Here is a 114,159-nt window from a genome sequence, read left to right as displayed (position 1 = left end):
GGCCAGCAGGTCCCAGTTGATGGTGGCGGTGAGGGCGAACGCCGGGGCCAGCGCGACCAGCAGGGCGTCCCAGGGGCGGCGCCGGTGCGTGCGCGCGACGCAGACGGCGATCACGGCGGTGCAGATCATCAGCATGCCCGCGTTGACGAGCCAGTAGACCTGCTCCTGGTGCTGCAGGGAGCCGCCGCCCGGGGTCAGCCAGGCGGCGATCTGCATGAACACCCCGGTGAGCACCGGGTACTCCAGGAACTCCATGTCGCCGGGGAGCCGGTCGAAGTACGGCACCAGCCCGTCCGAGAAGCCGCGCGCGGCGAACAGATGCGGGATGTCGGAGTAGCAGGCGTGGGTGTACTGCGAGCCCGCGCCCCGGAACCACGCCCAGTTGTAGCAGGGCAGCTTCTGCACCATGCCGAGCGCGAACATCCCGAGGGCCACCAGCGCGACGGCCCCGACGGGGGTGAGGGCGGTACTGCCCAGGCGCGTCCAGCGCCCCGACCTCCCGCCGATCAGCTCGCTGCCGGCCGCGGCCACCTCGTCGCGGTGCGTGGGCCGTACGACCGACGGTTCCTGGTGCACGCTCGTGTCCTCTGCGCTTGGCATGCCGCACATCCTGCCGTACGGCGCTGTGGAAACGGCGAGGGCCGCCGCACCCTGGGGTGCCGCGGCCCTCGTGTCCGTCCTGGCTGGTCTCCGGGGCGCTAGCCGGATGTTCCGGCGAACCAGTTCCCGTTGCCGTTCCCGTTGCCGTTGCCGGTGCCCCCGGTGTCGGGCGACGGGCTGGTCCCTCCGTCGCCCGCGGTGGTTCCGGCGTCCGTGCCGCTGGTCGTCCCGTCGGTCGTCCCCGCGTCGGTGCCGGCGTTGGCCCCTCCGTTGTTGTTGCCACCGTTGTTGTTCTGGCAGTTCCAGTCCCAGGTTCCGCAGGTGGTCTGGGACGGGTCCGGCTTCGGCAGCTCGGGGGTCGGCGACGGGGTGACCTCCTCCGTCTCGGAGGGCGTCGGCGTGGGCGTCGGGCTCGGCGTCGGCTTGGGGCTCGACGCACCGCCGCCGTAGACCTTCTCACCGATCTTTTCCGGCTTCGGGAAGGAGACCTTCTCCATGCCCTCCATGGCGTCCGCCATGTAGTCGTGCCAGATCTGGGCGGGGAACGAGGCACCGTGGATCTTCTTCTCGCCACCGGTGCCGAACATCTTCTCGAACTCGCGGTTCTTGTGGGTCTCGTCGTCGTCCAGGCGGAACATGCTGATCGCGGTCGAAAGCTGCGGGGTGTACCCCACGAACCAGGCCGAGCGGTTGCCGTCCGTGGTACCGGTCTTGCCCGCGACATCGCGGCCCGGGAGCTTGGCCGGGGTACCGGTGCCGTGCTCGACGACGTTCTTCAGGACGTCGGTGACGTTGTCCGCGATGACGTTGGAGAAGGCGCTCTTGGTGACCACCTCGTGGCGGTAGATGACCTCGCCGCGCTTCTTCACCTCGGTCACCGAGAACGGCTCGCGCTGCTGACCGCTGGCCGCGAACGTGGCGTACGCACCCGCCATGCGGGTCGCACTGGGCGAGGAGGTGCCGATGGAGAAGGAGGGCACCGTGGCGTTGGCCATGTAGTCGTCGTCCTTGAGGCCGGCCGCCATGGCGACCTTCTTCACCTTGTCGGTGCCGACGTCCATGCCCAGCTGCACATAGGGGGAGTTGCCGGAGACCCGCATCGCCTCACGCAGGGTGACGGGGCCCAGGTCCTCGCCGCCGTCGTTGGTCTGGAGCCACTCCTTGCCCTTGTCGTCGAACCAGATGTCCCCGTTGTACTTCTTGATCTTCAGCTTGTTGTCGCCGTTGTAGACGCTCTCCGGCGAGACCTTCGTACGCTCCGACTCGCCCTGATCCGAACCGCCCGAGGGGTCGCGCTTGCCGTACTCCATGGCGGCCGCCAGGACGAACGGCTTGAACGTCGAGCCGACCGGGGCACCGGTGGGGTCGGCGTTGTTGGCGTAGTGCTTCGTCGCGTCCTGGCCGCCGTAGACCGCCACGATCGCGCCGGTCTTGGGATCGATCGAGGAACCGCCGAACTGGACGTGCGTGTCCGTCTTCGGACGCTTCTTCGGGTCGATCTTCTCCTTGTAGACGCGTTCGACGGCCTTGGTGAGCTGGTTGACCTTCTTCTTGTCGAAGGTCGTGTGGATCTCGTACCCGCCCCGGTCCAGCTGCTCCTTGGTGACGTTGCTGTTGTTGAGGAAGTTGGCGCGGGCCATCGAGACGAGATAGCCGATCTGACCGCCCAGCTGGGCGTCCTTCTTCGGCTTCACGGGCATCGGGAACTCGGTGTACTTGGCGCGTTCGGCGGCCGACAGGCGGCCGTCCTTCACCTCTTCGTCGAGGATCCACTTCCAGCGCTTCATGGCGCGGGCCTTGTTCTTCTTCGGTGTCGCGTTCACCGGATCGACCATCGTGGCGCCCGCGGGGTCGTAGTACGTGGGGCCCTTGAGCAGCGAGGCCAGGACCGCGCACTCGCTCGGGTTCAGGTCCTTGGCGTCCTTGTTGTAGTACGTCCGCGCGGCGGCCTGGATACCCGAGGCGCCTCGCCCGTAGGACGAGACGTTGAGGTATCCGGCCATGATGTCCTTCTTGTCCATCTTGCTGCCGACCTTCAGCGTGATGAACAGTTCCTCGAACTTGCGGCTCAGGGTCTGCTCCTGGGAGAGCCGCGAGTTCTTCACGTACTGCTGGGTGATCGTCGAACCACCCTGGGTCTGACCGCCCTTGGCCATGTTGAACAGGGCGCGGCCGATGCCCATGGGGTCGATGCCGTGGTCGTGGTCGAAGGACTTGTTCTCCGCCGAGATCACGGCGTTGCGCATCGCTTCCGGGATCTGGGCGTAGTCGATGATCTGGCGGTTGACATCACCGCCGGTCGCGACCATCTGCGACCCGTCCTTCCAGAAGTAGACGTTGTTCTCCGCCGTCGCGGCCTCCTGGACCTTGGGCAGGCCGACCATCGCGTACGCGAGACCGGCGAAGCCCATCAGCAGGCCGAGAAAGCCGAGGCAGAGGCCCGAGACCAGCTTCCAGGAGGGCACCCAGCGGCGCAGGCCGCTGCGTCCCGCCCGCGGGTAGTCGATGAAGCGCTTCTTGACCGGGCGCTGGGCCGCCCGTCCGCGGCCGCGTCCGGGGCCCTCATGGCCGCCGTCCCCACCGCGGCGCCGTCCGCCGCCACCGCCTCCGTCGTGGCCGCCCCGGCCGCCGCCGGCGGCCCGCTGGGCGGCTCGTCTGGCCGCGGCACGTCCGCCGTACGGGGCCGCGTCGCCGTGCGAGCCGGAATGTGATTCAGAAGTCACTCCGCGTGACGGTGCCGCGCGGCGTCCGGAGGACTGCTGGGCGGCTCGTCTGGCCGCGGCACGTCCGCCACCTTGCGGTTGCGGCGTCTTGCGACGGTGCTCGCTCATCGAACGACTACTCCTCGGGCAGGCGAGAACGCCTGGAAGCGGCAGTTGAGATCCGGTGTCCCCCGATGCGGAACGGTCCCGCGAGAGACCTGTCCGCAGTGCATCCGGTCACCCCGCGACGGCGTACGTCCCCGTACGTCGCACGGCTCCCGGTGGTCTGCATGCCGCACAGACTACGCACGGTCAAAACCCTCCTGGAGCCGAACTTCACCCCAAATTACGCAAGTCGGTTGCTACGAATTAGCGATGTGACGCCGTTCACTAAGGCCCCCCTTGTCGCGGCTCGCGGTCCGATCTATCGTGCTGATGTATCGAGTCGATACATCAGCTCGGTACATCGGCTCAGTACATCGGTCCGGTACACCGGTCCGGCACCGGCCGTGCGAGAGCATGCGGAGCAGACGGAGAAGGAGGAGGCGGGGTTGAGCAGACGCTCGGGCATTCTCGAATTCGCCGTTCTCGGACTGCTCCGCGAGTCCCCGATGCACGGCTACGAGCTGCGCAAGCGCCTCAACACCTCATTGGGGATCTTCCGCGCCTTCAGCTACGGCACCCTCTACCCCTGCCTCAAGACGCTGGTCGCCAACGGCTGGTTGATCGAGGAACCGGGAACGGCTCCGGCCGACCTCTCGACCGGCACCGGCCGTGCGGTCGCCCCCGCCTCCTCACTGGCGGGGCGCCGCGCCAAGATCGTCTACCGGCTGACGGCGGAAGGTAAGGAGCACTTCGAGGAGCTGCTCTCGCACACCGGCCCCGACTCCTGGGAGGACGAGCACTTCGCGGCCCGTTTCGCCTTCTTCGGGCAGACGGAGCACGACGTGCGGATGCGGGTGCTGGAAGGCCGTCGCAGCAGGCTGGAGGAGCGTCTCGAGAAGATGAGCGCCTCTCTGGCCCGCACCCGCGAGCGCCTCGACGATTACACACTTGAGCTGCAGCGACACGGCATGGAGTCCGTGGAGCGCGAAGTGCGCTGGCTGAACGAGCTCATCGAGAGCGAGCGGTCGGGACGGGATCAGCGACGATCCTCGCCCGAGGGCTCAGCTCAGCAGAACACCGCAGGAGAGCCGGACGGCCTGCCCCGGCGGGGTAACAACCCGCCGGATCCGTCCGGCGACACCGCCACGTGAGGTTCCCGCAGATCCGCGGGGCCCTCATCAGGAACATCCATTACACACAGGGAGCAACCGGAATGGGTTCGGTTCGCGTAGCCATCGTCGGCGTGGGCAACTGCGCCGCCTCGCTGGTCCAGGGCGTCGAGTACTACAAGGACGCCGATCCGGCCGGCAAGGTGCCCGGCCTGATGCACGTCCAGTTCGGCGACTACCACGTGCGGGACGTCGAGTTCGTCGCCGCCTTCGACGTCGACGCGAAGAAGGTGGGCCTCGACCTCTCGGACGCCATCGGCGCCAGCGAGAACAACACCATCAAGCTCTGCGACGTGCCGAACGCCGGCGTCACCGTCCAGCGCGGCCACACCCACGACGGCCTGGGCAAGTACTACCGCCAGACCATCGAGGAGTCCTCCGAGGCCCCGGTCGACATCGTCCAGGTCCTCAAGGACCGCAAGGTCGACGTCCTGGTCTGCTACCTGCCCGTCGGTTCCGAGGTCGCCGCGAAGTTCTACGCGCAGTGCGCCATCGACGCCAAGGTCGCGTTCGTCAACGCCCTCCCGGTCTTCATCGCCGGCACCAAGGAGTGGGCCGACAAGTTCACCGAGGCCGGTGTCCCGATCGTCGGCGACGACATCAAGTCGCAGGTCGGCGCCACCATCACGCACCGCGTGATGGCGAAGCTGTTCGAGGACCGCGGTGTCATCCTGGACCGCACCATGCAGCTGAACGTCGGCGGCAACATGGACTTCAAGAACATGCTCGAGCGTGAGCGCCTGGAGTCCAAGAAGATCTCCAAGACGCAGGCCGTCACCTCGCAGATCCGCGACCGCGAGCTGGGTGCGGACAACGTCCACATCGGCCCGTCGGACTACGTGGCCTGGCTGGACGACCGCAAGTGGGCATACGTGCGCCTTGAGGGCCGTGCCTTCGGTGACGTTCCGCTGAACCTGGAGTACAAGCTCGAGGTGTGGGACTCCCCGAACTCGGCCGGTGTCATCATCGACGCCGTCCGCGCCGCGAAGATCGCCAAGGACCGCGGCATCGGCGGCCCGATCCTCTCGGCCTCCTCGTACTTCATGAAGTCCCCGCCGGTCCAGTACTTCGACGACGAGGCCCGCGAGAACGTCGAGAAGTTCATCCGCGGTGAGGTCTCCAACTGACGTCACCTGACAGGGTGCGTCGGCGCGGCACGGCGGGGAGCGGCAACGCTCCCCGCCCCCCGCACCGTTGAGGGTCCCCGGGCAATCCGCCCGGGGACCCTCAACGTATGTGACCCTTGCTCCCATGCCTGTCGTGCATGACCTGCGCATACTTCTGCGTCTCCGGAACTTCCGCCGCCTGCTGGCCGTGCGGATCCTGTCCCAGTCGGCCGACGGCGTCTACCAGGTGGCCCTCGCGGCCCATGTCGTCTTCTCCCCCGAGAACCAGGCCTCCGCCGGTGCCATCGCCTCCGCGATGGCCGTCCTGCTGCTTCCCTACTCGCTCATCGGGCCGTTCGCCGGGGTGCTGCTGGACCGCTGGCCCCGCCGGCAGGTCTTCCTGCACGGGAACCTGCTGCGCGCCGCACTCGCCTGCTGCACCGCCCTCCTGATGCTGGGCTCGGCCCCCGACTGGCTCTTCTACACCTCGGCCCTCTGCGTCACCGCGGTCAACCGCTTCGTCCTCGCCGGACTCTCCGCGGCCCTTCCCCGCGTCGTCGACCGCGACCTCCTGGTCCTCGCCAACTCCGTCTCACCGACCGCGGGCACCCTCGCCGCCACAGCGGGCGGGGGACTCGCCTTCGCCGTACGGCTGCTGCTGTCCGATTCCGATGCCGCCGTGGTGCTCCTGGGCGCCGGGCTCTACCTCGCCTCGGCACTGACCTCGCTGAGCCTCGCCACCCGGCTGCTGGGACCGGACCGGGAAGACAGCGATCTCAGCCTGCGCACGGCCCTGGCGGTCACCGCCCGCGGGCTGGGTCACGGGCTGCGCCATCTGGCGGTACGGAAGCATGCGACCCGGGCGTTGGCGGCCATGACCGTGATCCGCTTCTGCTACGGGGCACTGACGGTGATGCTGCTGATGCTCTGCCGGTACGCCTGGACCGACAACGAGTCCGACGGGCTGGCGCTGCTCGGACTGGCGGTGGGCGTCTCCGGGGCGGGGTTCTTCGCCGCGGCCCTCCTGACGCCCTGGGCCGCGGGGCGGCTGGGCCGGTTCCGCTGGATGGCGGTGTGCGCGGGGACGGCGGCCGTACTCGAGCCGGCCCTGGGCCTCTGGTTCCGGCCGGCCCCCATGCTCCTCGCCGCCTTTCTCCTCGGGCTGGTCACCCAGGGGGCGAAGATCGCGACCGACACCGTGGTGCAGACGGGCGTGGACGACGCCTTCCGCGGACGAGTCTTCTCGCTCTACGACGTCCTCTTCAATGTGGCGTTCGTCGGTGCCGCAGCCGCCGCAGCGCTCTCCCTGCCCGCCGACGGGAAGTCTCCGACCGTGGTGATCGCGGTGGGAATGCTCTACGCCGTGGTGGCCGTGGCGCTGTTCCGGTGGAGCAGGACCGACTGAGGGCGTTGTTTCACGTGAAACAACGCCCTCGCCTTGATGAGGAACCACATCCCGTACGCACGGGACAGCACTTCGACGCGGCACCCCGCCGGTCATGTTTCACGTGAAACATGACCTCAGTTCTGCGCTTCCCACCACTTCCGGAGTTCGGCCACCGCCTGGTCGTGCTCCATCGGACCGTTCTCCAGACGCAGTTCGAGCAGGAACGCATAGGCCTTGCCGATGACCGGCCCCGGGCCGATGTCCAGAATCCGCATGATCTCGTTCCCGTCCAGGTCGGGCCGGATCGCGTCCAGCTCCTCCTGCTCCTGGAGCTGTGCGATGCGCTCCTCCAGGCCGTCATAGGTCCGCGACAGCGCATTGGCCTTGCGCTTGTTCCGCGTGGTGCAGTCCGAACGGGTCAGCTTGTGCAGCCGGCTCAGCAGCGGCCCCGCATCGCGCACATAGCGGCGGACGGCCGAGTCGGTCCACTCCCCGTCACCGTAGCCATGGAAGCGCAGATGCAGCTCCACGAGCTTCGAGACGTCCTTGACCATGTCGTTGGAGTACTTGAGCGCGGCCATCCGCTTCTTGGTCATCTTGGCCCCCACCACCTCGTGGTGGTGGAAGGAGACCCGTCCGTCCTTCTCGAAACGCCGGGTCCGCGGCTTGCCGATGTCGTGCAGCAGGGCGGCAAGGCGCAGAACCAGGTCCGGGCCGTCCTCCTCCAGATCGATCGCCTGCTCCAGGACGGTCAGCGAGTGCTCGTACACATCCTTGTGGCGGTGATGCTCGTCACTCTCCAGCCGGAGCGCGGGCAGCTCGGGCAGCACGTGCCCGGCCAGTCCGCTGTCGACGAGGAGCGCCAGCCCCTTGCGCGGGTGCGCCGAGAGCAGGAGCTTGTTGAGCTCCTCTCGGACCCGTTCCGCCGAGACGATCTCGATCCGGCCCGACATCTCCGTCATCGCCGCCACGACGTCGGGGGCGACCTCGAAGTCGAGCTGCGCGGCGAACCGCGCGGCGCGCAGCATGCGCAGCGGGTCGTCGGAGAAGGACTCCTCGGGCGTGCCCGGGGTGCGCAGCACCCGCTGCGCCAAGTCCTCCAGGCCGCCGTGAGGATCGATGAACTCCTTCTGCGGGAGGGCGACGGCCATCGCGTTCACCGTGAAGTCACGGCGGACGAGGTCCTCCTCGATGGAGTCGCCGTAGGAGACCTCGGGCTTCCGTGAGGTCCTGTCGTACGCCTCGGACCGGTATGTGGTGATCTCGATCTGGTAGCCGTCCTTCTGGGCCCCCACCGTGCCGAACGCGATCCCCACCTCCCAGACCGAGTCCGCCCAGGGCCGCACGATCTTCAGCACGTCCTCGGGGCGGGCATCGGTCGTGAAGTCCAGGTCGTTGCCCAGCCTGCCGAGGAGCGCGTCCCGGACCGAGCCGCCGACCAGGGCCAGGCCGAATCCGGCGTCCTGGAATCGGCGGGCGAGGTCGTCGGCGACCGGGGACACCCGCAGCAGTTCGCTGACTGCGCGGAGCTGCACCTCGGTCAGGGCGCTGGAGTTGTCTTCATTGGCGTTCGACACAACTGAAAAGGGTACGTGCCCGGACCGGCCGGGACGCCCTGGTTTCCGTCCGCACCGCGAGACTCTTCCGATCATGTGGCGCACTCCCCGGCACTCGGCCGCGGCGCACCTCGTTACCATGCGGGGACGCAGCGACGGACGACGGTCGACAGCACGGACGATGACGAGGGACGGGTACGCGTGGCCGAGGCGGCAGACATCCAGGGGATGAGTCCCGCTCCTGCCCGCCGGTGGGTGCGGCGCACAGCCGCCGCACTCGCGGGAGCTCCGCTGGTCGCCGCCCTGCTGGCCGGGGTGGCCGCCCCGCAGGCACAGGCCGGCGGAGCGAGCAAGGCCCCCACGGGGTCCAGCACCGTCTCGGTGTCCCTGGACTCCCTGACGCCCAGCGCCCCCGTGAAGGGGGACACCCTCATGGTCTCCGGCACGGTGACCAACAAGGGCAAGGAGACCATCACCGACGCCCAGATCGATCTGCGCGTCGGCCCGAAGCTCTACAACCGGGCCGCGATCGACACAGCCGGTGAGCGCACCGGCTATGTCCCGGGCTCCGACCCCTACCCCATCGACGACAAGTACAGCGAGACGATCGACAAGCTGCCCCGGGGCGGCTCCAGGGAATTCTCCCTGTCGGTCCCCGTCAGCAAGCTGAACCTCGGCGACGACGGGGTCTACCAGCTGGGCGTCTCCCTGACCGGGCAGACCAACCGCGCCCCGTACGACCAGGTGCTCGGCATCGAGCGGACCTTCCTTCCCTGGCAGAGCGAGGACCGCGACTCCAAGCCCGGGATCAGCTTCCTGTGGCCGCTGATCGCCTCGGCGCACCTCACCGCCGAGACCGGCTCCGACGAACAGCAGACGCCCGTCTTCGCCGATGACGACCTGGCCGCCGAGATCGCGCCGGGCGGCCGCCTCGAACGCATGGTGGCGTTGGGCAGTCAGCTGCCCGTGACCTGGGTGGTCGACCCGGACCTGCTCGCCAGTGTCGACGCGATGACCAAGAACTACCGCGTGAAGTCGGGCGACACCACGGTCGCCGGCACCAACCAGGCGGTGGCCAAGAAGTGGCTCACCGCGCTGGAGGCGGCGGTGGCCGAGGGCAAGGTCGTCGCCCTGCCCTTCGGCGACCCCGACCTCGCCTCGATCGCGCACCGCGGCAAGAACGTGTCGGGCACGCTCAGCCACCTCCAGACGGCCAGCGAGGTCGCCGGTGTCACCGTGGAGACGATCCTCCATGTGAAGCCGTCGACGGACTTCGCCTGGCCGGTCGAGGGCGCGGTCGACCCCTCGATCGTCGATGTCGCCACCTCCGCCGGCGCGCACAACGTGATCGCCCGCAGCGACAGCCTCCAGGAGGACGACAGCCTGTCGTACACGCCGACGGCCGCCCGGCCGATCGGCGGCGGCACCACGGCGGTGGTCTCCGACGCCCGCCTCTCCACGGCCTTCCAGGGCGACATGACGAAGGCGGGCAATTCCACGCTCGCCGTGCAGCGCTTCCTCGCCGTCTCCCTCTCGCTGGCCGAGCAGGACACGGAGAAGGACCGGAGCCTCGTCGTCGCTCCCCAGCGCATGCCGACGATCGCCCAGGCCCAGGCGATGGCCCGCGCCCTGCAGGCGCTCGACGACGACCGCTGGACGCGGTCCGTCACGTTGACCCAGGCCGCGGCGACGAAGCCGGACGCAGGCGCCACCACGGCGATCCCCCGGTCCTCCCAGTACCCGAAGCGGCTGCGGAGCCAGGAGCTGCCCACCCAGGCCTTCCAGGACATCAAGTCCACCCAGACCTCCCTGGACAACTTCCAGGTGATCCTCACCCAGCCCGAGCGGGTCGTGACCCCCTTCGGCAACGCGGTCAACCGGTCCATGTCCACGTCGTGGCGCGGCAGGGCCCTGGAGGCCCAGCTGTACCGGGACTCGGTCCGCACCTATCTCCAGGGCCTCGTCAACGAGGTCCAGCTCATCACGAAGTCGGACGTCACCCTGTCCGGCCGCAGCGCGACCATCCCCGTCACCGTGCAGAACCGGCTGCTTCAGGACGTCGACCATCTGGTGCTCCGGCTGAAGTCGGAGAACGCGACCCGTCTGGAGCTGAACAACGGCGGTGCGGTCGCGGAGCAGCCGATCCGGGTCGGCGCCGGCCACAGCCAGTCCGTGAAGTTCGATGCCGCGGCCAACATCAACGGCCAGGTCCAGATGACGGCCCAGCTCTACACGCAGGACGGCAAGCCGTACGGCGAGGAGATGGCCTTCACGGTGAAGGTGTCCGAGCTCACGCCGACCGTGCTGCTCGTGATCGCCGGCGGCCTGCTGCTGCTGGTCCTCGCCGGCATCCGCATGTATGCACATCGCAAGCGTGCCAACGCCGACGGCGCGACGGGCGAGGACGGTGGTGAACCCGAGCAGCCGAGTGACCCGACACCGGACACCGGTCCCGAAAGCGCCGAGCCGTCGGGCACGGGTGAGAAAGTGGACCGTTGAGCGATGTCTGTCGTGGCCGGTCGGCCCGGGACGATGAGGTGGGGTTTCGATGAACGCGCCGTACGACGGTGACCGCGGTCAGGGTGCCGGCGGAGCCGGGCCCTACGGCGGGCCACCGGTGCCTCCGGGCCCGGAGCAGTACCCCCCGGCCTCGGACCAGTACCCCCCGGACCAGTACCCCCCGGCCCCCGACCCGTATCTGCAGTCGGCGTACGACTACGACCCCTACCGGGCCCAGGACCTCTCCGCCCAGGATCCGGTGGGCGAGGCCCTGTACGACCGGGCCGCGCACCCGCCGCCGCCCCCGGGCACCTATCAGCAGCCGCAGCCGCTCTACCAGCAGCCGCCGCCCGCCCAGTACCCGCCCGACCCCCGGATCTGGGCGCAGACCCCGCCGCCCGAGCCGGACGGTCCCTCCCGCCATCTGCCGTACGGCGACGACGCCGCGACCACCCAGTTCGTCGGGGTGGACGATCTCGTCACCCAGGCATCCGCCAACCGCGACGAGCCGGACGCGTTCGCCCATCTCTTCCGGGACCAGGAGGGCCCCTCGGGGTCACCGGCCGCCCCCCGTCCCGAACCGGCCCCTGCCCCGGCGCCGAAGTCCGGCGGGGGCCGGGCCTCGGGCTTGCTGAAGTCCAGCGCCGTGATGGCGGCGGGCACCCTCGTCTCCCGGCTCACGGGCTTCGTCCGCAGCCTGGTGATCACCGCCGCGCTCGGCGCCGCCCTGCTCGGTGACAGCTTCACCATCGCCTACACGCTGCCGACGATGATCTACATCCTCACCGTGGGCGGCGGGCTCAACTCGGTCTTCGTCCCCCAGCTCGTCCGCTCGATGAAGGACGACGAGGACGGCGGCGAGGCCTACGCCAACCGGCTGCTGACCCTGGTGATGGTCGCCCTCGGGCTGATCGTCGCCATCGCCGTCTTCGCGGCACCCTTCCTCATCCGGCTGATGTCGTCGACGATCTCCGGGGACGCCGCGGCCAACAACGTGGCCACGACCTTCGCCCGGTACTGCCTGCCCACCATCTTCTTCATGGGCGTGCACGTCGTCATGGGCCAGATCCTGAACGCTCGCGGCCGCTTCGGCGCGATGATGTGGACCCCGGTCCTGAACAACATCGTCATGATCTTCACGTTCGGGCTGTTCATCTGGGTCTACGGCACCTCGCACGAGTCCCACATGGGCGTCCAGACGATCCCGCCGGAGGGCGTCCGCCTGCTGGGCGTCGGCACCCTGCTCGGCCTCGTCGTCCAGGCCCTGGCGATGATCCCGTATCTGCGCGAGGCCGGATTCCGTTTCCGTCCCCGCTTCGACTGGCGGGGCCACGGCCTCGGCAAGACCGTCAAGCTGGCCAAGTGGACCGTGCTGTTCGTCTTCGCCAACCAGGCCGGTGTCCTCGTCGTCACCCAGCTCGCCACCTCCGCGGGCAAGGCCTCGGGCACCAACGGGGCGGGCTTCCTCGCCTACTCCAACGCCCAGCTGATCTGGGGCATGCCGCAGGCCATCATCACCGTCTCGGTCATGGCCGCCCTGCTGCCGCGCATCTCCCGCGCCGCCCACGACAACGACCCCGGCGCGGTCCGCGACGACATCTCCCAGGGGCTGCGCAACTCCGCGGTCGCCATCGTCCCGGTCGCCTTCGCGTTCCTCGCCCTGGGCGTGCCGATGTGCACCCTGCTCTACGCCTCCAGCGGCCCCGAGGCCGCCCGCTCCATGGGCTTCATCCTCATGGCCTTCGGCCTCGGCCTCATCCCGTACTCCGTGCAGTACGTGGTACTGCGCGGGTTCTACGCCTACGAGGACACCCGCACCCCCTTCTACAACACCGTCATCGTCGCCCTCGTCAACGCGGCCGCCTCGGCCGTCTGCTACGTCGTGCTGCCCGCCCGATGGGCCGTCGTCGGTATGGCCGCCTCCTACGGCCTCGCCTACGCCGTCGGCGTCGGCATCGCCTGGCGCCGGCTGCGCAACCGCCTGGGCGGCGACCTGGACGGCGCCCACGTCGTCCGCACCTACGCCCGGCTGTGCCTGGCCGCCCTGCCGGCCACCGTCGTCGGCGGAGCCGTCGGCTTCGGTCTGCTCCAGGTGCTCGGCGACGGCGCGTTCGGCTCGCTCGTCGCACTGATCATCGGCGGGGCCCTGCTCCTCGGAGTGTTCTTCGTCGCGGCGAAGCGGATGCGCATCGAGGAGATCAACGGCATGGTCGGCATGGTCAGGGGACGTCTCGGCCGCTGAGGATCACCGGTCCGCACAACCATCACCGGTCCCCGCGTGTCGTGCATGGTGCCGGAGTGTGGGCACAATTGGCGTGACTGTGCGGGGCTGGCTGGCATCGCCCAACGGATGGGGAGGCAGGAACGACGGTGGCGGAACGTAGCACGGCGGCCGTCGACGTGGACAACAGTGGTGACGAGCCGCTGGCCGCGAAGGCGGACGAGGCCACGAGCGACGGTACGGCAGAACCCCAGGACGGAAAGGGCGCGGACCCGCAGGAGACGGACGGCGGGCAGACCGGCGCCGAGTCCTCCGTACCGACCCCTGATCTGCACAGCGGTCACAAGCTTGCCGGGCGCTACCGGCTTGAGGAATGCGTCACCCGTCTGGACGGATTCAGCAGCTGGCGCGCGGTCGACGAGAAACTGCGCCGCGCGGTCGGCGTCCACCTCCTGCCCGCCGACCATCCGCGGGCGCGATCGGTGCTCGCGGCGGCACGCTCGTCCGCGCTGCTCGGCGATCCCCGCTTCGTCCAGGTCCTGGACGCGGTCGAGGAGAACGACCTCGTCTACGTCGTCCACGAATGGCTGCCCGACGCCGTCGAACTGACCGCGCTGCTCGCCGCAGGGCCCATGGAGGCCCACGACGCCTACCAGCTCGTCAGCCAGCTCGCCCAGGCCATGGCGGCCGCCCACCGCGAGGGACTGGCCCATCTGCGGCTCACCCCCGGCGCGGTGCTCCGCTCCTCCTCCGGCCAGTACCGCATCCGCGGTCTCGCGGTGAACGCCGCCCTGCGCGGCATCACCTCCGACGGACCCCAGCGGGCCGACACCGAGGCCATCGGCGCCCTGCTGTACGCCGCGCTGACCCAGCGCTGGCCGTACGAGAGCGACGCCTACGGCCTCACCGGCCTCCCCAAGGGCATGGGCCTGCTCGCACCCGACCAGGTCCGGGCCGGCGTCCACCGAGGCCTCTCCGAGATCGCCATGCGGGCCCTCGCCAACGACGGGGCGACGGCCTCCCGCCAGGAGCAGCCGTGCACCACCCCCGACGAGCTCGCCAAGGCCGTCGCCGCGATGCCGCGCATCCGCCCGCCGGAGCCCACGTTCGCCGCCCCGCCCGAGTACCAGCGGACCACGTACCAGCAGGGCAGCTACGGACGTCCGGCCGGACCGGGAGCGGGACCGACCCAGCCCGTCCTCGTACCGCCCGCCCCGCTCCAGAGCCGCACCGGGAAGGCGCTCAAGTGGGCCGTCTCGGCCCTTCTCATCGCCGCCCTGGGTCTCGGGAGCTGGCAGCTGGCCGAGACGCTCCTGGACCACGACAAGGGCTCCGACGACCCCGGAACCACGCAGACGAACCCGGAGAACGGCGACCCCAAGCCGGTCGCGGAGAGCAAGCCGGTCCCGATCGTGGGCGCCCAGGACTACGACCCGCTCGGTGACGGATCCGAGAAGCCCAAGGACATCGGTCACCTCTATGACGGCGACCCCACGTCCTACTGGAACACCGACGGCTACTACAGCGCCCAGTTCGGCAACCTCAAGGAAGGCGTCGGCGTCGTCCTCGACCTCGGCTCGGTGCAGCGGGTCGGGTCGGTCGATGTGACCTTCCTCGGCGGCACCACCTCCGTCGAACTGCGCACCACGACCGACCCCACCGTCCCGAGCATGCCCGGGGCGTTCACCAAGGTCGCCGAAGGATCCGGAACGAAGGTTGCCCTCAAGCCCGGAAAACCCGTCCAGGCGCGGTACCTTCTGGTCTGGCTCACCAAACTGCCACCGAGCGACACCGGCAACTTCCGGGGCAAGATCTCGGACATCAAGGTCACCAGCTGACAGCACCAGGGGAGGGGGCTCACCGTTGGACGACACCAGATTCGCCGACACGAGCGACCAGGACCTCCTGACCCAGCACGTGGCCGGTGAACCGGATGCCTTCGGTGAGCTCGTCCGCCGCCATCGCGACCGGCTGTGGGCCGTGGCCCTGCGGACCCTGGGCGACCGCGAGGAGGCGGCGGACGCCGTCCAGGACGCCCTGGTCTCCGCGTTCCGCGCCGCCCACACCTTCCGCGGCCAGTCCGCCGTCACCACCTGGCTGCACCGCATCACCGTCAACGCCTGCCTCGACCGGGTCCGCAAGGCCTCCATCCGCAGGACGGCCCCGGTCGACGACCCCGAACGGCTCGATCAGCTCCTGGAGCCGCACGAGTCCGCCGAGGCACCCGCCGAGCGGCAGGACGTCCAGCGCGAGCTGATCGCGGCCCTGGGTACGCTCCCCGCCGAACAGCGCGCCGCACTCGTCCTCGTCGACATGCAGGGCTACCCGGTGGCCGAGGCCGCCCGGATGCTCGACGTCCCGGTCGGCACCGTGAAGAGCCGCTGCGCACGGGGCCGCGTCCGGCTCGCCCCGCTCCTCACCCACCTCCGAACCGGAAGCGACCCGGAGACGGGGAGCACCGCCCCCGAACCCCTGGGGAACCGGACGCCCCGACCATCCGTCCCACCGCCGGCGGGCCCCCGAGACAGCGGGCCGGACACCACGGAGACGAACGACACCGGTACGAGCAATCCAGCGGCAGCGAAGGGCGGAGGCGGGCGCGCATGACATCGACGGCCGACACGACCCGGCACCCGGACGTCTCGGAGATCTCGGATCTCACCGAGGGGCTGCTCCCCGCTTCCCGCACGGCCGATCTCCGGCGCCACCTGGAAGGGTGCGAGCCCTGCGCCGATGTCCTGGCGTCCCTGGAAGAGATCCGCGGCCTGCTCGGTTCGCTGCCCGCCCCCGAGCCGATGCCCATGGACATAGCCGCACGCATCGACGCCGCGCTCGCCGAGGAAGCCCGCTCCGACCACTCGGCAGCAGATCCTGAGGCCCAGGCCGCGCAGGGACCGGACGCTTCACCGGCGTCCCCGGCCGACGATGTTTCACGTGAAACCGAGGACTCCCCGTCGGCTCCGGAGCCCGCGGACCGCCCTGCCGGGTATCCGCGCGCGGCGACGGGCCCGGGGCGTGGTCCCACGCGGCGCCGCCGTCGAAGGGCCGTACTCGGCGCGGCCCTCGGTGCCGCCGTGGTCGGAGTGAGCGCCCTCCTGTTGCAGAACGTCCAGCTCGCCTCGAACGGCGCGGACAGCGCCGCTCTGGACCAAGGAGCATCGGCGTCGAAGGCCAAGACGCGCTCCTTCTCCCAGGCCACTCTGGAGAACCAGGTCCGCAGCCTCCTCGGCTCCGGAGCGGAAGAAAGCGCGGAGGAGAACTCCGGCGCCAAGCAGGCGCCCTCGATGGGCGTGCGGTCCTCGCCGGAGAATCCCTCGTCTCCGTCGGACGGCCCCCGGAAACCGCTGCGCACCCCCACGGTGACCGTCCCGGCCTGTGTGGAGCAGGGCATCGGACGGAACACCGGCGCCCTGGCGCTGCAGCGCGGCACCTATGAGGGCACCGACGCCTTCCTCGTCGTCCTCCCTCACCCCACGGACTCCGCAGAGGTCCAGGCGTACGTGGTCGACGCGTCCTGTGTCGGCGCCGAGCCCCCCAGCAAGGGGAAGATCCTCCTCACGGACACCTACACCCGCCCCTGAGAACCGCACCGGATCCTGCCCCGGCACGTCGGGAATGCATCCCCCGTAGGATCCGTTGGGTGGGGTGAGAGTCGTTGAACCGGCCCCAGTAGGCGTGGACAGTAGGCAGTCTGCAGAGACGAGGAAGAAACCCGTGAGCGACGTGCGTAATGTGATCATCATCGGCTCCGGCCCGGCGGGCTATACGGCTGCCCTGTACACCGCGCGCGCCTCGCTGAAGCCGCTGGTCTTCGAGGGCGCTGTCACCGCCGGTGGCGCGCTGATGAACACCACCGACGTGGAGAACTTCCCCGGTTTCCAGGACGGGATCATGGGCCCCGAGCTCATGGACAACATGCGTGCCCAGGCCGAGCGCTTCGGTGCCGAACTCATCCCCGACGATGTGGTCGCCGTCGACCTCACCGGTGACATCAAGACCGTCACGGACACCGCCGGCACCGTGCACCGCGCGAAGGCCGTCATCGTCACCACCGGCTCGCAGCACCGCAAGCTCGGACTGCCCAACGAGGACGCCCTCTCCGGACGCGGCGTCTCCTGGTGCGCGACCTGCGACGGGTTCTTCTTCAAGGACCAGGACATCGCCGTGGTCGGCGGCGGCGACACCGCGATGGAAGAGGCCACGTTCCTCTCCCGCTTCGCCAAGTCGGTCACCATCGTCCACCGCCGTGACACCCTGCGTGCCTCCAAGGCCATGCAGGAGCGCGCCTTCGCCGACCCGAAGATCAAGTTCGCCTGGGACAGCGAGGTCGCCGGGGTCCACGGCGAGCAGAAGCTCTCCGGTCTGACCCTGCGCAACACCAAGACCGGTGAGACCTCCGAGCTCCCCGTGACCGGCCTCTTCATCGCCGTCGGACACGACCCGCGCACGGAGCTGTTCAAGGGCCAGCTCGACCTCGACGAAGAGGGCTACCTCAAGGTGGAGGCCCCCTCGACGCGCACCAACCTCACGGGTGTCTTCGGCGCCGGCGATGTCGTCGACCACACCTACCGGCAGGCCATCACCGCTGCCGGCACCGGCTGCTCCGCCGCTCTCGACGCCGAGCGCTTCCTCGCCGCGCTCGCCGACGACGAGAAGGCCGCCGCGGCCACCGTCTGACCCACGCCCCACCCCACACCCGCGAAGTTAAGGAGGTTGCCGTGGCCGGCACCCTGACGAACGTTACCGACGACAATTTCGACGAGGTCGTCCTCAAGAGCGACAAGCCCGTGCTCGTCGACTTCTGGGCTGCCTGGTGCGGCCCGTGCCGTCAGATCGCCCCCTCCCTGGAGGCCATCGCGGCGGAGCACGGCGAGATCGAGATCGTCAAGCTCAACATCGACGAGAACCCGGCCACCGCTGCCAAGTACGGCGTCATGTCCATCCCGACGCTGAACGTCTACCAGGGTGGCGAGGTCGCCAAGACGATCGTCGGCGCCAAGCCGAAGGCCGCGATCCTTCGCGACCTGGAGCCTTTCATCTCTGCCTGAACCGCTCCGCGCTGTCGGAATCCGCGAGGAATCCGCGAGTAGTACAGCGGCACCGATGTTTCACGTGAAACGGGCCCGCCCCTCCCAGGGGCGGGCCCGTTCCGCGTTCCGCCTCACAGAGGCCGCAGCGCCGGTTCCTTCTGCACCGCTCCCAGCAGACGGTCGAGAGCCATCTCCACGTCTTCCTTCCACGAGAGCGTGGTGCGCAGCTCCAGCCTCAGCCGTGGGTGCACCGGATGGGGACGCACGGTCTTGAACCCCACCGCCAGCAGGTGCTCGGCCGGCAGTACGCACGCCGGTTCCTTCCAGCGGGCATCACCGAAGGCCTCGATCGCCTTGAACCCTCGACGAAGCAGATCCTTGGCCACCGTCTGCACCATGACCCGCCCCAGCCCCTGCCCCTGGTAGCCCGGCAGAATCAGGGCCGTCATCAACTGGACCGCGTCGGGGGAAACCGGGCTCGTCGGGAACGACGTCGTCCGGGGTACATACGCGGGCGGGGCGTAGAGCACGAAGCCGACCGGAACATCGTCGACATAGACGACCCGCCCGCAGGAACCCCACTCCAGCAGCACGCCGGAGATCCAGGCTTCCTTCTCCAGCTCCGCTCTCCCGCTCTTCACCGCCGCTTCTCCTCGCACCGGGTCCAGCTCCCAGTACACACAGGAGCGGCAACGCCGGGGGAGATCAGGAAGGTTGTCCAGCGTGAGCGGTACGAGCCGACGCCCCATGGAGGCTGTTCCTCACTTCCCTCACCCACCACGGTTCGGAAGCGATGTCCGGCGCGCCCCGTGCCCGGAGGTGGATCAACTGGATGTGCCCTACCGGAACGCATCGTATCCACCGGACGATCAAGCCGACACCGTGAGAAAGCAAAGGGCGGGCCGTCTTCCGTGACCTACCGGAGGACAGCCCGCCCCTGGACCGCTCAGAAATCAGCTCTCGTCGTCCTCGTCCTGCTCCTCGGACGGGGCACGGTCGAGGACGCGGCCCTCCCCCGGAGCAAGGCTGCCGAGGATACGGTCCAGATCCTCCATCGAGGCGAACTCGACGACGATCTTGCCCTTCTTCTGCCCGAGGTCGACCTTCACCCGGGTCTCGAAGCGATCGGACAGCCTCGACGCGAGTTCATTGAGCGCCGGCGACAGCCGGGCCCCGGCCCTGGGCCCCTTGGCCTTCGACGTACTCGTGGGCTTGGAGCCCATGAGCGTCACGATCTCCTCCACCGCCCGCACCGAAAGCCCCTCGGCCACGATGCGGTGCGCCAGCTTGTCCTGCTCCTCGGAGTCGTCCACCGACAGCAGCGCCCGAGCGTGCCCCGCCGAGAGCACACCGGCGGCGACCCTCCGCTGGACCGGCGGCGACAGCCGCAGCAGACGCAGGGTGTTCGACACCTGCGGACGGGAACGACCGATCCGGTCGGCCAGCTGGTCATGGGTGCACTTGAAGTCCTTCAGCAGTTGGTCGTACGCCGCCGCCTCCTCCAAGGGGTTGAGCTGAGCCCGGTGAAGGTTCTCCAGGAGCGCGTCCAGGAGCAGCTTCTCGTCGTCCGTGGCACGGACGATCGCCGGAATCTTCGGCAGCTCCGCCTCACGGCAGGCCCGCCACCGCCGCTCACCCATGATGAGCTCAAAGCGACCGGGTCCCGCCTGCCGCACCACGACCGGCTGGAGCAGTCCGACCTCCTTGATGGAGGTGACCAGCTCGGCCAGCGCATCGTCATCGAAGACATCCCGCGGCTGGCGCGGGTTGGGCGCGATCGCATCGACGGGAATCTCGGCGAAATAGGCTCCGGCCACCTCGGCCGCACCGCCGTGGCCCTCCGCCAGGGACACCGGGCCGGCCGGCTCGGGCACCGTGGGACCGCCCAGGGTGGCGACCTTCGCCGCCGCCACACCGCGGTCCGAGGTCAGGACCGGGCTCCCCGGAGAGGGAGTCCCCATCCCGGCGGACGGCGCCTGCTTCTCCTGCGGAGCGGCGGGGATCAGGGCACCGAGCCCTCGCCCCAAGCCTCTACGACGCTCGCTCACTGGATCCCCTCCGCATTGCTCTGCTGACTGTTCCGACCGCCCGTGCGGGCGTGCTGGGGCTCGTACTGGACCCCGACCCCGCGCAGCGCGATCTCGCGCGCCGCTTCGAGGTACGACAACGACCCGCTCGAACCGGGGTCATAGGTCAGCACGGTCTGCCCGTAGCTCGGCGCCTCGGAGATGCGTACCGAGCGAGGAATGCTGGTGCGCAGCACCTCCTTGCCGAAGTGGCTGCGCACCTCCTCCGCGACCTGCGACGCCAGCCGGGTCCGGCCGTCGTACATGGTGAGCAGGATCGTCGACACATGGAGATCGGGGTTCAGATGGCCCCGCACCAGATCGACGTTCCGCAGCAGCTGTCCCAGCCCCTCCAGTGCGTAGTACTCGCACTGGATCGGGATCAGCACCTCGGCACCGGCCACCAGGGCGTTGACCGTGAGCAGGCCGAGCGAGGGCGGGCAGTCGATCAGGATGTAGTCGAGCGGCTGCTCGTACGCCTGAATGGCCCGCTGCAGTCGACTCTCCCGCGCCACCAGCGACACCAGCTCGATCTCCGCACCGGCGAGATCGATGGTGGCGGGGGCGCAGAAGAGGCCTTCGACGTCCGGTACGGGCTGCACCACGTCGGAGAGCGGCTTGCTCTCCACCAGGACGTCATAGATCGAGGGGACTTCGGCATGGTGGTCGATCCCCAGAGCAGTGGAGGCGTTCCCCTGCGGGTCGAGGTCGACCACCAGAACGCGGGCACCGTGCAGGGCCAGGGACGCGGCCAGGTTGACCGTCGAGGTGGTCTTACCCACCCCGCCCTTCTGGTTGGCCACCACCATGACCCGTGTCCGGTCAGGCCGGGGCAGCCCCTCGCCGGCACGGCCGAGGGCCTCCACCGCCAGCTGGGCCGCACGACCGATGGGTGTGTCATCCATCGGCGGCGGTGTTTCACGTGAAACACCGTCCCCCGCCGATTCGGTTCGGGGACCGGGGACCGGATCGGTCATCGGTCCCGCGATGTTGGCGTCGGACCGCAAGGATTCACTCTCCTCGACTTCAGGCTCGCAATGAGCAGAGCCTGCCATGGTTTCGGCGTCGTGAACCAGCGAGGCCCGCTCTTCTGTGGAGGAATCCTCTTCTGTGGACAACTCCGTAGCCCTAACGGGCCCGCGATGACGAGGAGCGGAGGCCGCACGACCACGGCCGATGATTCCCTGCAGCAGTGAGCGACGTTTCACGTGAAACACGATGCCCCTGCAGCGTAGCTACAGGGGCACGACACTCCGCGCGTGGCACGTACACCTCGTCGAACGACGAACCACCATGACATGGATCAAACGGTGCGTAACGACCGGATGCGCGGTGTCACCGCTTCGCTCAGCGGCGACGCCTCGTCCGGCTGGTCCGCGCGGCCTTGGCCCGCTTTGCGGCGAACCTCACACCACCAGGACTCTCACCGACCACCACACGCACCACCGTGGACATCGGGTCGACGATCCCCTCACCCACATGCAGCACCTCGGTGTCCACGACACCGAGCTTGCCGAGAGCCGCACGCGCGCCGTTGATCTCCTCCTCGGCGGTATCGCCCTTGAGCGCCAGCATCTCGCCGTACGGCCGGAGCAGAGGAACGCCCCAGCCCGCCAGACGGTCCAGCGGCGCCACCGCGCGCGCCGTCACCACATGCACCGGCTGAAGCGTCCCCAGCACCTCCTCGGCCCGGCCGCGGACGACCGTCACATGGTCAAGCCCCAGCAGCTCGACGGCCTCCTGAAGGAAGTTCGTCCGGCGCAGCAAGGGCTCCAGCAACGTGATCTTGAGGTCCGGGCGGACCAGGGCCAGCGGAATGCCCGGGAGGCCGGCACCGGAACCCACATCGCAGACCGTGACACCCTCGGGAACGACCTCGGAGAGCACCGCACAGTTCAGAAGGTGCCGCTCCCACAGACGCGGCACCTCACGAGGGCCGATCAGCCCACGTTTGACCCCCGCGTCGGCCAGCAGTTCCGCGTACCGGACGGCCTCGGGAAAGCACTCACCGAACACCTCCCTGGCCGAGTCGGGCGCCTGGGGAAGCGCTACTTCCTCCGTCACGGGGACCGTCCTTCCATACGCACTACCGCACCGTGGGTGGCTGACTATCAGGCTGACAAAGATCGGCCCCGTCTGCGAACAGACGGGGCCGACAGGAGAGGATCCGGTCAGGCCGGAAGGACGACGACGAAGCGCTGCGGCTCCTCGCCCTCCGATTCACTGCGCAGACCGGCGGCCGCGACCGCGTCGTGCACGACCTTGCGCTCGAACGGCGTCATCGGGTCCAGCTTCACCGGCTCGCCGGTGCTCTTGACCTCTTCCGCGGCCTTGGCGCCCAGCTGAGCCAGCTCCGTACGCTTCTTGGCGCGGAAACCGGCGATGTCCAGCATCAGACGGCTGCGGTCACCGGTCTCCCGGTGCACGGCCAGCCGCGTCAGCTCCTGGAGCGCCTCCAGCACCTCACCGTCGCGGCCCACGAGCTTCTGCAGTTCACGTGCCGAATCACTGATGATCGAAACCGCTGCCCGGTCCGCCTCGACGTCCATGTCGATGTCGCCGTCCAGATCGGCGATGTCGAGCAGACCCTCGAGATAGTCCGCCGCGATCTCCCCTTCCTGCTCAAGGCGGGTCAGGGTGTCGCTGCCCTCAGCGGCCGTGGAGGTGGTGCCTTCCGTCACGGATGGACTCCTTCTTACTTCTTGGACGGGTGCTTGGGCCGCTGCTGGCCCTTGCGCTGTCCGGACTTGGCTTGGCGTGAGGAGCCGGACGAGGCCCTGCCCGCCGGCTTGGACGTCTCGTCCTTCGGTTCGCTCTTCTGCAGCGAGGTCTTGCCCTCGGAATCACCGGACTCCGTGGACTTGGCCCCACCCTGGTGCGTACCGGTGGTCTGGCGCTGCGCCTTGGACTGCCGCTTGGGCTGCTGGCGCCGCTGTGCGGCCCCGCCCTCGGCCTCGGCGGCGGCGGTGTCGCTCTTCACGACCGTGCCGTCCTCCTGCGGGGCCAGGCCGAGCTTGCCCAGACCGACCACGAACTTCCGCTCGATGTCGTTGCGGTCCGGACCCTTGGCCACGACCCGCTTGACGGTGTTGCGCCGGGTCCGGCCCCGGACCTCGCCGTGCGCCGTGACGCTCTTGAGCAGGCGGTTGAGGTACTGCTCCTGCGCCTTGCTGCCCGGGGTCGGGTTCTGGTTGATCACGTACATCTGCTGACCCATGGTCCAGACGTTGGTGGTCAGCCAGTAGACGAGGACACCGACCGGGAAGTTGATACCCATGACGGCGAAGATCACCGGGAAGATGTACATGAGCATCTTCTGCTGCTGCATGTACGGCGTCTTGACGGTCAGGTCGACGTTCTTCGTCATCAGCTGGCGCTGAGTGAAGAACTGCGAGGCCGACATCATGACGATCATGACCGCGGTGACGATGCGGACATCGGTCAGCGAGGCGCCCAGGGCCTCGACCTTCTCCGCGCTGTCCATGAACTTGGCGGCCAGCGGCGCACCGAAGATATGGGCCTGACGGGCGCTGTCGAGCAGCGGCTGGTCGATGACGCCGATGGTCTTGCCCGAGGCGATCGCCGAGAGCACGTGGTACAGGGCGAAGAAGAACGGCGACTGCGCCAGGATGGGAAGGCACGAGGAGAGCGGGTTGGTGCCCGTCTCCTTGTACAGCTTCATCATCTCTTCGGACTGACGCTGCTTGTCGCTCTTGTAGCGCTCCTGGATCGCCTTCATCTTCGGCTGGAGCAGCTGCATGTTCCGCGTCGACTTGATCTGCTTGACGAACAGCGGGATCAGACAGATACGGATCAGCACCACGAGGGACACGATGGAAAGACCCCAGGCCCATCCCGTGTCAGGGCCGAAGATCGCCCCGTACAACTTGTGGAACTGGACGATGACCCAGGAAACGGGCCAGGTGATGAAGCTGAACAGACTGGCAATCGTGTCCACTAATCAGGCTCCTTGAGCATTGGGCGAAGTCTCTGCGGCCGGGCTCGGGAGGTCGGTGTCCGACGTCCCGGGAGGCACATCAGCGGCGGAGTCCCCGCCCTTGCTGCCGCGCAAGGCACTGCGCAGCAGTTCGTGCCAACGCGGACGTTTGCGTGGTGGAACGTAATCCACGCCGCCGGGTGACCACGGATTGCACCGAAGGATGCGCCAGGCCGTCAGCGCCGTTCCCTTGATGGCTCCGTGCCGGTCGATCGCCGTATATCCGTAGTGGGAACACGACGGGTAGTAACGGCAGACAGGACCGAGAAGCGGGCTGATGGTCCACTGGTAGATCTTGATGAGAGCCAGCAGCGGGTACTTCATCGCACGCCCCCTCCCAGCAGCCGCTGCAGAGCGGCGTCCAGGTCTCGGGCCAGCTGTTCATGGTCGGCGTCACCCGAACCGGGCAACGCGCGTACGACAACCAGGCTACCGGGGGGCAGCTCGGCAAGCCGTTCGCGGACCAGATGGCGAAGCCTGCGCTTCACCGCTGTGCGGACGACCGCACCACCCACGGCTTTGCTGACAACGAAACCCGCACGCGGCGGGGGAGCAGTCTCCCCAGTCGCGTGCGGGTCCGTTGCACCGCTGCGTAGATGGACGACGAGAAGCGGGCGGCCGGCCCTGCGTCCTCGTCGAACCGCGGTCGCGAAGTCCTCGCGCCGCCTCAGCCGATTCTCGGTAGGCAGCACGTCATGACGACCTGTACGCGATCAGGCGGACAGGCTGGCGCGGCCCTTGCTGCGGCGGGACGCGAGGATCGCGCGGCCGGCACGGGTACGCATACGCAGCCGGAAGCCGTGGGTCTTCGCGCGACGACGGTTGTTCGGCTGGAAGGTGCGCTTGCTCACTCGGGGGCTCCAGAAAAGACTCGGGGTTGGCGGGACATCGCCTGGCTGTCACCGTGCGCCCACGAGAGACTCGCGTAAACGCCCTAGTGCACCGCTTCACAATCACAGATCGTGATCTTTGCCCATCGGAGGCAGGCGGCAGCAGCCATCGACAACTCGACCTGGTCACGGTACGCGCGGCTACGCCATCCGGTCAAACCGACCCCGGGCGGCCCCCCATTGTGCACAGCCTGTGGACAACGACTTGAACGACGTGGGTCGCCCTGACTACCGTGGCTGAACCCCGGTTCTTTTTCTTCCCGCCTGCCGGTCCTCACCCATCCCGACCCATCCCGTCCCGAGAACCACACATTCGTGGGACCAGCGAGAGAGCGTGCCCTGTGGCTGACGTACCTGCCGATCTTGCCGCAGTGTGGCCACGCGTGCTGGAACAACTCCTCGGGGAGGGCCAGCAGGGCATCGAGCCGAAGGACAAGCAGTGGATCGAGCGCTGCCAGCCGCTGGCCCTGGTCGCGGACACGGCGCTGCTCGCCGTCCCCAACGAGTGGGGCAAGCGCGTCCTGGAGGGCCGGCTCGCCCCGCTCATCAGCGAGACGCTGAGCCGGGAGTGCGGTCGGCCGATCCGCATCGCGATCACGGTCGACGACTCGGCGAACGAACCGCCGACGCCTCCCGCGCCCCCGATGCACCAGACGCCGCAGCCGCCGTCCCACCGCTACCCGGGCCCGCAGCACGACGAGGGCCGGCCCGGCGACGGCTACGAGGGATACGGTCACCGTCCCTCGGACGACGGCATGCCGACGGCCCGCCCGGCCTATCCGGACTACCAGCAGCAGCGTCCCGAGCCCGGCGCCTGGCCGCGCACCCAGGAGGACCTGTCCTGGCAGCAGCCCCGGCTCGGCGGTTTCCAGGACCGCGAGCCGGCCGCCGAGCAGTGGCGCGAGCCCTACGGCGGCCGCCCCCAGCAGCAGCCGCAGCACGACTACCGTCCGCAGCCGCCCGAGCGCCAGGGGTACGAGCCCCCGCGCCCCGAGCACCACGAGCTGCCCGAGCCCCAGCACCGCACGGGCGCCGGAACCGGGCGTCCCGGCGGCGGCACCGGCCCGATGGGCGCGCAGCCCGCCCCTGCCCCCGGCCCCGGCGAACCGCACGCCCGGCTCAATCCGAAGTACCTCTTCGACACCTTCGTGATCGGGGCGTCCAACCGCTTCGCGCACGCCGCCGCGGTCGCGGTCGCCGAGGCGCCCGCGAAGGCGTACAACCCCCTCTTCATCTACGGGGAGTCGGGCCTCGGCAAGACCCATCTGCTGCACGCGATCGGGCACTACGCGCGGAGCCTCTACCCGGGCACCCGGGTGCGGTACGTGAGCTCCGAGGAGTTCACCAACGAGTTCATCAACTCGATCCGCGACGGCAAGGGCGACACCTTCCGCAAGCGCTACCGCGACGTGGACATCCTGCTGGTCGACGACATCCAGTTCCTGGCGAGCAAGGAGTCGACGCAGGAGGAGTTCTTCCACACCTTCAATACGCTCCACAACGCCAACAAGCAGATCGTGCTGTCCTCGGACCGTCCGCCCAAGCAGTTGGTGACGCTGGAGGACCGGCTGCGGAATCGTTTCGAGTGGGGTCTGACCACCGACGTCCAGCCGCCGGAGCTGGAGACGCGCATCGCGATCCTGCGCAAGAAGGCGGTGCAGGAGCAGCTCAACGCCCCGCCGGAGGTCCTGGAGTTCATCGCCTCCCGTATCTCCCGCAACATCCGTGAGCTGGAGGGCGCGCTGATCCGGGTGACGGCCTTCGCCAGCCTGAACCGGCAGCCGGTGGACCTCGGGCTGACCGAGATCGTGCTGAAGGACCTGATCCCCGGCGGCGAGGACACCGCGCCGGAGATCACGGCGACGGCCATCATGGCGGCGACCGCGGACTACTTCGGGCTGACGGTGGAGGACCTCTGCGGATCCTCGCGCAGCCGGGTGCTGGTGACGGCGCGCCAGATCGCGATGTATCTGTGCCGCGAGCTGACGGACCTCTCGCTGCCCAAGATCGGCGCCCAGTTCGGCGGGCGGGACCATACGACGGTGATGCACGCCGACCGCAAGATCCGCGCGCTGATGGCCGAGCGGCGCTCCATCTACAACCAGGTCACCGAGCTGACCAACCGCATCAAGAACGGCTGAGCCGCTCGCGGCCGGCTCGTAGGCACCCGCCCGAAGGGCGCGTCACGGACTCTCTCGGAGTCCCGGACGCGCCCTTTTCTCTGTGTGCGCAGCGGCGTACGAGCCCCCTGGACGACCCCTGGGAGACGTCGACAGACCCCCGCGAGACGGCGGGAAGCCCTTCGGAGCCGCCCTGTGCACGGCTCCGGGCCGTCCGCGCTGTTCGATTACCTGCTCCGGAGGCGCTGTTCTCCACAGATCTGGGGAGAATCTTCCCTCCACAGCCTGGGGATCAGAAAGTTGTCCATACTGCTTCCACAGGCACGCCAACCGATACTCCATCAGGCCAGCTCAGCCGCCTGGGGATTTGTGGTCAACGGTGATCCACAGGTTGTGGACAAGATTTTCTTCCACAGGCTGTGTGCAAAGTTGTCCACCGGCGGCCCACAGGACAGCGGCCGTTTTCCCCAGCGAGGGCGGGCTTCTCCACACCGCTGTCCACTGTTCGGCAACGCGACACCGCCCTTCACCGCCCCGAGTGAAAGGCGTCACACCAAGACGCTTGGTTGGGCTGTGGGGAAACGGGGTAAAGCTGGGGACAGGCCTGGGGAGAAACCCCCCTGTCCTGTGTACGGGGTGTGCACAACTTCCCGATGTCCACAGAGACCCCCGGTTTTCCACTGCTGCCGCCCACAGGGCCGGTGGACAAAAAACAGCGCCTGACCTGCACAAACGGGGTTATCCACGGTTTCCACAGGCCCTACTACTACTGCCAACTAGAGTTAGCCAGGAATCCGCTTCGAAGTGGGGCCTGTGCACAACTCGGCGCCGGAGCGCTCCGGACCTCTTGTCGCGACTTGACCCCGAGCAGCACCGAGTGTCGGTGCCGTACGTCAGACTGGTCCCCGGCGTCCTCCCCCGGTCTCGGCGGAGCGACCCGATCAGACGACGAAGGCCGGCAGGGCGAGCGAGCAACAGCAGGAGGCGGTTCCGGTGAAGATCCGGGTGGAGCGCGATGTACTCGCGGAGGCGGTGGCCTGGGTGGCCCGCAGCCTTCCGGCCCGTCCGCCGGCGCCCGTTCTCGCGGGCCTTCTGCTGAAGGCGGAGGACGGCGCCCTCAGCTTCTCCAGCTTCGACTACGAGGTCTCGGCCCGGGTCTCGGTGGACGCGGAGGTGGAGGAGGACGGCACGGTGCTCGTCTCCGGCCGCCTGCTCGCCGACATCTGCCGCGCGCTCCCCAACCGCCCGGTGGAGATTTCCACAGACGGTGTACGGGCGACCGTGGTCTGCGGCTCCTCCCGCTTCACCCTCCACACCCTCCCTGTGGAGGAGTACCCGGCGCTGCCGCAGATGCCGACCGCCACCGGCACCGTGCCCGGTGAGGTCTTCGCCTCCGCCGCCGCGCAGGTCGCCATCGCCGCCGGCCGCGACGACACGCTGCCCGTCCTCACCGGTGTGCGCATCGAGATCGAGGGCGACACCGTCACCCTGGCCTCCACCGACCGCTACCGCTTCGCGGTCCGCGAGTTCCTCTGGAAGCCGGAGGACGCCGACGCCTCCGCCGTCGCCCTGGTCCCCGCCAAGACGCTCCTGGACACCGCCAAGGCGCTGACCAGCGGTGACACCGTGACGCTCGCGCTGTCGGGCTCCGGTGCCGGTGAGGGCCTCATCGGCTTCGAGGGCGCCGGCCGCCGGACCACGACCCGGCTGCTGGAGGGCGACCTGCCCAAGTACCGGACGCTGTTCCCCACCGAGTTCAACTCGGTCGCGGTCATCGAGACCGCCCCCTTCGTGGAGGCCGTGAAGCGTGTGGCCCTGGTGGCCGAGCGCAACACCCCGGTGCGGCTCAGCTTCGAGCAGGGCGTGCTGATCCTGGAGGCCGGTTCCAGCGACGACGCACAGGCTGTGGAGCGGGTCGACGCCGTCCTGGAGGGCGACGACATCTCGATCGCCTTCAACCCGACCTTCCTGCTCGACGGCCTGAGCGCCATCGACTCGCCGGTCGCCCAGCTCTCCTTCACGACCTCGACCAAGCCCGCGCTGCTCAGCGGCCGGCCGGCCGTGGACGCCGAGGCGGACGACGCGTACAAGTACCTGATCATGCCGGTCCGCCTCTCCGGCTGACCCGGCCCCGGTCCTGCCGCCGGACAGGGAGCCGCGGCAGGACCCGACGGGCATGTTCAGCGCCGAGCATGCCCCGGCGTCCTGTCCCCTGCCGGGCGTAGGCTCGGACCTGGGTACGAATCGGCACAACGCTTAAGGAATCTCTGATGGAGCTCGGTCTCGTCGGTCTCGGCAAGATGGGCGGCAACATGCGCGAGCGCATCCGCCGCGCAGGCCACACCGTCATCGGATACGACCGCAACCCGGACCTCGCCGATGTCCACAGCCTCGAAGAGCTTGTGGGCAAGCTGAAGGGCCCCCGGGTCGTCTGGGTCATGGTTCCGGCCGGTGCCGCGACCCAGTCGACGATCGACGAGCTGGCCGAACTCCTCTCGCCCGGCGACATCGTCGTCGACGGCGGGAACTCCCGCTGGACCGACGACGAGAAGCACGCGGTCGAGCTGGGCATCAAGGGCATCGGCTTCGTCGACTGCGGTGTCTCCGGCGGTGTCTGGGGCCTGGAGAACGGCTACGCGCTGATGTACGGCGGCGACGCCGAGCACGTCGCGAAGGTCCAGCCGGTCTTCGACGCCCTGAAGCCCGAGGGCGACTTCGGCTCCGTCCACGCGGGCAAGGTCGGCGCCGGCCACTTCGCGAAGATGGTCCACAACGGCATCGAGTACGCCATGATGCAGGCCTACGCCGAGGGCTGGGAGCTGCTGGAGAAGGTCGACTCCGTCACCGATGTGCGCGAGGTCTTCCGTTCCTGGCAGGAGGGCACGGTCATCCGCTCCTGGCTGCTCGACCTCGCGGTCAACGCACTGGACGACGACGAGCACCTGGACAAGCTCCGGGGCTACGCGGCGGACTCCGGCGAGGGCCGCTGGACGGTCGAGGCCGCCATCGACAACGCGGTCCCGCTGCCCGCGATCACCGCCTCGCTCTTCGCGCGGTTCGCCTCGCGCCAGGACGACTCCCCGCAGATGAAGATGATCGCCGCGCTGCGCAACCAGTTCGGCGGTCACGCGGTCGAGAACAAGAAGTAACGCCCCCGGGGCGGGCCGCACGGACCCGCCCCGCGGAGCAGGAAGCCGGAAGGGTCGGCGCACACCATGCACGTCACGCATCTGTCGCTGGCCGACTTCCGCTCGTACGCCCGGGTCGAGGTGCCACTGGACCCGGGCGTCACCGCGTTCGTGGGGGCCAACGGACAGGGCAAGACCAATCTCGTCGAGGCCGTCGGCTATCTCGCCACGCTCGGCAGCCACCGGGTCTCCTCCGACGCCCCCCTGGTGCGCATGGGTGCGGAGCGGGCCGTGATCCGGGCGGCCGTCACCCAGGGCGAGCGTTCCCAGCTGGTCGAGCTGGAGCTGAATCCGGGCAAGGCGAACCGTGCCCGGATCAATAGATCGTCGCAGGTCAGACCGCGTGATGTGCTGGGGATCGTACGGACCGTGCTCTTCGCGCCGGAGGATCTGGCGTTGATCAAGGGCGATCCGGGCGAGCGCCGCAGGTTCCTCGACGAGCTGGTCACGGCGCGGTCGCCGCGCATGGCCGGGGTGCGGTCGGACTACGAGCGGGTGCTCAAGCAGCGCAACACCCTGCTGAAGTCCGCGGCGATGGCCCGCCGGCACGGCGGACGGTCCATGGACCTGTCGACCCTGGACGTCTGGGACCAGCATCTGGGCCGGGTGGGCGCGGAGCTGCTGGCCCAGCGGCTCGATCTGATCACCACGCTCCAGCCGCTGGCCGACAAGGCGTACGGAGACGTGGCGCCGGGCGGCGGCCCGGTCTCCCTGGAGTACCGCAGCTCGGTCGGCCCGGACGTGGCGCCCGCGCGCACCCGCGAGGAGCTGTACGCGCAGCTGATCGCCGCCCTCGCCGAGGTCCGCAAGCAGGAGATCGAGCGGGGGGTGACCCTCGTCGGTCCGCACCGCGACGATCTGGTGCTGGGACTGCGCGGGATGCCCGCCAAGGGGTACGCGAGCCATGGGGAGTCCTGGTCGTACGCGCTGGCGCTGCGGCTGGCCTCGTACGATCTGCTGCGCTCCGAGGGCAACGAACCGGTGCTCGTGCTGGACGACGTCTTCGCCGAGCTGGACGCCCGGCGCCGGGAGCGGCTGGCCGAGCTGGTGGCCCCCGGCGAGCAGGTGCTGGTGACGGCCGCGGTCGACGACGACGTCCCCGGGGTGCTCACCGGCACGCGGTACGCCGTCTCGGCGGGCGAGGTGGCCCGGCTGTGAGCGGCGACGCGGACAAGGAGCCGGCGAAGCAGCCGGAGCCCTCCGGGGTGGACCTGGCGCGGGTGGCGCTGCGGGCCGCCAAGGAGCAGGCGAAGGCGCGCGGGGCGGCCGCGCAGCAGCGCAAGCAGGCCCGCCGGGGCGGCGGGCTGCGGTCCGGGGCGCGGGCCGACGGACGGGACCCGCTGCCGCTGGGTGCCGCGATCAACCGGCTGATCACCGAGCGCGGCTGGGAGACACCGGCCGCGGTGGGCGGGGTGATGGGCCGCTGGCCGCAGATCGTGGGTGACGATCTGGCCAATCACTGTGTGCCGCTGCGCTACGACGAGGACCCCGATGTGCGGGTGCTGACCGTGCAGTGCGACTCCACGGCATGGGCCACGCAGCTGCGGCTGCTGGCGCCCCAGCTGGTGGCCCGGCTGAACGCGGATCTGGGCCACGGGACCGTGCGGATGATCAAGGTGCTGGGGCCGGGAAGCCCGCAGCGCCGCTTCGGACCGCTGCGCGCGCCGGGGAGCACCGGCCCCGGTGACACCTATGGCTGACCTGGTCTGACCAGGCACTTCGTGGTGCCCTGGCCCTGATGTGGCGGTGATGCCCGGGGGCCGTGCGGTGCGTGGTGCCCCCGTTGTCGGTGATGCCTCCGGTGGCGCTGTTGCGGGGGTGTGCGGTGGTTGCCCCTGTACGGCGGAACGGGGGAGTCCCTCACCGTAGCGGGAGGCTGACAGGCCGAAGCGCTCAATGCCCGTGTGAGCCTCTTGAGGCCCCTCCCCGGATATGGGGAGTCGTCAGCCGCGTATTCAGGGCGGCACATGCGTACTCAGGTGCCTGCAAACCCCCATTCGGGTCGCCGCTACCGGTAGACTGGGGGACAATCCCGCGTACTCGCGGGAATCGTCGATACAAGCCGAACGACGCAGCCGCTCCCGCCTGCCCGGAGAACGGCCTGTGCTGTGCCAGAAAGGGCGCTTCGTGGCCGATTCCGGCAACCCCAACGAGAACATCCCGTCCACCCCCGGTGAGAGCGACGGCGCTCCCGCCCCCGGTGAGGTGAAGGCGTCCTACGACGCCAGCGCGATCACCGTCCTGGAGGGCCTGGACGCGGTACGCAAGCGACCTGGCATGTACATCGGCTCGACCGGTGAGCGCGGTCTCCACCACCTCGTGCAGGAGGTCGTCGACAACTCGGTCGACGAGGCCATGGCCGGGCACGCGGACACCATCGACGTGACGATCCTCGCCGACGGCGGGGTGCGTGTGGTCGACAACGGCCGAGGCATCCCGGTCGGCATCGTGCCGTCCGAGGGCAAGCCGGCCGTCGAGGTCGTGCTCACCGTCCTGCACGCGGGCGGAAAGTTCGGCGGCGGCGGCTACGCCGTCTCCGGTGGTCTGCACGGCGTGGGTGTCTCCGTCGTGAACGCCCTGTCCACGCGGGTCTCCGTCGAGGTCAAGACGGACGGCTACCGCTGGACCCAGGACTACAAGTTCGGCGTCCCGACGGCCCCGCTGGCCCGTAACGAGGAGACCGACGAGACCGGCACGAGCGTCACGTTCTGGGCCGACGGCGACATCTTCGAGACGACCGAGTACTCCTTCGAGACGCTCTCGCGGCGCTTCCAGGAGATGGCCTTCCTCAACAAGGGCCTCACCCTGAAGCTGACCGACGAGCGCGAGTCGGCGAAGGCGACCGCCGGTGCCGACAGCGCCGAGGCGGCGGACGTCCCCGAGGAGGAGACGGCCCGCTCGGTCACGTACCACTACGAGAACGGCATCGTCGACTTCGTCAAGTACCTCAACTCCCGCAAGGGCGACGTCATTCACCAGTCGGTGATCGACATCGAGGCCGAGGACAAGGAGCGGCTGCTCTCGGTCGAGATCGCCATGCAGTGGAACACGCAGTACACCGAGGGGGTCTACTCCTTCGCCAACGCGATCCACACGCACGAGGGCGGTACGCACGAGGAGGGCTTCCGGGCCGCGCTGACCTCGCTGGTCAACCGGTACGCGCGCGACAAGAAGCTGCTCCGCGAGAAGGACGACAACCTCACCGGCGAGGACGTCCGCGAGGGTCTGACGGCGATCATCTCGGTGAAGCTGGGCGAGCCCCAGTTCGAGGGCCAGACGAAGACCAAGCTGGGCAACACGGAGGCCAAGACCTTCGTGCAGAAGGTCGTCCACGAGCAGCTGACGGACTGGTTCGACCGGAACCCGAACGAGGCCGCCGACATCATCCGCAAGGGCATCGCCGCCTCGACCGCCCGTGTGGCGGCCCGCAAGGCGCGTGACCTGACCCGGCGCAAGGGCCTGCTGGAGAGCGCGTCGCTGCCCGGCAAGCTCAGCGACTGCCAGTCGAACGACCCCACCAAGTGCGAGATCTTCATCGTCGAGGGTGACTCCGCCGGCGGTTCGGCGAAGTCCGGCCGCAACCCGATGTACCAGGCGATCCTGCCGATCCGCGGCAAGATCCTGAACGTCGAGAAGGCCCGGGTCGACAAGATCCTCCAGAACACCGAGGTCCAGGCCCTGATCTCGGCCTTCGGCACCGGGGTCCACGAGGACTTCGACATCGAGAAGCTCCGCTATCACAAGATCATCCTGATGGCGGACGCCGATGTCGACGGCCAGCACATCAACACCCTGCTGCTGACCTTCCTCTTCCGCTTCATGCGGCCGCTGGTCGAGGCCGGCCATGTGTACCTGTCGCGCCCGCCGCTCTACAAGATCAAGTGGGGCCGGGACGACTTCGAGTACGCGTACTCGGACCGCGAGCGCGACGCCCTGGTCGAGCTCGGCAAGCAGAACGGCAAGCGGATCAAGGAAGACTCGATCCAGCGCTTCAAGGGCCTCGGCGAGATGAACGCCGAGGAGCTGCGCGTCACCACGATGGACGTCGACCACCGGGTGCTCGGCCAGGTCACGCTCGACGACGCGGCGCAGGCCGACGACCTGTTCTCGGTGCTGATGGGCGAGGACGTCGAGGCGCGGCGCTCGTTCATCCAGCGCAACGCCAAGGACGTCCGCTTCCTCGACATCTGAGTCGGCCGTACAAGCAAGCCGCAGCCGCAGCGCGAAAGGATTTTGACCAGCAATGGCCGACGAGAACACCCCTGTCCCCGTGACGCCCGAAGAGGTTCCGCCCGTCGAGGGCGTGGGCATGCGCGTCGAGCCCGTCGGGCTCGAGACGGAGATGCAGCGCTCCTACCTCGACTACGCGATGTCCGTCATCGTCTCGCGTGCCCTGCCCGACGTGCGGGACGGCCTCAAGCCCGTCCACCGCCGCGTGCTGTACGCGATGTACGACGGCGGCTACCGCCCCGAGAAGGGCTTCTACAAGTGCGCCCGCGTCGTCGGCGACGTCATGGGTACGTACCACCCGCACGGCGACTCCTCGATCTACGACGCCCTGGTCCGCCTGGCGCAGCCGTGGTCGATGCGGATGCCGCTGGTGGACTCCAACGGCAACTTCGGTTCCCCGGGCAACGACCCGGCCGCCGCCATGCGGTACACCGAGTGCAAGATGATGCCGCTGTCCATGGAGATGGTCCGGGACATCGACGAGGAGACCGTCGACTTCCAGGACAACTACGACGGCCGCAACCAGGAGCCGACGGTTCTGCCGGCCCGGTTCCCGAACCTGCTGGTCAACGGTTCGGCGGGCATCGCGGTCGGTATGGCGACGAACATCCCGCCGCACAACCTCCGCGAGGTCGCCTCCGGCGCGCAGTGGTATCTGGAGCACCCGGAAGCCTCGCAGGAGGAGTTGCTGGAGGCCCTGATCGAGCGGATCAAGGGCCCGGACTTCCCGACCGGTGCGCTCGTCGTGGGCCGCAAGGGCATCGAGGAGGCGTACCGCACGGGCCGCGGCTCGATCACGATGCGCGCGGTCGTGGCCGTCGAGGAGATCCAGAACCGCCAGTGCCTGGTGGTGACGGAGCTTCCGTACCAGACCAACCCCGACAACCTCGCGCAGAAGATCGCCGACCTGGTGAAGGACGGCAAGGTCGGCGGGATCGCGGACGTCCGCGACGAGACCTCCTCGCGCACCGGCCAGCGCCTCGTCGTCGTCCTCAAGCGCGACGCGGTCGCCAAGGTCGTCCTGAACAACCTGTACAAGCACACCGACCTCCAGTCGAACTTCGGCGCCAACATGCTGGCGCTGGTGGACGGCGTGCCGCGCACGCTGTCGATCGACGCGTTCATCCGCCACTGGGTGACGCACCAGATCGAGGTCATCGTCCGGCGCACCCGCTTCCGGCTGCGCAAGGCCGAGGAGCGCGCGCACATCCTGCGCGGCCTGCTGAAGGCCCTGGACGCCATCGACGAGGTCATCGCCCTCATCCGGCGCAGCCAGACCGTCGAGATCGCCCGTGAGGGCCTGATGGGCCTGCTGGAGATCGACGACATCCAGGCGAACGCGATCCTGGAGATGCAGCTGCGCCGGCTGGCCGCGCTGGAGCACCAGAAGATCACCGCCGAGCACGACGAGCTCCAGGCGAAGATCAACGAGTACAACGAGATCCTGGCCTCGCCCGCGCGGCAGCGGCAGATCGTCAGCGAGGAGCTGGCGGCGATCGTCGACAAGTTCGGCGACGACCGGCGCTCCAAGCTGGTGCCCTTCGACGGCGACATGTCCATCGAGGACCTGATCGCCGAGGAGGACATCGTCGTCACGATCACCCGCGGCGGCTATGTGAAGCGGACCAAGACGGACGACTACCGCTCGCAGAAGCGCGGCGGCAAGGGCGTCCGCGGCACGAAGCTCAAGGAAGACGACATCGTCGACCACTTCTTCGTGTCCACGACCCACCACTGGCTGCTGTTCTTCACCAACAAGGGCCGGGTCTACCGGGCCAAGGCGTACGAGCTGCCCGACGCCGGCCGGGACGCGCGCGGCCAGCACGTGGCGAACCTGCTGGCCTTCCAGCCCGACGAGCAGATCGCGCAGATCCTGGCGATCCGCGACTACGAGGCGGCGCCGTACCTGATCCTGGCCACCAAGGGCGGCCTGGTGAAGAAGACCGCGCTGAAGGACTACGACTCGCCCCGTTCCGGCGGTGTCATCGCGATCAACCTGCGCGAGACCGGGGACGGATCGGACGACGAGCTGATCGGCGCCGAGCTGGTCTCGGCCGAGGACGATCTGCTCCTCATCAGCAAGAAGGCCCAGTCGATCAGGTTCACCGCGACGGACGACGCGCTGCGCCCGATGGGCCGTGCCACCTCGGGCGTCAAGGGCATGAGTTTCCGCGAGGGAGACGAACTGCTCTCGATGAATGTCGTCAGGCCCGGTACTTTCGTGTTCACTGCCACTGACGGCGGGTACGCGAAGCGGACCCCCGTCGACGAGTACCGCGTCCAGGGCCGCGGCGGTCTGGGCATCAAGGCCGCCAAGATCGTGGAGGACCGGGGCTCGCTGGTCGGTGCGCTGGTGGTCGAGGAGACGGACGAGATTCTCGCCATCACGCTCGGCGGTGGTGTGATTCGTACGCGAGTCAATGAAGTCAGGGAGACGGGCCGTGACACCATGGGCGTCCAACTGATCAATCTGGGCAAGCGCGACGCCGTGGTCGGCATCGCGCGCAACGCCGAGGCGGGCAGCGAGGCCGACGAGGTCGACGGTCCCGACGACGCCGAAGGCGAGACGACCGGGGCCGAGGCGACCGCCGAGAGCACGGTCGACGGCAGCGTCGAGGACACCACGTCCTCGACCGGGGAGCACGAGGAGTAGAGCGTGAGTGGAGCCACGGGCGCCGGTTCGGCCGCTTCAGGATCTGGCGGGACCGGTGCCCGTGGCCCTGCCACGGACTCCCAAGGGGGCACTGTGACGGACACCCGGGGCCCTCAGCCCCAGTACGAGGGCTACGCGACCGGGCCGCTGCCCGGTGAGCGGGAGCCCGCACCGGCCCCGGCGGGCCCGTACCACCCGCCGCAGGCCTATCCCTCACCTCCGCAGGGCGGGACGCACGGCGGCCGCCCCCGCGGCGGCCAGCAGGGCGCCCCGCCGTCCGCGGCCCAGGGCGCCCGCAGGCCCCGTACGGGGGCGCGGACCACGCCGCGGACGCGTAAGGCGCGTCTGAGGGTCGCCAAGGCGGATCCGTGGTCCGTGATGAAGGTGAGCTTCCTGCTCTCCATCGCGCTGGGCATCTGCACGGTGGTCGCCTCGGCGGTGCTGTGGATGGTCATGGACGCCATGGGCGTCTTCTCGACCGTCGGCGGCACGATCAGCGAGGCCACCGGCTCCAACGAGGGCAACGGCTTCGACCTCCAGGCCTTCCTGTCGCTGCCCCGCGTGCTCATCTTCACCTCGGTCATCGCGGTGATCGACGTGGTCCTGGCCACCGCGCTGGCGACCCTGGGCGCGTTCATCTACAACCTGTCCGCCGGCTTCGTGGGCGGCGTCGAGCTCACGCTGGCCGAGGACGAGTAGCCCCGCGGGTATCGATTTTGGGACTGGCCCCGACGTGCGCTAATCTTCAGAAGTCAGCGCGACGCAAAAGCGCGGCGGGGCTATAGCTCAGTTGGTTAGAGCGCATCCCTGATAAGGATGAGGCCACAGGTTCAAATCCTGTTAGCCCCACCAGCACGAAGACCACCTACTCACGTGAGTAGGTGGTCTTCTGCATCTACGGCTGACATCGGCCGATCAGTGGATCTTCCAGAGTTCCGCGAGCATCGTCGCGGCTTCCCGCTCCCCGTCGCCCACCACGTGGGTGTGGACGTCCAGTCACAGGTTTCTCCACCTCATCAAGGCCCCGGCTGCGCTCCGCTGCGCGCTGCGCTCCTGCCTTCGGCCCGCTGTCAGAGGCGGGTGTTAGGTTCCCACTCGTGCTGCCGAGGAGATCATTCGCCGCCCCCCTCAGTCCGATTTGATCGGTACCTGACATTCGGTAGCCATGTGCGTGGTACAGCCCGGTCCATCAGGACTGGGACCGCTCCTTATGAAGGAGAAGCTTGATGAGAAGCAGCGTGCTGGGCCTCAGCCTGGCCCGTACGGCGGCCGTCCTCACGGCGGCCGTGGCCCTGGCGGTGACGGCGGCACCGCTGACGGGCACGGCGGAGGCCCACGAGGCGGTGACGGGATCACTCAGCTTCAGCGGGGAACCGGGCGAGTACATCTCCGGCGGCCAGTCGTACAGCTACACGCCCGAGACGACCGAGATGTTCGACATCTCGGGGCCGGTCTCCGAGTCCGCCGTGGGCACCACGGTCGTGACGCCCGAGGGCGAGCGCTGGTACCTGCACATGGAAGCCCCCTACGGCCAGAAGCTGACGTCCGGCACCACATACACCAACGCCTCCAGCTGGCCCAACGCCCAGCCGGAGGACCCCAAGCTGGAGCTCAGTTCGACCGACCGGTACTGCGACACCGGCACCGGCTCCTTCACCATCTCCCACATCGCCTACGGCCCCTACGGCTACATCAGCGAGATCGACGCCACCTTCGAGCGGTATTGCAGCGGCTCCACGCTGCCCGTGCGCGGCGAGTTCCACGCCCGTATGGCCGAGCCGCCGGCGGAGCTCGCCATCGGCATGAGTCTGAACACCACGGGCACGGTCGACACCCACACCGGCGAGATCACTGCCGGCGGCGCGGTGACCTGCAACAAGCCAGCCCGCATCACCCTCACTGCCAGCGCCTACCAGACGCAGAAGAGTGGAACCGCGTCCGGCTCGCATGAGGACCTGGTCGTCGTCTGCGAGCCCGGGGCTCCGGTCCCGTGGACCGTCTCCTTCCCCAGCAACATCGATCCCACCGCGTCCTTCAAGCCCGGCGCCGCCGTACTCCGGGGCGTCGGCAGGGCGGACGACCCTGACTACCCGGTGACCGTCAACACCGGCTTCTCGAGCACCGACATCACTCTCGTCAAGTCCTGATCCTGACGCGGGCCTGGCTGCGCAGAGCAGCCGGGCCCGCCCGACGCAACAAACCGTGGTGCGCTACACCTGCGGCCTCGACAGCGGCATCGTGGCGGAAAGCTCGGTAGCGCAGATTGCCGACGATCTGCGTCGGAGAAGCGCGAAAGCCTGCCTCTGACAGCTCCAGAAGAGCGGCGCTTGTCAAGACCGCGCACGGCGGCTGACACCAGCGGCTGACACCAACAAGCGCGAGCAGCAGCGGTCGACCCCGGACCTCAGTGGACGATCGGCCGAGCCCCACGACCGACTGATCGACGTCGACGGCCTTCAGGATCGACCTGATAAGGATGAGGCCACAGGGCCGAATCCTGCGAGCCGCACAGCAAACGGAGGCCGCCCGGTCGTCCGAGGGGGAGCGTTCATGCAGGTCGAGGTCGTCTGGTCGGATCTCTGGGTGCCGGTGTTCCTGATGGTGCTGAGCGTCGTCCTGGACCTTCTGGCCCGCCGCCGGCGCGTGCGGTCGTCCCGCCCGGTCCGGCCGGGTGCGCGGACCCACTGGCGATGGCTCCCGTTCATGTTCGGCCTGTCGACGGCCCTGGGCGAACTCGCCGTCCTGCTCGACGTCCCCGGCGCCTGGACCACGGTCCTGGAGGCTGTCTCGTACGTGCTCGCCGTGACGGCCGTGTTCATGGCCGTCCGCGTGGTCCTTGTTCTCCTCGTACGCGGGGTCCGGCGGGGGCGTACGTGGGGGTGAGGGGGGGCCTGTGGCGGGGTGCTCGCGGGTTACGCGTCCGGTGCGGTGTCGGGCGCGGTGCGCGGGCTCGTTCCGGGTTCGGGAGGGGTTGCCGGGGCGGGGTGCCACTGGAGCCTGATCCTGTGTTCTTCGCAGTAGGCCTCGCCCTCGTGGTCGAAGGAGAGGGGGTGGTCGTGGCCGAGGGGGCAGAGGGTCACCGGGCCGCCTTCCAGGCCCGGCCGAGGTGCGCGGCGGTGGGGCACGCGGCTCCGGTACGGCAGGCGGGGCACGTGGAGGTGTGGCCGATCAGTGCGCGGTAGGCCTTGTCGGAGCATGTCTTCGGGGACTTCGTCGATGTCATGCCCGTTCCCTTCGGCAGGTGGAGCAGCAGCGAGGAAACCAGTGCACGGCGGAGCCGGAGACCGCGATCGGGCGGGGGCCGAGGTCGTGGGCCGCCGTGTTGGCCAGTGGGGCCGCGCACCAGACGCAGGACGCACCGCGCTGTTGGGCGTCGGACAGTGTGGTGGGATCCGGGAGGGGTACTGCGGTGGTCATGGTGTTTCCCCGCTTGCGGTCGGTGGACGTGATCGACCGTAGGAGCGGTCACCGTCGCGCGGGACGGAGTTTCTACGTGTTTCTACGTGAGCACGGAGAGCGCCTGCGCAATCAGCCGTGAGGCACCTGGCCCCTGCTCTGCGGCTGCTGTCAGTTCCTCGTGGGCCGCCAGGTACTGCGCTACCTCGGACGGAGCCGTAACGGTGATCGCGGCCGTCAGAAGTTCTACCGCCACCTGCTCGGTATCGAAGATCGTGAATGTCTCCAGCGGCCACATCACGGCAGCACGTGCGGGGACGATGCCCAGGGTTACGGAGGGCAGAGTCGCTGCCTGAAGCAAGTGGCTGAGTTGCTCGGCCATGACGTCCGGTCCGCCGATCCGGCGCCGCAGGACGCTCTCCTCGATGAGGATCGGGAAGCGTCGGCCGGGACGGCGGATGATCTGCGACCGTTCGAGACGGGCATCGGCAGCTGCGGCAGAGTCGTCAGGGGTGCCGCTGAACCGGGCGATCTCCGAAAGAAGCGCGGTTGCGTAGGCCCGAGTCTGAAGCATGCCGGGGATGACGTTGCTGCAGTACACCCGCATGGTTCTCGTACGCTCGTACAGCGGGCGCCGTGCCTGCTGGACCGCCCGTAGGCCGGTGCGCTGCACGCGGCGCCACTCGGTGTACATCTGCTGCGCCTGGCGGCTTGCGGCGATGAGGTCTGTGGCCTCGTCGTCTGCCCCGCAGGCGCGACACCAGGCCCGGATGTCGTCGTCGCTCGGGTGGGACCGTCCGCTCTGGAGACGGCTCACCTTGGACCCGTGCCACCCTGTGCGTTCGGCGAGTTGCTGCCCCGTCAGGCCCGCGTCCTGGCGGAGGGCGCGCAGGCGCACCGCGATGCGGTCGCGTACCTCCTGGACGCGGGCTGACGGAGAAGCGGAAGCCATCAGGTGATCGTGAACTCCTGGTGCGGTACGGCCCGTTCCCATACCGTGCGAAAGGCCGCAGCCGTCTGCTCCGCGACCTCCGCCCGGTCGTCGAGCACATCCCGCAGGTGCGTGCCGTCACCGGCGAAGTGGTGCCACCGGATCAGGCGCCCGTCGAACAGCCAGAAGTCGTGCGCTGGAAGGAGGAGCCCGACCGCATGCTCCCTGGGAAGCCAGCGAACGTCCTCGCCGGCGGCGACGTTGCGTCCGGTGCACGCGTGCTCGAACCGGATGTACTCGGTCGCCGGCGTGCTGATGACCCGAGCGCGCTGGACGGAGACACCACGATCGACAGCCGCCCCGACCGCGTCGTGGAAGTGCCCCCACCATGAGGTCGGGTCGTCGACGTCGGCCAGCTCACCCGCGCGCCAGTCCTTCAGCCCCTGGTCCTCCTCGTCGACCGCGTAGACATCCCGGGTTTCCAGGTGGACGGCTGAGGTGGTGCACTGAGCCAGGAGGTCAGCGAACGGCGGCAGGACGAGCTGCGACATCGAGCACCGCCTTCAGCGCGTCGGCCATGCGGGCAGGCAGCCGCACCACCGCCTCGTTGTCCGGGATCGGGCCTGACTCCAGGCACTGCGCGGTCAGCTTCTCGTCCGCGGTCCACCCTTGGATGACGAACTCCTGATTCGCGTCGTCGAACCAGACCGTGGGGCAGTGATCGCCGTTGGTCTCGGGGTCCTTCGCGATGAAATGTAAGGCCATGGCTGTCTCCGCTGGTCAGGGTTTGCGTGAGTTTCTACGGCCGTGCTTCGCTCATGGTGCCGCGACTTCACGTGCCGTGGGCCGGAACGCACGAGACATCGTGGTGATGCCCGCTCCGTTCCCGGGGTGGAAGGATGGTGCACGGTCGGTCTCCTGGTGATGCCAGGGCTCTGACTGGCCCCGGCCATGTGGAGGTGCGAACTCCGGGCCGGGGCTCTTCTGTTGGTACGGGACCGGTGGCGGCCTCGCGGGAACGAAGCTAAACCCTGGGCTTGATGAACGTCAAGCCTGGGGTTTAGGATCGTGTTGCCCGCGCCGCAGGAGGGAGCGCGGGCATGGCGGACGATCTTGAGCAGGTCGGGGAGGTGAGACGCCTGGTGGAAGCTGTCGCGGCGTTCGATGACATCGAGGACGACGAGGCCTGTGCCCTGGCTTTGACTCGCGTCCTGGCGGACTGGCCCGGGTATCAGGCGCGGCTGCGAGAACTTCGCCAGCAGCGGGTCAACGCCCTCAAGAAGCAGGGCAGGACGTGGAGGGAGATCGGGGAACTCCTCGGCGGGATCTCCGCTGCGCGTGCCCAGCAGATCGGTACGGGCCAGAGCGGAGCGCAGCGCCGCCGGGTCGGTCGGGAGGCGCAGGGGCCTGCCGGTGAACAGGAACGGCCGAGCGGTGTAGAGACCACCCGGCCATAGCGGCCGGCGGGCTGTTCCCCCCGTCGGCCGGAATCCGCTGTGAAGATTCGTCGTCGCTCGTAGGGCCGGGGCCCGTGTGGTGAGTACGCCCACGTCCTGAGCCGTCCGGAAACGGGCCCCGCCCGCCCCAAGAACCACGGAAATGTGATGCGCCATGCCACCGGCGCGGCTTCGTGCTGCGCTTCTTCGTCGTGCCCGGATACGGATGCGGAACCGGAATGGGTTCCCGTGCCCCGCCGCTGCCAGGAGATCGACTCGACCGCTTCCCGGCGGGCCCGGCCCGGGGCGTGGTTGCGGGCGGTGGAGTGGCTGGTCGGGGCGGGGGTGCATCGCCGGGGCGGGGCGACGACGCTGGTCGTCGCGCGGGAGCTGGCCGGGCGGATGGACTACCGGCGGGGGCTGGTGCTCTACGACCTCGAAGGCACCGCCGTCCGGTGCGGGGTCTCGGTGGCGACCGTGAAGCGGCATGTGCGGGTACTGCGCGAACTGGGCGCCCTCGTCTGGCGGCGGCACGGGTCGAAGCGGAATCTGCGGTTGCCGGGGCGGCGGTACGCGGGTACGGCGACCGTCTACGCGGCCACGATCCCGCCGGCGTACGACGCCGCGCTGGGCCACCGCCTCGACGGCAGCGGGTACGGGGCGCGGGTGTGCGGGGTCACGGAGGAGGGGCGGGAGCGGGCGGTGCGGGCGGCCCGCGCCCCGGAGCGGGACGGGGTGGATGCGCCGCGTCGGCGTGAGCCCCATTCTTCTGGCGCCCACCACGACCTGCGCACCCCTGATACGAGAGGGAGGAAGAACGACACCACGCGTGGGCGCGCTTCCTCGCGGTCGCCGTTCCAGGTCGCCCGGGACATCGCCGTGGCCCGGCAGGTGCGCCCGCTCGTCGCCTGGACGCAGCGGGAGGGGCTGCGCCGCCTCGCGTACGCGCTGCGGCCGTTCATCGACCGGGGGCTCGACGCGCGGGACATCGCCGCCGAACTCCACGGGATGGCCCCCGGGTGGCGTCCCGCCCGTCCGGCCGCGTACATCACCGCCGTACTGACGGCCGAGCGGGAGAGGGCGGAGGCCCATGGCGCCGCGCCCCGGCCCGAGGAGTTCCGGCGTGCGGTGGCGGAGGTGAGAGGGCCGGGAGTCGTGGTGGGGGCCGAGGGCGCGGCGTACGGGATCGACGGGCTGGGGCGGGCGGACGTCGTCCGCCTCCGGTCGGCCGCGCGGACCGATCGCGCGCTGGTGCTCGTGGCCCTGGAGAACCTGGGTGAGCGGGACACGCGGCGGCTGTACACGAACCGGCTCGTGGACGATGCGCTGTTCCACGCCTTCCGCCGGGCGAGGGGATGAGGGCATGAAGAAGGCCCCTGCCGGGCCGGGGCGCGCAGAACGGGCAGAAAGCCCCGCCGGGCCAGGGCATGAGGGCATGAAGAAGGCCCCTGCCGGGGGTTCCGGTGCAGGGGCCTCGTGGTGGCGTGGTGCCGCGCGCTCAGGGGGGTAGCGGGACCCCGTCCTGGGAGGAGGGGTGGCCCGGTCCGGCGTGGGTGCCGTGGGGAGCGTGCGTGGTGTTCAGGGTGTCGGGGGCGAGGAGGCGGGTGGCGGGGGAGGAGCCGTGGGCCTCGGCCCGGATGCGCTGCTTCATCGTGGGGGGAAGGGCCCGGTCGCGCGGAAGGGTCCATCGGACCGACGGGGTGGTCACGGTTGCGGGGACCGGGGCCGTGTGCTTCTGGGTCGTGGTCGCCGGCTCCGTGACCGTGGCTTCCGTGGCCGAGGCGGTGGAGCTCGCGAAGCCGAGTGCGGCGAGAAGGGCGAAGAAGGCGGTGACGAGGGCGGTCCAGATGTTCCTGGGCTTGAAGGTGCTCATGGCCCCTCACTTTCGGGTGGTCCGGTTTGCTTACCTTTCTGATGATGTGGATCCGGCCCGCGATTGCGTGGAGCGACGCCGCCGATATGCCGTTCTTCAGATGAACACCACTCGTATGGTTCAACCGGGGCCGGCGACGGGCCGGGGAGGCCCTGTGAAGAGGGGGCCGGCGGCCGTGGCGGGAGACGCATATTCCGGCGATGATCGCTCGTCGGCAGGCGCCAGTTGGGTTGCGGGGAGGTCACCGGACGATATCGGCCGATGTGTATAGTCGGGCAGCAGAAGTCCCTTAAGCCAAGGAAAGACGAGGTCGCGCGGTGAAGAAGCTTCTCCTGGTCGCACTGGCCGCCATCGGCGGGCTCCTCGTGTACCGCCAGATCCAGGCGGATCGCGCCGAGCAGGATCTGTGGACGGAGGCGACCGACTCCGTGCCCGCAGGTTCGGGTGTGTGAGACGGAACAGTCCGTAACGGGCCCCGGTCGCTGACGCGGCCGGGGCTTCGTGCTGTTGCGGGACCGTGACGCCTGTGCTCTTGGGTTCACGTAAGCGAATCATTACGTTGCTTGAGCGAAGGCGTGAGGGGTTCCGGCCCCGGGAGCGGCGGACAAGACGGGCGATTCGATCGCGTCCGCAGACAGCGGTGGTGCGGGAGGGGCAGGATGGACCGGCGTCGCGGCTGCTGCCGGTACGGCCGTCCCGGCCGGGGTGTCCGCCGTGGTCGCACAGGGACGCAGTCGCCGCCGGGCAGCGGCACGGACGACGAGGGGAAGCGCGTGATGAGGCAGCGCAGCAGGGGCCGGGTGGCGCTGGCGGCGGCCGCGGCGATGTGCGCGGTGGCGGCGCTGCCGGGGCAGGCGTACGCGGCGGACGCCGGGTACGGCTTCGATCCGGGTGCGAAGACCGTGGCCGGTGCGGCGGTGAACACCGACGCGTCGGAGCTGACGGCCGGTTCGGTCTACCGCTCCACGATCGGGACCGGGCAGAAGCTCTACTACCGCCTCAACCTCGACGCGACGACCAACGCCTACGTCTCGGCCGTCGTCGTGCCCAAGGCCGGCGGCAAGGTCGCCTACGGGGACGGCGTCTCGATCAGCATCAGGGACGGCTCCGATCTGCGGTGCAGCTCCGGGGACGCCCACTTCCGCTCGACGGACTTCCCGCACCCGGTCACCGCGTACGCCTACCGGACCGTGGACAAGGACAGCAGTTCCTGCCAGGCCGCCGGTACGTACAACGTCCTGGTCGAGCGGGAGAGCGCGGCCACCTCCTCGACCGAGGAGTGGGAGCTGGAACTGCGCTACGACGCCGAGCCCGCGCTCGCCGACGGGCAGGCGATGCCCACCCAGGCACCCACGCAATGGCCGTCCGCCTCCCCGGTCCCGCCCACCCCCGCCACCGACAACCGGCGCCACGGCGGCGCGGGTTACTACGACGCGGTGAGCCTGGGGACGGGCGAGTGGAAGGACGAGATCGCCCCGGGGCAGACGCTGTTCTACCGGGTCCCGGTGGACTGGGGGCAGCAGCTCTTCACCACGGTGGGCCTCGGCAACAGCACCGCGTCCGGCAAGAACGCCTTCGTCGGGAACGCCCTTGGGCTCTCCCTCGCCAATCCGGCCCGCGGCCATGTCGACGCGGCCTCGCCGCTCTCGTACAGCGGCAAGCCCGGCTCCGTCTCGCTGGACCCGCTGCCACCCGTCGCGTACGTGAACCGGCTGGCCTCGGCCGACGACGTGAGCGGGATGCGCTTCGCGGGCTGGTACTACCTGGCCGTGTCGCTGAGCCCGAAGGTCGCCAAGGCGTACGGGGACCAGCCGTTCCCGCTGACCCTGTCCGTGAAGGTGACCGGTGAGGCGGGCGGATCGCCGTACGCGGGCGACGCGGGCATCTTCGCCGTCACCAAGAAGGACAAGGATCTCGCCCGCACCGGCCGCAGCGGCCCGCAGGCGGCGGCCGACGAGAGCGGCACGATGAAGCTGATCGGCGCCGCGGGCGTCGGGACGGGCACCGTGCTGGTCCTGGGCCTCGGCGCCTGGACCCTGCTCGCCAGGCGCCGCGCGGCCGGCGGCTCCGCCTCCGCCGCCTCCGCCCAGTCGCCGTACGGGCAGCCGCCGCAGGCCTGGTAGCCGGGCCGGGCCCGAAGTCTCAGGGCCCGGCATCAGGCCTCAGGCCTGGGTGAACGCCCAGATGCCCACCGCGAAGCAGACCAGCGCCAGCAGCAGCACCGAGGCCGCCACCTTGGGGGACGGTCCCGGCCGCGCCGCCGGGGCCGCGTGGGCGGCCGGGGCCTGCGGGGCCTGCGGTGCGGCCGGGGTGTGCGCGGCCAGCGGGTGCTGCGCGGTGTAGGCGCGGGTCAGCGGCTGCTCCTGCGGTACGGCAGCCGTCGGTGCCTGCGAGAGGTCCTGCGGGGGCGGCGCGGCGTACGTCGAGGCCGTGGGCGTCGGGTACGGACCGGGGGCCGACTGCTGGGGCGGCGGCGGGAGATGGAAGCTCCCGGTCTCCGACATCGAGGGCGGAGGGGAGGCGTACGGCTGCTGCCCGCCGGTCTGCTGCCCCCCGGTCGGCTGTCCCCCGGCGTGCTGCCCACCGGTCTGCTGCCCCGTGAACGCCGACCCCGTGAACGGCTGTCCCGCCGCCGGCGTCCCCGCGCCCTGCCCGCCCGACGGCCCCGCGGCCGGCAGCGGTCCTTCCGGGCCGAACCCGGCGGGCAGCGGGCCGATCTGGTCGAAGACCTCCACCGGCTCGTCGTCCACCGACGGCTCGGGCAGCATCTCCGCCGCGGCCGCCAGCGCCTTGCGCGCGCCCGTCGCCGTACGGAACCGGGCCTGCGGGTCCGGCTGGAGCAGTCCCGCGAGGACCTGCCACAGCGGCTCGGGGATGCCCTGCGGGGCGCCGGGCGTACCGAAGTTGGCGAAGTGCTCCACGAGGGCCTGGGAGTCGGGCTTCTGCCCCTGGAGCAGATACAGGGCGACCAGGCCGACCGCGAACAGGTCCGCGGGGAAGTCCGGTTCCGCGCCCATCATCTGCTCGGGCGCGAAATAACCCGGCGTCCCCACCACGTAGTTGGTCTCGGTCAGCCGGGGCTCGCCCTTGCGCATGGAGATGCCGAAGTCGGACAGCCGCAGGTGCGGCCGGCCCGTACCCGTCGCCTCCAGCAGGATGTTGGCCGGTTTGATGTCCCGGTGCACGACCCCCTCGGCGTGCACCGTCGACAGACCGGACAGCAGCTGGTCGAGCAGCGTGCAGACGAACGCCGGGGGCAACGGCCCGTAGTCACCGATGACATGGGCCAGCGAACCGCCGGTCACCAGGTCCATGGTGAACAGGACCTTGTCGTCGTCCGCCGCCCAGCTCGCCGGGGCGAGCACATGCGGGTGCTCGATGCGCAGCGCCTGCTCGCGCACGAAGCGCAGCAGCGTGTGCGCGTCGCTCTGCTGGAGCACCTTGGCCGCCACATAGCGGCGGCGCCGGTGGTCCCAGGCGCGCCAGACGGCGCCGACCCCACCGCGTCCGATCGGATCGACCAGCTCGTACCGACCAGCGAAGACCTCACCCATCGCGCTGCGCCCGCTCTCCGTCCCTGTCCCGGTCCGTCCGTGTACGCCCGTGCACGCCGTGCGTCCGGCTAGCTCTGGTGGGCCTCGTAGTGCGCCACCGCTTCCGCGGTGCGGCCCGCCCCGTACACCCTGAGGAACTCTGCCAGCTCCGGCTGGGTCGCGGCGAGGGAGTCGGCGGCATCGATGATGTCTCCGGCCGCCGCGACGGAGCGCAGCAGCGACTGGATCTCGCGCACCACCCGGCGCACGGTGGGCGCGCCGCCGGTCGTCGAGGTCTGGCCGGTGCCGGTGAGCACCGAACCGCCCTGCGACTTCTTGATCTCCTCCATGCGCTCGGTGGCCTCCCCCGCGCTGACGCTGCCGTCCGCGACCTGCCCGGCCAGCTCCTGGAGCGCCTGGACGCGCTGGACGACCGCCGGATTGCCGATCTTCGCCCGCTGGCCGCTCATCAGCTGGGAGAGCATGGGGGCGGAGAGCCCGAGCACCGCGGCGAGCCGGGCCTGGTTGAGGCCGAGGTCGTCGATCAGCCGGCGGAAGAGCGCGCCCAGCGGCTCCCCGTACCAACTGCGCTGAAGATCCCTCGCTCTGGCCGTTGCCTCTTGCTGCGCTGCATCCATGGCGTCTCCCCTTCGCTGCGGCTTCGCTGCTGCGAACCTCGTCGTGCATCTTACGGAGCGTGGTCGAAGACCGGGAGGCCTTATCTTTTTGGAAGTTTCCGGGGGGTAGCCGGTAGTCTGGTCTGCGGCGGTGGCCCATGACGCATGCGGTCGTGCGCTGCCCGTTTTCCGGGGCCTTAGCTCAGTTGGTAGAGCGCTGCCTTTGCAAGGCAGATGTCAGGAGTTCGAATCTCCTAGGCTCCACAGCACAGAAGCACCCTCCGACCCGCTCCTGCGGGTCGGAGGGTGCTTCTTCGTGTGGGGTCAGGACAGGGTGTACGTCGTGACCTGGTGGATGCCGTTGTCGGTGACGAAGTAGCCGCCGCCGAACTCGCCTGCCGAGCGGTCCCGGCCGGCGTCGTCGCCGTTCAGCGACATGACCTCGTCGACACCGTCCCCGTCCAGGTCGCCCGCGAAGTAGTTGCGGGCGCCCGCGAGGCTGCCGATGCTGCCGACGCCGTTGCCCCAGGAGTCGTCGGAGTCGACGACGATGGGGTCGAAGAGGTACAGGCTGGACTCGGAGCCGGAGACGAGGAGCGAACGCCCGCCCGGCCCCGTGATGAATCCACCGTTGTACGTCTGGGGGGTGAGCAGCTGCGTCTTGTCGTCGCCGTTCGCCCGGAACCGCCGGAACGACGACGTGCCGGCCTCGTACAGCACCCCGTCCTTGGCGAAGAAGTTGTTGTGCGTCCACAGACCGCCCGAGACCAGGGAGTGCAGCACCTCACCGGTCCGGCCGTCACGGATCTCGAAGTAGTTCTGCGGGCTGATCATCTGCTGGCCGTCGAAGTTGATGGGCGCGTTGACCACCCACACGTAGGCCACGGCGTGGCCGCCCGCGTACGGGATCTCCTTCGACGCGAAGACGCCCTGGTTCGGGTCGAGGCCGCGTACGCCGTCGATCGCGTTGCCGGGGGCCTTCGGCGCGGCGGACCAGTGGACCTTGCCGTTCTTGGCGTTGAGCGCGACCGCGGTCGTCACCGGGGACGACTGCTGGTAGGCGTTCAGGGTGGCGTACGCGGCGTACACCCGGCCGTCGTTGACGGACACGTCGCCGAAGCGCACGTCGCCCGCCTCCTCGGGGGCGTTGTACGTCCAGATGGCGTGGCCGTCGCCGTAGTAGGCGCGTACCGCGTCCGTCGGGACGACGATGTCCTGCTCGCCGTCGCCGTTGAGGTCCGCGAGCTGCACCGAGCGGACGAACTGGCCCTCGCCGGCCTCGATGGTGGCGAGCGTCTTGCCGTTCCTGCCGTTGAGGACGACCGTCGCGGTGTCGGCCGCGACGACGATCTCGGGCTGGCCGTCACCGTTGACGTCGCCGACCTGGATGTCGTGGACAGCGCCGGGGACCGTGGCCTGCCACAGCTTCTCGGGCTTGTTGCCGTTGACCAGCGAGGGACCCGAGTAGGCCCAGACGCCGTTGGAAGAGCCGCCCATCACCACATCGGTCTTGCCGTCCTTGTTCAGGTCGGCGCCCTTGGCATACGCGATGTCGCCCTGGAGCGGCGTGACGTTCTCCGCCTTGCCGTTGCCCAGCTTGAAGGTGCGGATGTTCTGGCCCTGGTCGATCACCCGGACGTGGGAGCCCGAGGCGTCGGTGTAGAGGTCCTGGAACATGGGCGAGGCCGCGACGTCCTCGGACTTCCACGCGACCTTGCCGCCGCCGGAGAAGACGGTGAGCGAGGCGTAGCGCAGGCTGCCCCGGTTCTCCGGCTCGAACATCTCGCGGTCGTTCTGCGCGGAGGCGACCAGCTTGCCGTCGATGACTCCGAGGCCCCAGGTGCTGGGCGCGTCGTGGCCGTTCTCGGGATCCCGCTTGGTCGTGTTCGACCAGAGGATCTTGTCCGCGTTGTCGCCATTGACGACGCGGATGGTGCTGGCGTTGATGAAGAGGTTCTCGTCGAACGAGGACTCCGAGACGGCGTACTCGTCGCCCGCCTTCGCCTTGAGGTCACCGACCGCCAGCGCGGTGGGCAGCACGTTGTCGCGGCCGCTCAGCGTGGCGCGGTGGCCGGTCTTCAGGTCGTACGCGGCGATCTCGTAGTGCACCGCGTCGTTGACGTCCGACTGCTCGACGGCCACGAGACGCTTGCGTCCGGCGTCCAGGCGCATGATGCGGCTGTACAGCACGCTGTCGGTCCGCCAGGTGACCGACCCGTCGGCGGTGTCGAGCACAGCGGTGTGGCTGCGGCCGTCGACGCCCTCGGCCCTGGCGAGGTTCCAGGAGACGGCGACCTTGCCCTTGCCGAGGTCCTGGATGTCGCCCCAGTTGGTGTACCGGGTCTCCTTCGTGTCGAAGGACCAGGTCTGCGCCGGGGTGAGCTTGCCGTCGGCGCCCGCGGAGAAACGGATGCCGGTGAGGGTGGCGGTCGCGTCGGCCGGGACCTTCGCGTCGCTGCTCATCCGGGGCGCGTCGGCGATCAGCAGGGTGCCGTTCACGATCTTGACCATCGAGGCGTAGTTGTACAGCTTCGACCAGACCGTGGCCCCGGTCCTGCCGTCGAGGACCGTCACGAAGGTGCCGGTGCTCAGGTCCGAGCCCGGGGAGGTGAAGGCCCGCGGGTACGGGGTGGCGCCGACCTTGGCCGAGAACACCAGGTCCGGAACGCCGTCGCCGGTCAGGTCACCGGCGGAGTAGCCGGACTGCGAGTTCGGCGAGAACGGCGTGACCGCGTTGTAGCCCATGAGGACCTGGGGCGGGTACGGCTCGACGCGCCACACCTGGAGCGGCTTGACCTGCCAGTCCGTGTAGAACGAGCTGCTGGTGCGGGCCCAGGTCTCGCTGCCGTCGGCGGCGTGGAGCTGGACGTTGCCCATGCTGTTGACGGAGTAGTAGGCGCCGTTCTTGCCGACCGGCACCGTGGCGCCCAGACCGCGCACGCCTTCCAGCGTGGACTTCGCGGTCATGGTGACCTTGGTGGACGGGTCGACGGCGGTGGCGGCGAGGCCGGTCTTCGCGGCGGGCGCGGACGCGTCCGAGGCGTCCTTCTGCGTGCCGGTGGTGTCCTCGGCCTTGACGTACGGGTCGAGGCTGACGTTGGCCGCGAGCTTCTTCGCCTGGGCGCTGGTCAGCTTCATCGGCGCGTCGCCGCCGCTGCCGGCGGCCAGGGCCTGCGGGGCCGCGGTCAGGCACAGACCCGCCGCGACGAGGCCGGCGGCGAGCTGAAGCGCCCGCCGGGAGTGCTGGGCTCTCATTACTTCGCTCCCTGGGTGAAGACGACGGCGGTGCCGGCGGCGATCACGGGCTGGTTGTACGCGTACTGGAAGGCGTCGGTGCCCGACTGGTTCGCGAGGCCGACGGTGGCGCCCGCGCCCTGGTCGGGGACGCTCTTGTACTGGAAGGTCACCGCTCCGGTGGCCTCGTCGAACACGGCCTCGAAGGTGGCGCGGCCCGCGGTGCCGTTGGCGTAGGCGGCGTTGTTCCACACGATGGCGAAGGTGCGGTTGCCCTTGGTGCCGGTGGTGGCGGTCTGCACGGAGGACTTCTTGTCGAGCGTCAGGTCGTCCCACAGCGGGGCGACGATGCCCTTCACGCCGTTGACGCCGGTCGTCGGCAGAGCGGTGTTGTTGTAGTCACCGACCCGCGCGGACAGGAAGTTGACCAGACCGTCGGTGGTGACCGAGGCGGTGGAGTACGAGACGCCGTAGTGCTTCACCGGGAAGGGCAGCGAGACGGTGGCGGAGTCCTCGTCACCGGTCAGGGAGACCTTCTTGGAACCCGCGATCCAGGAGTACGCGGCCGGGGCGCAGATGTTGCCGGAGTTGTCCGTGCGGTTGGGAACCCGCACGTCCTTCGTCAGGTCGGCGGTGCCGACGGTGGCGCCCCCGGTGTAGACACCGTTGCACAGGACCGGGGCGGCGGGCTTCACGGCCAGGCTGTAGGAGCCCTCGGCCACCTTCTTGAAGGCGTACGCGCCGTTGGCGTCGGTCGTGACGGCGGGCAGCGGCGTGCCGTTCAGCTCGACCGTGGCGCCGGGCAGCGGCTTGCCGGTGACGTCGCGGACGATGCCGGAGACCTGGTGGCTGGGCACCGCGGTCAGCGCGATGTCCTGGGCGTACGCCTGGCTCTCGGCCAGGGTGACACCGGCGGCCGAGCCGTTCCCGTAGCCGTAGCCGCTGAACTCGAAGGAGTACGTTCCGGCGGCCAGCGGCAGACGGTAGGTGCCGTCGGTGTTGGTGGTGACCGTGCGGACCGCGCCGGCCGCGTCGGTGGACTTCACGGTGATGTTGGCCAGGGCGGCGCCGGTCGCCTTGTCGGTGGCCCTGCCGCTGACGACGGCCGCGGTGTGCGGGGCCTTGTCGACGGAGGCGAGGATGTCGAGCTTGCCGTTGCCCCACACGTAGTTCATGCCGGCGGTGCCACCGCAGTGGGTGTCGTCGACGTCACGCGCGCCCTCGTTGAGGAGGTTGCGGGTCTCCTCGATGTTGCCGATCAGCGAGGGGGCCGCCGACCACAGGAGCGCGACCGCGCCCGCGACGTGAGGGGTCGCCATCGACGTGCCGTTGATGGTGTTGTACGAGCTGCCCGGCCAGGTGGACGGGATCTGGACGCCCGGGGCCGAGATGTTCGGCTTCTCGCTGCCGTCGGTCGGCGAGGGGCCGAAGCCGGAGAAGTTGGCGATTTTGCCGTTCACGTCGTAGGCGCCGACACCGTAGGAGTCGGCCTGCGCGCCCGGCGGGTGCGTCGTGGAGCAGGTGACGCCGTCGCCGTCGTTGCCGGCCGCGAACGCCTCGAAGATGCCCGCCGCGTCCCAGGCCGCCAGGATGTCCTGGTAGAACGGGGTGGACGTGTCCTTGTTGCCCCAGGAGTTGTTGACGATGTTCGGGGCCAGGTCCGGGCGCGGGTTCTGACCGTTGTGGTCGGTCGGCGCGAGGATCCACTGACCGGCGGCGAGCAGCTCGTCGTCGTAGCAGATGTCGGAGGCGCAGCCCTTGGCGGCGATCCACTTGGCGTTCGGCGCGACACCGAGGCCGTTCTTGGCGACCATCGTGCCCATCGTGTGGGTGCCGTGGCCGTTGTTGTCGCACGGCGCGGTCGTCGGGCACTGCCCGCTCGCGTCGTAGAAGTTGTAGTCGTGCGAGAAGGTGCCGTCGCCGTTGTTGCCGCGGTAGTTCGCGACGAGGTCGGGGTGGTCGTACTGCACACCCGAGTCCACGTTGGCGATGACGATGCCCTCGCCGCGGTCCTGGTACTGGTCCCAGACCTGGTCTGCCTTGATGTCCGAGACGCCCCACGCCGGTGCGTCGGTGCCGTCGGCGGACGAGTCGGTGCCCAGCGCGGCGGCGCGCGAGGCGGTGACCTTCTTGTCGGAGGTCTCGATGTCGTCGAGCTTGAACGAGTGCTGCTTGACGACCGATGCCACGTCCGAGCGCTTCGCGATCTCGTTCACGAGGGCCTGGTCGCCGGTGACCTTGACGGTGTTGGTGATCCAGTAGTCCTCGTGACCGACCTTCTTCTTGTCGAGGAAGGTGTTCAGCGAGCGCTGCGAGGTCGTCGCGTGCGCGCGCAGTTCGCTGTAGGCGGCCGTGGCCTTCTTCGCGTGCGTCTTCTGCTTCTTCGCCCCGGTCAGGTCGGCCTGGTCCTTCAGGACGACGAAGAACGTGGCGTCGCCACCGCCCTTCACCGCGCTCGTGAGGGCCGCGTCGACCTTGGCCGAAGGGGTCGGCGAGGGGGAGTCCGCGGCCAGGGCCGGCAGCGGAGTGGTCAGCAGGGTGGCCGCGGCGAGCGAGGCCACCGCCCACACGGCGCGTCTGCGCCTGGGCGGTCGGGGCAGGGGCATCGGGCACTCCTCCGGGGGAAGGTACGAGGTGCCCGCACCCTAGGAAGGTGCCGTTACTGGGTCATTACTGCGGGAGGCGGCCCGTCCGGTCCGTGGAACGCCGCCGTTGCGTCAGTGGTCTAGACCTCAAAAGCGGTACCGGTGACGGGAGTACGGCAGGTGTCCGCGCACGACGGAACGGGCGCCGGCGGACCCTGTCGGTCCTCCGGCGCCCGTGCGTCATCCGGCGCGGTGACGGCTGCTCAGGGGCGGCCGTTCTCGTCCTCGCCCCCGGTGCCGTCCGTGCCGTCCGCCTCCGCGTCGGCCTGCTTGGCCTGGACCTCCGGGTCCAGGATCGGCTCGCCGTCGTCGTCGACCGAGGTCAGCGGGGCGCGGTCGTCGACCTCGGTGGGGGCGGGGGGCTCGACCAGCCAGTCGGGGTTGGCCTGCTTGTCCCACCACCGCCAGGCGGCGTAGGCGACACCGGCCAGGACGCCTGCCACGGCGAGCCCCTTGAAGGCCCGGCCGCACCGGGCCCGCCGCTCGCGCTTGCGGCTCAGCTTCCTGATCTCCTCGGCCGAGACCTGCCCGCGCAGGGCGGCCAGCGCCGCGACGCTGCGGGCCTGGGCCTCCTCGGCGACCGGCCGGCTCGCCGCGACGGCGTGTTCGACGCGCGGGACGGTGTAGTCCGCGGCGCTCCGGGCGGCCCGGCGGGTGCGCAGTGCCGCCCGCTGCGCGGCCTCGTCGACCTTGGGCGGTACGTGTGCCAGGGCCAGCTCGATCCGGGGGGCGAGGTGTGCGTCGTACTGGACGCGGGCCTGCTGCGCTGCCTTCGACACCCTGGGTGCCAGCAGTGCGCGGGCCTCGTTCGCATAGTGGGCGGCCTGCTCCTTGGCCGAGTCGGCGTAGGGCGCCACCACTACCGCGGCGTGCTGCACGCTGTCCCTCGCCGAGTCGGTTGCGGCGCGCACGCTGTCGATGCGGGTCACGGGATCCTCCTCCTTGGTGGCGGGTGGTATTCCGCCTTTCCACCCATTCCGAGATCATGCCTGCGGAGAGCCGGGGCGGCACGCAGAACGGGCATCCGGGTCATTCCAGCGGCCGTGTCTCCCGACCCGTCCGGTGGCGGGCCGGGCGGCGAAGCCGCGGGCGGGCGGAGGTGAACAGGGGGCGCAGCGGAGCGCGGGGGCGCACCCGCACCGCGCGGCCCACCGTCCGAGGGGTCGGACCATGCGAGGATCGACGGACGTCAGAGCAGACTTACGGAAGGCAGACCGTGGCCGAGCAGCTTTACGCCACCTTGAAGACCAACCAGGGCGACATCGAGATCCGGCTCCTGCCGAACCACGCGCCCACGACGGTCAAGAACTTCGTCGAGCTCGCCAACGGCGAGCGCGAGTGGACCCATCCGGCGACCGGGCAGAAGAGCACGGACCGGCTCTACGACGGCACCGTCTTCCACCGGGTGATCAGCGGTTTCATGATCCAGGGTGGTGACCCGCTGGGCAACGGCACCGGCGGCCCGGGGTACGAGTTCAAGGACGAGTTCCACCCCGACCTCGCCTTCACCAAGCCGTACCTTCTGGCCATGGCCAACGCCGGTCCGGGCACCAACGGCTCGCAGTTCTTCATCACCGTCTCGCCGACCGCCTGGCTGACCGGCAAGCACACCATCTTCGGCGAGGTGACCAACGACGCGAGCAAGAAGGTCGTCGACGCGATCGCGGCCACCGCGACCAACCCGCGCACCGACCGCCCGGTGAACGACGTGGTCATCGAATCCGTCGTCGTGGAGACCCGCGAGGGCTGATCCGGCCGGCGGAGGGCGTCCGCGCCCGATGATCGCATCCCGTCACCGCCCGGTCACGCTCCGGACGCCCCGTACGGGAACCAACCGCCCCGCCCGTCCGTACTTGATGACAAGGGGACGCGCGGGGCTGTGCCGTGCGCGTCGCCGTGTCGAGGCCGAGGAGACCGGGACGTGAGGGAACCGATGGACCAGCAGCCGCCGGCCGGCCAGGAGCCGCAGCCCGTGGGCGGCCCGGTCGGCTGTTACCGCCACCCGGACCGCGAGGCGGGGGTGCGCTGCACCCGCTGCGACCGTCCGATCTGCCCCGACTGCATGGTCAGCGCCTCGGTCGGCTTCCAGTGCCCGGACTGCGTCCGCCAGGGCTCCGGTACGGGACACCATCCGGCCGCCACCACCCCGCGCACCCTCGCGGGCGGCACGGTCGCGGCCGATCCCCGGCTGGTCACCAAGATCCTGCTCGGGATCAACGTCGCCGTGTTCGTCCTGGTCCTGGCCAAGGGCACCGCCCTGGTCGACGACCTGGTGCTGCTGGGCCGGGCCAACTTCTACTACGGCGGTCCGCCCGAGGGCATCGCCGAGGGCCAGTGGTACCGCCTGGTGGCGTCGATGTTCCTGCACCAGGAGGTGTGGCACATCGCCTTCAACATGCTGGGGCTCTGGTGGCTGGGCGGCCCTCTGGAGGCGGTGCTCGGCCGGGTCCGCTATCTCGCGCTCTATCTGCTCTCCGGGCTGGCGGGCGGCGCTCTGACCTACTGGCTCGCCGCGGAGAACCAGCCGTCGCTGGGCGCCTCGGGCGCGATCTTCGGGCTGCTGGGCGCCACCGTCGTGCTGATGCGCCGGCTCAGGTACGACATGCGCCCGGTCTTCACGCTCCTCGCGATCAACCTGGTCATCACCTTCAACCCCTGGGGCGGCATCGCCTGGCAGGCGCATGTGGGCGGACTGGTCGCCGGGGTGCTCATCGGCTTCGGCATGGTGCACGCCCCCAGGGAGCGGCGGAACCTGGTGCAGTTCGCCACCTGCGCCGCGGTGCTGGTGGCGGTCGTCGCCATCGTGATCGCCCGCTCGGCCGCCCTGACCTGACACCCGCCCCGGTCCTCGGCAGCCGCTGTGGATCGTTTCTGATCGAAGTTGTCCACAGCTTGCGCGGGATCTTGTGCATTCTGGGGGCACAACTGCGCCCCTCGCCTCTGAGCTGGGATTTTCCCGCAGAGACAAGGGGCGTACCGTCCCCTCAAGGGGCGGTTGCAGTCACACCGGCGTCAACGGCCGAGGAGTTATCCACAGATCGTCTGACCTTTTCCCCCGCCTGTGGATAACGCTGTGGGTAACTCAGGGCAGGGGTTGCGGACCGTGTGCCCGCCGTGGTCCTACGAGTCCTGTGAGGCGGCCGGAGCTACTTCCACTGGGTGGAGACGCCGAAGCCGCCGGCGATGAAGCCGAAGCCGACGACGATGTTCCAGTTCCCCAGGGACGGGACCGGGAGGTCGCCGTCGGTCACGTAGAACACGACGATCCAGGCCAGACCGATGAGGAAGAGCCCCAGCATGACGGGCGCGACCCAGCTGCTGTTGGTCAGCTTTATGTTGGTCGCCTGCTTCGCCGGCGGGGGCGTGAAGTCGGCCTTCTTGCGGATACGTGACTTCGGCACGAGGAACTCTCCTGTCGATGCGCTGCGTGACCGCGCAGGGATCTGTGGCTGGCGCCGGTGCGGGGCGCGAGGGGGAATGCTGCCTCCCCCGGGCGTCCGTTAGCGTAGTGCTTCCGTGGCTCCGAAGGAGATAAGGGTACGTTGAGCAATTCTGCCGACTCTCCCCCAGGGCCGGTCCGGCGCTCCTTCCGGCATCCGGCCAAAGTGCTCACGGCTGCCGTTTTCGCCCTGGCCGGCCTCATCTTTGTGACCAGCGCCAATACCGCCAAGGGCACCAATATCCGTACGGACTCCTCGCTGCTGAAGCTCTCCGACCTGATTCAGCAGCGCAGCGAGAAGAACGCCGGCCTGGACGAGTCCGTGACCGCCGTGCGCGACGACATCGACGCCCTCGTCCGGCGCGACGACGGCAGCACGGAGGCGGAGGACGCCCGCCTCAAGGCCCTGGAGCGGGCCGCCGGTACCACGAAGCTGTCCGGCCGGGCCGTATCCGTGACCCTGAACGACGCCCCGCCGAACGCCACCGCCAGCCCCGGCTACCCCGATCCGCAGCCCAACGACCTGGTCATCCACCAGCAGGACCTCCAGGCCGTCGTCAACGCCCTGTGGAAGGGCGGCGCCAGCGGTATCGAGGTCATGGACCAGCGGCTGATCTCGACCAGCGCCGTGCGCTGCGTCGGCAACACCCTGATCCTCCAGGGCCGCGTCTACTCGCCGCCGTACAAGATCACCGCCGTCGGCGACCCCGGGAAGCTGGAGAGCGCCCTCGACGCCTCCCCGGCGATCCAGAACTACCTCCTCTACGTGAAGGCGTACGGACTCGGCTGGAAAGTGGACCGGCGCGAGGCGGTGACTCTTCCCGGCTACTCGGGCACAGTGGATCTCCACTATGCGGAGCCGGTGAAGTAGCGAGCGCTGCGGGGAGGCCGCCCGGTGTCGGTGCGACTGGTCGTCAGGACGTTCAGCGAACTGTGCATCACGATCGGTGCCCTGATCATCCTCTTCGTGGTGTACGTCCTGTTCTGGACGGGAGTGAAGGCGGCGGGCGCGACCGAGCACCAGATCGACGACCTCCAGGACCAGTGGGCCCGGGGCGCGGTGGCCGCCCCCGCCCCGGAGCCGTCGCGGTCCGCCCCGCCGCCCCGGACCTACCGTGACGGAAAGCCGTTCGCGATGCTCTACATCCCCCGCCTCGGAAAGAGCTGGGAGTGGCCGGTCCTGGAGAACACCGAGGTGAAGACCCTGCAGAAGGGGCTCGGCCACTACCGGGGGACCGCCGGGCCCGGCGAGACGGGCAACTTCGCGGTCGCGGGGCACCGGCGCACCTACGGCGACCCCTTCAAGGACTTCCCCCGGCTCCGCCCCGGCGACGCCGTGCTGGTGACCGACGGGACGACCTGGTTCACGTACCGGATCGACCGCAGGCCCTACCGCACCGTGCCCAGCGACGTCGGCGTCATCGACCCGGTGCCCCGCAAGTCCGGCTTCGACGGCCCCGGCCGCTACCTCACCCTGACCACCTGCGACCCCGAGTGGGGCAGCAGCCACCGGCTGATCGCCTGGGCCCACCTGGACGCGACCCAGCCCGTGACCGACGGCAGACCGGCGGCTTTCCACAGCTGACCCCCGGCCGCGCCCCGGCCCCTTACTCTGGTCCCGTACCGAATGGAGGGGTCAGCATGTACGGCTGGATCTGGCGGCATCTGCCGGGCAACGCGTGGGTGCGCGGGCTGATTTCGCTCGTGCTCGTCCTCGCGGCCGTCTATGTGCTGTTCCAGTACGTCTTCCCGTGGGCGGAGCCGCTGCTCCCGTTCGGTGATGTGACGGTGGACGGCACCGACGCGATGGGGGCCGTGCGATGAGCGCCCGCATCCTGGTCGTCGACAACTACGACAGCTTCGTCTTCAACCTCGTCCAGTACCTCTACCAACTGGGCGCGGAGTGCGAGGTCCTGCGCAACGACGAGGTCACCACGGCCCACGCCCAGGACGGTTTCGACGGCGTCCTGCTCTCGCCCGGCCCCGGCACGCCCGAGGAGGCCGGCGTCTGCGTCGACATGGTCCGCCACTGCGCGGCGACCGGCGTCCCGGTCTTCGGCGTCTGCCTGGGCATGCAGTCGATGGCGGTGGCGTACGGCGGGGTCGTGGACCGCGCCCCCGAGCTGCTGCACGGCAAGACCTCGCCGGTGCTCCACGACGGCGGCGGTGTGTTCACCGGCCTGCCCTCGCCGTTCACCGCGACGCGCTACCACTCGCTGGCCGCCGAACCGGACACGGTTCCGGACGAGCTGGAGGTCACCGCTCGGACGGCCGACGGCATCATCATGGGGCTGCGCCACCGGGAGCTGGAGGTCGAAGGGGTGCAGTTCCATCCGGAGTCGGTGCTCACCGAGCACGGCCACCGGATGCTGGCCAACTGGCTCGTCCGGTGCGGTGACACCGGCGCCGTCGAGAGGTCGGCGGGGCTCGCGCCGGTGGTGGGCAAGGCCGTCGCGTGACCCCACCCCGCCACGGACGAGACCCCGGACCTGACGACCCGCACGAGGCGGGTGCGTACGAGGCCGCCGGTGCGTTCGAGGCGGCGGTCGACCAGCTGAGGGATCCGCTGAACGATCCGCTGCCGGGGGAGCACGCCTCGCCGTGGTTCCGGACGGGCAACACCCCCGGCCGCCGCACGGCCCCGCAGGCCGGTGCCGACACCACGGCCGGGCCTCCTCCCGCGACGGCCTCACCCCAGCCCTCCCACGGGCCGCAGACGGCCCAGGAGACCCCGCGCGAGTGGTACGACCCCGAAGGGTTCGAACGGGACTGGTACGGCTCTCAGGGGCCCGCGCAGGGGCCTTACCGGGGCGCTCCCCCGGAGCCCGCGCCCGCCGCCGCCCCCGTTCCGTCCGCCCCTGCCGCGCCGGCCACCCCTTTCCCGGCCCCCGTGCCGCACGAGCCCGCCCCGGTGCCCCACGAGTCCGGCCCTGCCCCGCACGAGCCCGCCCCGGTGCCGCGGATGCCCGGCCGGCACGACGAGACCGTGGCCCTGCGGAGGGCCGACCCCCGGCGCGCGCCCGTCGTCGACCAGGGGGCCACGGAGGTCCTGCCGGTGGTGGTGCCCGGCCCGCGCTCCGAGCCGGGGGCGGACGGAGCGGAGGACGCGGCGGAGGAGCCCGCCGAGCCGCCGGAGGCGCCCACCGGCGGCCGGGCCGAGCGGCGCCGCGCGGCGAAGGCCCGGGGCCGGAGGAAGGACGACGGCCGTCCGGCGGCGGGCCCGGGTGGCGGCCGGGACACGCCCGACCGGCCCCTGACCCGCGTCGAGGCGCGCAGAGCGGCCAAGGCGGCCAAGGACAGCCCCGCGGTCGTGGCCAGCCGGGTGGTCGGGGAGCTGTTCATCACCCTGGGCGTCCTGATGCTGCTCTTCGTCACGTACCAGCTGTGGTGGACCAACGTCCGCGCCGACCAGATCGCCGGCAAGGAGACCCACAAGATCCAGGACGACTGGGCCAAGGGCAAACGGAACCCCGGGGTGTTCGCGCCCGGCCAGGGCTTCGCCATCATCCACATCCCGAAGCTCGACGTCGTCACACCGATCGCCGAGGGCATCAGCAAGGAGAAGGTCCTCGACCGGGGCATGGTCGGCCACTACAGCGAGAAGCCGCTGAACACCGCGATGCCGTCGGACAAGCAGGGCAACTTCGCCCTGGCCGGCCACCGGAACACGCACGGCGAGCCCTTCCGCTACATCAACCGGCTCCACGCCGGCGACCAGGTCGTCGTCGAGACACAGGACGCCTACTACACGTACGAGATGACGAGCGCCCTCTCCCAGACCTCGCCGTCCAACGTCTCGGTCATCGCACCGGTGCCGCCGCAGTCGGGGTTCAAGAAGCCGGGCCGGTACATCACCCTGACGACCTGTACGCCCGAATTCACGAGTACGTACCGTTTGATCGTCTGGGGCAAGATGGTCGACGAACGGCCGCGCAGCAAGGGAAAGCCCGACGCGCTCGTGGACTGAGCGGGCCGAACGACATCACGACAGGGACGGTGCGGTGGCAGCGAGGACCGAGGACCAAGAGCGGACCGAGGAGTCCGCGCCGCCGGTGCGCCCCAGGGGCCGCCATCCCGTCGCGACCGCCGTCAGCGTCTTCGGCGAACTCCTGATCACCGCAGGTCTCGTGCTCGGTCTGTTCGTCGTCTACTCCCTGTGGTGGACGAACGTGCTCGCCGACCGCGAGGCCACCAAACAGGGCGACACCGTCCGCGACCGCTGGGCCGGCGGACCGGGCGCCCTGGACACCAAGGACGGCATCGGCTTCCTCCACGTCCCCTCGATGAAGAACGGCGAGGTGCTCGTCAAGAAGGGCACCGACACCGACAACCTCAACGACGGCATCGCCGGCTACTACACCGAACCGGTGAAATCGGCCCTCCCCTCCGACAAGGAGGGCAACTTCACCCTCGCCGCCCACCGCGACGGCCACGGAGCGAAGTTCCACAACATCGACAAGGTGCGCACCGGAGACGCGATCGTCTTCGAGACCAAGGACACCTGGTACATCTACAAGGTCTTCAACGAGCTGCCCGAGACGTCCAAGTACAACGTCGACGTCCTCCAGCCCGTCCCCAAGGGCTCCGGCGCCAAGAAGGCCGGCCGCTACATCACCCTGACGACCTGCACCCCCGTCTTCACCTCCAAGTACCGCTACATCGTCTGGGGCGAGCTGGTCCGCACGGAGAAGGTCGACCGCGACCGCACGAAGCCGGCGGAGCTGCGCTGAGTCCGACGGCGTACGGACGGCACGCACAGGGCCCCGGTCACCTCAGCTGAGGTGACCGGGGCCCTGTGCTGTGGCGAGTGTGCCTAGCCGTCCCCGCCGCCGAACGGATTACCGTTCCCGCCCATGGTCGTCAGCGTGATGACCGTGGTGGCCGGGTCGGCCTGGGTGCCGGGCTGCGGGTCGATGGCGATGACGCGCGCGTTGTCGTCCTGCGGGCTGTTCGGGGTGAACTGGATCTGGGTGAAGCCCGCGTCCATCAGCTTCTGCTTGGCCTCGGACAGCTTATTGCTCACCACTTGCGGAACAGCCTGCGTCGCTGGCTGAGCCGGGCCCTTGGACACCTTGAGGATGATCGCGGTGTCCTTGCCGCCCTTCGTGTTGGCCTCCGGGGTCTGCCCGACGACCTCGCCCGCCGGCTTCTCGGAGTCGACCTGGCTCTGGCCGATGTTGGTGAAGCCGTTGCCGTTGAGCTGGGCGACCGCTTCGTCGTAGCTGCGACCACTCACGTCGGGTACCAGAAGCAGCTTCTCCGTCGCTACCGAGAGCTTCACCTCGGAGTTCTTCTCGGCCTTGGAGTTGCCCTTCGGCGACTGGTCGAGGACCGTGCCGGGCTCGGCGTCGGAGGACTCGACCGAGGTGAAGGTGACGGTGAAGCCCTTGTCCTCCAGGATCTGGCGGGCGTTGTCCTTGGACTTCTCCGTGACGTCGGGCACCTCGATCTTCGGCGCCCCGCTGGAGACGAACACCGTGATGGTGTCGCCCTCCGTGACCTTCTCCTCCTTGGTCGGAGTCTGGCGGCAGATCTTGCCCGCGGGCTGATCCTTGCACTCCTCCTTCGGCCCTTCCTTGAGGACCGTGTTGGTGTTGTCGGCGAGCTGCCTGGCTTCCTTGACGGTCGAACCGATCATGTTCGGCGCGTTGAAGGTGCCGTCCCCGCTGTCGCCGTCGCCGCCGAAGACCGCCTTGCCGATCAGGATCGCGCCGACCAGCACCAGGATGCCCGCCACGATCAGCAGGATCGTCGAGGTGTTGCCCTTCTTCTGGCGGCGGCGGTCGGGGCGGTCGTCGTAGCCGTAGCCGCCGTCGTCCGGGTTGACCGGCGGCAGCATCGACGTCTGGGCGCCGTTCTGGTCCGCGGCCCGCAGGGCGGTGGTGGGCTGGTCGTTGTCGTAGCCGCCGTACCCGCCGTAGCCGGCCGCGCCCATCGCCGCGGCCGCGGCGACCGGCTGGCCGTCGAGGCAGGCCTCGATGTCGGCGCGCATCTCGTCGGCCGACTGGTAGCGGTAGTCCGGGTCCTTGGTGAGCGCCTTCAGCACGATCGCGTCCATCTCGGGCGTGATCTCGGGGTCGAAGGTGCTCGGCGGCTGCGGTTCCTCCCGTACGTGCTGGTAGGCCACCGCGACCGGGGAGTCCCCGACGAACGGCGGCCGGACCGTGAGCAGCTCGTAGAGCAGGCAGCCGGTCGAGTACAGGTCGGACCGCGCGTCGACCTGCTCGCCCTTGGCCTGCTCCGGGGAGAGGTACTGGGCGGTGCCGATGACGGCCGCGGTCTGGGTCATCGTCATGCCGGAGTCGCCCATCGCGCGGGCGATGCCGAAGTCCATGACCTTGACCTGGCCGGTGCGCGTCAGCATGACGTTGGCCGGCTTGATGTCACGGTGGACGATGCCCGCGCGGTGCGAGTACTCCAGCGCCTGGAGGATGCCGACGGTCATCTCCAGCGTGCGCTCGGGCAGCAGCTTGCGGCCCGAGTGAAGCAGCTCACGGAGCGTCGAGCCGTCGACGTACTCCATGACGATGTACGGGATGGAGACCCCGTCGACGTAGTCCTCACCCGTGTCGTAGACCGCGACGATCGCCGGATGGTTGAGCGAGGCGGCGGACTGGGCCTCACGGCGGAACCGGGCCTGGAAGGACGGGTCGCGGGCGAGATCCGCCCGCAGCGTCTTCACAGCCACGGTGCGGCCGAGCCGGGTGTCGTGGGCGAGGTAGACCTCGGCCATGCCACCACGGCCGAGCACCGAGCCCAGCTCGTACCGGCCGCCGAGGCGACGCGGCTCTTCCATAACTGTTCCAGCCCTCTCCGTCAGTCCTGACCGCACCGGTGTGCGGTCCGGCGGTGTGCTGTCCGCGCATACGCTACCGGCCGCGCACTACGTGATCAGCCCGCAGGCAATACCTGATATCCGACCGGTATCCAAGGTGCGGGAATGGAGCCCGGTGTGAGCGGCCTCACTTCTTCCCGTCGAGGACCGCCTGCATGACCGACTTCGCGATCGGGGCGGCGAGACCGCCACCGGAGACGTCGTCACGGGTCGCGTCGCTGTCCTCGACGACCACGGCGACCGCCACCGGGGAGCCGTTGTCCGTCTTCGCGTACGAGATGAACCAGGCGTACGGCTTCTCGCTGTTGTTCAGGCCGTGCTGGGCGGTACCGGTCTTGCCGCCGACCGTGACGCCCCTGATCCGGGCGTTCTGGCCGGTGCCCTTCTCGACGACCGTCTCCATCATCTGCTGGAGCTTCTGCGCGTTCTCCCCCGAGAGCGGCTGGCTCAGCTGCTCCTTCTCGTGGGTGTAGATCGCGTCCAGGCCGGGCGTCTGCCGCTCGGCGACCATGTACGGCTGCATCAGCTTGCCGTCGTTGGCGACGGCCGCGGCGACCATGGCCATCTGGAGCGGTGTGGCGCGGTTGGACGCCTGGCCGATGCCGGCCATGGCGTTCTGCGGCCGGTTGTCCTTGGGGTAGATGCTCGCGGTGGCCCGGACCGGCGTGAAGACGTCCTTGTTGAAGCCGAACTCGTTGGCCTCGTCGATCATCTTCTGGTTGCCCAGGTCGTCGCTGATCTTGCCGAAGACCGTGTTGCAGGACATCCGCAGCGCTTCCCGCAGGGAGGCGTTCTCGCAGGGGATGCTGCCCTCGTTCTCCAGGTTGCCGGTGGTCAGCGGCAGCCGCCACGGCAGCGGCGACTTGGTGGCCGCGTCGATGTCCGTGTACAGCCCGTTCTCCAGGGCCGCCGCGGCGGTGACGACCTTGAACGTCGAACCGGGCGGGTACGTCTCGCGCAGCGCCCGGTTGAGCATCGGCTTGTCCGGGTCCTTGCCGAGCTTCTGCCAGGCCTTGGTGTCGGCGTCGGTGTTGCCCGCGAAGGTCGAGGGGTCGTACGAGGGGGTGCTGGCCAGCGCCAGGATGGCGCCGGTCTGCGGGTCGAGCGCGGCGACGGCGCCCTTCTTGTTGCCGAGGCCCTCGAAGGCGGCCTTCTGGGCGGCGCTCACCAGCGTGGTGACGACGTTGCCGCCCTGCTTCTCCTTGCCGGTGAACATGCCCTTCGTACGGTCGAAGAACAGCTGGTCGTCGTTGCCGGTGAGGATGCCGTCCTCAAGGTTCTCCAACTGCGTGGCGCCGAAGGCCTGCGAGGAGTAGCCGGTGACGGGGGCCCACATGGGGCCGTTCTCCCAGACGCGCTTGTACCTGAAGTCGCCGCTCTTGGTCTCGACCGAGCCGGTGACCGCCTTCCCGCCGTCCACGATGATGTTGCCGCGCTCGTGGGCGTACCGCTCGATGCGGACGCGGCGGTTCTCGTCGCGGGTGTTGAGCTCGTCCGCCTTCACGTACTGGAGGTAGTTGGTGCGGATGAGCAGGGCCAGGACGAGGAGGCCGCAGAAGATCGCGATCCGGCGCAGGGGCTTGTTCACGGGCGGACCACCTGGGTCATCTCGGCGTCGGACGTGGGTGCGGGCGCGGGCGCGGGGCGGCGGGCCGTGTCGCTGATCCGGATCAGGATGGCGATCAGCGCCCAGTTGGCGAGAACGGACGAACCGCCGTACGCGAGGAACGGCATGGTCATACCGCTCAGCGGGATGAGGCCCATGACACCGCCGGCGACCACGAAGACCTGGATGGCGAACGCGCCGGAGAGGCCGACCGCCATCAGCTTGCCGAAGGGGTCGCGGGCCGCGAGGGCCGTGCGGATGCCGCGCTCGACGATCAGGCCGTAGATCAGCAGCACGGCCATCATCCCGGCCAGTCCCAGTTCCTCGCCGACGGTGGACAGGATGAAGTCCGCGTTGGCGGCGAACATGATCAGGTCCGAATGCCCCTGGCCCAGGCCCGTACCGAGCGTGCCGCCGGAACCGAAGGACATCAGGGACTGGGCGATCTGGTCGCTCTGCGCCATGGTCGCCTTGGAGAACGGGTCCAGCCAGGCGTTCACCCGCTGCTGGACATGGGGCTCGAAGGAGGCCACACCCACCGCGCCGGCGGCCGACATCAGCAGACCGAAGACGATCCAGCTGGTCCGCTCGGTGGCGACGTACAGCATGATCACGAAGAGGCCGAAGAACAGCAGGGACGTACCGAGGTCGGTCTCGAAGACGAGGACCAGGATCGACAGGGCCCAGATGGTGATGATCGGCCCGAGGTCACGTCCACGCGGCAGGTACAGCCCCATGAAGCGGCGGCTGGCCAGGGCCAGCGCGTCGCGCTTGACCATGAGGTAGCCGGAGAAGAACACCGCGATGAGGATCTTGGCGAACTCTCCCGGCTGGATGGAGAAGGGGCCGAGGCTGATCCAGATCTTCGCGCCGTTCACCGCGGGGAAGAACATCGGGATGACCAGCAGGACCAGGGCCGCCGCCATGGAGATGTACGTGTACCGCTGCAGGATGCGGTGGTCCTTGAGGATCACCAGCACGGCCACGAAGAAGGCCACACCGATCGCGGAGTACAGCAGCTGCTTGGGGGCGTCGGGGCTGTAGGACCCGTAGAGGTACTCCGCCCGGTCGATCAGCCGCTGCGACTGGTCCAGCCGCCAGATCAGCACCAGCCCCAGTCCGTTGAGCAGCGTGGCCAACGGCAGGAACAGCGGGTCCGCGTACGGGGCGAACTTGCGCACCACGAGGTGGGCCACGCCGCCGAGCAGGATCAGGCCGAGGCCGTATCCGAACATGCCGGAGGGCAGCGAGCCGTCGATGGCGAGTCCCACGTTGGCGTAGGCGAACACCGAGATGGCGATGGCGAAGACCATCATCATCAGTTCGGTGTTGCGCCGGCTCGGTGCGTCGATCGCGCCGATCGTGGTCGTGTTGGTGACAACGCTCATGGTGCTGAAGGCCCCCTACGGCTTTACTGCTTACCGCACTGCGGGACCAGCTTCTTCTCTTCCTCCGAGAGGCTGGGACCGGGAGTGGGAGTCGTGGACGTCTGCTTGCTCTTGGTGCCGCCCGACGAGGACTTCCCGTCGCCGTCGGCCTTGGTCGCGTCCGTCTTGGTGGCGTCCGTGTCGGTACCGGCGGCCTGGCCCTCGTCGCTGGGGGCGTTCTTCTCGGCCGCGCGACGCTCCGCGTCCTTCTTGCACGCGCCGGCCTGGGCCGCGAGTTCGGTGATCTTCTCGCGGGCCTCGCCGAGGCTGCCCTCGGCGATCGTGGCCTCCACCTGCTTGCGCTGGTACGGCGGTAGGTACTTGAGTTCGATCTCGGGGTGGTCCGTCTCGACCTTCGAGAGGGAGACCCAGGCCAGGTCCTGGCTGATGCCCCGGTACAGCGCGACGTTGTCGTTCTTCGTGCCGACGTAGAACTGGGTCTGGGTCCAGCGGTAGCCGCCGTAGACACCGCCGCCGATGACCGCCAGGGCGAGCGCGATGTACAGCGAGCGCTTGAGCCACTTGCGGCCGCCGGGCTTCACGAAGTCGTCGTCGGTGTAGGCGTCGAAGGAACCGTTCGGCATGGCGCCGTAGCCCGTGTCGTCACCGCTGCCGGGAGGGCCGAAGCTGCCCGCGGGCGGCGGGACGGGACGGCCGAGGCCGGCCGCGCGCCCGGCGGGCGTCTGCATCGCGCCGCCGTCGTTCAGCTGCGAGCTCTGGTTCTCCGCGACGGCCCCGACGACGACCGGGGTGTCGTTGAGCTGCCCGGCCATGGTGTCGTTGCTGTCGACGTCCAGGACGTCGGCGACGATGCAGGTGATGTTGTCCGGGCCGCCGCCGCGCAGGGCGAGCTGGATCAGCTCCTGGATGGTCTCCTGAGGGCCCTGGTAGCTGGCGAGCGTCTCCTCCAGGGTCTGGTGGGAGACGACGCCGGAGAGCCCGTCGGAGCAGATCAGGTAGCGGTCGCCGGCCCGGACCTCGCGGATGGAGAGATCGGGTTCGACGTGGTCGCTGGTGCCCACCGCGCGCATCAGCAGGGAGCGCTGCGGGTGGGTGGTGGCCTCCTCCTCGGTGATCCGGCCCTCGTCGACCAGCCGCTGGACCCAGGTGTGGTCCTGCGTGATCTGGGTCAGGACGCCGTCGCGCAGCAGATAGGCGCGCGAGTCGCCGACGTGGACGAGTCCGAGGCGCTGGCCGGTCCACAGGAGCGCGGTCAGCGTGGTGCCCATGCCCTCCAGCTGCGGGTCCTCCTGGACCATCAGGCGAAGTTGGTGGTTGGCCTGCTGGGCGGCGGTGCCGAGCGAGGTCAGGATGTCGGAGCCGGGCACGTCGTCGTCGAGCTGGACGAGGGTGGAGATCACCTCGGAGCTGGCGACCTCGCCGGCCGCCTGGCCGCCCATGCCGTCGGCGATGGCCAGGAGACGGGGGCCGGCGTAGCCGGAGTCCTCGTTGCCCTCCCGGATCATGCCCTTGTGCGATCCGGCGGCGAAGCGCAGGGACAAGCTCATGCGCACCTCACCCGTCGGTTCGGGGTACAGCCGGTCTCGAGCCACACTGCCCACCCTCCGGTCGGGAGCCTGGCCGGGTCCGATGCCCGGACCGCCGCGGCTCGCTCGCTCCGCTCGCTCATTGTCGTACTACTTCCGCAGCTCGATGACGGTCTTGCCGATCCGGATCGGCGCGCCCAGCGGAACAGGCGTGGGGGTGGTGAGGCGGGTCCGGTCCAGATACGTGCCGTTGGTGGACCCGAGATCCTCGACGATCCACTGGCCGTCACGGTCGGGGTAGATCCTGGCATGCCTGCTGGACGCGTAGTCGTCGTCCAGCACGATCGTTGAGTCATGGGCGCGGCCGAGCGTGATGGTCTGGCCCTGGAGCGCCACCGTGGTGCCGGTGAGCGTCCCCTCGGACACGACCAGCTTGGTCGGCGCCCCCCGGCGCTGGCGGCCCGGCTGCTGGCGCTGCTGGGGCGGCGCCGAGGCGTTCTGGCGCGCCTGTGGAGCCCGTCCGTCGGGCGCGGTGCGGCGCGAGCCGCGCTGCGTGACGCGCGTTCCGAACAGATCGCTGCGAATGACCTGCACGGCCACGATCACGAACAGCCACAGAACAGCCAGGAAACCTAGCCGCATGACCGTCAGGGTCAGCTCTGACATTGCCCCCGCTTCACCCTTCGGCTTGCCGGTAAACGATGGTGGTGCTGCCCACGACGATCCGCGAGCCGTCGCGGAGCGTAGCGCGGGTGGTGTGCTGCCCGTCTACCACGATGCCGTTGGTAGACCCGAGATCCTGGATCGTCGAGGGCGTTCCGGTCCGGATCTCACAGTGCCGGCGGGAGACGCCGGGGTCGTCGATCCGCACGTCGGCGTCGGTGCTGCGACCCAGCACCAACGTCGGGCGGGAGATCTGATGGCGGGTGCCGTTGATCTCGATCCAGCGCCTCGTCTGCGCGTGGGGCTGGGGGCTGGGGGCCGGCGGGCGCCGGTCGTGGCCCGGTCCGCCGTGCCCGCCGCCCGGAGGCGGTCCCGGGGGCATGGGCGGTGCGGCGGTGGGCGGGTAGCCGTAGCCGCCGGGCGCCTGGTGGCGGCCCGGGGCCGGACGGCCGGGCGGCGAGGCCGGTCCCGGCGGGTTCTGGAACGACGGCTGGCCGGGGGCGCCCTGCTGTGACGAACTCGACGCGAGGGTGCGGCTGCGCACCCGGTACAGACCGGTGTCGAGGTCCTCGGCCTTCTCCAGGTGGACCTTGATCGGCCCCATGAAGGTGTACCGCTGCTGCTTGGCGTAGTCCCGGACCAGGCCCGAGAGTTCGTCGCCCAACTGGCCGGAGTACGGGCTCAGCCGCTCGTAGTCCGGGGCGCTCAGCTCGACGATGAAGTCGTTGGGGACGACGGTCCGCTCACGGTTCCAGATGGTGGCGTTGTTGTCGCACTCCCGCTGGAGGGCGCCCGCGATCTCGACCGGCTGGACCTCGGACTTGAAGACCTTGGCGAAGGTGCCGTTGACCAGACCTTCGAGACGCTGCTCGAAACGCTTCATGACTCCCACGGGGCACCTCCTCCGGTGTCGTCGTCCCTGTACTGCTTACTGATCGTATCCACGCGTCGGGAAATCGGCTGGTTCCCCTTGTCTGCACTGCGGATGAGTGTCCCCCCTCACACGGATCGTAGAGGCGGCCTCCTGACAGTGTCCCGCACCTCGGGTGCACTCAGGAGGAGTGGGGGGCGGCCGCTCCGGGTTCCCGGTTCCCTCCCGGGGTTCCTCGAAACAAACGGATGTGAATCCACCCTGCCCAGCGTGCTAATCTTCCGTTTGTCGCCAGGCGATCGCAGAACAAGCGAAGGTCTGGAAACACCACTCATGCGCGAGTGGCGGAACGGCAGACGCGCTGGCTTCAGGTGCCAGTGTCCTTAGGGACGTGGGGGTTCAAATCCCCCCTCGCGCACAAGAGAGAAGCCCCGCAGACCCACGGTCTGCGGGGCTTCTTCTGTTGCTGCTCCGGTTGTTGCTGCTCCCGTGCGGGCGGCCGGGGCGGTGCGCCCGGCCCGGGGGTGGTTCGTTTCACGTGAAACGTCCGATTGCGGATGTGCCGAAGGGGCCGGGGTTCTATGGACCCCGGCCCCTTCGTGCCGCTCGGGGCGGCCTCGGCCGCGCCCGGATCAGGCGGCGAGCTTGGCGGCGAGCGCCTTGGCCTTGTCCTCGGCGTCGGTCAGCGCCTTCGCCTTGGAGGTCTCGGCCAGCGGGATCAGCTCGGCCATCTGCGGGTTGACGTGGGCCAGCGTGAGCTCCGGCACGATGAAGTCCACCTCGGCGGCGAACATCGAGGTGAGCAGCTTCTCCAGGTAGTTCTGGACGAATTCGGCGTCCGCGCGCGGGGTGCCCTCGGCGTACGAACCGCCGCGGCTGGCGACGACGGTGATCGGGGTGCCGGCGACCGGGCTGTCGGGGCCCACGTTGAGGCCCACGACGATCACGTGGTCGAGCCAGGCCTTCAGGGTCGAGGGGATCGAGAAGTTGTACATCGGGGCACCGATCAGGACCGCGTCGGCGGCGGCCAGCTCGGCGGCGAGTTCGGCGCGCAGCGGGTGCTCGGCGCCTGCCGCGGCGGCCGCGGCGTCCAGGTGCGGCAGCGGGTCGGCGGCCAGGTCGCGGTAGACGACCTCCCCGTCCGGGTGCTGCTCGCGCCAGGTCTGGACGAAGGCGGCAGTGACCTCGCGCGACGCGGAACCCTGGGGGAACACGGCGGAGTCGAGGTGCAGAAGCGTGGCCATGAGGGTCTCCATGGGGATAGCAGAGCGACTGATATGTAAGCAGCCGAAGTTTCGTATGCACCTAGTAATAACATAGGGGCTTACGAATAGTAAGTCCCGCACGCCGACGCAGTACCCTGGGGGCATGGCGGATCACGGCGAGCAGGCGTGCAGGCGGGTGGATGTCGGCATCAGCCGCGTCTTCGAGCTGTTCGGCAAGCGCTGGACGGGGCCGATCGTCTCCGTGCTGATGCAGCAGCCGGTGCACTTCGCCGATCTGCGGCGGGCGATCCCCGGCATCAGCGAGCGGATGCTCTCGGACCGGCTGTCCGAGTTGGGCGCGGCGGGACTGGTGGTCCGCGAGGTCGACGAGGGTCCGCCGCTGCGGGTCTCGTACCGGCTGACCGAGGCCGGCGCCGCCATGGAGCCCGCGCTCAAGGAGCTGGGCCGCTGGGCCGAGACGCATCTGAAGAGCGGCATCGGCGGCTGCTAGGAACCGTCGCGGGGGCGCGGGGCGAGGTTCAGGCGGCGGGGTCGTTCGGGCCGTCCGGGCCGCCCGAGGTGTTGTACCGGAGCAGATAGTCCGCGAAGCGCGCGAGGTCGTCCTCCGTCCACTCCGCGAGCCGTTCCTGATAGGCGGCGCGGCGGCTGGCCTGGGTCGAGGCGAGCGCCCGGGTGCCGGCCTCGGTGGGGTGCAGCACCTGGATGCGGTGGTCGTCCGGGTCCGGATGGCGTTCGACCAGGCCCAGCTTCTCCAGGGTGCCGATCTGCCGGCTGACCGTGGACTTGTCCAGCATGTAGTGCGCGGCCAGGTCCGTGGCCCGGCAGCCGTGCCGGTCGTCGATGTGTGCCAGCAGCGTGTACGAGACCAGGGGCAGCTCCGGATGGAGCCGGGCCGCGGCGGCGCGCGCCCGGCGCGCGAACGCGGTCAGCTCGCGCTGGATGACGTCCAGCGACTCTTCGCGGTCCTCCGGGGTGCCTGGCACGCGTTCACCTTCCTCGACTTTTCAGTTGTATAGTACAACGGAATGGGAGTTGTAAAAGCCAACCATCTGTCGATCCTCCGGAGCGTTCCCGATGTCGTCGTCCTCAGGCCCGAGCGCCGCGCCCGGCTCCACCGCCGCCGCGCTGCGCCATGTGCTCAGCCATCTCGTCACGCCGCTGCTCATGTGCGTCGGCATGGGGCTGGCCTACCTCGGGGCCTTCCACGCCCCCGAGCCGCACGATCTGCGGGTGGACGTGGTCGGTTCCGGGCCGAGCGCCCAGGTACTCGCGCAGACCCTCCAGGACAAGGGCGACGGGGCCCTGACCGTCCGTACGGTCGCCGACCGCGCCGCCGCGGTCGACCACCTCAGGACCCAGGACAGCTACGGCGCCTACGTGCCCGGCACCCGACCCGAACTGCTGGTGGCCTCGGCGTCCTCCGACACCAGCGCGACCGTGGTGGAGAAGGTCTTCACCGAGGTCGCGGCGGGCCAGGGGGCGCCGCTGAAGGTGACGGACACGGCCCCCACCGCCGGCGGCGATCCGACCGGGCAGGGGATTTTCTTCCTGCTGGTGGCCGTGAGCATCGGTTCGTACGCCTCCGTCGCCGTGATCGGAGGCGCCGGCGCGGCGCTGCCGCTGAGGATCCGGGCGGCCCTGGCGGCGGGCGCGTCGCTCGTGGTCAGCGCGATCGGTGTGGTCTTCGCCGGACCCCTCTTCGGCCTGGTGGACCAGGGACTCGGCGGGCTGTGGGCGATGGCCTGGCTCTACGCCGCCGGCATCCTGCTGATCGGCGTCGGACTGCACACCTTCCTGAAGCGCTGGACCACCCTCGGCGTCATGGTGCTGTTCGTCATGCTGAACTTCACCAGCTCCGGCGGGATCTTCCGGCCCGAACTGCAGCCCGGCTTCTTCGGCGCCCTGCATGCGTTCTGGAACGGGGCGGGCTTCGTCGAGGGCGTCCGCAGCCATGTCTACTTCGGCGGCCACGGGCTCGGCCGCGACGTGCTGGTGCTGGCCCTCTGGCTCGTGGCGGGCCTGGTGCTGATGGCACTCGCCGGCCTGGCCGAGCGCAGGCGGAAGACCACTGCGGCGGCTGGGCCGTCGGTCCCGGCGGCAGTGGTCCCGGCTGCGGGGGAGCGGCGCGAGGGCCCGGCGGGGGCGGAGCCGGGGCCTGCGCCGCGGAGCGAGGCCACGGAAGAGGTGGAGGAGGAGATGGAAGAGGTCGTGGGTGTGTGACCAGGTCCGGGGCGGTGTCCGGCGTCCGGGCGTGAGTTTGTCCACAGGTCGCTTCAGGGGTTGTCCACAGGGGCAGACGGCCGCGGGTGGACAGCGGTACGGTCAGCGGTAGTTGATGTTGGACCGGGGACGCCGGACGCCGACCGGGCGCCGGCAGGGGTCGGGGGAGGCTGCGCGCCATGAGTGACATCGAAGCGACGACCGTGCCCGTGCAGCGGGCCGGGTACGAGGGGCCGCGCATTCCGGTCGTGCCCGGGTTCGCCCGCCGCCCGGCCACCGCCCCGGACGGTTCGGCGCTCTCCTCGCCGAGGGAGGCGGGCAAGGCCCTGCGGCAGAGCGTGCCGCGCTCCTCGCACGCCTCCCTGACCCTGCCGGAGGACCGGCCGGACGCGGTGCGGGCGGTCGAGGAGTCGAACCGGGGCAGGGTGCCCGCGCTCACTCCGATACGGGTGGGGCGGATGGCCGCCACCCCGTTCGCCTTTCTGCGCGGATCGGCCGGGCTGATGGCCCACGACCTGGTCGGGACGCCCGTCACCGGGGTCGCCGCCCAGCTCTGCGGCGACGCGCACGCGGCCAACTTCGGCCTCTACGGCGATGCCCGGGGCAGCCTCGTCATCGACCTCAACGACTTCGACGAGACCGTGGTGGGCCCTTGGGAGTGGGACCTCAAGCGGCTCGCCACCTCGCTGGTTCTCGCGGGCCGCGAGGCCGGGGCCGACGAGGAGACCTGCCGCAGGGGCGCGTACGACACCGTGGGGGCGTACCGGCGGACGATGCGGCTGCTGGCGAAGCTCCCCGCGCTCGACGCGTGGAACGCGATCGCCGACGAGGAACTGGTCTCGCACACGGATGCCCGCGATCTTCTCGGCACGCTGGAGCGGGTCTCGGAGAAGGCCCGGAACAACACCAGTGCCCGTTTCGCCGCGAAGTCCACGGAGACCGCCGAGGACGGCGGCCGCCGGTTCGTCGACGCGCCCCCGGTGCTGCGCAGGGTGCCGGACGCGGAGGCCGCGGCCGTGGCGGCGGGGCTCGGCCCCTATCTGGACACCGTGTCCGAGGACCGGGTGCCGCTGCTCGCGCGGTACGCCATCCAGGACGTGGCCTTCCGCGTCGTCGGCACGGGCAGTGTGGGGACCCGGTCGTACGTGGTGCTGCTGCTGGACCACCGGGGCGAGCCGCTGGTGCTCCAGGTGAAGGAGGCCAGGCCCTCGGTGCTGGCCCCCCATCTGGCAGCCGTGGGGTTCGACGTCCCCGAGGCGGGGCACGAGGGCCGCCGTGTGGTGCTCGGGCAGAAGCGGATGCAGGTGGTCAGCGACATCCTGCTGGGCTGGGCGACCGTGGAGGGACGCCCTTTCCAGGTACGGCAGTTCAGGAACCGCAAGGGCAGCGTCGACCCGGCGGCCCTGGCGGCCGACCAGGTCGACGACTACGGCCGGATGACCGGCGCGCTCCTGGCCCGTGCCCATGCGCACAGCGCCGACCCCCGCCTGATCGCGGGGTACTGCGGCAAGAACGACGAACTGGACGAGGCGGTGGCCGCGTTCGCCGTGACGTACGCGGACCGCACGGAGGCGGATCACGCGGAACTGGTCCGGGCGGTCGCCGCGGGCCGGATAGCCGCGGAGGCGGGCGTGTGACGGCCGTTCCGGCGACCGCGCGTCCTCGGCACGGTGGCCGTGGCCATACGCTGGACGGGTGACCGACGAAGCCGCCGGGGTACCGACCTCCCGGAACGACGATGCCCGGCAGGGCGACCTCCCGCCGCACGAGCAGCCCGGCTCTCCGGCCGAGGCGCCCGCAGAGACCGCCGACGAGGGCGCGGAGGGCGCCGGGGCCCCCGCCGGGAGCGGGCATGCCTCTGAGGCCGCCTCCGCCGCCGGTCCGGATGCCGCTGCCGGTACGACGGACGCCGCAGGCATGGCGGACGCCGCGGGTGCGGCAGACACTGCGGGTGCGGCGGACGCGGTCGGTCCGGAGGCCGCCGCCGGTCCGGAGGCCGCCGCCGTGCCGGAGGCAGGTCACGGCTTCGCGACCGGTGACGCCGATGGTTCCGCCGGGGACTCCGGTGCGGGCGATGCGGCTGGGTCGGGTGAGGCACGGGGCGAGGGTTCCGAGGACGGGGACACGCGGCCCGAGGCGCGACTGGCGCGGGCCGTGCGCGTGGCCGAGCAGGCGTTGATCGAGTTCGAGATCGCGGTGGAGACCTTCCGCGTCGAGGTCGAGAACTTCTCCCGGCTGCACCACCAGCGGCTCGGGCCCATGTACGCCCGGCTCGACGAGCTGGACGCGCAGATCGCCGAGGCGCGGGCGGCCCGCACGGGGGATCCGGAGGACCTCCGCAAGGCACAGGACGCGCGGTCCATGGTGCTGCCGATGCCCGGCGTCGACGAACTGTTCCACGACTGGATCGACTCCGACGGCCTGTCCCCCGAGGCCGCCGCCATGCTGACCGAGCAGCCCGTCCGGCCGCCCAAGCGGGTCCGCCCGACCGACGAGGCCCGCAAGCTCTACCGCGAACTGGCGCGCAAGGCCCACCCGGACCTGGCCCAGGACGAGACGGAGCGGGCTCGCCGGGAGGAGTTCATCACCCGGGTGAACGGTGCCTACGGGCGCGGCGACGAGGCGCTGCTCAGGGAACTGGCGGAGGAGTGGGCCGCGGGCCCGGTCCAGCCCGAGCCGGAGATCGGCGAGGCCGAGGAGCTCTACGCCCGGCTGAACTGGCTCACCCAGCGCAAGGAACTGCTGACCGTGCTGGCCCAGGAGCTGGAGGAAAGCGCCATCGGCGCCATGCTGCGGATGGCCCCGGACGACCCCGACCAGCTGCTGGAGGAGATCGCCGAACAGCTGCTCGGCGAGGTCGCCCAGCGGGAGAACGAGCTGGCCGCGCTGGTGCAGTAGCGTTTCCGGTGAGTCCGGTGCAGGTGATCCGGCGCACCGGTCCGGCGCATCGACGAGAGAAGGCATGACCCATGAATTTCGCCCCGCTCCCCGCGGTCGACGTCACCGCGGTCCCGGCGGACGGCTTCGTGCTGGACGTCCGGGAGGCCGACGAATGGGCGGCCGGGCACGTCGAAGGCGCGCTGCACATTCCGATGAGCGAGTTCGTGGCGCGGTTCGGTGAGCTGACCGAGGCGGCGGAGGACGGCCGGCGCGTGCATGTGATGTGCCGGGTCGGCGGCCGTTCCGCCCAGGTCACCCAGTACCTGGTGCAGCAGGGCGTCGACGCGGTGAACATCGACGGCGGCATGCTCGCCTGGGAGAGCGCCGGACGCCCCATGGTCACCGACCACGGTGGTCAGGCGTTCGTCGCCTGACGCCCTGCGTCTGACGTTCCGCGTCTGACACCCCGCGCCTGACGCCCTGCGTCTGACACCCCGCGTCCGACGTTCCGCGCCTGACGTTCACGCGCCCGACCGCAGCCCTGGGCCGGTGCGCCCGCTGCCCGCCCCGTTCCGCGCCGGTCAGTCGACGGGGTGGGCGGCCAGCAGGTCGCCCAGGGCCTCCTCGTGGGCCGCTGCCGGGCCGAGGGAGAGCTCGATCTGCTTCGCCCAGGCGTGGAAGCGGTGCAGCGGGTAGTCGGTGTCGGCGCCGAAGCCGCCGTGCAGATGCTGCGCCGTCTGCACGACCCGCCTGACCCCGTCGGACGCCCAGATCTTGGCCACCGCGACATCGGCGGCCGTCGGCAGTTCACCCGCCCCGCCGGCGGAGATCCGCCAGGCGGCCTGCCAGAGGGTGACCTCCATGGCCCGCAGATCGATGTAGCGGTCCGCCGCCTGCACGGCGACCGCCTGGAACGTCGCCACCGGGAAACCGAACTGCTCGCGCTTGCCCGTGTACGCACTCGTCATGGCGAGCACCGCCTCGCCCAGGCCCAGCGCGAGGGCGCAGGTGCCCGTGGTGAGCAGCGCGCGCAGCCACTCCCAGGCATCGGGTGCGTCGATCAGCTCGCGTCCGGTGACGCGCACGGCGTCCAGCCGTACCTCGCCGAGGAGTTCGCCGTTCGTCGAGACCTGCTCCGCGACGGTGACGCCCTCCCGGCCGCGGCGGACCAGGGCCACGACCGCGCGACCGTCGTCGGTGTGCGCCGGTACCGCGATCAGGTCCGAGACCCCGGCCCACGGCACGCCGGACTGCACCCCGTCCAGGACCCACCCGGCCTCGCCGTCCTCCGTGCCCGTTCCGGAGCCGGTGCCGCCGCTCTCGCCGTTCCCCCGCGCCCCGTCCGGTCGCGCGGTGACGGCCAGTTCCGCCGGTTCGTGGCCCGTGCGGCCGTTGGCGCCGACGGTCAGCACCAGCTCTCCCCGGCCCACGCGGGGCAGCAGCTCGGCGGCCAGGCCCCGGTCCCCGTACCGGTCCACCGCCGTCGCCACCGCGCACGTCTCCAGCAGCGGCACCCGGGCGAGCACCTTCGCGGACTCCCGCAACACCAGACAGAGCGCGATCGGATCCAGTCCGGCACCGCCGTGCTCCGGGGCCAGGGTCAGGCTCAGCAGGTCGCCGCCCGCCAGCCGGGCCCACAGCGGCCGGTCGATGTCGTCGGCCACGGCCCCCGGCACGAGGGCCGGGCTGGGCACGGCGTCCGGGGCGACGCCCGAGAAGACCGCCCGCGCCGCCTCGGCCGCTGCCTGCTGTTCCTCGGTGAAGGTGAAGTCCACTGTCCCGGCCTCCCGCGAACCACTGTGTCCGTACCCTGACCTGACGGAGCGTCAAGATAGAACAGGTTCTACAAGAAGGGAACAGTCCGGCCGCGCGGTCAGCGGTCGAAGTCCAGCTCCACCTCCCCGGTCACCGGATGCGACTGGCAGGCCAGCACATACCCGGCGTCCGTCTCCTCCGGCTCCAGCGCGTAGTTGCGGTCCATCCGGACCTCGCCCGCGACCAGGAACGCACGGCAGGTGCCGCACACCCCGCCCTTGCAGGCGTACGGCGCGTCCGAGCGGCTGCGCAGCACCGTCTCCAGCAGCGATTCGCCGTCCTCCACCGGCCAGGTGCCCGAACGGCCGTCCAGATGCGCGGTGAGCGTGCTCCGCGCGGACGTCCCGGCCCTCGGCCGGGCGGCGGCGTCCGGGACGTCCTCGACGTGGAAGATCTCCTGGTGCACGCGGCTCCGGTCGACCCCCAGGCCGTGCAGCGCCTCTTCGGCGGCCCGCACCAGGCCGAGCGGCCCGCACAGGTACCAGCCGTCGATCCCGGCGACCGGCAGCAGGGCGGGGAGCAGTGCGGTGAGCCGCTCCCGGTCGAGCCGGCCCGAGGGGAGACCCGCCTGCTGCTCCTCCCGGGAGAGCACGGTGACCAGCTGGAAGCGGTCCGGGTAGCGGTCCTTCAGATCGGCCACCTCGTCCAGGAACATGGTGGAGGCGGCCGTACGGTCGCTCCGGACCAGGCAGAACGAGGCGTCGGGCTCACGGGCCAGCAGCGTCGCGGCGATGGAGAGCACCGGGGTGATCCCGCTGCCGCCGACGACCGCCGCGAACCGGCCGGGGCGCGGCGCGATGACGAAGCGGCCCATCGGGGGCATCGCCTCGACCACGTCGCCGACGGCCAGCTCCTTGAACGCGTACGTGGAGAAGGCCCCGCCGTCGACGAGCCGGATGCCCACGCGCAGCACCGGCTCGGCGGGCCGCTCGGTGGCCGGGGCGCAGATCGAGTACGACCGCCGGATCTCCTCGCCGTCCACGGCGTAACGGATGTTGAGGTGCTGGCCGGGCTTGTGGCGGAAGGTCTCGCGCAGCTCGGGAGGCACGGCGAAGGTGACGGCCACCGCGTCGTCCGTGAGCCGTTCGATCGCGCTGACCCGGAGCGGATGGAACATCTACAACTCCTTGAAGTGGTCGAACGGTTCGCGGCACGACACACAGCGGCGCAGCGCCTTGCAGGCGGTCGACGAGAAGCGGCTGAGCAACTCCGTGTCGGTGGAGCCGCAGTGGGGGCAGCGCACCGACAGGGCCAGCGGCACGGGCCCGGAGGAGGGTGCGGAAGCGTCGTGCGGACGCGGCGGTGCGATGCCGAACTCGGCGAGCTTGCGACGCCCCTCCGCGCTGATGTCGTCCGTCGACCACGCGGGGGAGAGCACCGTCTCGACGCAGACCTCCGCCATGCCGTGCTCGTGCAGCACGCGCTCGATGTCGGCGGACATCGTCTCCACGGCCGGACAGCCGGTGTACGTCGGGGTGAGACGCACCGTGACCCGGCCCGGGGCGAGGACGTCCACTCCGCGCAGCACCCCCAGCTCCTCCAGGTTCAGCACGGGCAGCTCGGGATCGGGAACCGAGCCCGCGAGGGCGAACAGCTCCTCCTCCAGCGGGGTCCGGGTCACCATGACGCCCCCGGATGGCTGCGGCGCAGATGCTGCATCTCGGCGAGCATCCGGCCGAAGGGCTCGGTGTGCAGGCCCTGCCGTCCGGCTCCGGCGGCCCACGCCCCCGACTGCGGACCGGCCGGCACGCTCAGCGTCGCCCGCTCCAGCAGCGCGGTCACCGACTCCATCCAGCCGTCCCGCAACGCCTGCCAGTCCACGTCCACCCCCTCGACGGGCTGGAACAGCTCGCCGGTGAAGCGCCACAGCTCGTCCAGTCCGCGCTGCATGCGCGCATGGCTCTCGTCCGTGCCGTCGCCCATCCGCAGCGTCCACTGCTCGGCGTGGTCCCGGTGGTAGGCCACTTCCTTGACGGCCTTGGCCGCCAGGCCGGCGAAGGGGCCGTCTCCGGAGGCCAGTTGTCCGTACAGCCCGTGCTGGTGGACGGAGAAGTAGAGCTGGCGGGCGATGGTGTGCGCGAAGTCGCCGTTCGGCTGCTCGACCAGCTGCACGTTCCGGAAGGCGCGCTCCTCGCGGAGATAGGCCAGCTCGTCCTCGTCGCCCTCCAGGGAGAGCAGGACCCGGGCCTGTCCGAGCAGGTCCAGCGCGATGTTGGCGAGGGCGACCTCCTCCTCCAGCACCGGGGCGTGGCCCGCCCACTCCCCCAGCCGGTGCGACAGCACCAGCGCGTCGTCGCCGAGGGCGAGGGCCGCGGTCACAGGTGCTTCACCCCGTCCGGGATCGCGTAGAACGTCGGGTGGCGGTAGGGCTTGTCGCCGGCCGGTTCGAAGAAGGCGTCCTTCTCGTCGGGCGAGGACGCCGTGATCGCGGTGGAGGGCACGACCCAGAGCGAGACGCCCTCCGAGCGGCGGGTGTACAGATCGCGGGCGTTGCGCAGGGCCATCTCCGCGTCCGGCGCGTGCAGGCTGCCCGCGTGCGTGTGCGAGAGGCCGCGCCGGGAGCGCACGAACACCTCCCACAGCGGCCAGTCGGTCGAGCTGCTCATGCTGTCGCCTCCCTCTTCGTCCCGTCCGGCGTGGCCGTGCGGGCCACCGGTGCGCCGGTGCGCGATGTCGTCGTGTGCTTCGCCGCGTGGGCCGCGGCGGCCTCGCGGACCCAGGCGCCCTCCTCGTGGGCGCGCCGGCGCTGGCTCAGGCGCTGCTCGTTGCACGGCCCGTTGCCCTTCAGGACCTCCTGGAACTCCGTCCAGTCGATCGCCCCGAAGTCGTGCTGACCGCGCTCCTCGTTCCACCGGAGGTCCGGGTCGGGGAGGGTGAGCCCGAGCGTCTCGGCCTGCGGGACGCAGATGTCCACGAAGCGCTGCCGCAGTTCGTCGTTGGAATGCCGCTTGATCTTCCAGGCCATGGACTGGGCCGAATGCGCGGAGGCGTCGTCCGGGGGGCCGAACATCATCAGGGACGGCCACCACCAGCGGTCCACCGCGTCCTGGGCCATCGCGTGCTGCGCGGGTGTCCCGTTGCTGAGGGCGAGCAGGAGTTCGTAGCCCTGGCGCTGGTGGAAGGACTCCTCCTTGCAGACGCGGACCATGGCCCGTGCGTACGGACCGTAGGAGCAGCGGCAGAGCGGGACCTGGTTGGTGATCGCGGCGCCGTCCACCAGCCAGCCGATGGCGCCCACGTCCGCCCAGGTGAGCGTGGGGTAGTTGAAGATCGAGGAATACCGCTGGCGGCCCGCGTGCAGTTTGTCGAGCAGCTCGTCGCGTCCGGCGCCGAGCGTCTCGGCCGCGCTGTAGAGATACAGGCCGTGCCCGGCCTCGTCCTGGACCTTGGCCATCAGGATGGCCTTGCGGCGCAGGGACGGCGCGCGCGTGATCCAGTTCGCCTCCGGCTGCATGCCGATGATCTCGGAGTGGGCGTGCTGGGCTATCTGCCTGACCAGCGAGGCGCGATAGGCCTCGGGCATCCAGTCCCGGGGCTCGATGCGCTCGTCGGCCGCCACCGCGGCGTCGAAGGCCGCCGCCAGGGCCTCGTCGGCCCCTTCGGTGCCCCCCGCTGCCGTCTGCGCTGTCTGGCCCGCAGTCACTGCCGCCATCCCGGACTCCCTACCGACCGATCGTTCGGTTCTCTGTCTTCAATGGTGTGTCCGGGGCCCGTAGGGTGTCAACCCTGTGGATAACTGACCGGGATCGACGGGGATCGGGGCGGGATGGATTCGTACGACGACAAGGGCGTCGGCGGCGGCGGGGGCACCGGCGGAGGTGTCGACGGGCGGGACCACACGGTGCCCGGACCCCAGCCGCTGGAGGACGGCTCGGAGCCTCTTCCACCGGACTCCGCCCCCCCGCGGACCGCTGTCGAGCAGCTGTTTCCCGCGCAGGCGGGTCCCCCCGCCGCCGAACCGGCCCCCGGACCCGGCCGGCCGGCCGGTGCGACCGGTGGCATCGCCGGGCTGTCGTTCCCGTACCAGATCGTCGCCGCCGTCGCGCTGGGGGTCATCGGGCTGATCGGCTGTGTCCAGCTGGCCATGGTGTTCCTTCACGTCGCCCCGTCCAACACGCTGACGAAGGCGCACGGCGAAGCGGTGGACCAGTGGGTCTACCCCGAGTTCGAGCAGAACTGGAAGCTCTTCGCCCCCAACCCGCTCCAGCAGAACATCGCCGTGCACGTGCGTGCGGAGATAGCCGGGGCCGACGGACGGCGCACCACCCCCTGGATGAGTCTGTCCGGCGCGGACGGCAAGGCGATTCGAGGCAATCCGCTGCCCAGCCACGTCCAGCAGAACGAACTCCGCCGCGGCTGGGACTTCTACGTCGGCTCCCACGACAGCCAGAACCGGGCCAACGGCCTGCGCGGCCGGCTCTCCGAGCAGTACATCCGGCGCATCGTGATGCTCCGTCTCGGTGAGCACGACTACGGCGGCACGGTCCTGCGCATCCAGGTCAGGTCCGAGACCCGGTCCGTACCGGCGCCCCCCTGGAGCCAGGAGAAGATCAGTACCGAGCCGTCCTACCGGGTCCTGCCCTGGTGGACCGTCACCGCGGCCGACCTCCCCGAGGGCGCCGCATCCCAGGAGGCCGGCCAGTGAGCACCCACGGATCCGGCCACGCGCTCGCCCGCGGCATCCAGCGCATCACCGCCTCGGCCCTCGGCCCGTACCAGAGCGCCGTCATCCGCATCGGCTTCTCCGCCACGTACCTCCTCTTCCTGCTGCGCGAATTCCCGCACCGGCACGAGATGTACGGCCCCGACGCCCCCTGGCGCTGGGACATGGCCCAGCAACTCATCTCGGGCAACCAGGCGTTCACCACGCTGATGTGGACGGACAGCACCGTCTGGTTCGAGATCGTCTACGCGCTCGCGCTGATCGCCGCCGGTCTGCTGATGGTCGGCTGGCACACCCGGGCCATGTCCGTGCTGTTCATGGCCGGAGTGGTCTCGCTCCAGAACCGCAGCATCTTCATGGGCGACGGCGGCGACAACGTCATCCACCTGATGGCGATCTACCTGATGCTGACCCGGTGCGGACAGGTCTGGTCGCTCGACGCCCGCAGGGCCCGGCGTACGGCCGAAGGGGCGCGCGGACCGGGCGACGCGGTCGGGCCGCTGCTCTGGATCGCCTTCGGCGCCGTCCTCGTCTGGGGAATGGCCACCCGGAGCCTCGGCGGCACCGTGTGGCTGCCGACGCTCTTCTGGATCCTGTGGGTCGCCCAGGGCGCCTGGTGGGCCGTGAACCGGTACGCCCCGCGCAGCGAGCACCGCACCCTCCTCGACGTCATCGCCAATCTCGCCCACAACGCCACGCTCGTGGTGATCATGGCCGAGGTCTGCCTGATCTACGCGACGGCCGGCTGGTACAAGATCCAGGGCTCGCGCTGGCAGGACGGCACCGCGCTCTACTACCCGCTCAAGCTCGACTATTTCTCGCCGTGGCCCGCGCTCTCGGACATCCTCGCGTCGAGCGGGCTGATGGTGATGGTGGTGACCTACGCGACCGTGGCCGTGCAGGTCGCCTTCCCGTTCACCCTGTTCAACCGGCGCGTCAAGAACGTGCTGCTGGTCGTGATGATCTGCGAGCACGCCGGAATCGCCGTGCTGCTCGGGCTCCCCTTCTTCTCGATGGCGATGATCGCCGCGGACGCCGTCTTCCTGCCGACCGTCTTCCTGGTCTGGCTGGGCGGCCGGGTGACGCTCGGGCGCGACCGCCTGCTCGGCCGGCGGGCGCGCGTGCCCGCGCCGCGCGACGGGGACGCTCCCGTGCCCGGAACGGGAACGCCGGGAGCGGGAACGGGCGCGTCCGCACCGGGCGCCCGGGAGGCGGCGGAGCACGGCACCGACGGGGGCCATACGCTCGTCGGGTGAGCAGCGAGACGAGCCCCACGAACAGCACGAGCGGTACGGGCACCCAGGGCGCGGGTGCGGACGAGCCGGCCCAGTACGACGACGGGTTCGGGAACGAGATCGGGGTCGGTCCGCATCCGCTGCCCTGGCCCGAGGGCGAGCGGTACGACCCGGAACTGCTCGCCCACGGCGACCGCCGCAACGTGGGGGACGCCTACCGCTACTGGAGCCGTGAGGCCATCGTCGCCGACCTCGATCTGCGGCGGCACGACTTCCATGTCGCGGTGGAGAACTGGGGCCACGACTTCAACATCGGCTCGGTCGTCCGCACCGCGAACGCCTTCCTGGCCAAGGAGGTGCACATCGTGGGGCGGCGGCGCTGGAACCGGCGCGGTGCGATGGTCACCGACCGCTACCAGCACGTCCGCCACCACCCGGACACCGCCGATCTGACCGCCTGGGCCCGTGCGGAGGACCTGCCGATCATCGGCATCGACAATCTGCCCGGCGCGGTGCCGCTGGAGCGGACCGTCCTGCCCCGCCGCTGTGTGCTGCTTTTCGGGCAGGAGGGACCCGGACTGACCGAGGAGGCCCGCGCGCACGCCACGATGGTCTGCTCCATCGCGCAGTTCGGCTCGACGCGCTCCATCAACGCGGGGGCCGCCGCCGCGATCGCGATGCATGCCTGGGTGCAGCGCTACGCGGACATCCCCGATCCCTCCCTCCCGGACGCCGGCGGGGCCTGACGGAGGCCGTGCGGCCCCACCGGTCCGGTGGTGAGTGACCGGATCAGCGCTGGCGGCGGACCTCCACCGTCCGGAAGCGGTTGGAGACGAAGGCGCCGTCGCACAGGGCCGCGTTGGCCGCAGGGTTGCCGCCCGAACCGTGGAAGTCGGAGAAGGCGGCCGTCTGGTTGACGTACACCCCGCCGGTCAGGTTCAGCGAGAGCTGGGCCGACTCGTCCAGGCAGACGTCCTCCACCGCCCGCTCCACCTCCGGCGAGGTCGTGTACGCGCCGACCGTCATCGCGCCCTTCTCGCGGACCGTGCGGCGCAGCAGCTCCACCGCGTCGTCCGTCGAGTCCACGGCCACCGCGAAGGAGACCGGGCCGAAGCACTCCGTGAAGTACGGGGAGGCGTCGTCCGTCTTTGCTCCGTCGAGCTTCACGATCAGCGGTGTCCGCACGACCGCGTCGGGGAAGTCGGGATGGGTGACGGGCCGGGAGGGCAGGGCGACCTCGCCGAGCTGCGCGGCCGCGTCGAGACGGGCCTTCACCTCGGGGTTGACCAGGGCACCGAGCAGTCCGTTCGCCCGCGCGTCGTCGCCCAGGAGGCCGGTGACGGCGGAGGCGATGTCCGCGACCACGTCGTCGTACGACTTCTCGCCCGCGTCCGTCGTGATGCCGTCCCGGGGGATGAGGAGGTTCTGCGGGGTCGTGCACATCTGGCCGCTGTAGAGCGAGAGCGAGAACGCCAGGTTGGCCAGCATGCCCCGGTAGTCGTCGGTGGAATCGACCACGACCGTGTTGACCCCGGCCTTCTCCGTGTACACCTGGGCCTGGCGGGCGTGGGTCTCCAGCCAGTCGCCGAAGGCCGTCGAGCCCGTGTAGTCGATGATCCGGATCTCCGGACGGAGCGCCAGGGTCTTGGCGATGCCCTCGCCGGGCCGCTCGGTGGCCAGCGCCACCAGATCGGGGGCGAAGCCCGCCTCGGCGAGCACCTCGCGGGCCACCTGGACGGTCAGGGCCAGCGGGAGGACGGCCCGGGGGTGCGGCTTGACCAGGACCGCGTTTCCCGTGGCGAGCGAGGCGAAGAGGCCCGGGTAGCCGTTCCACGTGGGGAAGGTGTTGCAGCCGATCACCAGCGCGACTCCGCGTCCCGCCGCGGTGAACGTCTTGTGCAGGTCGAGGGGGTCGCGCTTGCCCTGCGGCTTGGACCAGTCGGCCGAGCGGGGAACGCGCTGCTGCTCCTCGTACGCGTACGCCACGGCCTCCAGGCCGCGGTCCTGGGCGTGCGGGCCACCGGCCTGGAAGGCCATCATGAAGGCCTGGCCGCTGGTGTGCATCACCGCGTGGCCGAACTCATGGGTGCGGGCGCTGATCCGCGCCAGGATCTCCAGGCAGACCAGGGCCCTGGTCTCCGGACCGGCCGCGCGCCAGGCGGGCATCGCCGCGCGCATCGCCGGAAGCAGCACGTCCGGGTCGGCGTGCGGATACTCGACGCCCAGCTCCGGTCCGTACGGCGAGATCTCGCCACCCGTCCATCCGTCGGTCCCCGGCTGGCCCAGGTCGATCCGGGTGTGCAGCAGGGCGTCGAAGGCGGCCTTGCCCTCGGCGGGGCCCAGGCTGCCCGGGGCACCGCCCTCGCCGTACGCCTTCGGGTGCTCGGGGTGGGGCGACCAGTAGTCCCGGGTGCGGATCGCGTCGAGGGCGCGGTCGAGCGTCGGGCGGTGCCTCTCGGACAGCAGGTTCGGGGAGAGCTCGGCGGCCATGACGGACCAACTCCTCGTCGAGCTGGGCAGGGACGGGCGGACAGAGTTAGAGTAACCGAACGATCGGTCGGGACAAGGGGGCCCACGGAACCTGTGGACAACGCGTAGGGGAGGATCGCGGGCATGACCACGGCCAAGCGGGACACGTACACCCCGGAGACCCTGCTCACCGTCGCCGTCCGGGTCTTCAACGAGCGCGGGTACGACGGCACGTCGATGGAGCACCTGTCGAAGGCGGCGGGGATCTCCAAGTCGTCCATCTACCACCACGTCACCGGCAAGGAGGAGCTGCTGCGGCGGGCGGTCAGCCGGGCGCTGGACGGACTCTTCGGCATTCTCGACGAGTCCGGGGCGACGCGGGGACGTGCCATCGAGCGGGTCGAGTACGTCACACGTCGTACCGTCGAGGTGCTGATGGCCGAACTTCCCTACGTCACGCTGCTGCTGAGGGTGCGGGGCAACACGAAGACCGAGCGCTGGGCGCTGGAGCGGCGGCGCGAGTTCGACCAGCGGGTCGCCGATCTGCTCAAGGCGGCCGTCGTGGACGGCGATCTCCGCTCCGACGTGGACATACGGCTCGCGACACGGCTGCTTTTCGGCATGGTGAACTCCCTGGTGGAGTGGTACCGGCCGCTGCCGGACGGAGGGGCGGAGGCGGAGCGGCTGGCTGACACGGTCGTACAACTGGCCTTCGACGGCATGAAGTCCCGCGCGACCGGCCATTGACGCGAACATAGGTCTATACCAGCATCCCGGCATGACCGCTGCGCTCCGGATGTCCGGACTCCTCTGTGCCGCCGCCACGCTGCTCGTCACGGCCTCGCTGGCCGGCTGCTCGGGAGGCGGCGGCGACGGCAAGGACGACGGCGGCGGTGGCACCGCGGCGGAGCAGCCGGACGACTTCACCTGTCTGACGGAGGCGGAGGCGAAGAGCTCGTCGATCACCTTCACGGTCGACGACGGCTCGGAGATCGGCGGCTACGCGCCGAAGGGCGGATCGGGCGCCGGGATCGTGCTCGCCCACCAGGCCGACGGCACGGTCTGCCAGTGGAAGGACAAGGCCGACGAGCTGAGCAAGGCCGGATACCGGGTCCTCGCGGTGAACTCGAACGGGCAGGAGGTCGACGAGGTCGTCGGCGCGGCCGGATATCTGCGCGACAAGGGCGCCAAGAAGATTCTGCTGATGGGCGCGTCCAAGGGCGGCACCGCGGTGCTTGCCGCGGCTCCCCGGCTGAAGCCGCAGCCGGACGCGGTCGTCGCGCTCTCCGCCCCCACGCAGTACCAGGCGATGAACGCGCTGAAGGCCGTCCCCGAGCTGACCGCGCCCGTGCTGTACATGGCCGCCGACGGGGACGGGGACTTCGCCGTCGGCGAGAAGGAGCTGAACCGGCAGAGCGTGAAGTCGTCCGAGCACCGGTTCGTCCTCGTCCGCGGCGAGAGCCTGCACGGGGTGGCGCTGCTCGACGACGCGAAGCGCTGGGGCACCGTGCGGGCGTTTCTGACGAAGTACGGGTCCTGAGGGGCCCGCACGGGCCCGTTCTCGACGGTGGGGGCCCGCTCGGCCGCTCCGGACGGTACGGCCCGCGAGGGAGTCGGGCGGTCGTTCGGTCGTTACGGCTCCGAGGGGCCCGGTCGTCCGTTCAGCTCAGCTCCGTCGGGCGGTCCGGTCCCGGGTTCAGGTCCGTCTCCTCGAACACCAGCAGGGTGCGGGTGGAGAGCACTTCCGGTATGGCCTGGATGCGGGTGAGGACGAGCTCGCGCAGCGACCGGTTGTCCGGGGTGTGGACCAGCAGCAGCACATCGAAATCCCCGCTGACCAGGGCGATGTGCGTAGCCCCTGGCAGCGCCTGGAGCTGTTCGCGCACCGTGCGCCAGGAATTCTGGACGATCTTGAGCGTGATGTAGGCCGAGGCGCCCTGACCGGCCCGCTCGTGATTCACCCGGGCACCGAAACCGCGGATCACGCCGTCGTCGATGAGCCGGTTGATCCGCGCGTAGGCGTTGGCCCGCGAGACGTGGACACGGTCGGCGACCGAGCGTATCGACGCCCGGCCGTCCGTCTGGAGCAGTCGCAGGATGGCGCGGTCGACGGCGTCCAGCGGCCGGGCCGGAGGAATCGGGGCCGGTTCCTCGCTCCCCTCGGCCATTTGTTCAGCTGCCATGCTCCCCTACCTCCCCGTCCTGGACGACCTGTGCCCATCCCAAGCTGTGGAGAACCGTTTGTCCACAGGCTGACGGTGCCTGTAGCCAAAATGCGCTCGCGACCGAACAATCGGTAGGTGAGGCGCGCCACACTCGTGCCTCGCGGATATATGAACAATTCGATGTATTTCGCAAGCGTCGACGCCCCCTCGACACCCCTGGAGACGCTTCGACACCCCGCGGCACCGGGACACCCCCGGTGCCGCGGACGCCGCTCGATACCCCTCGACGCCAGGAGGTGCTTGTCATGACGGTCCAAGAGCTGCCCGGCGCGGCCGCCTACCGGCCCACGCCGCCCCCGGCCTGGAAGCCGCTCACCGATCCCGCGCCGCTGCTCCCGGACCCCGAGCCGTACCGCGTGCTCGGTACGGACGCCGCGGCCGGAGCCGACCCGGAGCTGCTGCTGCGGCTGTACGCCGAGCTCGTGCGCGGCCGGCGGTACAACGCGCAGGCGACCGCCCTGACCAAGCAGGGCCGGCTCGCCGTCTACCCGTCGAGCACCGGTCAGGAGGCCTGCGAGATCGCCGCGGCCCTCGTGCTGGAGGAGCGCGACTGGCTGTTCCCGAGCTATCGGGACACTCTGGCGGCCGTGGCGCGGGGCATGGACCCGGTCGAGGCGCTGACCCTGCTGCGCGGCGACCGGCACACCGGCTACGACCCCCGCGCGTACCGCACGGCACCGCTCTGCACCCCTCTGGCCACCCAGCTGCCGCACGCGGTGGGCCTGGCCCACGCGGCCCGCCTCAAGGGCGACGACGTGGTCGCGCTCGCCATGGTCGGCGACGGCGGCACCAGCGAGGGCGACTTCCACGAGGCGCTGAACTTCGCGGCCGTGTGGCGGGCCCCCGTCGTCTTCCTGGTGCAGAACAACGGCTTCGCCATCTCCGTGCCCCTGGCCAAGCAGACCGCGGCCCCGTCCCTGGCCCACAAGGCCGTCGGATACGGGATGCCGGGCCGGCTCGTCGACGGGAACGACGCGGCGGCCGTGCACCAGGTGCTCTCCGAGGCGGTGGAGCGGGCCAGGAGCGGCGAGGGTCCCACGCTCGTGGAGGCCGTCACCTACCGCATGGACGCGCACACGAACGCGGACGACGCCACGCGCTACCGCGAGAACAGCGAGGTCGAGGCCTGGAAGGCGCACGATCCGGTGCGGCTCATGGAGCGGGAGCTGACGGGGCGCGGTCTGCTCGACGACGAGGGCATCGAGGAGGCTCGGACGGCCGCGGAGCGGATGGCGGCCCAGCTGCGGGACCGCATGAACGCCGATCCGGTGCTTGACCCGATGGAGCTGTTCTCCCACGTGTACGCGGAGCAGACCTCGCAACTGCGCGAGCAGGCCGCCCGGCTCCGGGTCGAGCTGGACGCGGAGCACGACGAGCACGGCACGGACGACAGGGGTGCGGGGCGATGACGACAGCGGCGGCCACGGCCGGGAAGCGTGCCGCGAAGGCCGGTCCCGCCACGATGGCCCAGGCTCTGGGGCGCGCGCTGCGCGACTCGATGGCCGAGGACCCCTCGGTGCACGTCCTCGGTGAGGACGTCGGCACGCTGGGCGGGGTCTTCCGGATCACCGACGGCCTGGCGAAGGAGTTCGGCGACGAGCGGTGCACGGACACCCCGCTGGCCGAGGCGGGCATCCTCGGCGCGGCCGTCGGCATGGCGATGTACGGGCTGAGGCCCGTGGTGGAGATGCAGTTCGACGCCTTCGCCTATCCGGCGTTCGAGCAGCTGGCCAGCCATGTCGCCAAGATGCGCAACCGGACCGGCGGGAGGATGCCGCTGCCGATCACCATCCGGGTGCCCTACGGCGGCGGCATCGGCGGAGTCGAGCACCACAGCGACTCCTCGGAGGCTTACTACATGGCGACCCCGGGTCTCCACGTGGTCACGCCCGCCACGGTCGAGGACGCCTACGGGCTGCTGAGGGCGTCGATCGCCTCCGACGACCCGGTGGTCTTCATGGAGCCCAAGAGGCTCTACTGGTCGAAGGCCGACTGGTCGCCGCAGTCCCCGGCCGCCGTCGAGCCGATGGGCCGCGCCGTCGTGCGGCGGCCCGGCCGCAGCGCGACGCTGATCACCTACGGGCCCTCGCTCCCGGTCTGTCTGGAGGCGGCCGAGGCGGCCGTCGAGGAGGGCTGGGACCTCGAGGTCGTCGATCTGAGGTCGCTGGTCCCCTTCGACGACGAGACGGTCGCCGCCTCGGTGCGGCGCACCGGCCGCGCGGTCGTCGTCCACGAGTCGAACGGTTTCGGCGGACCGGGCGGTGAGATCGCCGCGCGGATCACCGAGCGCTGCTTCCACCACCTGGAGGCGCCGGTGCTGCGGGTGGCCGGTTTCGACATCCCGTATCCGCCGCCGATGCAGGAGCGTCACCACCTGCCCGGTGTGGACCGGGTGCTCGACGCCGTCGCGCGGCTCCAGTGGGAGGCGGAGAGCTGATGGCCCAGGTACTGGAATTCAGGCTGCCGGACCTCGGTGAGGGACTGACCGAGGCGGAGATCGTGCGCTGGCTGGTGGAGGTCGGCGAGGTCGTCGCCATCGACCAGCCGGTCGTCGAGGTCGAGACGGCCAAGGCGATGGTGGAGGTGCCGTGCCCCTACGGGGGCGTGGTGACCGCCCGGTTCGGCGAGGAGGGCAGCGAACTCCCCGTCGGGGCACCCCTGCTGACCGTCGCCGTCGGATCCGTGGAGTCGTCGGATCCGGCGGCGGAGCCCGGGGCGGGACGCTCCGGGGAGACCGCGTCCGGTTCGGGGAACGTGCTGGTCGGTTACGGGACCGGAGCGCCGCCCACGCGGCGCCGTCGGATCCGGCCCGAGGGCTTCGGTGCACCGGCTCAGGCCTCCGGGAGGGCCGCGGCACCTGCCGCCGCGCCGGCTCCCGCCGCGCCCGCTTCCGCCGCGCCGGCTCCCGCCGCGCCCGCTTCCGCCGCGCCGGCTCCCGCCGCGCCCGCTTCCGCCGCGCCCGCTCCCGCCCCGGTGCGGGCGCAGGCCCGGGTCTCTGTTGTTGCTCCGGCCACGGCACCCGCCCCCGGTGACGCGGGCGGGCCGGTGGCCGTCGTCTCGCCGCTGGTGCGCAAGCTGGCCCGGCAGCACGATCTGGATCTGCGCCGGCTGGCCGGATCGGGCCCGGACGGGCTGATCCTCCGGGCCGACGTGGAAGCGGCGATCCGGTCCGTGGCGGAGTCGGCCACCGCGGTCGCCGTCGCGCCTGCCGCATCCGCCGTCGCGCCCGCAGAAGCGCCGCGGGTGGCGTCCGCCGGTGAGCGGATTCCGCTGCGCGGGGTACGGGGCGCGGTCGCCGACAAGCTGACGCGCAGCCGGACCGAGATCCCCGACGCCACCTGCTGGGTGGACGCCGACGCCACCGAACTGATGGCGGCCCGGGAGGCGATGAACCGCGCGGGCGGCCCCAAGGTGTCCGTGCTGGCGCTTCTCGCGCGCATCTGCACGGCCGCGCTGGCGCGCCATCCCGAGCTCAACTCCACGGTGGACACGGAGGCGCGCGAGATCGTGCGGCTTCCGGAGGTCCATCTCGGGTTCGCCGCGCAGACGGAGCGCGGGCTGGTCGTGCCGGTGGTCAAGGACGCGCAGGACCGCAACGCGGAGTCGATCGGAGCGGAGATCGCCCGGCTGACCGAGGCGGCCCGGACGGGGACGCTGAAGCCGGCCGAGCTGACCGGCGGCACGTTCACCCTCAACAACTACGGGGTGTTCGGGGTCGACGGGTCGACGCCCATCATCAACCACCCGGAGGCGGCCATGCTCGGTGTCGGCCGTATCGTGCCCAAGCCCTGGGTGCACGAGGGCGCGTTGGCGGTGCGGCGGGTCGTCCAGCTCTCGCTGACCTTCGACCACCGCGTCTGCGACGGCGGCACGGCGGGCGGTTTCCTGCGGTACGTGGCCGACTGCGTGGAACAGCCGGCGGTGCTGTTGCGGACCCTGTAGAGCCACCGGTTCCCGGGGCCGCGCCCGGCGGCGGATCCCGGGCCGCGCGGGGGCCTCGCGGGGCCATCCAGTGCGAAGGCTGGCGGGCCGCCCGGTGCCGGAGGAACGTCCCGTGCCCGGGCCCCGGTACGGCCGGTGGACGTGGATGTCCGCCGGGTGGGCCGGGCCCGCATACTCGTGGCATGACCGCGTTCGACGCCATCGTTCTTGCCGGAGGGGCCGCGAAACGGCTCGGCGGCGCCGACAAGCCCGGGGTCCGGGTCGGCGGGCGCCCGCTGCTGGACCGGGTCCTCGGGGCCTGCGCAGGAGCGGGGACCACCGTGGTGGTGGGCACCCGGCGGCCCACGGGGCGCGCGGTGATCTGGACGCGCGAAGAGCCCCGGGGCGGCGGCCCGTTGGCCGCGCTCGGCGCGGGCGTACGGCACACGGCGGCGGAGCGGGTGCTCGTGCTCTCCGCCGATCTGCCGTTCCTGGGCCCCGACACGGTGCGAGCGCTCGTGGAAGCGGCCGGCGAGGGGGACGCCGAGGGCGCTGTCTGCACCGACGCGGACGGCAGGGACCAGCCGCTGGTGGCGGTCTACCGGGCGGAACCGCTCCGCCGTGAACTGGCGCTCGTCGCCACCGAGCACGGCGGTCTGGCGGGGCTGCCGCTGCGGCTGCTCACCCGGGAACTGCGGCTCGTCCGGGTGGCTGCGGACCCCCTCGCCTCGTTCGACTGCGACACCTGGGAGGACATCGCGTCCGCGCGGGCCCGGATCAGAGAGCATGGGTCCGTGCTGGATGAATGGATCACCGCAGTCAAGAACGAACTGGGCATCGAACTCGACGTCGACACCGACGTCCTCCTCGACCTCGCCCGTGATGCCGCCCATGGCGTCGCCCGCCCCGCCGCCCCCCTGACCACCTTTCTGGTCGGGTACGCGGCGGCGAAGGCGAGCGGCGAGGGCGGCGGCCCCGAGGCGGTCGCCGAGGCGGCCCGGAAGGCGGCCGCGCTCGCCCTCGGCTGGGCGGACGAGACCGGGACGCCATGAACGGCCCCCACGGGAGCGCCGGGCACCCGCCGGCACCGGACCGCTGCTCCTGCGGAGCGGGCCCCGCCACCGGCTCCGCGCTTCCGGCCGGCCGGGACGGGGACCGCGCGTTCGGAGCCGCCCTCGCCGGTGAGGCCGCCGCTCCCGGCCGGGCCCAAGGCGCCGACCCCGCCGCCCTGGCCGCGGCGGAGGAGGAGCGGGCCGTGGCGCAGGCTCTCGCCCTGGTGGGCCGACAGACGGCACCGCAGGGCGATGCGGAGGTGGTCCCCGGATCCCCTGCGGTTCACGGGGCGCCTGCGGTCCCCGGATCTCCTGTGGCTCACGGGTCCTCTGCGGCTCACGGGGCAGCTCACGCGGCCCCCGCACCGCCCGCGACTCACGCGGCTTCTGAAGCCCACTCGGCTCCCACGGCCCAGGATCCCCTCGCAACTCATGCGACCCACCTGCCGCCCGCGACTCACGCGGCCCCTGAGGCCCACCCAGCCCCCACGGTCCAGGCCTCCCCGGCAACCCCCGACCCGGCAACCCCCGCCCCGGAAGCCGCCGGTTCTCCCCGGGCCGCGCGCACACCCCCGACATCCCGCTCGACGGACCCGCGCGTCTCGACCGCCTCGCCCGGCCCCGGACCACACGCCGAGCCGCGCCCCCAACCATCCCCGGCCCCCGGCTCCCCGGCCTCCGGCCCCGGGCGCACCGATGCCCCCGCCCCCGCACCCGCCCACCCGCGCACCCGGGCATCCGCGGTTCCGTGGGCGGTGGCGCGGGGGATCGCCGCTCGGGCCGGCCGGGCGGTTCCGCCGCGGGCCGAGCGGTTGTCGCTGGGGCGGGCGCTCGGGCATGTGCTCGCCGAACCGCTGGCCGCGCTCACCGATCTGCCGCCGTTCGACACCTCGGCCATGGACGGCTGGGCCGTCGCCGGGCCGGGGCCGTGGCGTATCCGGCCGGACGGGGGCGTGCTCGCCGGGGGCGGGGCGCCCGCGCCGCTCCCCGATGGTGAGGCCGTGCCCATCGCCACCGGTGCCCGGATCCCGGCGGACGCCACGGCGGTCATCCGGAGCGAGCACGCCGAGGCCGACGCGGCCAAGGGGCTGCTCTACGCGGGACGGCAGGTGAGTCCCGGTCAGGACATCAGGCCGCGCGGCCAGGAATGCCGTACGGGCGACGAACTCCTTCCCGCCGGAACGGTGGTGACGCCCGCCGTCCTCGGGCTGGCCGCGGCGGCCGGTTACGACGGGCTGCCGGCCCGGCCCCGTCCGCGCGTCGACGTCCTCGTCCTCGGCGACGAACTGCTGACGGCGGGGCTGCCGCGCGACGGGCTGATCCGGGACGCGCTGGGCCCCATGATCGGCCCCTGGCTGCACGCCCGGGGCGCCGAGGTGACCGCGCCCCGGTGGCTCGGGGACGACGCCGAGGCGCTGCTGCACGCGCTCACCGGTTCCGAGGCCGACCTGATCGTCACCACGGGCGGCACCGCCGCGGGTCCCGTCGACCATGTGCATCCGGTTCTGGCCCGGATCGGCGCCGAGTTGCTGGTGGACGGGGTCGCCGTGCGGCCCGGCCACCCGATGCTGCTCGCCCGGCTGCCGGGCGGAGGCCCGTATCTGGTCGGGCTGCCCGGCAATCCCCTGGCCGCCGTCTCGGGTCTGGTGACCCTTGCCGAGCCGCTGCTCAACGGGCTCGCGGGACGCTGGGCGGAGGACCCCTACCGGGTGCCCGTCCGCGACGAGGTGCAGGGGCATCCGCACGACACCCGGCTCGTTCCCGTGGTGCACCGCGCCGGCCCGGCCCCGGCGTACGGCGGGCGGACCCCCGGCGGAACCGGCGACGGTCCGGGAACCGGGAGGGGCGGGGACCACGTCGTACCTCTGCGGTACAACGGTCCCGCCATGCTTCGGGGCATCGCCGCGGCGGACGGGCTGGCCGTGGTGGAGCCGGGCGGGGTACGGTCCGGCACCGAGGTGGAGATCCTCGATCTACCGTGGGCCCCGGCGACGCCGTGGACTGAAGGGTGTTTCACGTGAAACTTCCCGGCCATGACGCAATGGCCAGACGTGTCGACGAACAGATCGTCCCCACGCGGGTCATGCTCCCGCGCCGGGTCGTCGACCGGCCGGCCCGTCAGGTCGCCAAGCGGCTCTCCATGGCCCTGCTGGTGCTCGCCGTCACTGTCGTCATCGTCTGGGTCGACCGGGTCGGTTACCACGACGCGGCGGACGGCAAGGTCGACCTGCTGGACGCGGTGTACTACGCGACGGTCACCCTCTCCACCACCGGCTACGGCGACATCACCCCGTACAGCGACGGCGCCCGGCTCATCAACGTGGTGCTCGTGACACCGCTGCGTGTGCTCTTCCTGATCATCCTGGTCGGCACGACCCTCGAAGTCCTCACGGAACGGACCCGCGAGGACTTCCGACTGAAGCGTTGGAGAACCCACTTGCGTGACCACACCGTCGTCGTCGGCTTCGGTACGAAGGGCCGCTCGGCGATCCAGACGCTCTGTGCCACCGGGCTGTCGAAGGAGCAGATCGTCGTCGTCGACCCGGCGACCAAGGTGATCGAGATCGCCAACGCCGAGGGCTACACCGGAGTGGTCGGGGACGCGACACGCAGCGATGTGCTGCTGCGGGCCGAGGTGCAGAAGGCCCGTCAGATCATCATCGCCACCCAGCGCGACGACACCGCCGTCCTCGTCGCGCTGACCGCGCGCCAGCTCAACCGGGGCGCGAAGATCGTGGCCGCGGTGCGCGAGGAGGAGAACGCCCCGCTGCTGCGGCAGTCCGGCGCCGACGCGGTGATCACCAGCGCCTCCGCCGCGGGCCGGCTGCTCGGGCTCTCCGTGCTCAGCCCCAGCGCGGGCACGGTGATGGAGGACCTGATCCAGCAGGGCAGCGGACTCGATCTCGTCGAACGGCCGGTGATAAAGGCCGAGGTAGGCAAGAGCGTCCGGGAGACCGAGGACCTGGTCGTCAACGTGCTGCGCGGTCACCGGCTCCTCGGCTACGACGACCCGGCGGCCAGCCCGTTGCAGCTGACGGACCGGCTGATCACCATCGTGCGCGTCTCCAACGACCCGCCGCTGAACCACCCCCGGCCGCCCGCCCCCCGGGGCTGAGCAGGTGGTCCGGCCCGCCCCTTCCCACCTCTCCGCCCCCGCCCGGCTTCGAGGCGGGGCGGGGGCCACGGAGTAGCCTCGCGGCCATGCATGCGATCACGATCCCCGAACCCGGTGGCCCCGAGGCACTCGTCTGGACCGAGGTGCCCGATCCCGTACCCGGCGAGGGCGAGGTCCTCGTCGACGTGGTGTCCAGCGCGGTGAACCGGGCCGACGTCCTCCAGCGGATGGGCTTCTACAACCCGCCGCCCGGCGCCTCCCCGTACCCCGGCCTGGAGTGCGCGGGACGGATCTCGGCCGTCGGCCCCGGTGTGGTCGGCTGGGCCGTCGGCGACGAGGTCTGCGCGCTCCTCGCGGGCGGCGGTTACGCGGAGAAGGTCGCCGTCCCGGCCGGGCAGCTGCTTCCCGTGCCGGAGGGGCTGGACCTCACGCTCGCCGCCGCGCTTCCCGAGGTCACGGCCACCGTCTGGTCCAACGTGTTCATGGTGGCCCACCTCCGCCCGGCCGAGACCCTGCTGGTGCACGGCGGGTCCAGCGGCATCGGCACGATGGCGATCCAGCTGGCCAAGGCGGTCGGCGCCCGCGTCGCCGTGACCGCGGGCGGCCCCGAGAAGCTGGCGCGCTGCGCCGAACTCGGCGCCGACATCCTCATCGACTACCGCAACCAGGACTTCGTCGAGGAGGTCGGCCGGGCGACCGACGGAGCGGGCGCGGACGTCATTCTCGACATCATGGGCGCCAAGTACCTGGACCGGAACGTGCAGACCCTCGCCGTCAACGGCCGGCTCGCCATCATCGGCCTCCAGGGCGGGGCCGTGGGCGAACTGAACCTCGGCGCCCTGCTGAACAAGCGGGCCGCCGTCACCGCGACCTCGCTGCGCGGCCGCCCGCTCACCGAGAAGACCGCGATCGTCGCCGCCGTACGCGAACACGTCTGGCCGCTGCTGGCCGACGGCGTGGTCAAGCCGATCGTGGACCGCACCCTGCCGATGGCGGAGGCCGCCGAGGCGCACCGGGTGATGGAGTCCAGCGCCCACATCGGCAAGGTCCTCCTCCGGGCGCCCTCGGCCGCCTGATCCCGGACCCGTCCGGAGAGCCGCGCACGCGCACGGGAAGGGCCCGGCACCTCGGTGCCGGGCCCTGGTGAATCCGTCGGGTCGAATGCGGGGGTGCGGGCTACAGATACGGGCCGGAGCGGACCGGGCCGTGCGGATCGGCGCCGCCGTCCTCCTCCTCGTGGATGCTGCCGGGCGGCAGCGCGCGCCGCATCTGCTCCAGCTGCGCCCTGGCCGCCATCTGCTGGGCGAACAGCGCCGTCTGGATGCCGTGGAACAAGCCCTCCAGCCAGCCCACCAACTGGGCCTGCGCGATCCGCAGTTCCGCCTCGGAGGGGACGGACTCCTCGGTGAACGGCAGCGAGAGGCGCTCCAGCTCCTCCACCAGCTCCGGGGCGAGACCGTCCTCCAGCTCCTTCACCGAGCTGGCGTGGATCTCCTTGAGCCGGACCCGGCTCGCCTCGTCGAGAGGGGCCGCCCTGACCTCCTCCAGGAGCTGCTTGATCATGCTGCCGATGCGCATGACCTTCGCGGGCTGCTCGACCATCTCCGTCACCGGGACCTCACGCGACTCGTCGTCAGTGCCACCGCCGCCGATCGCCATGCCGTCCTGCCCCACCACGAGGACTTGGGGGTGCTCCTGCGACCGTTCATTCCTCGGCATCTCCATGCGGCCCATTGTCTCGCACATGCGGTGTTCCTCACTGTGGTGCCCCCGGATACGGATGATCCACCGTTTCCGGGGGCACCGAAGTCCCGCGTGAGCCACCGGTCACCCGGCGCGACGGGCCAGGGTCAGCCGGGACCGGGTGAACACCGCCGCCAGCAGCCCGGCCAGCAGCGGGACGGCCACGGCCAGCACCCCGATCGCTGTCCAGGGCAGCACGATCGGCGTGTACGCGGACTCCATCGGATTGGCCCGCATCGCCTCCATGGCCTTGCCCAGATCGGTCAGGCGCACCGCCACCGCGGGCACCAGACCGGCCACGGTGCCCAGCAGGACCCCCGTGAGCGCCACGATCATGCACTGGAACCCGGAGAGCGCCCGCCGGACCCGCGGGGGCGCGCCCACCGCGCTGAGCGTGGTCAGGTCGGCCTCGGCGTCGGCCTTGGCGAGGCCGGTGGTGATCGCCGCGGCGCCCAGGGTCACCACCCCGGCGAACAGCGTCAGGACGAGCAGCATGATGTCGTCCCGGTCCCCCGGGCGGGAGGGGGTCTGGAGCCAGATGCCGCCGCCCGCCTCCTCGATGGCGGCCGAGACCCGTTGTTCCTCGGCGTCCGAGGGCCGGTGCGGCACGGCGTAGACACTGCCGGCCTCCGCGGTGCGCAGGCCGATCCGTTCGGCGGTCTTCCGGGGCATGATCATGCGGATGCCGGGGGTGGTGGCGTACCGCGCGTCGGCGACGTACACCTTGAGCCGGTTCGTGGTCTTCCGGGCCGGACCGGGGTGCAGCTTGCGATTCGCGGTGTCCTTGGCGTTGTACGCGTGCACGGCCTTGAGGGTGACCTCACCGTTCTTCGCGTACGCCTGGTTCAGCAGGACGGGGGTGCCGGCCTCCAGGGCGGCCGCCGCGGCCGGGTCGTCGAGCTTCACGTACAGGCGGAGCAGGTCCGGACCGCCGACCACGATGTTGTTCTCGTCCGTGGGGAAGGCGCCGGTGGAGATGTACTCGTCGACGCAGGCGGGGGAGCGCATCAGTGTGCGGTGCTCCTCCGAGGAGAGCCGTGCGGCCAGTTCCTTGGCGCCCTTGGCCCTGAGGGGACAGGTGTGCCCCTCTCCGGTCGGCTTGACCAGGGTCAGGCTGCCGCAGCCGGGCTCGCCGCCGGGCTCGTCCTCGTAGTAGATGTTGCAGTCGCTGCCGGCCCAGGCCCGGGCGAAGCCGGCGGGTCTGCCGGTCACCGCCATGTTCCCTTCCACGGCGGCGCGGGCCAGGGGCAGCTGTGCGGTCAGCCGTTCGTCGGACGACGACAGGACCATCGTTCCCTCGGTGAGCGAAGGGGTGTAGCGGTAGTCCGACTCCGCCATGGTGCTCGCCATGTACGTCGCCACGGCCACGGTGCCCGCGACGGCGGCCATCACGGCGGCGACCGCCGGTGCGGTGCGGCCCCGGTTGCGGGCGGCGTCGCGCAGGGCCATGCGCGGGGAGAGCGGCAGGCCGCGGCCGAGGCGGCCCAGCAGCCCGACGATCACCGGGATGCAGCCGAGCAGTCCCAGCTCGGCGACGACGGAACCGCCGGCGACCAGCCGGGTGTCGCCGCTGGTACCGCCGTAGACGGCGACGGCCGCCCCCAGTGCCAGCAGGCTCGCGCCCACGGTGGGCAGCACCCGGGAGCTGCGGCGCACCCCGCGCCGTCCGGTCAGGGACTCCAGGACGGACTGCCGGGAGGCGACGATCGCCGGTGCGAGGGCGGCCAGCACCCCGGTGACCAGGCCGATGAGGGCGATGGCCAGCAGCTCGCCGGGGTTCAGGACCAGGGAGCCGAAGCGCTGCCCGGCCCACCCCTCGATCATCGGCCGGAACACCACGGTGAGCAGCAGCCCGGCCGCGACCCCGGTCACCGTGCCGACGGCGCCCAGGACGAGGCCGCCTGCGAGCACCACGGCGCGGATGTGGCGCCGGTCGCCGCCGCAGGTGCCGATGAGACCGAGCTGCCGGCGCGAGCGGCGGGCGCCGACGGCGAAGGCCGGTCCGGCGAGCAGGACGATCTCCAGCACGGCCATGGCGACCACGGTGACGACGGCCGCGCCCTCCTCGGCGGAGGTGCCTTCGGTGTAGGGGGTGTACGAGCGGGCCAGCGGGATCGCGGAGTCCGGCGGCGGGTCCAGGACGACCTGACGGGAGACGACCAGGGCGCCCTTGCGGTTGGCCGCGAGGACGTCGTCCCAGTCGACACCGGAGCCGTCCGCGCCCGTGACGAGCCACTGGGGGGTGCCGGTGTTCGGCGGCAGCACGTCCGGGTCGCGCTCGGCGGCCTTCCGCCACGGGGCGATGACCGCGCCCGGGTCGGCGTACAGCTGCTTCGCCTTCAGGTCGGAGGGGTCCTCGACGATCCCGGTGATCGTGTAGGTACGGCCGATGCTGCGCACCGTGGTCCGGGAGCCGATGCGCAGACCGGAGGACGTCAGGAACGGTTCGGTGGCCACCATCTCGTCGGTGCCGTGCGGGAACGCGCCCCGGACCAGCTCGACCCGGCCCCGCGCCATCGGGTCCGAGACGCGGAACTCGGTGATGTCGGTGCCGGTCAGCCCGTACTTCGTGGTGACGCTCGCGGGCACCGACTGGAGGGTGAGGGCGCGCGCGCCCTCGGGGAGGGCGGCGCGCATGTCGATCGGTGGTATCTCGCCCTCGGGCACGGTGCCGCCGACGGCGTCGTACATGTTCCCGTCGGGCATCTGCTCCAGCGGGCCGATCTCCGGATCGGTGAAGAGGGCGTCGGCCGCGCCCATCCGGGCGGTCAGCTGTTCGGACTCGCTGCTGGCGACCGAGCGGGTCGTGATGTCCGCCGCCGTCACCCCCAGCACGGGCAGCGCGATCATCGCGACCACCAGGGCGCTGCGGCCCTTGGCCCGCAGGGCGTCGCGGCGGGCCATCCGGAGGGCGGCACGCCACCCCGTGAAGAGACTCACTCGGGGCTCCCGGCGGCGAGCAGCGAATCGGCCCCTGAGGTCAGCGTCTGGTCGACGATCGAGCCGTCGCGCAGGAAGACGACCCGGTCCGCCCAGGCCGCGTAGCGCGGTTCGTGGGTGACCATGACGCCGGCGGCGCCCCGGTCGCAGCGGCTGCGCAGCAGGGCGAGGACGGTCTCCCCGGTCTCCGAGTCGAGCGCGCCGGTCGGCTCGTCGGCGAGCACCAGGCGGCGGTCCCCGACCAGCGCGCGGGCGATGGCGACGCGCTGCTGCTGGCCGCCGGACATCTCGTCGGGGAAGCGGTCGGCGACGTCCAGCAGGCGCATCTCCTCCAGCGCCTCCCTGGCCTCCTTGCGGGCCTTGCGGACGGAGACGCCGTCGAGTTCGCGGGGCAGGGCGATGTTCTCGGCGGCGGTGAGGGCGGGGATCAGGTTGTAGTCCTGGAAGACGTAGCCGACGCTGCGGCGGCGCAGGGCGGCCATGCCCTTGCGGCCGAGCGCGGAGATGTCCTGGCCCTCGATGACGACCTGGCCGCCGGTCGCGGTGTCGAGTCCGCCGGCGAGCGTCAGCAGGGTGGACTTGCCGGATCCTGAGGGCCCCATCACGGCGACCAGTTCGCCGGGGCGCACGGTCAGATCGATTCCGCGCAGGGCGTGCACGGCGGCCATGCCGGTGCCGTGGGTGCGGGTGAGGGCGCGGAGTTCGAGTACCGGGGCGTCCACCGGCTGCGGTGGACCGGCCGGGGACGGGACGTGCTGGGACATGACGGTGGGTTCCCCCTCGGAACGGTGGAGTGGTCGGGACCGGCGCCTCCGCGCGCCCCGGTACGGGCCGGGCGGTCGGGCGCGGACGGGGCACCGGGGCCGGTGCCGTGCCGGTCGAGCGGCGTAGGCCGGTGGTTCAGTGGCGTACGCGGGTCGTGCGGCGTAGGCCGGTGGTTCAGTGGCGTACGCGGGTCGTGCGGCGTAGGCCGGTGGTTCAGTGGCGTACGCGGGTTGTGCCGCGTGGGCCGGTGGTTCAGCGGCGGGTGCGGGGCCGGTCGGTGCCCCGGGCCGTGCTCCGGCGGGCGGGCTCCGCCTCGGGCTCCGTGGCGGCGGCCTCGGCGAGCCGGACCAGCCGGGACTCGCAGTGGTCCAGCCAGCGGGCCTCCGCCTCGGCCTGGAAGATCAGCTGCTCCACGACGAGGAGCCAGGCCACCTCGTCGCGGTTGGCGGGCACGTCGGCGAGGGCCTGTGCCTTGAGCCGGGTGTAGTCCTGCATGGCCTTCACCGTGTGGTGGCGCTGGGACTGGATGACGGCCCGGATGTCGACGCCGGGGGCGCCGACGGCCATGGCGAGCTTGATGGCCAGCTCGTCACGGGGCGGGCTGCTGCGGTCGACCGGGGTCTGGAACCAGGAGCGCAGCTCGTCCCGGCCCGCGTCGCTGATGGCGTACAGGGCGTGCCCCTGGTCGTCCTCCCCGTCCTGGACGACCAGGCCGTCGCGCTCCAGCCGGTTCAGCGTCGTGTAGACCTGCCCGACGTTCAGCGGCCAGGTGGAGCCGGTACGGGACTCGAACTCGGTGCGGAGCTGGGAGCCGTACCGGGGGCCCCGCTCCAGCAGGGCCAGCAGGCCGTGACGGATCGACATACTGAGTATGTATACCGAGTATGCTCGCTTACGCAAGGCGTTCCGGTACGCGGCGGCCCGGGGACGCGTCCTCGTCGGAGGGCCGGTCACCGGCCCCGTACGCCCCTCAGCCGGAGCGGCGCATCCGCAGTGCGAGGAAGCCCAGGCCCATTCCCACCAGGGCGATCCCCACCCCGAGCGACATCTGCTGGACGCGTTTCACGGCCGGTCCGCTCAGTGCCTGGTGCGAGGGCCGCCCGATCCCGGCGGTCGCGGTCGTCCCGGGGCTGGCGGCGGGCGGCGTCGGCTCCGGCTCGTTCTCGGAGTCGTCGAGACGGTCGGCCCCGTCCAGCTCCTGGGGGCTCAGCGTCCGGCCCGGCCGGGGCCGCCCCTCCCCGGCGGGCAGCCCGGCCATCGGGGACTGGACGTCCTCGGGCCGGGGCGATCCGGGATCGGGCGAGGAGGAATCCGTGGCGGACGGCGGAGGCGCGGGATGCGCGGGCGCCCCCCAGGACGCGGCCGGTGCCGGAGCACCCGGCGCGGCGGGCACCGAAGCCGTCGCGGACGGCACCGGCACGGGCGCGGAAGCGGAAGGCAGCCCGGTGGCGGAAGGCGGCGCGGCGGTGGACGGCAGCCCGGACGCGGACGGCACGGGCGTGGGGACGTGGGCGACGGGCGGTGGCGCGTACGGCGTACCGGACGGCGGTTCGGCCGATGCCCCTCCCCGGCCGGATGCCCGCGCGTCCGCGTGCGGTTCCCCGGCCATGACACCCCCCAGCGTCGCGGCTGCCGTCAGTGTCAGGCAGGCCACGCACCGTGCGGGCCGGGCGGCCAGGTGTGCTGGAGCCATGGGGCCACCGTCACATGTGACGGTCCGTCCGGCATGTCAGGTGCGACGGACGGGTGGCGGCCCCGGCGCGGGAAGGACCGCGCACACCGGCGGGCGCGTGCCGGGCCGGGCGCGCATCCCCACAGGAAAGGGCGCCCCTGCCGGAACGCGCACCCCCGCCGGAACGCGCGCCCCTCGGGCACCCGGCTACGCCGGGTCGCCCGTGGCGATGCGCAGTTCGAAGTGGGCGCCGACCTTGGGGACGGCGGTGCCGGAGGTCGGGAACTGGTCGATGACCTGGTCCTCCGCGTAGGCGTTGCCGGGGACCTTGATCTGCTTGATGGTCCAGCCGGCGGCGTCGGCGCAGGCGCGCGCCGAGAGGATGTCCTTGTAGAGGAAGCTGGGGGCGTCGACCTTGTTCGGATCGTCGTTGTCCTCCATGGCGTCCGTGCAGTCCTCGGTGTCCATCGTCCGGTTCCGCTCCGGATCCTTGTGCTCACCGGACGGGGACTCGCTCGACGTGGCTTCGGTGCCGCCCTTGTTCGAGTCGTCGTTGTTCAGCGCGAGCGCGGTGATCAGGCCGCCGATGGCGACCAGCGCGACGACGATCGACCCCACGATGACCGGCATGTTCCGCTTGGAGCCGCCGCCCGAGGACGTGGTGTGCGTCTGCGGCGAGACCGTGTACGGCGGCGGGGTCTGCTGCTGCATCGGCGACATGGCGGCCGGGGTCTGGTACGCCGGGGCCGACTGCGGATAGCCGTAGGACGGGGCCGGGGTGGGTGCCGGGGTCGGCGCCCCGTACGGGCCGGGCTGCTGCTGCGACGCGTACGGACCGGGCTGGTAGGGCGTCTGGACGTGCTGCGGTGCCGGGGTCGACTGGTCGACCGGCGGGAAGACGGCGGAGCCGACCCCCGAGCCGCTGTTCGCCGGAGCGCCCCCGCCGTTGACGATCACCGGGGCGCCCGTCTGACCGCTCGCGCTCAGCACGCGCGCGATCTCGTCCTGCATCGCGGCGGCGCTCGGGAAGCGCTCGTTGGGGTTCTTCTTCAGCGCGCGGGCGACCAGCGCGTCCATCGCCGGGGTGAGCGAGCGGTTGATCGTGGACGGGGCGACCGGCTCCTCCTGCACATGCGCGTACGCGATGGCGAGCGGGGAGTCCGCGTCGAACGGGATGCGTCCGGTGAGCAGCTGGAACAGCATGATCCCGACCGAGTACAGGTCGGAGCGGGCGTCCACGCCGCGGCCCAGGGCCTGTTCGGGGGAGAGGTACTGCGGGGTGCCGACGACCATGCCGGTCTGGGTCATCGACGTGACGCCCGACTGCATGGCGCGGGCGATGCCGAAGTCCATGACCTTCACGACACCGCGCTTGGTCACCATGACGTTGCCCGGCTTGATGTCGCGGTGGACCAGGCCCATCTCGTGGCTGGTGTCCAGCGCGGCCAGCACATCGGCCGTCACCTTGAGCGCCTTGTCGGCGGGCATCGCGCCGTAGGCCGCGATGTCGGCCTGGAGGACGGAGCCGAGCGGCTGGCCCTCGACGTACTCCATGACGATGTACGGCATCAGCGCGCCGCCGAGTTCGTCCTCGCCGGTGTCGAAGACGGAGACGATGTTGGTGTGCTGGAGCTTGGCGACGGCCTGGGCCTCGCGGCGGAACCGTTCGCGGAAGGACTGCTCGCGCCCCAGCTCCGTGTGCAGCGTCTTGATCGCCACCTGGCGGTCGAGCGCGGTGTCGTAGGCGAGGTACACGGAAGCCATTCCGCCCTCGCCCAGCAGGTCACGCAGCTGGTAACGGCCGCCGGCGACCGAACCGCCCGCGTAGCGACCCTGGGCACGCTGTGCGCCGTCCTGGCTCATGACTTGCTTCCCCCTAGGGCGCGCTCGCTCGCGCGAAGATCCGTATTACTGGCCAAGTCTGCCCGAGGGGTACGACACGTCAAGCCAGGTGCCCGTTCCGTGACCGTACGCACAAGAAGCGTCTCGGAAGCGTTACAGGATCCCCGTCGAATTTGCGTCCGTGACCCGCCGGCCGGTTGGATGGCCCGTCCCTCTCGAAAACGGTGCGTCGGACAGAGGCTGTAGCGTGACGTGGCAACGCGGCCGACAACGCGGTCGGGGACGCAGCAGGGCACCGTGAGAACCCGCGGACGCGCGCGGACAGACGCGGACAGATACGACGGCGAGGACTGATGGCACCCGAACCCGAAGCAAACGGCGGCGGAGTTCCGGATGGCACCGATTCCTGGGGCATCGGCGGTGTGGTCGGCGACGGACGCTACCGGCTGACGCACCGGCTCGGCCGGGGCGGCATGGCCGAGGTCTTCGCGGCCGAGGACGTCCGGCTCGGACGCACCGTCGCGGTGAAGCTGCTCCGCTCCGACCTGGCCGAGGACCCGGTCTCCAAGGCCCGGTTCACGCGCGAGGCGCAGTCGGTCGCCGGCCTCAACCACCACGCGGTCGTCGCGGTCTACGACTCCGGCGAGGACACGGTGGCCGGCCAGACCGTGCCGTACATCGTCATGGAGCTGGTCGAGGGCCGCACCATCCGCGATCTGCTGATCAACGCCGATGCCCCGCCGCCCGAGCAGGCCCTGATCATCGTCTCCGGGGTGCTGGAGGCGCTGGCCTACTCGCACCAGCACGGCATCGTGCACCGGGACATCAAGCCGGCCAACGTGATCATCACCAACTCCGGTGCGGTGAAGGTGATGGACTTCGGCATCGCCCGCGCGCTGCACGGCGCGCAGTCGACGATGACCCAGACCGGCATGGTCATGGGCACGCCGCAGTACCTCTCCCCGGAGCAGGCGCTCGGCAAGGCCGTCGACCACCGTTCCGACCTGTACGCGACCGGCTGTCTGCTCTACGAACTGCTCGCGCTGCGGCCCCCGTTCACGGGCGAGACGCCGCTGTCCGTGGTGTACCAGCACGTCCAGGACACCCCGGTCCCGCCGTCGCGGATCTCGGACGCGGTCCCGCCGGAGCTGGACGGGCTCGTGATGCGCTCGCTCGCCAAGGACCCGGACGACCGCTTCCAGAGCGCCGAGGAGATGCGCGGACTCGTCCAGTACGCCCTGCAGATGCTCCAGGCGCAGGGCGGTCACACGGGTGCGTGGAACACCGGCCCGGTCGTCCTGGGCGACGGTCCGGGCACGCCGCCGCAGGGCATGACGGGCGCCACCCATCAGATGGGGTACGCGCAGTACGGCGACACCTCGCAGGGTCCGATCCTGCCGCCGATGAACCCGGACGACGGCGGTTACGACGGCGGCGGCCGGCCCGGCGGGGGCCGCGGCAAGCTGTGGCTGTTCGTCGTGCTCGCGCTGATCGCGATCGGGGTGGGCGTCGCGATCGCGGTGAACGCGGCGCGGGACGGCGACGGGAAGCCCAAGTCCCCGGCCACCTCGACGTCCAGCAGTCCCTCCCCCACGGAGACCTCGGCCAAGCCGACCGAGGAGCAGACGACGCAGGACACCGACCAGCCCGGGAACAGCGGCGGGGACCAGCAGGAGCGGCCGCACAAGCCCTCCTACACCCCGTCGTTCACCCCGAGCCGTACGGCGGACCCGTCGCCGCCGCCCACCCCGTCCGAGACGGACACCCAGGGCACCGGCGACGGCGGCACGGACGCCGGGACCGACGCGGGTACGGACGCGGGCACGGACGCCGGGACCAACGCGGGCACGGACGCGGGCACGGACGCCGGGACCAACGCGGGTACCGACGCGGGCACGGACGCCGGCACCAGCACGGGCACGGACGCCGGGGCGGCCTCCGGGGCCAGCGCCGGCGCGGCGGCGGGCGCGGGCGGCGGCGCGGGGCAGCAGTAGTCCCCCGCCCCGGCGGTGCGGCCCCGGGGCCGCACCGCCGGGGCTCATCCCGTGAAGGCCTCGCGCACCGCGTCGTACGCACGGGTCCACCACACCACCAGGGCCGACACCGCGGGGAACTGCGGGTCGGCCCTGCGGTCGTTCAGGCAGTAGCGCCAGTGCAGTATCCAGAAGTCGTTGAGCCGCTCCCACCACACCCGGTGCACGGCGGCGGCCAGTTCATCGGCCCCGGCGCCTGCGGCCCGGCGGTAGGCGCGGGCGTACGCCCGCACCTTCGCGAGGTCCAGTTCACCGGCCGGACGGACGAAGAAGATCGCCGCCGCCCGCACCGCCTCCTCCGCGCGGGGCTGCACACCGAGGCGGTCCCAGTCGAGGATCGCCACCGGATCGGCGCCCCGGTAGAGCACGTTGAGCGGGTGGAAGTCGCCGTGCACCCAGCCGGTGGCCGGTCCGTCCGGGGCGGGCGGCCTGCGGTCGGCGTGCTGCTCCAGCAGCGCGCGCCGCTCCTGGAGCCGGTGCTCGGCCAGTTCGTCGAAGGAGTCCCGGGGGCGGCGGGAACGGGCCGCCGTCAGCAGCGTCTCGATCAGCGCGAAGGTGTCGGCCGGATCGGCGCTCGCGTGCCCGGATCGCCCGTCGGCCGCGGCTCCGGGGTCCATCACCTGTTCCAGACCGGTGTGTACGGCTCCGAGGAGCGCCCCGAGCCGCAGCGACTGGGCGAGGGTGAGCTGGGCGCCCGCGCGGTGGAGTCCGTCGACCCAGGGGTGCAGGGCGTAGCAGCGGCCGCCGATCTCGGCGACCGTTCCGCCCTCGGTGTCCTCCAGGGGCGGGGCGACGGGCACTCCGAGTGACTGGAGGCGCTGGGTGGCCCGGTGCTGGCGGACGATCGTGGCACGGTCGCCCGTGGTGTCGTCCAGATGGTGCTTGAGAAAGTAGGAGCCGCGCGTGGTGGACACCCGGTAACCATGGTTGAGCAGGCCCTTGTCCAGCGGTTCGCAGCTGAGCGGGGTCCCCGTACCGGGGTACCGGAGCAGCACGTCGCGGACGGGCGGAACAGGGGGATCGATGACAGATGAGCGCGGCACGCGACAGATGTTAGATCACGCTGTGTTGCGGGATTCGCGGAGTTGCGTGGAAGTCCAGAGTGTGCACAGTGACGAAATGCGGGTCGAGCCGGAGGTAGGCCGGGTCGAAGGGTTCGCCGTTGACCTCGGCCGGTGCGGGGCCGAACAGCTCGCGCTGTTCGCAGGTCGGCTCGACGAGCCGCGCGGGGCCGGTGAACTGCACGGACCACAGATCGCGGGCCCCGGCCGAGGTGGCGGCGTTGTAGTTGTCCGCTCCGTAGGCGACGACGGTGCCGTCGCAGGCGTCGTGGTAGCCCAGACCGCTGTGCAGCCGCAGCACGACATGGCCGTCGGCCACGATGTGGCGGGCCACGGTCAGGATCGGGAGGGCTCGCATGCTGGTCGCCAGCCGGCCGTAGGGCACCCGGTGGAGCAGCTCGATCGCGTGGAGTTCCTCAAGGGACATGTCCTCCACTGTCCCCGGCCGCGCGGGCCGGAAGAAGAGGCCGGGGCCCCGGCCTCGCAGGGACCAAAGTCCCCTGTCGGACGGCCCTCAGCGCTTCTCGGCCTGGATCCGGGCCACGTACGCGGCGGCTTGCGAGCGGCGCTCCATGCCGAGCTTGGCGAGCAGGCTGGAGACGTAGTTCTTGATCGTCTTCTCGGCGAGATGCAGCCGTTCGCCGATGACCCGGTTGGTCAGTCCCTCCCCGATCAGGTCCAGGATGCGGCGCTCCTGTTCGGTGAGGCTCGCGATCCGGTCGTCCTCGCGGCCCTTCTTGCCGTCCCGCAGCCGCTCCAGCACCCGCGCGGTCGCCACCGGGTCCAGCAGCGACTTCCCGGCCGCCACGTCCCGTACCGCGCTCAGCAGCTCGTTGCCGCGGATCGCCTTGAGGACATAACCGGAGGCACCGGCCATGATCGCGTCGAACAGCGCCTCGTCGTCGGCGTACGAGGTCAGCATCAGACAGTGGATGGACTCGTCCTGGGAGCGGATCTCGCGGCAGACCTCGACCCCGCTGCCGTCGGGCAGCCGGACGTCGAGCACGGCCACGTCGGGACGGGTGGCGGGGATCCTGACCAGCGCGTCCGCCGCGGTCCCGGCCTCGCCGACGACCTCGATGTCGTCCTCGACCGACAACAGCTCATGAACGCCGCGTCGGACGACTTCATGGTCATCCAGGAGAAAAACAGTGATTTTTCCATCTTCGCGCACAAACGCAGTCTCACACACTCCCCCCTTCCCTGCCGCTGTCGGGCGGGATAACGTGCCGTTGTTCCGGCAGCCTGCGAGGCTGTGACCAGTGCTGTGACCAGCGAGAGTTCCCGATTTCCGCGATTTACTTGGATATCCAAGCAAAAACGCAGGTCAGGAAGGGTTTCGCAGTTATGCGAAGCACTGGGTAACGTGCCTTGAACAGGGCGCTCGCCGGGGCACCTGTCACGCCTGTTCCCGGCCGAGCGGCACCCACCCCGTGCACGGGTACGGACACAGGCGAGCCGCACTGGTCTCCCGGCAGACCCCGGGGACCGGACCGACGGAGGAGCACGCACGTGACCGTGGAGAGCACTGCCGCGCGCAAACCGCGACGCAGCAGCAAGCGGACCAGCGCCGCGAAGACGCCACAGAGTTCCGGACCCGAGCTCGTACAGCTGCTGACGCCCGAGGGCGAGCGCGTCGAGCACCCGGAGTACTCGATCGACCTGACCGCCGAGGAGCTGCGCGGGCTCTACCGGGACATGGTCCTCACCCGCCGCTTCGACGCCGAGGCCACCGCCCTCCAGCGCCAGGGCGAGCTGGGCCTGTGGGCCTCCCTGCTGGGCCAGGAGGCGGCCCAGATCGGCTCCGGCCGGGCCCTGCGCGACGACGACTACGTCTTCCCGACCTACCGCGAACACGGTGTGGCCTGGTGCCGGGGCGTCGACCCGACCAATCTGCTCGGGATGTTCCGCGGGGTGAACCACGGCGGCTGGGACCCCAGCACCAACAACTTCCACCTGTACACGATCGTCATCGGCTCGCAGACCCTGCACGCCACCGGCTACGCCATGGGCGTCGCCAAGGACGGCGCGGACTCGGCCGTGATCGCGTACTTCGGCGACGGCGCCTCCAGCCAGGGCGACGTCGCGGAGTCCTTCACCTTCTCCGCCGTCTACAACGCCCCCGTGGTGTTCTTCTGCCAGAACAACCAGTGGGCGATCTCCGAGCCGACCGAGAAGCAGACCAGGGTTCCGCTCTACCAGCGCGCCCAGGGCTACGGCTTCCCCGGCATCCGGGTCGACGGCAACGACGTCCTGGCCTGCCTGGCCGTGACGCGCTCCGCCCTGGAGCGGGCCCGCCGGGGCGAGGGCCCCACCCTCGTCGAGGCGTTCACCTACCGCATGGGCGCGCACACCACCTCCGACGACCCGACCAAGTACCGGGCCGACGAGGAGCGCGCCTCCTGGGAGGCCAAGGACCCGATCCTGCGGCTCCGCGCCTACCTGGAGAAGCAGGGCGCCGCCGACGAGGCGTTCTTCACCGCCCTCGACGAGGAGAGCGAGACCCTCGGCAAGCGGGTCCGCGAAGCGGTACGGGCCATGCCCGACCCGGACCGGATGGCGATCTTCGACCACGTCTACGCCGACGGGAACCCCCTCGTCGACGAGGAGCGCGCCCAGTTCGCCGCGTACCAGGCTTCGTTCGCCGAGGAGGGCAAGTAGCCATGGCCACGGAAAAGATGTCGATCGCGAAGGCGCTCAACGAGTCGCTGCGCAAGGCCCTCGACACCGACCCCAAGGTCCTGATCATGGGCGAGGACGTCGGCAAGCTGGGCGGGGTCTTCCGGATCACCGACGGTCTCCAGAAGGACTTCGGCGAGGACCGGGTGATCGACACCCCGCTCGCCGAGTCCGGCATCGTCGGCACGGCCATCGGTCTCGCGCTGCGCGGCTACCGGCCGATCGTGGAGATCCAGTTCGACGGCTTCGTCTTCCCCGCGTACGACCAGATCGTCACCCAGCTCGCGAAGATGCACGCCCGCGCGCTCGGCAAGGTCAAGATGCCGGTCGTCGTGCGCATCCCGTACGGCGGCGGCATCGGTGCCGTCGAGCACCACAGCGAGTCGCCCGAGGCGCTGTTCGCGCACGTCGCGGGCCTGAAGGTGGTTTCGCCGTCCAACGCGTCGGACGCCTACTGGATGATGCAGCAGGCCGTCCAGAGCGACGACCCGGTCATCTTCTTCGAGCCGAAGCGCCGCTACTGGGACAAGGGCGAGGTCGACACCGAGGCCATTCCGGGCCCGCTGCACCGCGCGACGGTCGCCCGCACCGGCACGGACCTCACGCTCGTCGCGTACGGCCCGATGGTGAAGGTCTGCCTGGAGGCCGCCGCGGCCGCCCAGGAGGAGGGCAAGTCGATCGAGGTCCTGGACCTGCGCTCGATGTCCCCGATCGACTTCGACGCCATCCAGGCCTCGGCCGAGAAGACCGGCCGGGTGGTCGTGGTGCACGAGGCGCCGGTGTTCTACGGCTCCGGCGCGGAGATCGCCGCGCGGATCACCGAACGGTGCTTCTACCACCTGGAGGCACCCGTGCTGCGGGTCGGCGGCTACCACGCCCCGTACCCGCCGGCGCGGCTGGAGGACGAGTACCTGCCGGGCCTCGACCGGGTGCTCGACGCCGTCGACCGCTCGCTGGCGTACTGAGGGACTGGGGCGTGACAACGATGACCGACACTTCCAACGCCGCTCGCTTCCGTGAGTTCAAGATGCCCGACGTGGGCGAGGGACTGACCGAGGCCGAGATCCTCAAGTGGTACGTCCAGCCCGGGG

General features: G+C 70.7%; 103 protein-coding genes and 3 tRNA genes (2 of these 106 cut by a window edge). 56 read left to right on the top strand and 50 right to left on the bottom strand.

The window, feature by feature from the left end:
- Positions 1–600, bottom strand: the 5' end (the start) of a protein-coding gene (locus tag ACFVDM_RS01570) for a glycosyltransferase family 87 protein (protein ID WP_383631441.1). 903 nt of this gene lie to the left of the window's left edge; 600 of the gene's 1,503 nt are visible here — the first part of the coding sequence; it begins with the start codon at positions 598–600; its stop codon lies off the left edge, out of view.
- Between the two features lie 98 nt (positions 601–698).
- Positions 699–3,431 (bottom strand): transglycosylase domain-containing protein, encoded by a 2,733-nt coding sequence (locus ACFVDM_RS01565; RefSeq protein WP_383631438.1) that lies wholly within the window; start codon positions 3,429–3,431, stop codon positions 699–701.
- A gap of 422 nt (positions 3,432–3,853) precedes the next feature.
- Between ACFVDM_RS01565 and ACFVDM_RS01560 the strand changes: the two genes are divergently transcribed.
- The 3 genes from ACFVDM_RS01560 to ACFVDM_RS01550 all read left to right on the top strand — a co-directional run bounded on the left by ACFVDM_RS01560 (position 3,854) and on the right by ACFVDM_RS01550 (position 7,087).
- Positions 3,854–4,558 (top strand): PadR family transcriptional regulator, encoded by a 705-nt coding sequence (locus ACFVDM_RS01560; protein WP_383631435.1) that lies wholly within the window; start codon positions 3,854–3,856, stop codon positions 4,556–4,558.
- A gap of 62 nt (positions 4,559–4,620) precedes the next feature.
- The gene (locus ACFVDM_RS01555) at positions 4,621–5,703 is read left to right on the top strand and encodes an inositol-3-phosphate synthase (RefSeq protein WP_383631432.1); all 1,083 of its coding nucleotides are present in this window, start codon (positions 4,621–4,623) and stop codon (positions 5,701–5,703) included.
- Between the two features lie 124 nt (positions 5,704–5,827).
- On the top strand, positions 5,828–7,087 hold the full coding sequence (locus ACFVDM_RS01550) for an MFS transporter (RefSeq protein WP_383631429.1): 1,260 nt from the start codon (positions 5,828–5,830) through the stop codon (positions 7,085–7,087).
- Between the two features lie 116 nt (positions 7,088–7,203).
- Here the strand turns inward: ACFVDM_RS01550 and ACFVDM_RS01545 are convergent, their stop codons facing one another.
- Positions 7,204–8,646, bottom strand: coding sequence for a CCA tRNA nucleotidyltransferase (locus ACFVDM_RS01545; protein ID WP_383631427.1), 1,443 nt, complete (start codon positions 8,644–8,646; stop codon positions 7,204–7,206).
- 180 nt (positions 8,647–8,826) lie between these two features.
- Here ACFVDM_RS01545 and ACFVDM_RS01540 point away from each other — a divergent pair, with 180 nt between their 5' ends.
- From ACFVDM_RS01540 to trxA, 7 genes are all read left to right on the top strand, one after another.
- A complete protein-coding gene (locus ACFVDM_RS01540; RefSeq protein ID WP_383631424.1) occupies positions 8,827–11,124 on the top strand; it encodes a DUF6049 family protein in 2,298 nt (765 codons plus the stop codon).
- Positions 11,125–11,173: 49 nt separating this feature from the next.
- Positions 11,174–13,366, top strand: a complete 2,193-nt coding sequence (gene murJ, locus ACFVDM_RS01535; RefSeq protein WP_383631421.1) for a murein biosynthesis integral membrane protein MurJ — start codon at positions 11,174–11,176, stop codon at positions 13,364–13,366.
- Positions 13,367–13,494: 128 nt separating this feature from the next.
- Positions 13,495–15,183, top strand: a complete 1,689-nt coding sequence (locus ACFVDM_RS01530; protein ID WP_383631418.1) for a protein kinase family protein — start codon at positions 13,495–13,497, stop codon at positions 15,181–15,183.
- Positions 15,184–15,208: 25 nt separating this feature from the next.
- On the top strand, positions 15,209–15,952 hold the full coding sequence (gene sigM / locus ACFVDM_RS01525) for an RNA polymerase sigma factor SigM (protein WP_383631415.1): 744 nt from the start codon (positions 15,209–15,211) through the stop codon (positions 15,950–15,952).
- Entirely contained in the window at positions 15,949–16,926 is a 978-nt protein-coding gene (locus ACFVDM_RS01520; protein WP_383631412.1) for an anti-sigma factor family protein, read from the top strand. Before sigM ends, ACFVDM_RS01520 begins: the two co-directional genes overlap by 4 nt.
- 133 nt (positions 16,927–17,059) lie before the next feature.
- Positions 17,060–18,022 carry a thioredoxin-disulfide reductase gene (gene trxB / locus ACFVDM_RS01515; protein WP_383631409.1) on the top strand — a complete coding sequence of 321 codons (963 nt, stop codon included), beginning with the start codon at positions 17,060–17,062 and terminating at the stop codon, positions 18,020–18,022.
- A 41-nt stretch (positions 18,023–18,063) separates the two neighbouring features.
- Entirely contained in the window at positions 18,064–18,393 is a 330-nt protein-coding gene (trxA, locus tag ACFVDM_RS01510) for a thioredoxin (RefSeq protein ID WP_383631406.1), read from the top strand.
- 113 nt (positions 18,394–18,506) lie between these two features.
- On the opposite strand, the gene ACFVDM_RS01505 is transcribed toward trxA, so the two are convergent.
- The 9 genes from ACFVDM_RS01505 to rpmH all read right to left on the bottom strand — a co-directional run bounded on the left by ACFVDM_RS01505 (position 18,507) and on the right by rpmH (position 25,289).
- Positions 18,507–19,124, bottom strand: a complete 618-nt coding sequence (locus ACFVDM_RS01505) for a GNAT family N-acetyltransferase (RefSeq protein WP_383631403.1) — start codon at positions 19,122–19,124, stop codon at positions 18,507–18,509.
- Between the two features lie 204 nt (positions 19,125–19,328).
- Complete coding sequence (locus ACFVDM_RS01500) at positions 19,329–20,423, bottom strand: ParB/RepB/Spo0J family partition protein (protein ID WP_383631400.1); 1,095 nt, start codon at positions 20,421–20,423, stop codon at positions 19,329–19,331.
- The gene (locus tag ACFVDM_RS01495; protein WP_383632130.1) at positions 20,420–21,496 is read right to left on the bottom strand and encodes a ParA family protein; all 1,077 of its coding nucleotides are present in this window, start codon (positions 21,494–21,496) and stop codon (positions 20,420–20,422) included. The genes ACFVDM_RS01500 and ACFVDM_RS01495 overlap by 4 nt, the downstream gene beginning before the upstream one ends.
- A gap of 292 nt (positions 21,497–21,788) precedes the next feature.
- Positions 21,789–22,505, bottom strand: coding sequence for a 16S rRNA (guanine(527)-N(7))-methyltransferase RsmG (rsmG, locus tag ACFVDM_RS01490; RefSeq protein WP_383631396.1), 717 nt, complete (start codon positions 22,503–22,505; stop codon positions 21,789–21,791).
- Positions 22,506–22,612: 107 nt separating this feature from the next.
- Positions 22,613–23,122, bottom strand: coding sequence for a protein jag (locus ACFVDM_RS01485; RefSeq protein WP_383631393.1), 510 nt, complete (start codon positions 23,120–23,122; stop codon positions 22,613–22,615).
- 14 nt (positions 23,123–23,136) lie between these two features.
- Positions 23,137–24,399 (bottom strand): membrane protein insertase YidC, encoded by a 1,263-nt coding sequence (gene yidC / locus ACFVDM_RS01480; RefSeq protein WP_383631390.1) that lies wholly within the window; start codon positions 24,397–24,399, stop codon positions 23,137–23,139.
- 3 nt (positions 24,400–24,402) lie between these two features.
- Positions 24,403–24,762, bottom strand: a complete 360-nt coding sequence (gene yidD / locus ACFVDM_RS01475) for a membrane protein insertion efficiency factor YidD (protein ID WP_383631387.1) — start codon at positions 24,760–24,762, stop codon at positions 24,403–24,405.
- Positions 24,759–25,130, bottom strand: a complete 372-nt coding sequence (rnpA, locus tag ACFVDM_RS01470) for a ribonuclease P protein component (RefSeq protein WP_383631384.1) — start codon at positions 25,128–25,130, stop codon at positions 24,759–24,761. The genes yidD and rnpA overlap by 4 nt, the downstream gene beginning before the upstream one ends.
- Before the next feature lie 21 nt (positions 25,131–25,151).
- The gene (gene rpmH / locus ACFVDM_RS01465; protein WP_006348049.1) at positions 25,152–25,289 is read right to left on the bottom strand and encodes a 50S ribosomal protein L34; all 138 of its coding nucleotides are present in this window, start codon (positions 25,287–25,289) and stop codon (positions 25,152–25,154) included.
- Positions 25,290–25,669: 380 nt separating this feature from the next.
- On the opposite strand from rpmH, the gene dnaA reads away from it, so the two are divergent.
- From dnaA to ACFVDM_RS01410, 11 genes are all read left to right on the top strand, one after another.
- Positions 25,670–27,469, top strand: a complete 1,800-nt coding sequence (gene dnaA / locus ACFVDM_RS01460; protein WP_383631381.1) for a chromosomal replication initiator protein DnaA — start codon at positions 25,670–25,672, stop codon at positions 27,467–27,469.
- 972 nt (positions 27,470–28,441) lie between these two features.
- Positions 28,442–29,572, top strand: a complete 1,131-nt coding sequence (gene dnaN, locus ACFVDM_RS01455; RefSeq protein WP_383631378.1) for a DNA polymerase III subunit beta — start codon at positions 28,442–28,444, stop codon at positions 29,570–29,572.
- Positions 29,573–29,718: 146 nt separating this feature from the next.
- Positions 29,719–30,597, top strand: coding sequence for a phosphogluconate dehydrogenase (NAD(+)-dependent, decarboxylating) (gnd, locus tag ACFVDM_RS01450; protein ID WP_383631375.1), 879 nt, complete (start codon positions 29,719–29,721; stop codon positions 30,595–30,597).
- A 66-nt stretch (positions 30,598–30,663) separates the two neighbouring features.
- Positions 30,664–31,794 carry a DNA replication/repair protein RecF gene (gene recF / locus ACFVDM_RS01445; protein WP_383631372.1) on the top strand — a complete coding sequence of 377 codons (1,131 nt, stop codon included), beginning with the start codon at positions 30,664–30,666 and terminating at the stop codon, positions 31,792–31,794.
- Complete coding sequence (locus ACFVDM_RS01440) at positions 31,791–32,336, top strand: DUF721 domain-containing protein (RefSeq protein WP_383631369.1); 546 nt, start codon at positions 31,791–31,793, stop codon at positions 32,334–32,336. The genes recF and ACFVDM_RS01440 overlap by 4 nt, the downstream gene beginning before the upstream one ends.
- Before the next feature lie 403 nt (positions 32,337–32,739).
- Positions 32,740–34,827 (top strand): DNA topoisomerase (ATP-hydrolyzing) subunit B, encoded by a 2,088-nt coding sequence (gene gyrB / locus ACFVDM_RS01435; RefSeq protein ID WP_383631366.1) that lies wholly within the window; start codon positions 32,740–32,742, stop codon positions 34,825–34,827.
- A 52-nt stretch (positions 34,828–34,879) separates the two neighbouring features.
- Positions 34,880–37,519: a DNA gyrase subunit A gene (gene gyrA, locus ACFVDM_RS01430; protein WP_383631363.1), complete on the top strand. Its 2,640-nt coding sequence runs from the start codon at positions 34,880–34,882 to the stop codon at positions 37,517–37,519.
- A gap of 93 nt (positions 37,520–37,612) precedes the next feature.
- On the top strand, positions 37,613–38,218 hold the full coding sequence (locus ACFVDM_RS01425; protein ID WP_383631361.1) for a DUF3566 domain-containing protein: 606 nt from the start codon (positions 37,613–37,615) through the stop codon (positions 38,216–38,218).
- A 76-nt stretch (positions 38,219–38,294) separates the two neighbouring features.
- Positions 38,295–38,371, top strand: a tRNA-Ile gene (locus ACFVDM_RS01420).
- A gap of 374 nt (positions 38,372–38,745) precedes the next feature.
- On the top strand, positions 38,746–39,666 hold the full coding sequence (locus tag ACFVDM_RS01415; RefSeq protein ID WP_383631358.1) for a hypothetical protein: 921 nt from the start codon (positions 38,746–38,748) through the stop codon (positions 39,664–39,666).
- 403 nt (positions 39,667–40,069) lie between these two features.
- Entirely contained in the window at positions 40,070–40,402 is a 333-nt protein-coding gene (locus ACFVDM_RS01410; protein ID WP_383631356.1) for a hypothetical protein, read from the top strand.
- Between the two features lie 29 nt (positions 40,403–40,431).
- Here ACFVDM_RS01410 and ACFVDM_RS01405 read toward each other — a convergent pair whose 3' ends face one another.
- The 6 genes from ACFVDM_RS01405 to ACFVDM_RS01380 form a co-directional block, all read right to left on the bottom strand.
- Positions 40,432–40,599: a hypothetical protein gene (locus ACFVDM_RS01405; RefSeq protein ID WP_383631353.1), complete on the bottom strand. Its 168-nt coding sequence runs from the start codon at positions 40,597–40,599 to the stop codon at positions 40,432–40,434.
- Complete coding sequence (locus ACFVDM_RS01400; protein ID WP_383631350.1) at positions 40,596–40,742, bottom strand: hypothetical protein; 147 nt, start codon at positions 40,740–40,742, stop codon at positions 40,596–40,598. Before ACFVDM_RS01400 ends, ACFVDM_RS01405 begins: the two co-directional genes overlap by 4 nt.
- Positions 40,739–40,936 carry a hypothetical protein gene (locus tag ACFVDM_RS01395; RefSeq protein ID WP_383631348.1) on the bottom strand — a complete coding sequence of 66 codons (198 nt, stop codon included), beginning with the start codon at positions 40,934–40,936 and terminating at the stop codon, positions 40,739–40,741. The genes ACFVDM_RS01400 and ACFVDM_RS01395 overlap by 4 nt, the downstream gene beginning before the upstream one ends.
- An 82-nt stretch (positions 40,937–41,018) precedes the next feature.
- Positions 41,019–41,867, bottom strand: a complete 849-nt coding sequence (locus tag ACFVDM_RS01390) for a helix-turn-helix domain-containing protein (protein WP_383631345.1) — start codon at positions 41,865–41,867, stop codon at positions 41,019–41,021.
- Positions 41,867–42,397, bottom strand: a complete 531-nt coding sequence (locus ACFVDM_RS01385) for a DUF6879 family protein (RefSeq protein WP_383631342.1) — start codon at positions 42,395–42,397, stop codon at positions 41,867–41,869. The genes ACFVDM_RS01390 and ACFVDM_RS01385 overlap by 1 nt, the downstream gene beginning before the upstream one ends.
- Positions 42,366–42,611, bottom strand: a complete 246-nt coding sequence (locus ACFVDM_RS01380) for a hypothetical protein (protein WP_383631339.1) — start codon at positions 42,609–42,611, stop codon at positions 42,366–42,368. The genes ACFVDM_RS01385 and ACFVDM_RS01380 overlap by 32 nt, the downstream gene beginning before the upstream one ends.
- Before the next feature lie 335 nt (positions 42,612–42,946).
- Between ACFVDM_RS01380 and ACFVDM_RS01375 the strand changes: the two genes are divergently transcribed.
- The gene (locus tag ACFVDM_RS01375; RefSeq protein WP_383631336.1) at positions 42,947–43,303 is read left to right on the top strand and encodes a hypothetical protein; all 357 of its coding nucleotides are present in this window, start codon (positions 42,947–42,949) and stop codon (positions 43,301–43,303) included.
- A gap of 228 nt (positions 43,304–43,531) precedes the next feature.
- Positions 43,532–44,641 (top strand): cell wall protein, encoded by a 1,110-nt coding sequence (locus ACFVDM_RS01370; RefSeq protein ID WP_383631333.1) that lies wholly within the window; start codon positions 43,532–43,534, stop codon positions 44,639–44,641.
- A 139-nt stretch (positions 44,642–44,780) separates the two neighbouring features.
- Here ACFVDM_RS01370 and ACFVDM_RS01365 read toward each other — a convergent pair whose 3' ends face one another.
- Positions 44,781–45,155: a DUF6344 domain-containing protein gene (locus tag ACFVDM_RS01365; RefSeq protein WP_383631330.1), complete on the bottom strand. Its 375-nt coding sequence runs from the start codon at positions 45,153–45,155 to the stop codon at positions 44,781–44,783.
- Between the two features lie 317 nt (positions 45,156–45,472).
- Between ACFVDM_RS01365 and ACFVDM_RS01360 the strand changes: the two genes are divergently transcribed.
- Both ACFVDM_RS01360 and ACFVDM_RS01355 read left to right on the top strand, forming a co-directional pair.
- Positions 45,473–45,607 carry a DLW-39 family protein gene (locus ACFVDM_RS01360; RefSeq protein WP_003958712.1) on the top strand — a complete coding sequence of 45 codons (135 nt, stop codon included), beginning with the start codon at positions 45,473–45,475 and terminating at the stop codon, positions 45,605–45,607.
- A 324-nt stretch (positions 45,608–45,931) separates the two neighbouring features.
- On the top strand, positions 45,932–47,278 hold the full coding sequence (locus ACFVDM_RS01355) for a hypothetical protein (protein ID WP_383631327.1): 1,347 nt from the start codon (positions 45,932–45,934) through the stop codon (positions 47,276–47,278).
- 39 nt (positions 47,279–47,317) lie between these two features.
- On the opposite strand, the gene ACFVDM_RS01350 is transcribed toward ACFVDM_RS01355, so the two are convergent.
- Both ACFVDM_RS01350 and ACFVDM_RS01345 read right to left on the bottom strand, forming a co-directional pair.
- The gene (locus ACFVDM_RS01350; RefSeq protein ID WP_383631324.1) at positions 47,318–48,709 is read right to left on the bottom strand and encodes a protein kinase; all 1,392 of its coding nucleotides are present in this window, start codon (positions 48,707–48,709) and stop codon (positions 47,318–47,320) included.
- Between the two features lie 68 nt (positions 48,710–48,777).
- Entirely contained in the window at positions 48,778–49,326 is a 549-nt protein-coding gene (locus ACFVDM_RS01345) for a helix-turn-helix domain-containing protein (protein WP_383631321.1), read from the bottom strand.
- Positions 49,327–49,496: 170 nt separating this feature from the next.
- Between ACFVDM_RS01345 and ACFVDM_RS01340 the strand changes: the two genes are divergently transcribed.
- Positions 49,497–49,569, top strand: a tRNA-Ala gene (locus tag ACFVDM_RS01340).
- A 60-nt stretch (positions 49,570–49,629) separates the two neighbouring features.
- On the opposite strand, the gene ACFVDM_RS01335 is transcribed toward ACFVDM_RS01340, so the two are convergent.
- From ACFVDM_RS01335 to ACFVDM_RS01325, 3 genes are all read right to left on the bottom strand, one after another.
- Positions 49,630–52,560, bottom strand: a complete 2,931-nt coding sequence (locus ACFVDM_RS01335; protein WP_383631318.1) for an FG-GAP repeat domain-containing protein — start codon at positions 52,558–52,560, stop codon at positions 49,630–49,632.
- Complete coding sequence (locus ACFVDM_RS01330) at positions 52,560–55,145, bottom strand: S8 family serine peptidase (protein ID WP_383631315.1); 2,586 nt, start codon at positions 55,143–55,145, stop codon at positions 52,560–52,562. Before ACFVDM_RS01330 ends, ACFVDM_RS01335 begins: the two co-directional genes overlap by 1 nt.
- A 242-nt stretch (positions 55,146–55,387) precedes the next feature.
- Positions 55,388–56,113 carry a DUF5324 family protein gene (locus ACFVDM_RS01325; RefSeq protein WP_383631313.1) on the bottom strand — a complete coding sequence of 242 codons (726 nt, stop codon included), beginning with the start codon at positions 56,111–56,113 and terminating at the stop codon, positions 55,388–55,390.
- A gap of 287 nt (positions 56,114–56,400) precedes the next feature.
- Here ACFVDM_RS01325 and ACFVDM_RS01320 point away from each other — a divergent pair, with 287 nt between their 5' ends.
- A complete protein-coding gene (locus ACFVDM_RS01320; RefSeq protein WP_383631310.1) occupies positions 56,401–56,934 on the top strand; it encodes a peptidylprolyl isomerase in 534 nt (177 codons plus the stop codon).
- Between the two features lie 183 nt (positions 56,935–57,117).
- Positions 57,118–58,017 (top strand): rhomboid family intramembrane serine protease, encoded by a 900-nt coding sequence (locus tag ACFVDM_RS01315; RefSeq protein WP_383632127.1) that lies wholly within the window; start codon positions 57,118–57,120, stop codon positions 58,015–58,017.
- Positions 58,018–58,330: 313 nt separating this feature from the next.
- Here ACFVDM_RS01315 and crgA read toward each other — a convergent pair whose 3' ends face one another.
- Positions 58,331–58,585 carry a cell division protein CrgA gene (gene crgA, locus ACFVDM_RS01310; protein WP_383631307.1) on the bottom strand — a complete coding sequence of 85 codons (255 nt, stop codon included), beginning with the start codon at positions 58,583–58,585 and terminating at the stop codon, positions 58,331–58,333.
- 141 nt (positions 58,586–58,726) lie between these two features.
- Here crgA and ACFVDM_RS01305 point away from each other — a divergent pair, with 141 nt between their 5' ends.
- Genes ACFVDM_RS01305 through ACFVDM_RS01280 form a run of 6 tightly spaced genes read left to right on the top strand, consistent with a single transcriptional unit; the run spans position 58,727 to position 63,353 of the window.
- A complete protein-coding gene (locus tag ACFVDM_RS01305) occupies positions 58,727–59,494 on the top strand; it encodes a DUF881 domain-containing protein (protein WP_383631304.1) in 768 nt (255 codons plus the stop codon).
- A gap of 24 nt (positions 59,495–59,518) precedes the next feature.
- Complete coding sequence (locus ACFVDM_RS01300; RefSeq protein WP_383631300.1) at positions 59,519–60,208, top strand: class E sortase; 690 nt, start codon at positions 59,519–59,521, stop codon at positions 60,206–60,208.
- A gap of 56 nt (positions 60,209–60,264) precedes the next feature.
- Complete coding sequence (locus tag ACFVDM_RS01295) at positions 60,265–60,447, top strand: hypothetical protein (RefSeq protein ID WP_383631297.1); 183 nt, start codon at positions 60,265–60,267, stop codon at positions 60,445–60,447.
- A complete protein-coding gene (locus ACFVDM_RS01290) occupies positions 60,444–61,082 on the top strand; it encodes an aminodeoxychorismate/anthranilate synthase component II (RefSeq protein ID WP_383631294.1) in 639 nt (212 codons plus the stop codon). The genes ACFVDM_RS01295 and ACFVDM_RS01290 overlap by 4 nt, the downstream gene beginning before the upstream one ends.
- Positions 61,079–62,590, top strand: a complete 1,512-nt coding sequence (locus ACFVDM_RS01285; protein WP_383631291.1) for a class E sortase — start codon at positions 61,079–61,081, stop codon at positions 62,588–62,590. The genes ACFVDM_RS01290 and ACFVDM_RS01285 overlap by 4 nt, the downstream gene beginning before the upstream one ends.
- A gap of 34 nt (positions 62,591–62,624) precedes the next feature.
- Entirely contained in the window at positions 62,625–63,353 is a 729-nt protein-coding gene (locus tag ACFVDM_RS01280) for a class E sortase (RefSeq protein ID WP_383631288.1), read from the top strand.
- Between the two features lie 83 nt (positions 63,354–63,436).
- Here ACFVDM_RS01280 and pknB read toward each other — a convergent pair whose 3' ends face one another.
- The 6 genes from pknB to ACFVDM_RS01250 form a co-directional block, all read right to left on the bottom strand.
- The gene (pknB, locus tag ACFVDM_RS01275; protein WP_383631285.1) at positions 63,437–65,419 is read right to left on the bottom strand and encodes a Stk1 family PASTA domain-containing Ser/Thr kinase; all 1,983 of its coding nucleotides are present in this window, start codon (positions 65,417–65,419) and stop codon (positions 63,437–63,439) included.
- A 166-nt stretch (positions 65,420–65,585) separates the two neighbouring features.
- Complete coding sequence (locus ACFVDM_RS01270) at positions 65,586–67,046, bottom strand: penicillin-binding transpeptidase domain-containing protein (protein ID WP_383631283.1); 1,461 nt, start codon at positions 67,044–67,046, stop codon at positions 65,586–65,588.
- Complete coding sequence (locus ACFVDM_RS01265; RefSeq protein ID WP_383631280.1) at positions 67,043–68,452, bottom strand: FtsW/RodA/SpoVE family cell cycle protein; 1,410 nt, start codon at positions 68,450–68,452, stop codon at positions 67,043–67,045. The genes ACFVDM_RS01270 and ACFVDM_RS01265 overlap by 4 nt, the downstream gene beginning before the upstream one ends.
- Before the next feature lie 23 nt (positions 68,453–68,475).
- Complete coding sequence (locus ACFVDM_RS01260) at positions 68,476–69,999, bottom strand: Stp1/IreP family PP2C-type Ser/Thr phosphatase (protein WP_383631277.1); 1,524 nt, start codon at positions 69,997–69,999, stop codon at positions 68,476–68,478.
- Positions 70,000–70,128: 129 nt separating this feature from the next.
- The gene (locus tag ACFVDM_RS01255; protein ID WP_383631274.1) at positions 70,129–70,644 is read right to left on the bottom strand and encodes an FHA domain-containing protein; all 516 of its coding nucleotides are present in this window, start codon (positions 70,642–70,644) and stop codon (positions 70,129–70,131) included.
- Between the two features lie 10 nt (positions 70,645–70,654).
- Positions 70,655–71,533, bottom strand: coding sequence for an FhaA domain-containing protein (locus ACFVDM_RS01250; RefSeq protein WP_383631270.1), 879 nt, complete (start codon positions 71,531–71,533; stop codon positions 70,655–70,657).
- Positions 71,534–71,847: 314 nt separating this feature from the next.
- Here ACFVDM_RS01250 and ACFVDM_RS01245 point away from each other — a divergent pair.
- A tRNA-Leu gene (locus ACFVDM_RS01245) sits at positions 71,848–71,930 on the top strand.
- 214 nt (positions 71,931–72,144) lie between these two features.
- On the opposite strand, the gene ACFVDM_RS01240 is transcribed toward ACFVDM_RS01245, so the two are convergent.
- Positions 72,145–72,756, bottom strand: coding sequence for an FMN-dependent NADH-azoreductase (locus tag ACFVDM_RS01240; protein ID WP_383631267.1), 612 nt, complete (start codon positions 72,754–72,756; stop codon positions 72,145–72,147).
- A 124-nt stretch (positions 72,757–72,880) separates the two neighbouring features.
- Between ACFVDM_RS01240 and ACFVDM_RS01235 the strand changes: the two genes are divergently transcribed.
- Entirely contained in the window at positions 72,881–73,228 is a 348-nt protein-coding gene (locus tag ACFVDM_RS01235; protein WP_383631265.1) for a winged helix-turn-helix transcriptional regulator, read from the top strand.
- A 28-nt stretch (positions 73,229–73,256) separates the two neighbouring features.
- On the opposite strand, the gene ACFVDM_RS01230 is transcribed toward ACFVDM_RS01235, so the two are convergent.
- Positions 73,257–73,721 (bottom strand): MarR family winged helix-turn-helix transcriptional regulator, encoded by a 465-nt coding sequence (locus ACFVDM_RS01230; protein ID WP_383631262.1) that lies wholly within the window; start codon positions 73,719–73,721, stop codon positions 73,257–73,259.
- A 91-nt stretch (positions 73,722–73,812) separates the two neighbouring features.
- Here ACFVDM_RS01230 and ACFVDM_RS01225 point away from each other — a divergent pair, with 91 nt between their 5' ends.
- From ACFVDM_RS01225 to ACFVDM_RS01210, 4 genes are all read left to right on the top strand, one after another.
- Entirely contained in the window at positions 73,813–74,958 is a 1,146-nt protein-coding gene (locus ACFVDM_RS01225) for a hypothetical protein (protein WP_383631259.1), read from the top strand.
- A 179-nt stretch (positions 74,959–75,137) separates the two neighbouring features.
- Positions 75,138–76,595, top strand: a complete 1,458-nt coding sequence (locus ACFVDM_RS01220; protein ID WP_383631257.1) for a DUF2252 domain-containing protein — start codon at positions 75,138–75,140, stop codon at positions 76,593–76,595.
- A 280-nt stretch (positions 76,596–76,875) separates the two neighbouring features.
- Entirely contained in the window at positions 76,876–77,856 is a 981-nt protein-coding gene (locus ACFVDM_RS01215; RefSeq protein WP_383632124.1) for a J domain-containing protein, read from the top strand.
- 71 nt (positions 77,857–77,927) lie between these two features.
- Positions 77,928–78,272 (top strand): rhodanese-like domain-containing protein, encoded by a 345-nt coding sequence (locus tag ACFVDM_RS01210; RefSeq protein WP_383631254.1) that lies wholly within the window; start codon positions 77,928–77,930, stop codon positions 78,270–78,272.
- A 147-nt stretch (positions 78,273–78,419) separates the two neighbouring features.
- Here ACFVDM_RS01210 and ACFVDM_RS01205 read toward each other — a convergent pair whose 3' ends face one another.
- The 6 genes from ACFVDM_RS01205 to paaA all read right to left on the bottom strand — a co-directional run bounded on the left by ACFVDM_RS01205 (position 78,420) and on the right by paaA (position 83,305).
- The gene (locus ACFVDM_RS01205; protein ID WP_383631251.1) at positions 78,420–79,613 is read right to left on the bottom strand and encodes an acyl-CoA dehydrogenase family protein; all 1,194 of its coding nucleotides are present in this window, start codon (positions 79,611–79,613) and stop codon (positions 78,420–78,422) included.
- A gap of 98 nt (positions 79,614–79,711) precedes the next feature.
- A complete protein-coding gene (locus ACFVDM_RS01200; protein ID WP_383631248.1) occupies positions 79,712–80,770 on the bottom strand; it encodes a 2Fe-2S iron-sulfur cluster-binding protein in 1,059 nt (352 codons plus the stop codon).
- Positions 80,771–81,277: a 1,2-phenylacetyl-CoA epoxidase subunit PaaD gene (paaD, locus tag ACFVDM_RS01195; RefSeq protein WP_383631245.1), complete on the bottom strand. Its 507-nt coding sequence runs from the start codon at positions 81,275–81,277 to the stop codon at positions 80,771–80,773.
- Positions 81,271–81,972, bottom strand: coding sequence for a 1,2-phenylacetyl-CoA epoxidase subunit PaaC (gene paaC / locus ACFVDM_RS01190; protein ID WP_383631242.1), 702 nt, complete (start codon positions 81,970–81,972; stop codon positions 81,271–81,273). The genes paaD and paaC overlap by 7 nt, the downstream gene beginning before the upstream one ends.
- On the bottom strand, positions 81,969–82,259 hold the full coding sequence (gene paaB / locus ACFVDM_RS01185) for a 1,2-phenylacetyl-CoA epoxidase subunit PaaB (protein WP_383631239.1): 291 nt from the start codon (positions 82,257–82,259) through the stop codon (positions 81,969–81,971). The genes paaC and paaB overlap by 4 nt, the downstream gene beginning before the upstream one ends.
- Positions 82,256–83,305, bottom strand: coding sequence for a 1,2-phenylacetyl-CoA epoxidase subunit PaaA (gene paaA, locus ACFVDM_RS01180; RefSeq protein ID WP_383631236.1), 1,050 nt, complete (start codon positions 83,303–83,305; stop codon positions 82,256–82,258). The genes paaB and paaA overlap by 4 nt, the downstream gene beginning before the upstream one ends.
- Positions 83,306–83,419: 114 nt before the next feature.
- Here paaA and ACFVDM_RS01175 point away from each other — a divergent pair, with 114 nt between their 5' ends.
- From ACFVDM_RS01175 to ACFVDM_RS01165, 3 genes are read left to right on the top strand one after another with little or no spacing between them, the layout of a single operon-like run.
- The gene (locus tag ACFVDM_RS01175) at positions 83,420–84,298 is read left to right on the top strand and encodes a DUF5819 family protein (RefSeq protein WP_383631233.1); all 879 of its coding nucleotides are present in this window, start codon (positions 83,420–83,422) and stop codon (positions 84,296–84,298) included.
- The gene (locus ACFVDM_RS01170; RefSeq protein WP_383631230.1) at positions 84,295–85,572 is read left to right on the top strand and encodes an HTTM domain-containing protein; all 1,278 of its coding nucleotides are present in this window, start codon (positions 84,295–84,297) and stop codon (positions 85,570–85,572) included. Before ACFVDM_RS01175 ends, ACFVDM_RS01170 begins: the two co-directional genes overlap by 4 nt.
- Positions 85,569–86,297: a TrmH family RNA methyltransferase gene (locus tag ACFVDM_RS01165; protein ID WP_383631227.1), complete on the top strand. Its 729-nt coding sequence runs from the start codon at positions 85,569–85,571 to the stop codon at positions 86,295–86,297. The genes ACFVDM_RS01170 and ACFVDM_RS01165 overlap by 4 nt, the downstream gene beginning before the upstream one ends.
- 43 nt (positions 86,298–86,340) lie before the next feature.
- Here the strand turns inward: ACFVDM_RS01165 and paaN are convergent, their stop codons facing one another.
- Positions 86,341–88,041 (bottom strand): phenylacetic acid degradation protein PaaN, encoded by a 1,701-nt coding sequence (gene paaN, locus ACFVDM_RS01160; RefSeq protein WP_383631224.1) that lies wholly within the window; start codon positions 88,039–88,041, stop codon positions 86,341–86,343.
- A gap of 123 nt (positions 88,042–88,164) precedes the next feature.
- Between paaN and ACFVDM_RS01155 the strand changes: the two genes are divergently transcribed.
- On the top strand, positions 88,165–88,767 hold the full coding sequence (locus tag ACFVDM_RS01155) for a TetR/AcrR family transcriptional regulator (protein ID WP_383631222.1): 603 nt from the start codon (positions 88,165–88,167) through the stop codon (positions 88,765–88,767).
- A gap of 31 nt (positions 88,768–88,798) precedes the next feature.
- Positions 88,799–89,560, top strand: coding sequence for an alpha/beta hydrolase family protein (locus ACFVDM_RS01150; protein ID WP_383631219.1), 762 nt, complete (start codon positions 88,799–88,801; stop codon positions 89,558–89,560).
- 121 nt (positions 89,561–89,681) lie between these two features.
- Here the strand turns inward: ACFVDM_RS01150 and ACFVDM_RS01145 are convergent, their stop codons facing one another.
- Entirely contained in the window at positions 89,682–90,188 is a 507-nt protein-coding gene (locus ACFVDM_RS01145; RefSeq protein WP_383632121.1) for an Lrp/AsnC family transcriptional regulator, read from the bottom strand.
- A gap of 302 nt (positions 90,189–90,490) precedes the next feature.
- Here ACFVDM_RS01145 and pdhA (ACFVDM_RS01140) point away from each other — a divergent pair, with 302 nt between their 5' ends.
- The 7 genes from pdhA (ACFVDM_RS01140) (at position 90,491) to ACFVDM_RS01110 (ending at position 99,409) form a co-directional block, all read left to right on the top strand.
- A complete protein-coding gene (gene pdhA, locus ACFVDM_RS01140) occupies positions 90,491–91,654 on the top strand; it encodes a pyruvate dehydrogenase (acetyl-transferring) E1 component subunit alpha (RefSeq protein ID WP_383631216.1) in 1,164 nt (387 codons plus the stop codon).
- On the top strand, positions 91,651–92,682 hold the full coding sequence (locus ACFVDM_RS01135) for an alpha-ketoacid dehydrogenase subunit beta (protein WP_383631213.1): 1,032 nt from the start codon (positions 91,651–91,653) through the stop codon (positions 92,680–92,682). The genes pdhA (ACFVDM_RS01140) and ACFVDM_RS01135 overlap by 4 nt, the downstream gene beginning before the upstream one ends.
- Positions 92,682–94,187 carry a dihydrolipoamide acetyltransferase family protein gene (locus tag ACFVDM_RS01130; protein ID WP_383631210.1) on the top strand — a complete coding sequence of 502 codons (1,506 nt, stop codon included), beginning with the start codon at positions 92,682–92,684 and terminating at the stop codon, positions 94,185–94,187. Before ACFVDM_RS01135 ends, ACFVDM_RS01130 begins: the two co-directional genes overlap by 1 nt.
- A 182-nt stretch (positions 94,188–94,369) precedes the next feature.
- Positions 94,370–95,218: an NTP transferase domain-containing protein gene (locus ACFVDM_RS01125; protein WP_383631207.1), complete on the top strand. Its 849-nt coding sequence runs from the start codon at positions 94,370–94,372 to the stop codon at positions 95,216–95,218.
- A gap of 314 nt (positions 95,219–95,532) precedes the next feature.
- On the top strand, positions 95,533–97,239 hold the full coding sequence (locus ACFVDM_RS01120) for a molybdopterin-binding protein (RefSeq protein WP_383631204.1): 1,707 nt from the start codon (positions 95,533–95,535) through the stop codon (positions 97,237–97,239).
- A 20-nt stretch (positions 97,240–97,259) separates the two neighbouring features.
- Positions 97,260–98,333 carry a potassium channel family protein gene (locus ACFVDM_RS01115; RefSeq protein WP_383631201.1) on the top strand — a complete coding sequence of 358 codons (1,074 nt, stop codon included), beginning with the start codon at positions 97,260–97,262 and terminating at the stop codon, positions 98,331–98,333.
- 86 nt (positions 98,334–98,419) lie between these two features.
- Positions 98,420–99,409, top strand: a complete 990-nt coding sequence (locus tag ACFVDM_RS01110; protein ID WP_383631198.1) for an NAD(P)H-quinone oxidoreductase — start codon at positions 98,420–98,422, stop codon at positions 99,407–99,409.
- A 100-nt stretch (positions 99,410–99,509) separates the two neighbouring features.
- Here the strand turns inward: ACFVDM_RS01110 and ACFVDM_RS01105 are convergent, their stop codons facing one another.
- The 6 genes from ACFVDM_RS01105 to ACFVDM_RS01080 form a co-directional block, all read right to left on the bottom strand.
- Positions 99,510–100,058, bottom strand: coding sequence for a bacterial proteasome activator family protein (locus ACFVDM_RS01105; protein ID WP_383631195.1), 549 nt, complete (start codon positions 100,056–100,058; stop codon positions 99,510–99,512).
- Positions 100,059–100,160: 102 nt separating this feature from the next.
- The gene (locus tag ACFVDM_RS01100; protein WP_383631192.1) at positions 100,161–103,016 is read right to left on the bottom strand and encodes an FtsX-like permease family protein; all 2,856 of its coding nucleotides are present in this window, start codon (positions 103,014–103,016) and stop codon (positions 100,161–100,163) included.
- Positions 103,013–103,780: an ABC transporter ATP-binding protein gene (locus tag ACFVDM_RS01095; RefSeq protein ID WP_383631189.1), complete on the bottom strand. Its 768-nt coding sequence runs from the start codon at positions 103,778–103,780 to the stop codon at positions 103,013–103,015. Before ACFVDM_RS01095 ends, ACFVDM_RS01100 begins: the two co-directional genes overlap by 4 nt.
- Positions 103,781–104,033: 253 nt before the next feature.
- On the bottom strand, positions 104,034–104,645 hold the full coding sequence (locus tag ACFVDM_RS01090) for a PadR family transcriptional regulator (protein ID WP_383631186.1): 612 nt from the start codon (positions 104,643–104,645) through the stop codon (positions 104,034–104,036).
- 106 nt (positions 104,646–104,751) lie between these two features.
- A complete protein-coding gene (locus ACFVDM_RS01085) occupies positions 104,752–105,474 on the bottom strand; it encodes a hypothetical protein (protein ID WP_383631183.1) in 723 nt (240 codons plus the stop codon).
- 186 nt (positions 105,475–105,660) lie between these two features.
- Positions 105,661–107,316, bottom strand: coding sequence for a protein kinase (locus ACFVDM_RS01080; RefSeq protein WP_383631180.1), 1,656 nt, complete (start codon positions 107,314–107,316; stop codon positions 105,661–105,663).
- Positions 107,317–107,648: 332 nt separating this feature from the next.
- On the opposite strand from ACFVDM_RS01080, the gene ACFVDM_RS01075 reads away from it, so the two are divergent.
- Complete coding sequence (locus ACFVDM_RS01075; protein ID WP_383631177.1) at positions 107,649–109,289, top strand: protein kinase; 1,641 nt, start codon at positions 107,649–107,651, stop codon at positions 109,287–109,289.
- Positions 109,290–109,333: 44 nt separating this feature from the next.
- Here the strand turns inward: ACFVDM_RS01075 and ACFVDM_RS01070 are convergent, their stop codons facing one another.
- From ACFVDM_RS01070 to ACFVDM_RS01060, 3 genes are all read right to left on the bottom strand, one after another.
- The gene (locus ACFVDM_RS01070) at positions 109,334–110,323 is read right to left on the bottom strand and encodes a phosphotransferase (protein WP_383632118.1); all 990 of its coding nucleotides are present in this window, start codon (positions 110,321–110,323) and stop codon (positions 109,334–109,336) included.
- A gap of 58 nt (positions 110,324–110,381) precedes the next feature.
- On the bottom strand, positions 110,382–110,816 hold the full coding sequence (locus ACFVDM_RS01065) for a pyridoxamine 5'-phosphate oxidase family protein (RefSeq protein ID WP_383631174.1): 435 nt from the start codon (positions 110,814–110,816) through the stop codon (positions 110,382–110,384).
- Positions 110,817–110,903: 87 nt separating this feature from the next.
- On the bottom strand, positions 110,904–111,563 hold the full coding sequence (locus tag ACFVDM_RS01060; protein ID WP_383631171.1) for a response regulator: 660 nt from the start codon (positions 111,561–111,563) through the stop codon (positions 110,904–110,906).
- Between the two features lie 338 nt (positions 111,564–111,901).
- Between ACFVDM_RS01060 and pdhA (ACFVDM_RS01055) the strand changes: the two genes are divergently transcribed.
- The 3 genes in view from pdhA (ACFVDM_RS01055) to ACFVDM_RS01045 are tightly spaced (at most 11 nt apart) and all read left to right on the top strand, a layout consistent with a single transcriptional unit that may run on beyond the window.
- A complete protein-coding gene (pdhA, locus tag ACFVDM_RS01055; RefSeq protein ID WP_383631168.1) occupies positions 111,902–113,050 on the top strand; it encodes a pyruvate dehydrogenase (acetyl-transferring) E1 component subunit alpha in 1,149 nt (382 codons plus the stop codon).
- Between the two features lie 2 nt (positions 113,051–113,052).
- On the top strand, positions 113,053–114,033 hold the full coding sequence (locus ACFVDM_RS01050; protein ID WP_383631165.1) for an alpha-ketoacid dehydrogenase subunit beta: 981 nt from the start codon (positions 113,053–113,055) through the stop codon (positions 114,031–114,033).
- 11 nt (positions 114,034–114,044) lie between these two features.
- Positions 114,045–114,159, top strand: the 5' portion of a protein-coding gene (locus tag ACFVDM_RS01045; protein ID WP_383631162.1) for a dihydrolipoamide acetyltransferase family protein. The gene runs 1,301 nt beyond the window's last position; the window shows 115 of its 1,416 coding nt (coding positions 1–115); its start codon is at positions 114,045–114,047; its stop codon lies beyond the right edge, outside the window.

Source organism: Streptomyces sp. NPDC057682 (genome assembly GCF_042799575.1).
Taxonomy (GTDB): domain Bacteria; phylum Actinomycetota; class Actinomycetes; order Streptomycetales; family Streptomycetaceae; genus Streptomyces.
The sequence above is the reverse complement of the archived record's forward strand: the minus strand, read 5'-3'. Positions and strand labels throughout refer to the sequence as shown.

Bases quoted from the DNA above. Each gene is read 5' to 3' on its own strand.
- ACFVDM_RS01565 (WP_383631438.1), bottom strand. From the start codon at position 3,431: ATGAGCGAGCACCGTCGCAAGACGCCGCAACCGCAAGGTGGCGGACGT.
- ACFVDM_RS01555 (WP_383631432.1), top strand. From the start codon at position 4,621: ATGGGTTCGGTTCGCGTAGCCATCGTCGGCGTGGGCAACTGCGCCGCC.
- ACFVDM_RS01550 (WP_383631429.1), top strand. From the start codon at position 5,828: ATGCCTGTCGTGCATGACCTGCGCATACTTCTGCGTCTCCGGAACTTC.
- murJ (WP_383631421.1), top strand. From the start codon at position 11,174: ATGAACGCGCCGTACGACGGTGACCGCGGTCAGGGTGCCGGCGGAGCC.
- ACFVDM_RS01520 (WP_383631412.1), top strand. From the start codon at position 15,949: ATGACATCGACGGCCGACACGACCCGGCACCCGGACGTCTCGGAGATC.
- ACFVDM_RS01505 (WP_383631403.1), bottom strand. From the start codon at position 19,124: ATGGGGCGTCGGCTCGTACCGCTCACGCTGGACAACCTTCCTGATCTC.
- ACFVDM_RS01495 (WP_383632130.1), bottom strand. From the start codon at position 21,496: ATGGCAGGCTCTGCTCATTGCGAGCCTGAAGTCGAGGAGAGTGAATCC.
- yidD (WP_383631387.1), bottom strand. From the start codon at position 24,762: ATGAAGTACCCGCTGCTGGCTCTCATCAAGATCTACCAGTGGACCATC.
- gnd (WP_383631375.1), top strand. From the start codon at position 29,719: ATGGAGCTCGGTCTCGTCGGTCTCGGCAAGATGGGCGGCAACATGCGC.
- recF (WP_383631372.1), top strand. From the start codon at position 30,664: ATGCACGTCACGCATCTGTCGCTGGCCGACTTCCGCTCGTACGCCCGG.
- gyrA (WP_383631363.1), top strand. From the start codon at position 34,880: ATGGCCGACGAGAACACCCCTGTCCCCGTGACGCCCGAAGAGGTTCCG.
- ACFVDM_RS01415 (WP_383631358.1), top strand. From the start codon at position 38,746: ATGAGAAGCAGCGTGCTGGGCCTCAGCCTGGCCCGTACGGCGGCCGTC.
- ACFVDM_RS01410 (WP_383631356.1), top strand. From the start codon at position 40,070: ATGCAGGTCGAGGTCGTCTGGTCGGATCTCTGGGTGCCGGTGTTCCTG.
- ACFVDM_RS01400 (WP_383631350.1), bottom strand. From the start codon at position 40,742: ATGACATCGACGAAGTCCCCGAAGACATGCTCCGACAAGGCCTACCGC.
- ACFVDM_RS01395 (WP_383631348.1), bottom strand. From the start codon at position 40,936: ATGACCACCGCAGTACCCCTCCCGGATCCCACCACACTGTCCGACGCC.
- ACFVDM_RS01390 (WP_383631345.1), bottom strand. From the start codon at position 41,867: ATGGCTTCCGCTTCTCCGTCAGCCCGCGTCCAGGAGGTACGCGACCGC.
- ACFVDM_RS01385 (WP_383631342.1), bottom strand. From the start codon at position 42,397: ATGTCGCAGCTCGTCCTGCCGCCGTTCGCTGACCTCCTGGCTCAGTGC.
- ACFVDM_RS01380 (WP_383631339.1), bottom strand. From the start codon at position 42,611: ATGGCCTTACATTTCATCGCGAAGGACCCCGAGACCAACGGCGATCAC.
- ACFVDM_RS01375 (WP_383631336.1), top strand. From the start codon at position 42,947: ATGGCGGACGATCTTGAGCAGGTCGGGGAGGTGAGACGCCTGGTGGAA.
- ACFVDM_RS01365 (WP_383631330.1), bottom strand. From the start codon at position 45,155: ATGAGCACCTTCAAGCCCAGGAACATCTGGACCGCCCTCGTCACCGCC.
- ACFVDM_RS01355 (WP_383631327.1), top strand. From the start codon at position 45,932: ATGAGGCAGCGCAGCAGGGGCCGGGTGGCGCTGGCGGCGGCCGCGGCG.
- ACFVDM_RS01350 (WP_383631324.1), bottom strand. From the start codon at position 48,709: ATGGGTGAGGTCTTCGCTGGTCGGTACGAGCTGGTCGATCCGATCGGA.
- ACFVDM_RS01345 (WP_383631321.1), bottom strand. From the start codon at position 49,326: ATGGATGCAGCGCAGCAAGAGGCAACGGCCAGAGCGAGGGATCTTCAG.
- ACFVDM_RS01335 (WP_383631318.1), bottom strand. From the start codon at position 52,560: ATGAGAGCCCAGCACTCCCGGCGGGCGCTTCAGCTCGCCGCCGGCCTC.
- ACFVDM_RS01330 (WP_383631315.1), bottom strand. From the start codon at position 55,145: ATGCCCCTGCCCCGACCGCCCAGGCGCAGACGCGCCGTGTGGGCGGTG.
- ACFVDM_RS01315 (WP_383632127.1), top strand. From the start codon at position 57,118: ATGGACCAGCAGCCGCCGGCCGGCCAGGAGCCGCAGCCCGTGGGCGGC.
- ACFVDM_RS01295 (WP_383631297.1), top strand. From the start codon at position 60,265: ATGTACGGCTGGATCTGGCGGCATCTGCCGGGCAACGCGTGGGTGCGC.
- ACFVDM_RS01290 (WP_383631294.1), top strand. From the start codon at position 60,444: ATGAGCGCCCGCATCCTGGTCGTCGACAACTACGACAGCTTCGTCTTC.
- pknB (WP_383631285.1), bottom strand. From the start codon at position 65,419: ATGGAAGAGCCGCGTCGCCTCGGCGGCCGGTACGAGCTGGGCTCGGTG.
- ACFVDM_RS01265 (WP_383631280.1), bottom strand. From the start codon at position 68,452: ATGAGCGTTGTCACCAACACGACCACGATCGGCGCGATCGACGCACCG.
- ACFVDM_RS01260 (WP_383631277.1), bottom strand. From the start codon at position 69,999: ATGAGCTTGTCCCTGCGCTTCGCCGCCGGATCGCACAAGGGCATGATC.
- ACFVDM_RS01255 (WP_383631274.1), bottom strand. From the start codon at position 70,644: ATGTCAGAGCTGACCCTGACGGTCATGCGGCTAGGTTTCCTGGCTGTT.
- ACFVDM_RS01240 (WP_383631267.1), bottom strand. From the start codon at position 72,756: ATGGCCACGCTTCTGCACCTCGACTCCGCCGTGTTCCCCCAGGGTTCC.
- ACFVDM_RS01235 (WP_383631265.1), top strand. From the start codon at position 72,881: ATGGCGGATCACGGCGAGCAGGCGTGCAGGCGGGTGGATGTCGGCATC.
- ACFVDM_RS01225 (WP_383631259.1), top strand. From the start codon at position 73,813: ATGTCGTCGTCCTCAGGCCCGAGCGCCGCGCCCGGCTCCACCGCCGCC.
- ACFVDM_RS01220 (WP_383631257.1), top strand. From the start codon at position 75,138: ATGAGTGACATCGAAGCGACGACCGTGCCCGTGCAGCGGGCCGGGTAC.
- ACFVDM_RS01215 (WP_383632124.1), top strand. From the start codon at position 76,876: ATGGCGGACGCCGCGGGTGCGGCAGACACTGCGGGTGCGGCGGACGCG.
- ACFVDM_RS01210 (WP_383631254.1), top strand. From the start codon at position 77,928: ATGAATTTCGCCCCGCTCCCCGCGGTCGACGTCACCGCGGTCCCGGCG.
- ACFVDM_RS01200 (WP_383631248.1), bottom strand. From the start codon at position 80,770: ATGTTCCATCCGCTCCGGGTCAGCGCGATCGAACGGCTCACGGACGAC.
- paaD (WP_383631245.1), bottom strand. From the start codon at position 81,277: ATGGTGACCCGGACCCCGCTGGAGGAGGAGCTGTTCGCCCTCGCGGGC.
- paaB (WP_383631239.1), bottom strand. From the start codon at position 82,259: ATGAGCAGCTCGACCGACTGGCCGCTGTGGGAGGTGTTCGTGCGCTCC.
- paaA (WP_383631236.1), bottom strand. From the start codon at position 83,305: ATGGCGGCAGTGACTGCGGGCCAGACAGCGCAGACGGCAGCGGGGGGC.
- ACFVDM_RS01175 (WP_383631233.1), top strand. From the start codon at position 83,420: ATGGATTCGTACGACGACAAGGGCGTCGGCGGCGGCGGGGGCACCGGC.
- paaN (WP_383631224.1), bottom strand. From the start codon at position 88,041: ATGGCCGCCGAGCTCTCCCCGAACCTGCTGTCCGAGAGGCACCGCCCG.
- ACFVDM_RS01155 (WP_383631222.1), top strand. From the start codon at position 88,165: ATGACCACGGCCAAGCGGGACACGTACACCCCGGAGACCCTGCTCACC.
- ACFVDM_RS01150 (WP_383631219.1), top strand. From the start codon at position 88,799: ATGACCGCTGCGCTCCGGATGTCCGGACTCCTCTGTGCCGCCGCCACG.
- ACFVDM_RS01145 (WP_383632121.1), bottom strand. From the start codon at position 90,188: ATGGCCGAGGGGAGCGAGGAACCGGCCCCGATTCCTCCGGCCCGGCCG.
- pdhA (WP_383631216.1), top strand. From the start codon at position 90,491: ATGACGGTCCAAGAGCTGCCCGGCGCGGCCGCCTACCGGCCCACGCCG.
- ACFVDM_RS01135 (WP_383631213.1), top strand. From the start codon at position 91,651: ATGACGACAGCGGCGGCCACGGCCGGGAAGCGTGCCGCGAAGGCCGGT.
- ACFVDM_RS01130 (WP_383631210.1), top strand. From the start codon at position 92,682: ATGGCCCAGGTACTGGAATTCAGGCTGCCGGACCTCGGTGAGGGACTG.
- ACFVDM_RS01125 (WP_383631207.1), top strand. From the start codon at position 94,370: ATGACCGCGTTCGACGCCATCGTTCTTGCCGGAGGGGCCGCGAAACGG.
- ACFVDM_RS01115 (WP_383631201.1), top strand. From the start codon at position 97,260: ATGGCCAGACGTGTCGACGAACAGATCGTCCCCACGCGGGTCATGCTC.
- ACFVDM_RS01110 (WP_383631198.1), top strand. From the start codon at position 98,420: ATGCATGCGATCACGATCCCCGAACCCGGTGGCCCCGAGGCACTCGTC.
- ACFVDM_RS01105 (WP_383631195.1), bottom strand. From the start codon at position 100,058: ATGGAGATGCCGAGGAATGAACGGTCGCAGGAGCACCCCCAAGTCCTC.
- ACFVDM_RS01095 (WP_383631189.1), bottom strand. From the start codon at position 103,780: ATGTCCCAGCACGTCCCGTCCCCGGCCGGTCCACCGCAGCCGGTGGAC.
- ACFVDM_RS01090 (WP_383631186.1), bottom strand. From the start codon at position 104,645: ATGTCGATCCGTCACGGCCTGCTGGCCCTGCTGGAGCGGGGCCCCCGG.
- ACFVDM_RS01085 (WP_383631183.1), bottom strand. From the start codon at position 105,474: ATGGCTCCAGCACACCTGGCCGCCCGGCCCGCACGGTGCGTGGCCTGC.
- ACFVDM_RS01080 (WP_383631180.1), bottom strand. From the start codon at position 107,316: ATGAGCCAGGACGGCGCACAGCGTGCCCAGGGTCGCTACGCGGGCGGT.
- ACFVDM_RS01075 (WP_383631177.1), top strand. From the start codon at position 107,649: ATGGCACCCGAACCCGAAGCAAACGGCGGCGGAGTTCCGGATGGCACC.
- ACFVDM_RS01065 (WP_383631174.1), bottom strand. From the start codon at position 110,816: ATGTCCCTTGAGGAACTCCACGCGATCGAGCTGCTCCACCGGGTGCCC.
- ACFVDM_RS01050 (WP_383631165.1), top strand. From the start codon at position 113,053: ATGGCCACGGAAAAGATGTCGATCGCGAAGGCGCTCAACGAGTCGCTG.